General features: G+C 54.8%; 90 protein-coding genes, 4 tRNA genes, 2 rRNA genes and 1 pseudogene (1 of these 97 cut by a window edge). 53 read left to right on the forward strand and 44 right to left on the reverse strand.

The genetic code is table 11. The features are described 5' to 3' along the window. Together ACZ5FM_RS14595 and ACZ5FM_RS14600 are read left to right on the forward strand one after the other, a co-directional pair. Window positions 1-144 carry the final stretch of a GNAT family N-acetyltransferase gene (locus ACZ5FM_RS14595; protein WP_464039080.1) on the forward strand. The gene continues 441 nt to the left of window position 1, outside the view, so 144 of the gene's 585 nt are visible here — the last part of the coding sequence; its start codon lies off the left edge, out of view; the stop codon is at window positions 142-144. Further along, the gene (locus ACZ5FM_RS14600) at window positions 141-590 is read left to right on the forward strand and encodes an HIT family protein (protein ID WP_464039081.1); all 450 of its coding nucleotides are present in this window, start codon (window positions 141-143) and stop codon (window positions 588-590) included. Before ACZ5FM_RS14595 ends, ACZ5FM_RS14600 begins: the two co-directional genes overlap by 4 nt. Before the next feature lie 61 nt (window positions 591-651). On the opposite strand, the gene ACZ5FM_RS14605 is transcribed toward ACZ5FM_RS14600, so the two are convergent. Continuing rightward, a complete protein-coding gene (locus ACZ5FM_RS14605; RefSeq protein ID WP_464039082.1) occupies window positions 652-1,266 on the reverse strand; it encodes a biliverdin-producing heme oxygenase in 615 nt (204 codons plus the stop codon). Window positions 1,267-1,538: 272 nt separating this feature from the next. Here ACZ5FM_RS14605 and ACZ5FM_RS14610 point away from each other — a divergent pair, with 272 nt between their 5' ends. Further along, complete coding sequence (locus ACZ5FM_RS14610) at window positions 1,539-1,667, forward strand: hypothetical protein (RefSeq protein WP_275643719.1); 129 nt, start codon at window positions 1,539-1,541, stop codon at window positions 1,665-1,667. A 278-nt stretch (window positions 1,668-1,945) separates the two neighbouring features. Beyond that, window positions 1,946-2,533, forward strand: coding sequence for a hypothetical protein (locus ACZ5FM_RS14615; protein ID WP_275643720.1), 588 nt, complete (start codon window positions 1,946-1,948; stop codon window positions 2,531-2,533). Window positions 2,534-2,757: 224 nt separating this feature from the next. On the opposite strand, the gene ACZ5FM_RS14620 is transcribed toward ACZ5FM_RS14615, so the two are convergent. Together ACZ5FM_RS14620 and ACZ5FM_RS14625 are read right to left on the reverse strand one after the other, a co-directional pair. Continuing rightward, window positions 2,758-2,833 (reverse strand) — tRNA-Ala (locus ACZ5FM_RS14620). 151 nt (window positions 2,834-2,984) lie between these two features. Beyond that, window positions 2,985-3,368, reverse strand: a complete 384-nt coding sequence (locus ACZ5FM_RS14625; RefSeq protein WP_250985577.1) for a TIGR02300 family protein — start codon at window positions 3,366-3,368, stop codon at window positions 2,985-2,987. A 227-nt stretch (window positions 3,369-3,595) separates the two neighbouring features. On the opposite strand from ACZ5FM_RS14625, the gene cmk reads away from it, so the two are divergent. Together cmk and rpsA are read left to right on the forward strand one after the other, a co-directional pair. After that, window positions 3,596-4,231 (forward strand): (d)CMP kinase, encoded by a 636-nt coding sequence (gene cmk / locus ACZ5FM_RS14630; RefSeq protein ID WP_259149419.1) that lies wholly within the window; start codon window positions 3,596-3,598, stop codon window positions 4,229-4,231. A gap of 164 nt (window positions 4,232-4,395) precedes the next feature. Then, entirely contained in the window at window positions 4,396-6,096 is a 1,701-nt protein-coding gene (gene rpsA, locus ACZ5FM_RS14635; protein WP_192491482.1) for a 30S ribosomal protein S1, read from the forward strand. A gap of 110 nt (window positions 6,097-6,206) precedes the next feature. Here rpsA and ACZ5FM_RS14640 read toward each other — a convergent pair whose 3' ends face one another. The 4 genes from ACZ5FM_RS14640 to ACZ5FM_RS14655 form a co-directional block, all read right to left on the reverse strand. Beyond that, entirely contained in the window at window positions 6,207-7,814 is a 1,608-nt protein-coding gene (locus tag ACZ5FM_RS14640) for a hypothetical protein (RefSeq protein ID WP_464039083.1), read from the reverse strand. Window positions 7,815-8,133: 319 nt separating this feature from the next. Then, complete coding sequence (locus tag ACZ5FM_RS14645) at window positions 8,134-8,445, reverse strand: hypothetical protein (protein WP_312950084.1); 312 nt, start codon at window positions 8,443-8,445, stop codon at window positions 8,134-8,136. A gap of 48 nt (window positions 8,446-8,493) precedes the next feature. Beyond that, the gene (locus ACZ5FM_RS14650) at window positions 8,494-9,762 is read right to left on the reverse strand and encodes a hypothetical protein (RefSeq protein ID WP_464039084.1); all 1,269 of its coding nucleotides are present in this window, start codon (window positions 9,760-9,762) and stop codon (window positions 8,494-8,496) included. Window positions 9,763-9,922: 160 nt separating this feature from the next. Further along, window positions 9,923-10,549 (reverse strand): ribonuclease D, encoded by a 627-nt coding sequence (locus ACZ5FM_RS14655; protein WP_192491485.1) that lies wholly within the window; start codon window positions 10,547-10,549, stop codon window positions 9,923-9,925. A gap of 176 nt (window positions 10,550-10,725) precedes the next feature. On the opposite strand from ACZ5FM_RS14655, the gene ACZ5FM_RS14660 reads away from it, so the two are divergent. Next, a complete protein-coding gene (locus ACZ5FM_RS14660) occupies window positions 10,726-11,295 on the forward strand; it encodes a nucleoside 2-deoxyribosyltransferase (protein WP_192491486.1) in 570 nt (189 codons plus the stop codon). A 64-nt stretch (window positions 11,296-11,359) separates the two neighbouring features. Continuing rightward, the gene (locus tag ACZ5FM_RS14665; protein ID WP_250985572.1) at window positions 11,360-12,112 is read left to right on the forward strand and encodes an SDR family oxidoreductase; all 753 of its coding nucleotides are present in this window, start codon (window positions 11,360-11,362) and stop codon (window positions 12,110-12,112) included. Between the two features lie 459 nt (window positions 12,113-12,571). On the opposite strand, the gene ACZ5FM_RS14670 is transcribed toward ACZ5FM_RS14665, so the two are convergent. Together ACZ5FM_RS14670 and ACZ5FM_RS14675 are read right to left on the reverse strand one after the other, a co-directional pair. Beyond that, window positions 12,572-12,871, reverse strand: a complete 300-nt coding sequence (locus tag ACZ5FM_RS14670) for a hypothetical protein (RefSeq protein ID WP_464039085.1) — start codon at window positions 12,869-12,871, stop codon at window positions 12,572-12,574. 597 nt (window positions 12,872-13,468) lie between these two features. After that, window positions 13,469-14,632, reverse strand: coding sequence for a M20 aminoacylase family protein (locus tag ACZ5FM_RS14675; RefSeq protein ID WP_464039086.1), 1,164 nt, complete (start codon window positions 14,630-14,632; stop codon window positions 13,469-13,471). Window positions 14,633-14,833: 201 nt separating this feature from the next. On the opposite strand from ACZ5FM_RS14675, the gene ACZ5FM_RS14680 reads away from it, so the two are divergent. From ACZ5FM_RS14680 to ACZ5FM_RS14690, 3 genes are all read left to right on the forward strand, one after another. Then, window positions 14,834-15,898, forward strand: a complete 1,065-nt coding sequence (locus ACZ5FM_RS14680) for a D-alanyl-D-alanine carboxypeptidase family protein (RefSeq protein ID WP_405049474.1) — start codon at window positions 14,834-14,836, stop codon at window positions 15,896-15,898. Window positions 15,899-15,924: 26 nt separating this feature from the next. Further along, window positions 15,925-17,061: a CobW family GTP-binding protein gene (locus tag ACZ5FM_RS14685; RefSeq protein WP_464039087.1), complete on the forward strand. Its 1,137-nt coding sequence runs from the start codon at window positions 15,925-15,927 to the stop codon at window positions 17,059-17,061. Between the two features lie 159 nt (window positions 17,062-17,220). Next, window positions 17,221-18,369 carry a GNAT family N-acetyltransferase gene (locus ACZ5FM_RS14690; RefSeq protein ID WP_464039088.1) on the forward strand — a complete coding sequence of 383 codons (1,149 nt, stop codon included), beginning with the start codon at window positions 17,221-17,223 and terminating at the stop codon, window positions 18,367-18,369. A 48-nt stretch (window positions 18,370-18,417) separates the two neighbouring features. On the opposite strand, the gene ACZ5FM_RS14695 is transcribed toward ACZ5FM_RS14690, so the two are convergent. From ACZ5FM_RS14695 to ACZ5FM_RS14715, 5 genes are all read right to left on the reverse strand, one after another. Next, window positions 18,418-20,034 (reverse strand): ABC transporter ATP-binding protein, encoded by a 1,617-nt coding sequence (locus tag ACZ5FM_RS14695; protein ID WP_464039089.1) that lies wholly within the window; start codon window positions 20,032-20,034, stop codon window positions 18,418-18,420. Next, window positions 20,027-20,884, reverse strand: a complete 858-nt coding sequence (locus ACZ5FM_RS14700) for an ABC transporter permease (RefSeq protein ID WP_246788313.1) — start codon at window positions 20,882-20,884, stop codon at window positions 20,027-20,029. The genes ACZ5FM_RS14695 and ACZ5FM_RS14700 overlap by 8 nt, the downstream gene beginning before the upstream one ends. An 83-nt stretch (window positions 20,885-20,967) precedes the next feature. Further along, window positions 20,968-21,882, reverse strand: coding sequence for an ABC transporter permease (locus ACZ5FM_RS14705; RefSeq protein ID WP_275643730.1), 915 nt, complete (start codon window positions 21,880-21,882; stop codon window positions 20,968-20,970). Window positions 21,883-21,950: 68 nt separating this feature from the next. Further along, window positions 21,951-23,423: an ABC transporter substrate-binding protein gene (locus ACZ5FM_RS14710; protein WP_464040477.1), complete on the reverse strand. Its 1,473-nt coding sequence runs from the start codon at window positions 23,421-23,423 to the stop codon at window positions 21,951-21,953. A gap of 112 nt (window positions 23,424-23,535) precedes the next feature. Next, window positions 23,536-24,444 carry a DMT family transporter gene (locus ACZ5FM_RS14715; protein WP_464039091.1) on the reverse strand — a complete coding sequence of 303 codons (909 nt, stop codon included), beginning with the start codon at window positions 24,442-24,444 and terminating at the stop codon, window positions 23,536-23,538. Between the two features lie 245 nt (window positions 24,445-24,689). On the opposite strand from ACZ5FM_RS14715, the gene ACZ5FM_RS14720 reads away from it, so the two are divergent. From ACZ5FM_RS14720 to ACZ5FM_RS14735, 4 genes are read left to right on the forward strand one after another with little or no spacing between them, the layout of a single operon-like run. Then, window positions 24,690-25,859, forward strand: a complete 1,170-nt coding sequence (locus ACZ5FM_RS14720) for a sialidase family protein (protein ID WP_464039092.1) — start codon at window positions 24,690-24,692, stop codon at window positions 25,857-25,859. Beyond that, window positions 25,856-26,818 carry a 4-hydroxythreonine-4-phosphate dehydrogenase PdxA gene (gene pdxA, locus ACZ5FM_RS14725; RefSeq protein ID WP_464039093.1) on the forward strand — a complete coding sequence of 321 codons (963 nt, stop codon included), beginning with the start codon at window positions 25,856-25,858 and terminating at the stop codon, window positions 26,816-26,818. Before ACZ5FM_RS14720 ends, pdxA begins: the two co-directional genes overlap by 4 nt. Then, window positions 26,805-27,716, forward strand: a complete 912-nt coding sequence (locus ACZ5FM_RS14730; protein WP_464039094.1) for a dihydrodipicolinate synthase family protein — start codon at window positions 26,805-26,807, stop codon at window positions 27,714-27,716. The genes pdxA and ACZ5FM_RS14730 overlap by 14 nt, the downstream gene beginning before the upstream one ends. A gap of 12 nt (window positions 27,717-27,728) precedes the next feature. After that, window positions 27,729-28,853, forward strand: coding sequence for an iron-containing alcohol dehydrogenase (locus ACZ5FM_RS14735; protein WP_464039095.1), 1,125 nt, complete (start codon window positions 27,729-27,731; stop codon window positions 28,851-28,853). Between the two features lie 97 nt (window positions 28,854-28,950). Here the strand turns inward: ACZ5FM_RS14735 and ACZ5FM_RS14740 are convergent, their stop codons facing one another. Beyond that, a complete protein-coding gene (locus ACZ5FM_RS14740) occupies window positions 28,951-29,667 on the reverse strand; it encodes a FadR/GntR family transcriptional regulator (protein WP_464039096.1) in 717 nt (238 codons plus the stop codon). Beyond that, window positions 29,667-30,722, reverse strand: coding sequence for a four-carbon acid sugar kinase family protein (locus ACZ5FM_RS14745; protein WP_464039097.1), 1,056 nt, complete (start codon window positions 30,720-30,722; stop codon window positions 29,667-29,669). Before ACZ5FM_RS14745 ends, ACZ5FM_RS14740 begins: the two co-directional genes overlap by 1 nt. A gap of 750 nt (window positions 30,723-31,472) precedes the next feature. Between ACZ5FM_RS14745 and ACZ5FM_RS14750 the strand changes: the two genes are divergently transcribed. Continuing rightward, a complete protein-coding gene (locus tag ACZ5FM_RS14750) occupies window positions 31,473-32,243 on the forward strand; it encodes a helix-turn-helix domain-containing protein (protein WP_312950044.1) in 771 nt (256 codons plus the stop codon). Between the two features lie 126 nt (window positions 32,244-32,369). Here the strand turns inward: ACZ5FM_RS14750 and ACZ5FM_RS14755 are convergent, their stop codons facing one another. Continuing rightward, window positions 32,370-32,714 carry a hypothetical protein gene (locus tag ACZ5FM_RS14755; RefSeq protein ID WP_259149461.1) on the reverse strand — a complete coding sequence of 115 codons (345 nt, stop codon included), beginning with the start codon at window positions 32,712-32,714 and terminating at the stop codon, window positions 32,370-32,372. A 505-nt stretch (window positions 32,715-33,219) separates the two neighbouring features. On the opposite strand from ACZ5FM_RS14755, the gene ACZ5FM_RS14760 reads away from it, so the two are divergent. The 5 genes from ACZ5FM_RS14760 to ACZ5FM_RS14780 are packed head-to-tail and all read left to right on the forward strand — an operon-like array spanning window position 33,220 to window position 38,683. After that, window positions 33,220-34,242, forward strand: a complete 1,023-nt coding sequence (locus ACZ5FM_RS14760) for a UDP-glucuronic acid decarboxylase family protein (protein ID WP_250985555.1) — start codon at window positions 33,220-33,222, stop codon at window positions 34,240-34,242. A 1-nt stretch (window position 34,243) separates the two neighbouring features. Continuing rightward, on the forward strand, window positions 34,244-35,227 hold the full coding sequence (galE, locus tag ACZ5FM_RS14765) for a UDP-glucose 4-epimerase GalE (RefSeq protein WP_464039098.1): 984 nt from the start codon (window positions 34,244-34,246) through the stop codon (window positions 35,225-35,227). Then, window positions 35,224-37,194 (forward strand): glycosyltransferase family 2 protein, encoded by a 1,971-nt coding sequence (locus tag ACZ5FM_RS14770; protein WP_464039099.1) that lies wholly within the window; start codon window positions 35,224-35,226, stop codon window positions 37,192-37,194. The genes galE and ACZ5FM_RS14770 overlap by 4 nt, the downstream gene beginning before the upstream one ends. Next, the gene (locus tag ACZ5FM_RS14775) at window positions 37,191-37,700 is read left to right on the forward strand and encodes a DUF995 domain-containing protein (protein ID WP_464039100.1); all 510 of its coding nucleotides are present in this window, start codon (window positions 37,191-37,193) and stop codon (window positions 37,698-37,700) included. The genes ACZ5FM_RS14770 and ACZ5FM_RS14775 overlap by 4 nt, the downstream gene beginning before the upstream one ends. A 17-nt stretch (window positions 37,701-37,717) precedes the next feature. After that, window positions 37,718-38,683 carry a glycoside hydrolase family 26 protein gene (locus ACZ5FM_RS14780; RefSeq protein ID WP_464039101.1) on the forward strand — a complete coding sequence of 322 codons (966 nt, stop codon included), beginning with the start codon at window positions 37,718-37,720 and terminating at the stop codon, window positions 38,681-38,683. An 82-nt stretch (window positions 38,684-38,765) separates the two neighbouring features. On the opposite strand, the gene ACZ5FM_RS14785 is transcribed toward ACZ5FM_RS14780, so the two are convergent. Beyond that, complete coding sequence (locus ACZ5FM_RS14785; protein WP_464040478.1) at window positions 38,766-40,076, reverse strand: MFS transporter; 1,311 nt, start codon at window positions 40,074-40,076, stop codon at window positions 38,766-38,768. A 239-nt stretch (window positions 40,077-40,315) separates the two neighbouring features. Further along, window positions 40,316-40,400: transfer RNA gene (locus ACZ5FM_RS14790), tRNA-Leu, on the reverse strand. 264 nt (window positions 40,401-40,664) lie between these two features. Here ACZ5FM_RS14790 and ACZ5FM_RS14795 point away from each other — a divergent pair. Further along, the gene (locus ACZ5FM_RS14795; RefSeq protein ID WP_464039102.1) at window positions 40,665-41,180 is read left to right on the forward strand and encodes a disulfide bond formation protein B; all 516 of its coding nucleotides are present in this window, start codon (window positions 40,665-40,667) and stop codon (window positions 41,178-41,180) included. Window positions 41,181-41,196: 16 nt separating this feature from the next. Here the strand turns inward: ACZ5FM_RS14795 and ACZ5FM_RS14800 are convergent, their stop codons facing one another. Beyond that, a complete protein-coding gene (locus ACZ5FM_RS14800) occupies window positions 41,197-41,754 on the reverse strand; it encodes an HNH endonuclease (protein WP_192491511.1) in 558 nt (185 codons plus the stop codon). A 100-nt stretch (window positions 41,755-41,854) separates the two neighbouring features. After that, window positions 41,855-42,499 (reverse strand): DNA-3-methyladenine glycosylase family protein, encoded by a 645-nt coding sequence (locus ACZ5FM_RS14805; protein WP_464039103.1) that lies wholly within the window; start codon window positions 42,497-42,499, stop codon window positions 41,855-41,857. Between the two features lie 81 nt (window positions 42,500-42,580). Here ACZ5FM_RS14805 and gluQRS point away from each other — a divergent pair, with 81 nt between their 5' ends. Then, the gene (gluQRS, locus tag ACZ5FM_RS14810; protein ID WP_464039104.1) at window positions 42,581-43,477 is read left to right on the forward strand and encodes a tRNA glutamyl-Q(34) synthetase GluQRS; all 897 of its coding nucleotides are present in this window, start codon (window positions 42,581-42,583) and stop codon (window positions 43,475-43,477) included. On the opposite strand, the gene ACZ5FM_RS14815 is transcribed toward gluQRS, so the two are convergent. Then, window positions 43,448-44,356: a YihY/virulence factor BrkB family protein gene (locus ACZ5FM_RS14815; RefSeq protein ID WP_192491513.1), complete on the reverse strand. Its 909-nt coding sequence runs from the start codon at window positions 44,354-44,356 to the stop codon at window positions 43,448-43,450. The two genes, gluQRS and ACZ5FM_RS14815, sit on opposite strands and share 30 nt — an antisense overlap. A gap of 81 nt (window positions 44,357-44,437) precedes the next feature. Between ACZ5FM_RS14815 and ACZ5FM_RS14820 the strand changes: the two genes are divergently transcribed. The 7 genes from ACZ5FM_RS14820 to ACZ5FM_RS14850 all read left to right on the forward strand — a co-directional run bounded on the left by ACZ5FM_RS14820 (window position 44,438) and on the right by ACZ5FM_RS14850 (window position 49,854). Then, window positions 44,438-45,271, forward strand: a complete 834-nt coding sequence (locus ACZ5FM_RS14820; protein WP_312950024.1) for an SDR family oxidoreductase — start codon at window positions 44,438-44,440, stop codon at window positions 45,269-45,271. A 108-nt stretch (window positions 45,272-45,379) separates the two neighbouring features. Next, entirely contained in the window at window positions 45,380-45,577 is a 198-nt protein-coding gene (locus ACZ5FM_RS14825) for a twin transmembrane helix small protein (RefSeq protein WP_192491515.1), read from the forward strand. A 12-nt stretch (window positions 45,578-45,589) separates the two neighbouring features. Continuing rightward, a complete protein-coding gene (locus tag ACZ5FM_RS14830; RefSeq protein ID WP_464039105.1) occupies window positions 45,590-46,168 on the forward strand; it encodes a cob(I)yrinic acid a,c-diamide adenosyltransferase in 579 nt (192 codons plus the stop codon). A 27-nt stretch (window positions 46,169-46,195) separates the two neighbouring features. Beyond that, a complete protein-coding gene (locus ACZ5FM_RS14835; protein ID WP_464039106.1) occupies window positions 46,196-46,981 on the forward strand; it encodes a rhomboid family intramembrane serine protease in 786 nt (261 codons plus the stop codon). A gap of 170 nt (window positions 46,982-47,151) precedes the next feature. Then, the gene (locus tag ACZ5FM_RS14840) at window positions 47,152-47,898 is read left to right on the forward strand and encodes an electron transfer flavoprotein subunit beta/FixA family protein (protein WP_192491518.1); all 747 of its coding nucleotides are present in this window, start codon (window positions 47,152-47,154) and stop codon (window positions 47,896-47,898) included. Window positions 47,899-47,922: 24 nt separating this feature from the next. Then, on the forward strand, window positions 47,923-48,852 hold the full coding sequence (locus tag ACZ5FM_RS14845; protein WP_464039107.1) for an electron transfer flavoprotein subunit alpha/FixB family protein: 930 nt from the start codon (window positions 47,923-47,925) through the stop codon (window positions 48,850-48,852). A gap of 120 nt (window positions 48,853-48,972) precedes the next feature. Next, entirely contained in the window at window positions 48,973-49,854 is an 882-nt protein-coding gene (locus ACZ5FM_RS14850) for a 3-hydroxybutyryl-CoA dehydrogenase (protein WP_192491520.1), read from the forward strand. 56 nt (window positions 49,855-49,910) lie between these two features. Here the strand turns inward: ACZ5FM_RS14850 and tlpA are convergent, their stop codons facing one another. After that, window positions 49,911-50,579, reverse strand: a complete 669-nt coding sequence (gene tlpA / locus ACZ5FM_RS14855; RefSeq protein ID WP_250985541.1) for a thiol:disulfide interchange protein TlpA — start codon at window positions 50,577-50,579, stop codon at window positions 49,911-49,913. A gap of 24 nt (window positions 50,580-50,603) precedes the next feature. Here tlpA and argH point away from each other — a divergent pair, with 24 nt between their 5' ends. The 4 genes from argH (at window position 50,604) to ACZ5FM_RS14875 (ending at window position 56,508) form a co-directional block, all read left to right on the forward strand. Further along, window positions 50,604-52,004, forward strand: coding sequence for an argininosuccinate lyase (gene argH / locus ACZ5FM_RS14860; protein WP_464039108.1), 1,401 nt, complete (start codon window positions 50,604-50,606; stop codon window positions 52,002-52,004). 95 nt (window positions 52,005-52,099) lie between these two features. Beyond that, window positions 52,100-52,303, forward strand: coding sequence for a hypothetical protein (locus tag ACZ5FM_RS14865; protein ID WP_250985539.1), 204 nt, complete (start codon window positions 52,100-52,102; stop codon window positions 52,301-52,303). A gap of 13 nt (window positions 52,304-52,316) precedes the next feature. Further along, complete coding sequence (gene lysA, locus ACZ5FM_RS14870) at window positions 52,317-53,585, forward strand: diaminopimelate decarboxylase (protein WP_250985538.1); 1,269 nt, start codon at window positions 52,317-52,319, stop codon at window positions 53,583-53,585. A gap of 271 nt (window positions 53,586-53,856) precedes the next feature. Then, window positions 53,857-56,508 carry a TIGR02302 family protein gene (locus tag ACZ5FM_RS14875; protein WP_464039109.1) on the forward strand — a complete coding sequence of 884 codons (2,652 nt, stop codon included), beginning with the start codon at window positions 53,857-53,859 and terminating at the stop codon, window positions 56,506-56,508. A 52-nt stretch (window positions 56,509-56,560) separates the two neighbouring features. Here the strand turns inward: ACZ5FM_RS14875 and ACZ5FM_RS14880 are convergent, their stop codons facing one another. From ACZ5FM_RS14880 to ACZ5FM_RS14895, 4 genes are all read right to left on the reverse strand, one after another. Beyond that, on the reverse strand, window positions 56,561-57,133 hold the full coding sequence (locus ACZ5FM_RS14880; RefSeq protein ID WP_464039110.1) for a DUF1349 domain-containing protein: 573 nt from the start codon (window positions 57,131-57,133) through the stop codon (window positions 56,561-56,563). A gap of 105 nt (window positions 57,134-57,238) precedes the next feature. Further along, window positions 57,239-57,610: a response regulator gene (locus ACZ5FM_RS14885; protein WP_192491527.1), complete on the reverse strand. Its 372-nt coding sequence runs from the start codon at window positions 57,608-57,610 to the stop codon at window positions 57,239-57,241. A 146-nt stretch (window positions 57,611-57,756) separates the two neighbouring features. Then, a complete protein-coding gene (hpt, locus tag ACZ5FM_RS14890) occupies window positions 57,757-58,305 on the reverse strand; it encodes a hypoxanthine phosphoribosyltransferase (RefSeq protein WP_192491528.1) in 549 nt (182 codons plus the stop codon). A gap of 72 nt (window positions 58,306-58,377) precedes the next feature. After that, a complete protein-coding gene (locus ACZ5FM_RS14895; protein ID WP_250985626.1) occupies window positions 58,378-59,037 on the reverse strand; it encodes a hypothetical protein in 660 nt (219 codons plus the stop codon). A 201-nt stretch (window positions 59,038-59,238) separates the two neighbouring features. Here ACZ5FM_RS14895 and ftsE point away from each other — a divergent pair, with 201 nt between their 5' ends. From ftsE to ACZ5FM_RS14920, 5 genes are all read left to right on the forward strand, one after another. Continuing rightward, window positions 59,239-59,898 carry a cell division ATP-binding protein FtsE gene (ftsE, locus tag ACZ5FM_RS14900; protein WP_192491529.1) on the forward strand — a complete coding sequence of 220 codons (660 nt, stop codon included), beginning with the start codon at window positions 59,239-59,241 and terminating at the stop codon, window positions 59,896-59,898. Further along, a complete protein-coding gene (locus tag ACZ5FM_RS14905; RefSeq protein WP_464039111.1) occupies window positions 59,891-60,901 on the forward strand; it encodes a cell division protein FtsX in 1,011 nt (336 codons plus the stop codon). The genes ftsE and ACZ5FM_RS14905 overlap by 8 nt, the downstream gene beginning before the upstream one ends. Window positions 60,902-60,964: 63 nt before the next feature. Continuing rightward, window positions 60,965-61,678 carry a YdcF family protein gene (locus tag ACZ5FM_RS14910; protein WP_464039112.1) on the forward strand — a complete coding sequence of 238 codons (714 nt, stop codon included), beginning with the start codon at window positions 60,965-60,967 and terminating at the stop codon, window positions 61,676-61,678. A 116-nt stretch (window positions 61,679-61,794) separates the two neighbouring features. Further along, a complete protein-coding gene (locus tag ACZ5FM_RS14915; RefSeq protein WP_250985533.1) occupies window positions 61,795-62,592 on the forward strand; it encodes a lysophospholipid acyltransferase family protein in 798 nt (265 codons plus the stop codon). A gap of 217 nt (window positions 62,593-62,809) precedes the next feature. After that, complete coding sequence (locus tag ACZ5FM_RS14920) at window positions 62,810-63,436, forward strand: hypothetical protein (protein ID WP_464039113.1); 627 nt, start codon at window positions 62,810-62,812, stop codon at window positions 63,434-63,436. A 35-nt stretch (window positions 63,437-63,471) separates the two neighbouring features. Here the strand turns inward: ACZ5FM_RS14920 and ACZ5FM_RS14925 are convergent, their stop codons facing one another. Continuing rightward, a complete protein-coding gene (locus tag ACZ5FM_RS14925) occupies window positions 63,472-63,999 on the reverse strand; it encodes a gamma-glutamylcyclotransferase (RefSeq protein WP_464039114.1) in 528 nt (175 codons plus the stop codon). A gap of 50 nt (window positions 64,000-64,049) precedes the next feature. Between ACZ5FM_RS14925 and ACZ5FM_RS14930 the strand changes: the two genes are divergently transcribed. After that, window positions 64,050-65,051 carry a DUF2125 domain-containing protein gene (locus ACZ5FM_RS14930; RefSeq protein WP_192491535.1) on the forward strand — a complete coding sequence of 334 codons (1,002 nt, stop codon included), beginning with the start codon at window positions 64,050-64,052 and terminating at the stop codon, window positions 65,049-65,051. 22 nt (window positions 65,052-65,073) lie between these two features. Here the strand turns inward: ACZ5FM_RS14930 and ACZ5FM_RS14935 are convergent, their stop codons facing one another. From ACZ5FM_RS14935 to ACZ5FM_RS14945, 3 genes are all read right to left on the reverse strand, one after another. Beyond that, window positions 65,074-66,000, reverse strand: a complete 927-nt coding sequence (locus tag ACZ5FM_RS14935; RefSeq protein ID WP_250985529.1) for a prephenate/arogenate dehydrogenase family protein — start codon at window positions 65,998-66,000, stop codon at window positions 65,074-65,076. Next, entirely contained in the window at window positions 65,997-67,106 is a 1,110-nt protein-coding gene (hisC, locus tag ACZ5FM_RS14940) for a histidinol-phosphate transaminase (protein WP_464039115.1), read from the reverse strand. The genes ACZ5FM_RS14935 and hisC overlap by 4 nt, the downstream gene beginning before the upstream one ends. A gap of 284 nt (window positions 67,107-67,390) precedes the next feature. After that, complete coding sequence (locus tag ACZ5FM_RS14945) at window positions 67,391-68,152, reverse strand: class I SAM-dependent methyltransferase (protein ID WP_250985527.1); 762 nt, start codon at window positions 68,150-68,152, stop codon at window positions 67,391-67,393. Between the two features lie 90 nt (window positions 68,153-68,242). Here ACZ5FM_RS14945 and gloB point away from each other — a divergent pair, with 90 nt between their 5' ends. Both gloB and ACZ5FM_RS14955 read left to right on the forward strand, forming a co-directional pair. Further along, window positions 68,243-69,013 (forward strand): hydroxyacylglutathione hydrolase, encoded by a 771-nt coding sequence (gloB, locus tag ACZ5FM_RS14950; protein WP_464039116.1) that lies wholly within the window; start codon window positions 68,243-68,245, stop codon window positions 69,011-69,013. Continuing rightward, window positions 69,013-69,438 carry a cupin domain-containing protein gene (locus tag ACZ5FM_RS14955; protein WP_250985525.1) on the forward strand — a complete coding sequence of 142 codons (426 nt, stop codon included), beginning with the start codon at window positions 69,013-69,015 and terminating at the stop codon, window positions 69,436-69,438. Before gloB ends, ACZ5FM_RS14955 begins: the two co-directional genes overlap by 1 nt. 19 nt (window positions 69,439-69,457) lie before the next feature. Here ACZ5FM_RS14955 and ACZ5FM_RS14960 read toward each other — a convergent pair whose 3' ends face one another. Next, window positions 69,458-70,231, reverse strand: a complete 774-nt coding sequence (locus ACZ5FM_RS14960) for a DUF3108 domain-containing protein (RefSeq protein WP_259149493.1) — start codon at window positions 70,229-70,231, stop codon at window positions 69,458-69,460. 241 nt (window positions 70,232-70,472) lie between these two features. Between ACZ5FM_RS14960 and rpmB the strand changes: the two genes are divergently transcribed. Beyond that, complete coding sequence (gene rpmB / locus ACZ5FM_RS14965; RefSeq protein WP_192491542.1) at window positions 70,473-70,763, forward strand: 50S ribosomal protein L28; 291 nt, start codon at window positions 70,473-70,475, stop codon at window positions 70,761-70,763. A 109-nt stretch (window positions 70,764-70,872) separates the two neighbouring features. Next, window positions 70,873-71,508 (forward strand): VUT family protein, encoded by a 636-nt coding sequence (locus tag ACZ5FM_RS14970; RefSeq protein WP_250985523.1) that lies wholly within the window; start codon window positions 70,873-70,875, stop codon window positions 71,506-71,508. 32 nt (window positions 71,509-71,540) lie between these two features. Here ACZ5FM_RS14970 and ACZ5FM_RS14975 read toward each other — a convergent pair whose 3' ends face one another. The 4 genes from ACZ5FM_RS14975 to ACZ5FM_RS14990 form a co-directional block, all read right to left on the reverse strand. Then, the gene (locus ACZ5FM_RS14975) at window positions 71,541-72,593 is read right to left on the reverse strand and encodes an esterase-like activity of phytase family protein (RefSeq protein ID WP_464039118.1); all 1,053 of its coding nucleotides are present in this window, start codon (window positions 72,591-72,593) and stop codon (window positions 71,541-71,543) included. Further along, window positions 72,583-74,484, reverse strand: a complete 1,902-nt coding sequence (cobT, locus tag ACZ5FM_RS14980) for a cobaltochelatase subunit CobT (RefSeq protein ID WP_259149494.1) — start codon at window positions 74,482-74,484, stop codon at window positions 72,583-72,585. The genes ACZ5FM_RS14975 and cobT overlap by 11 nt, the downstream gene beginning before the upstream one ends. Window positions 74,485-74,635: 151 nt before the next feature. Continuing rightward, window positions 74,636-75,625 (reverse strand): cobaltochelatase subunit CobS, encoded by a 990-nt coding sequence (gene cobS / locus ACZ5FM_RS14985; protein WP_192491545.1) that lies wholly within the window; start codon window positions 75,623-75,625, stop codon window positions 74,636-74,638. Window positions 75,626-75,703: 78 nt separating this feature from the next. Further along, window positions 75,704-76,333, reverse strand: a complete 630-nt coding sequence (locus ACZ5FM_RS14990) for a J domain-containing protein (protein WP_192491546.1) — start codon at window positions 76,331-76,333, stop codon at window positions 75,704-75,706. A 99-nt stretch (window positions 76,334-76,432) separates the two neighbouring features. On the opposite strand from ACZ5FM_RS14990, the gene ACZ5FM_RS14995 reads away from it, so the two are divergent. Continuing rightward, complete coding sequence (locus ACZ5FM_RS14995; RefSeq protein ID WP_192491573.1) at window positions 76,433-76,714, forward strand: BolA family protein; 282 nt, start codon at window positions 76,433-76,435, stop codon at window positions 76,712-76,714. A gap of 69 nt (window positions 76,715-76,783) precedes the next feature. Here ACZ5FM_RS14995 and aroB read toward each other — a convergent pair whose 3' ends face one another. Then, complete coding sequence (gene aroB, locus ACZ5FM_RS15000) at window positions 76,784-77,917, reverse strand: 3-dehydroquinate synthase (RefSeq protein ID WP_275643757.1); 1,134 nt, start codon at window positions 77,915-77,917, stop codon at window positions 76,784-76,786. Further along, on the reverse strand, window positions 77,914-78,519 hold the full coding sequence (locus tag ACZ5FM_RS15005) for a shikimate kinase (RefSeq protein ID WP_464039119.1): 606 nt from the start codon (window positions 78,517-78,519) through the stop codon (window positions 77,914-77,916). Before ACZ5FM_RS15005 ends, aroB begins: the two co-directional genes overlap by 4 nt. Window positions 78,520-78,884: 365 nt before the next feature. Between ACZ5FM_RS15005 and xerD the strand changes: the two genes are divergently transcribed. The 5 genes from xerD (at window position 78,885) to ACZ5FM_RS15030 (ending at window position 83,606) form a co-directional block, all read left to right on the forward strand. Continuing rightward, window positions 78,885-79,829: a site-specific tyrosine recombinase XerD gene (gene xerD, locus ACZ5FM_RS15010; protein ID WP_192491550.1), complete on the forward strand. Its 945-nt coding sequence runs from the start codon at window positions 78,885-78,887 to the stop codon at window positions 79,827-79,829. 63 nt (window positions 79,830-79,892) lie between these two features. Further along, complete coding sequence (locus ACZ5FM_RS15015) at window positions 79,893-80,846, forward strand: acetyl-CoA carboxylase carboxyltransferase subunit alpha (protein ID WP_464039120.1); 954 nt, start codon at window positions 79,893-79,895, stop codon at window positions 80,844-80,846. A gap of 190 nt (window positions 80,847-81,036) precedes the next feature. Continuing rightward, complete coding sequence (locus ACZ5FM_RS15020; RefSeq protein WP_250985518.1) at window positions 81,037-82,305, forward strand: L,D-transpeptidase family protein; 1,269 nt, start codon at window positions 81,037-81,039, stop codon at window positions 82,303-82,305. After that, a complete protein-coding gene (locus ACZ5FM_RS15025) occupies window positions 82,302-82,535 on the forward strand; it encodes a sulfurtransferase TusA family protein (protein ID WP_192491553.1) in 234 nt (77 codons plus the stop codon). Before ACZ5FM_RS15020 ends, ACZ5FM_RS15025 begins: the two co-directional genes overlap by 4 nt. Window positions 82,536-82,721: 186 nt before the next feature. Continuing rightward, on the forward strand, window positions 82,722-83,606 hold the full coding sequence (locus ACZ5FM_RS15030; protein ID WP_312949967.1) for a DMT family transporter: 885 nt from the start codon (window positions 82,722-82,724) through the stop codon (window positions 83,604-83,606). 15 nt (window positions 83,607-83,621) lie between these two features. On the opposite strand, the gene glpD is transcribed toward ACZ5FM_RS15030, so the two are convergent. The 3 genes from glpD to rocF all read right to left on the reverse strand — a co-directional run bounded on the left by glpD (window position 83,622) and on the right by rocF (window position 87,291). Continuing rightward, a complete protein-coding gene (gene glpD / locus ACZ5FM_RS15035; RefSeq protein WP_464039122.1) occupies window positions 83,622-85,142 on the reverse strand; it encodes a glycerol-3-phosphate dehydrogenase in 1,521 nt (506 codons plus the stop codon). Between the two features lie 155 nt (window positions 85,143-85,297). Further along, entirely contained in the window at window positions 85,298-86,353 is a 1,056-nt protein-coding gene (locus tag ACZ5FM_RS15040; RefSeq protein ID WP_312949962.1) for an ornithine cyclodeaminase, read from the reverse strand. 17 nt (window positions 86,354-86,370) lie between these two features. Next, window positions 86,371-87,291: an arginase gene (rocF, locus tag ACZ5FM_RS15045; protein ID WP_464039123.1), complete on the reverse strand. Its 921-nt coding sequence runs from the start codon at window positions 87,289-87,291 to the stop codon at window positions 86,371-86,373. A gap of 129 nt (window positions 87,292-87,420) precedes the next feature. On the opposite strand from rocF, the gene ACZ5FM_RS15050 reads away from it, so the two are divergent. From ACZ5FM_RS15050 to ACZ5FM_RS15060, 3 genes and pseudogenes are all read left to right on the forward strand, one after another. Continuing rightward, the gene (locus ACZ5FM_RS15050; protein ID WP_250985513.1) at window positions 87,421-87,858 is read left to right on the forward strand and encodes an Lrp/AsnC family transcriptional regulator; all 438 of its coding nucleotides are present in this window, start codon (window positions 87,421-87,423) and stop codon (window positions 87,856-87,858) included. A gap of 102 nt (window positions 87,859-87,960) precedes the next feature. Continuing rightward, window positions 87,961-88,034: transfer RNA gene (locus ACZ5FM_RS15055), tRNA-Gln, on the forward strand. A gap of 438 nt (window positions 88,035-88,472) precedes the next feature. Further along, window positions 88,473-88,697, forward strand: a pseudogene (locus ACZ5FM_RS15060) (LysR family transcriptional regulator); the annotation flags it as partial. Window positions 88,698-89,037: 340 nt separating this feature from the next. Here the strand turns inward: ACZ5FM_RS15060 and ACZ5FM_RS15065 are convergent. From ACZ5FM_RS15065 to ACZ5FM_RS15075, 3 genes are all read right to left on the reverse strand, one after another. Continuing rightward, window positions 89,038-89,114 (reverse strand) — tRNA-Met (locus ACZ5FM_RS15065). Window positions 89,115-89,489: 375 nt separating this feature from the next. Further along, window positions 89,490-89,604: ribosomal RNA gene (rrf, locus tag ACZ5FM_RS15070) — 5S ribosomal RNA — on the reverse strand. Window positions 89,605-89,699: 95 nt separating this feature from the next. After that, window positions 89,700-92,500, reverse strand: a 23S ribosomal RNA gene (locus tag ACZ5FM_RS15075). Window positions 92,501-92,712: the final 212 nt, after the last annotated feature.

Consider the following 92,712-nt stretch of genomic DNA (forward strand, 5'->3'; position numbering starts at 1 on the left):
GTTGAGCGGCTGAAGATGCGCAAGGAAGCGCATCTCATCCAGAATGACCGTTTCAATGACACTTGGGGTGATGAGTTCATCTACGCCATCCTGAAATCCGAATGGTGGGCCTCAAACGCCCAAGACATGAGAAGTAACCCATGAACCTCATCGAAGAACGGGTCGCCATGGCGCGCGCCGGTACAAACCCGTTTGTTATTTCCCGCCTGCCTTCCGGCTGGCTGGTGATTGGCGATGTGCAGCCACTTCCCGGATATTGTCTGTTGCTGGCCGATCCGGTCGTACCAAGCCTGAATGCACTCGACACCAGACAGCGGATGGAATTCCTTCATGACATGGCTATGGTCGGCGACGCATTACTCGCGGTGACTGGCTGCGACCGCGTCAATTACGAAATATGGGGCAATAGTGAACCTGCCCTGCACGCCCATATCATCCCACGCTATGCGACAGAAGCCGATGGCAAACGTCAGCGGCCGGCCTGCATGGGATACTCTTGGAGTGATTCCCCCCAATCATCCGGTGATGAGTACAAAGACCTCAAGGACAAGCTGCGGGCCTATCTGGAACAGAAATATCAGCCGGCCTGAGACCCAGATAGCAAAAGGGCGGGAATCCCGCCCTTTCAACATCAGAATTCTTCAGCCCAAATCAGCCGAGCTTTTCAACAGCATAAGCATGCACGGCGCGGAATGCATCCGACGCTGCAGCAACTGCGCGCTGTTCTTCTTCCTCGGTCAGCGCGATCTCATCCAGCGCTGCGGTGAATGTACGCCAATGCAGACCACGACCCTCTGGCGCACCGGCCAGATGACGTGCACCGAATTCTTCGTTCAGGCCAAGTTTGGCAGCGTCCTTCAGAAGGAAGGCAGCGCCGAGGTTCGAGCCCTCGACCACATAAAGCCAACCCATGGCTTCCGGTAGATCAAATGCACCGCCCTTGGTGAAACGTGGCTCAGCAGATGGCGCAGGAACGTCGAGCCCAAGATCGGCTAGATCCTGCCTGATAAAGTCAAGACGGCGGCGACCCAACAGGTCCGGCAACATGCCATCCAGCTTTTCATTGTAGAAAAATGCATCCAGATCGCGGTGGAAAAGATACTGCGTCTGCACAAACTTGCCGAAATTTTCGCGGCTGGCAAAAGGTGCTGCACCGGTAATGAACTTGTCGAGGACCTCATGCGCTTCACGGGTCGCAGCCTTCATGCGCTTGGTGCGGCTTGCTTCTTTTTCCTGCCCAGCGGCAGCTGCCTGCGTGATGTCCATAAGGTGCCCCTCTCAAATAAGCGTGTTCCGCGACGCAATAAATCATGAGCCTATTACTCCATTTAGAGTAAAAGGCAAACCCGCATCGGGTTGCAGAGACGTTTCTCACCCGTTTTTGGCGTTCATCCTGCATTCACATTGCAAATCGCACATTCCCGCCCGGTCACACCGCCTATGTGGCCTTGCGAGACCCGGTCGGGGGACCAAAGCTAGATTGGGTCTCGCAGAAGACAGCATGCCGTCACACCAATAAAATATAAGGGAGGACGCTTGTGACGTACGAATGGGACACGCGGAAAGCCCGCAAAAATCTTGCACTGCGAATCTGCACAAAAATGCTGGCCGCCATCGTCATCACAGCCATGCCGCTTGGCATCATGCTGTACACGATCGCGCATTGATTCTGTTTAGGTAGGAAATTTTGAAATTTATCTGGGAATGTTTGGTGGAGCTAACCGGGATCGAACCGCTGACCTCTTGCATGCTATGCAAGAGGTCATGCCTACCTCCAGTTTCACTGCCCATCATCCACCACCCAAAAACGCTTTCATTGCAACGGATCCGGTTAAACATCACTCGAGATGTTTACCCTAGTTGTCGGAATTTATCGAACCGACTCGACAGTTATCTCAGCCCATGAGCAAATAAGGCACCCTGACACAATCGCGCTGGTGGTCTCATGAGAACTGCTCTCTCCGCTGTAATGATCGTCTGTATGGCGGCTTTGCCCGCTCGATCCGAAACCATCCTTTGGAAAGACGTCGGGAATTGGACGATCCGCATGGACCCCTCCATGGGTAATGCCTGTTACGTCTCTACCAGTTACGAAGACGGTACAATTCTCCGACTGGGGTTTAACTTTTTAGGCAATACGGGCAGGCTCTATTTTTCACTTGGCAACGCGAAATGGAAATCTCTGGAGGTTGGAAAGGATTACCCGATCCGAATTCAATTCGACAAGGAATCCCCATGGGAAGCGACCGCCTCGGTGATAGAGATCGACACGATTCGCCATTTGCACATCAACACTCAGAACACAAATTTTGCCCAGGAGTTTAGCAGGAAGCTCGGGGTTAGCGCCTATTACGCAGGCAAGGAGATTACCTCATTGAGGTTGCGGGGCTCTTCTAAGGCAATAAATGAGATGCTTGCCTGTCAGGACGTAACCAGTCAACTCATCACCAAAAAGAACCAAAAACAAAAAGAAGAAGACCCCTTCGCTGGTGACCCGCAAGTCAAAGCCTCGGATGACCCTTTCGAACTCTAGTTCGACTAAGCGCTGGCGGTTTCAGCCCCCTCACGGAATTTGTAGATGACTGGCACGTGTCAATGCGCTGCCTGGGCGGTGATGATATACCAGACTGCACCGCACCCCGGTCGTTATGACTAGGGGCATAAACCCGAAATTGCTACGCCGCGCTTCCCGATTCATAGTTCGAGAATCCACAAAAGCAGTTAAGTTTGTAATGCTTGCATTTCACTGGGAAGATTTGGTGGAGCTAAGCGGGATCGAACCGCTGACCTCTTGCATGCCATGCAAGCGCTCTCCCAGCTGAGCTATAGCCCCATCAAGGGTTCCGGTTTTTCATCCGGTTCCGGGAAACCGAAGCGGTTTGTTTCCGTTCGGTGGCGGCTTATTACTTCCGCTGTTGGAAGATGGCAAGCCAAAAAATTCACCCGATGACATTTTTCTGTCATCGGGTGAATTATCAACAGGATCAGACTTCTTCGTCGTCGCCAGTCACGCCGATGATACCGGACATATCGTCATCGTCATCATCTTCGTCGGCTTCGAGGAATGTGTCGTCGTCGTCGTCCAGCTCGACATCATCGTCACCGATATCTGGAATGTCATCGCCGCTGTTGTCGCCATCAGCATCTTCCAGCGACACAAGTTCGACTTCCGTGTTTTCGGTATCGACTTCTGCCACATCCTCTTCTTCTGCCTGCTCCAGCTTGGCTGCTGCTGTGCTTTCCTCGAAGTAGGATAGCGGCCAAGACTTGCCGGTGTAAGGAGAAACGATCGGGTCACGGTTGAGGTCGTAGAACTTCTTGCCGGTATCCGGGTCTACGCGCTTGGTTCCAAGTTCCGCTTTTGCCACTGTCAAAGCCTCAATTTTTTTTGAATGAGTTCGGTCTGTACGCCGTGGTTCCGGCAGTAGACGATAAAATTTCTAGCCGGTCCCCATAATCGTTGCAGTGTTGCCTGTCAAAGATAAACTTCAATTACCGCATCATCGACAAGTTTTCGGCACGAACGGGATGAATGCAAGCCTTCTTTATGATATCGCCCCCTCAACAGACAAAATGCCATCAGGATAACTGCAGCATGACCTTTACCATTGCCATCGACGGACCGGCCGCAGCCGGCAAGGGCACTCTTTCGCGCCGCATTGCCGAAACATACGGGTTCCATCATCTCGATACTGGTCTTACTTACCGTGCCACTGCTAAGGCCCTGCTCGATGCCAACCTGCCGCTGGATGATGAAGCAGTCGCGGAAAAGGTCGCTCTCGAGCTGGACCTTATGGGTCTTGATCGCTCGGTGTTGTCGCGCCACGAAATTGGCGAGGCCGCATCCAAAGTTGCCGTTATGCCAGCTGTGCGCCGTGCACTGGTTGAGGCACAGCGCAAGTTTGCGACAAAGCAGCCGGGAACCGTGCTGGATGGTCGCGACATCGGCACCGTTGTCTGCCCCGCCGCACCGGTGAAGATTTATGTGACAGCATCGGCAGAGGTTAGGGCAAAACGTCGTTACGACGAAATTTTGGCCAATGGCACAGCAGCAGATTACGACGCCATTTTTGACGATGTGAAAAAGCGCGACGAACGCGACATGGGCCGTGCCGACAGCCCTTTGAAACCAGCTGAAGACGCGCACTTGCTTGATACGACAGAAATGAGTATAGAAGCCGCGTTTAAGGCCGCGAAAACCATCATAGACGCAGCCTTGCAAAAGAATTGACGTGACGGCGGAACCGGATCATCCGGTTTCTCATTTCACGGTAATGACCCGAAACGCGTCCCCGCGCCGAATAGCCTTCTTTGAAGGCGGATGTGATTTTCGGGTGTGATCAACACCAACACCGGCGCTCTTGTGTCCTTAACGGGGCACATTCAGGAGATTTCATGTCAGTAGCAAACCCCACGCGGGAGGATTTCGCAGCCCTCCTCGAAGAATCCTTCGCTTCCAACGATCTCGCCGAAGGCTATGTTGCCAAGGGTATCGTAACGGCCATCGAAAAGGACGTTGCAATCGTTGACGTCGGCCTCAAGGTTGAAGGCCGCGTACCGCTGAAGGAATTCGGCGCCAAGTCCAAGGACGGCTCGCTCAAGGTCGGCGACGAAGTCGAAGTTTACGTTGAGCGCATCGAAAACGCTCTGGGCGAAGCAGTTCTGTCGCGCGAGAAGGCTCGCCGCGAAGAGAGCTGGGTCAAGCTCGAAGCCAAGTTCGAAGCTGGCGAACGCGTCGAAGGCGTTATCTTCAACCAGGTCAAGGGTGGTTTCACCGTCGATCTGGACGGCGCTGTTGCCTTCCTTCCACGTTCGCAGGTCGACATTCGTCCGATCCGCGACGTTACTCCACTGATGCACAACCCACAGCCGTTCGAAATCCTCAAGATGGACAAGCGCCGTGGCAACATCGTTGTATCGCGTCGTACGGTTCTCGAAGAGTCCCGCGCTGAGCAGCGTTCTGAAATCGTTCAGAACCTCGAAGAAGGCCAGGTTGTTGACGGCGTCGTCAAGAACATCACCGATTACGGTGCGTTCGTTGACCTCGGCGGCATCGACGGCCTGCTGCACGTCACCGACATGGCATGGCGCCGCGTCAACCATCCTTCGGAAATCCTCAACATTGGCCAGCAGGTCAAGGTTCAGATCATCCGTATCAACCAGGAAACCCACCGTATCTCGCTCGGCATGAAGCAGCTCGAGTCGGATCCATGGGATGGCATATCCGCCAAGTACCCAGTTGGGAAGAAGATCTCCGGTACCGTCACCAACATCACCGACTACGGTGCATTTGTTGAGCTGGAGCCAGGCATCGAAGGCCTGATCCACATTTCCGAAATGTCCTGGACCAAGAAGAACGTACACCCCGGCAAGATCCTGTCCACAAGCCAGGAAGTTGACGTTGTCGTTCTCGAAGTTGATCCGTCCAAGCGCCGTATCTCGCTCGGTCTCAAGCAGACCCTCGAGAACCCATGGCAGGCATTTGCCTACAACCACCCAGCCGGCACTGAAGTCGAAGGCGAAGTCAAGAACAAGACCGAATTCGGCCTGTTCATCGGCCTCGAAGGCGACGTTGATGGCATGGTGCACCTGTCTGACCTCGACTGGAACCGTCCAGGCGAACAGGTTATCGAAGAATACAACAAGGGCGATGTCGTAAAGGCTGTCGTTCTGGATGTAGACGTCGAGAAGGAGCGTATTTCGCTCGGCATCAAGCAGCTCGGCAAGGACGCTGTTGGCGAAGCTGCTTCGTCCGGCGACCTGCGCAAGAACGCTGTCGTTTCGGCTGAAATCACTGCCGTTAACGAAGGTGGCATCGAAGTGAAGCTGGTCAACCACGAAGACCTGACTTCCTTCATCCGCCGTGCTGACCTTGCTCGCGACCGTGACGATCAGCGCCCTGAGCGTTTCTCGGTTGGCCAGACTGTCGACGCTCGCGTCGTCAACTTCTCGAAGAAAGACCGCAAGGTCATGCTTTCGATCAAGGCTCTGGAAATCGCAGAAGAGAAGGAAGCTGTTGCACAGTTCGGTTCGTCCGACAGCGGCGCTTCGCTCGGCGACATCCTCGGCGCAGCTCTGAAGAACCGCAGCGAGTAATCGTTACGGCTTTCGTCAGAAAGCGTTAGAAACAAAGAACCCGCCGAACCATTCGGCGGGTTTTTTATTGGCTATCGCATAACGGTATTATGTCGAAGGTGACCGATGCTTTAGGCCAATCCGCCCATACGCAGATAATAGGCTTCAGCACTCTCGCTATCGCTGGCTACAGTGCCATCATCAACTGTCTCATCGGTATTCTGCTCAGCCTCGGCTTGTTCATCAGGGGATTGCCCCTCATCGCCTTGCGCGTGAGCATCTTGCTGCCCTTCCTCACCGTCATCACTGGAAGACGGCCACCGACCGCGATGCGGAGACGAAGAATCCGGCTCATCCTTGGCCTGCGGATTAGCCACAAAGGGCATACCCAGACCTTCCTTGCTCAGGCTAGCAAGAGCTGATTGCAGAAGCGGTTGCTCAAGTGCGGCTTTGGCATCTGTCAAGCCCAGACCCTGCGGCACGCCATCAGCGCCATGACGTGCGGCAGGCAGTGGCGTTTCAGGATCCGATGATGGGGAAGCGGCAAATCCCGCCGCATTGGCCGTAACACCCGGTTTGCCTGCGCCCTGCTGTGTGCTTTCCAGCATCTGCGAAATAGCGGCGAGATAGGTAGAAGACCCTTCCGCCCGCTGCGGCAACTTCTGCCCCGCAAGCGATGTCAGCAGCAGGTTTTCCAAATCCGTTTTGGTCAGTGTGCCCTTCGGATCCATGCGCCCGCCCGCTTCAGCGTTTTTGGCGGTTTCAGCCGCGCGGCCATCAACATGCGCTCGCGGCAGAGCGCGTTCGTCACGGGAAACAAATGGCTCTGACGACGATTTCTCTGTCTTTGTTGTCGCAGCTTCATTGATGTTGCGGTTTGCCACCTTTGCAGGATTGTCGCCCGCGATATCTTCTTGCTGCAAAGCCGGTCCAGCTGCATTGATCACGTCCGGTTTGGCACCAGTTGATGACGCTGCAGTATCCTTTTTCGTCGGTGCAGCAGAAGTACTCGCAGACGCCGCTGCGGCAACACCGTGGCGTCCTCCCGTCTTTGCGTCATCAACGGTATCATCAGGTGAAACAACTACGGCCGACAACGACGCTTTTTGCGCCTGCTCTGACGCCTTTGCGCCGGCAGCGTCAGCCTGTGTCGGCGGCCCCTGCATGGTGGCAGGACGAGGCTGTTGTGATTGACCTGCAGCCTGATCTTTGACCGGCAATGCTGCAATAAGATCATTGCCGGTATTCTGGCGATAAGACGATACGACGGCCTTGGCCGCCATATCACCCTTATATCGGGTCATTTCCAAGAGAACAGCAAGCCGCGCAGCATCCGGACCTGCCGGATTTTTCAAAACCTCGGCAATGATCTTCAAGGTCAGTCCCTGCAACACCTTGGCAAGTTGCTGGTTCAGCACTTCACGCTCGCTGGAAGACAGACCGCGAATGGCCTGCACAAGTCGATTGGCGTAATCATCAACACTCTCGGCGTCCTTGCGCGGAATATTGAGTATACGTCCCAGCGCCTCAGCCAGCACTGTCACACTTTGCGATAACTGCAACTGACCGGACAGCGCCAAAACGCTGGCGCGGCCAAGATTGGTGTTTTCCTGTGGGGCAACATTGCTGGAAGCCCCGCTATTGGGCGTCATTGTGCTGGCCGCACCGCCCTGCTGCTGGCTGGTGTAGCTGTTAAACGAGATATCCGTATTCGCAACTGCACGGACAGGCGTAAGCATGACGCGCTCCATTCAGGTTGAAAGACTACCCGCAACAAATGACCTTGCGTCTGTGCTTGCTGAATGAGCGTATTGATGGTGTAAGCCCATCAATAACAAGCCGCACGGACGGTAAAATTCATGACCGCTCATGCGGGTGTCCCGGCCAGTGTCGCCTTTTTCAGCTGAAAAAACCGAACCGTTCCCAACCATGGGACACGCCTGCGAATTCACAGCAGGCGCTTTGTGAATATAAAGAATCACTGATGTAAGGATGCGTTGAAAAACTTAATAATTCGCTAACCATAAACCGCTGGCTGTAGCTTGAGAGCTGCCACTCTTAAGGCGAGATACCGACAAACATCCGGTAAAGGCCGTTATCGTCGGAATTGACAGAGGAAATGCTGGCCTTTGGCGGCTCAACGCTGTCAGCCATAGTCTGTTGCTGCGGCAACAGCGCATCGAGCCAACTGGCCTTGGGGTAAAGTCGAACCCGGGCCTTGGGGCGCATGTCTTCCATTTCATCGAGCGGGGTGATCGAATATTCGTCAACCGAAAACGGGTCAGCGGCCATTGATGGTGCCACGACATCCATCATGTTGCCGTTGGTCTTGCTATTATCAGCGTGAAGCATATCCAGAATGTCAGGCATTACAGAACTCACATCATGTTTCGTTCATGGCATCTGCGAATGGCCCAATCACGCTGCATTGCGCTTGAGCAATTCGTATAATCCGTTGTCATCCACGCTGACCCAGAAAGGCGCGTCGCTTTTTCCATCCTGCACGGCATCGAGAGCGTCAGCATAATCAGCCGCCTGCTCATCCAGACCCGTCTTTTCAGCATCATTATTGTCAGACGAGCCTGATGGCTCCTCTTCCGCAGCGTCTGCCTCGTTGTCATTATCAGCAGTGGTTGTTTTCTCGACCGACAGTCCGGCCGACAAAAGCTGGATCATCTGGGCGGCAGCGGCAGCCTCGGCATTGCCTGTGTCGTCACCGTCCTTGCCGTTCTTCGCCTGTTCCAGGCCCTCACGAACGGCTTCGTGCATGTCGATAACATCATCCAGCTTTTGCGCGTGCTGGCGCTGCTCGATATCGGCTTCACGCTCAAGCTGCACCTCGGTGTCATTCACCTCGGTCGGGTCGCGTTTGGTCTTTTCCTGTTGCAACTCTTCAAGCGATTTGGGATCAGCCACGTCTTCCAGACGCTGGATCACCTTGCGCATTTCAAGCGTCATTCCCTGGTCGAGCTTGCTCTGCTCGTCCAGTATGCCCTTTATCTTCTGCGCGGCCTCGCCATAGGGACTGGCAACAGCGGAAATCAATTCGTTGATGGAAACACCCATGGCTTTCAGGCCGGTTGTTTCCTCAAGCTGTCTGGTGTTTTCGGGCAGGCCTGCCCGCATTGCCGTCAGATAACCTGTCAGCTGCTCATTAAATGCGTCGGGATCATCAGTGGAAAGATTGCCCTGTGTTGCCAGTCGCGCAATCAACTGCGTCGCCGCATCCGGCTTCAGCCCTTTTTCCTGAGCAGTGCCATCCATCACGGAAATGATCGTCGAGACATCAAGGTTCAGCGAAGAGGCGCTGACCACGGTTGCCTCACCGGAAGAATTTGACTTTGGTACCATCTCCATAAAGGAGACGGCGTCCTGCAATCGTCGTGCAAAGGAAAAACCGCTTTCATCCACGCCCTGCGTAATGCCAAGCGCAGACGCAACCCGGCCAATCAACGCGGCCATCTGGTTGCCTTCCTGCTTCAGATTACCGAAGAAATAGGCATTGATCTTTTGATTGGCAGCAGCAGTGACCGGATCATGCGTGATCTTCTCTTCAGCCGCATCATCCTTCTTCAGGCCCTTGAGCTCGTTTTCACGCTCCTGACGCCGCTCTTCTGCTTCCTCAAGCATTGAACGCATCAAATCGGATGCAATGATCCCGGAACCTGTCTGTAATGCTGGCAGCATGCGAATATCCCGACTGCATCCCTGTAGAGAATACAGCCGAAGATAGGCACCAATCGTAAAGCAAGATTTAAAAGCCGGGCCCCAAAACTACCCGGTTTAAAGCAACGTAGAGCTTATCGAACGCGTTAGTACGCAGTGACTTTAAGTTCCGGTACTGCCCTTAGCTATGGGCAAAAATATCAGTCTCTTCCCAGCCGAGAAGGTCGAGTTTTGCCCGCGTTGGCAGGAACGCGAAACAGGCGGTTGCATGGTCCTCACGCCCGTCACGCACCAGTCGCTCGTTCAACTTGTCACGCAAGGCATGCAGGTAAAGAACGTCGGAAGCTGCATATTCAAGCTGTGCCTGCGACAGCTTGGCTGCCGCCCAGTCGGAAGACTGCTGCGCCTTGGAAATATCAACCTCCAGCATTTCCTTGAGATTGTCTTTCAGGCCATGCCGATCGGTGTAGGTGCGGGTCAGGCGTGACGCAATCTTGGTGCAGAATACTGGGGCAGAGGTGACCCCGAAGGTGTGGAACAGCACGGCAATATCAAAACGGCCATAATGAAAGATCTTCTGACGCGCCGGATCGGCCAGCATCGCCACAAGGTTCGGCGCTTCGGTCTGCCCTGCCGCAATGCGAATAACATCCGCCGAACCGTCACCGGGTGAAAGTTGTACCACACACAGTCGGTCACGGCGCGGAACCAGACCGAGCGTTTCCGTATCGATGGCGATTGCCCCGGTATAACGCGCCGCATCCTCTGCACTGATATCACCCTCGTGACAGCGGATTGTCGTCGCCATTTTCTGCTCCAGACCTGATCTTTTCATCGTTCCGGCTATAGCGGAAACAGCGGTGCGACGATACCGCTTTTATATATTTTCACCATTGCCGACACTCATCGCCTTGCCTGGGCTTGCCTTCATGCTTCATCGCAAGATAGGTTGGCCGTCTTCCCTCAATTGCGACGAAAAACTCCATGACAAAAAAGCTATATCTTGCCGGACCGGAGGTATTTCTCTCCAACGCGCGCGAAATGCTGGATAGAAAAGCAGCACTGGCCCGTGAAGCCGGTTTCATACCGCTCTCGCCCGGTGATCTCGCCATTCCGCCTGCAGCAACCAAGACTGAGCATGGCTGCAACATCAACGCCATCGACGAGCAGATGATGCTTGAAGCCGACGGTGTGATTGCCAACCTCACTCCGTTTCGCGGTATCGCAGCCGATACCGGCACGACCTATGAACTGGGCTTCATGTGCGCGCTGGGCAAGCATGTTTTCGCTTACACCAATGTCGCGGACAATCATTTCACCCGCATCATGAACCATTATCACGGCATCGCTGCACAGGACGACGAAGGCCGTTATCGCGGCGCGGACGGACTGTCGATCGAGAACTTTGACATGGCTGACAACCTGATGCTGCACGGTGGCATTTTGCGCCGTGGCGGATCACTGATTGTCGGTGATGCAAAACCGGACGAAATCTACACCGATCTCACCGCATTCAAACAATGCCTGAAGGTCGCCGCTGAAAAACTTCTGTAATAACGGAACCGGATAACGGGACTTTTGTTGGGAACGACAAAAGTCCGGCAATGGAGACAACGGCATGAACGGAACAATCCTCATTACCGGCGCAACGGCTGGTTTCGGCCGCGCAACGGCAAAGCTTTTCATCGCCAATGGCTGGAAAGTCATCGGCACCGGCCGTCGTGCAGAACGCCTTGAGGCCCTGAAACAGGAACTGGGCGACAATTTTTACGGCTCAGTTTTCGACATTACCGACGAAGCCGCCATGCGTACCGCACTTGAGGCGCTTCCCGAGGCTTTCCGCGACATTGATATACTGGTCAACAATGCCGGCCTGGCACTTGGCACGGGAACCGCGCCGCAGGTTCCGCTAAAAGACTGGCACACCATGATCGACACCAACGTGACCGGTCTGGTGAACATCACGCATAGCATTCTGCCAACCTTGATTGATCGCCGCGGCATCATCATCAATCTGGCATCGGTTGCGGCAAACTGGCCTTACACAGGCGGCAATGTCTACGGCGCAACGAAAGCCTTCTTGCGGCAGTTTTCGCTCGGCCTGCGCTCCGACATGCATGGCAAAGGTGTGCGCGTTACGTCGATTGAACCGGGCATGTGCGAGACAGAGTTCACGCTGGTCCGTACCGGTGGCAACCAGGATGCGTCTGACAACCTCTATAAGGGCGTCAATCCGCTGACGGCAGATGATATTGCCAACACCATTCACTGGATTGCCACCCAGCCAAAGCACATCAACATCAACAGCATCGAGATCATGCCGGTCAACCAGTCCTTTGCAGGTTTCCAGATCTATCGGGAAACCCAGTAAAACAAGGCTATTACGCCTGCCGTGATCAAAAACAATGCAGTAAGTACCGACCTATGCAAAAATGCATTGCTGCGTTGCGAGACTTGCGCTGTTCATCGGCGGAGATTGGTTTATATATCTAAACATCGAAGCGACGCACTCCTCCTCCCAGCGTCGCTAGATGTGGATCGGCGATACTCCTCCTCCCAATTGCCGATCAAGTTTAAAGCCTGCCGCACCTCCTCCCGCGGCAGGCTTTTTCCGTTTCAGAGCCCTGAAAACAAAAATCCCACGCACCATACCTTACGCCAGCAACGGAACGATAAAGTCTGGTCGACAGGGAAAATATTCATTGAATGAATGTGGCAAATACCCGGGGGGATGACCGCCGCCCAATTTGGTGTGGGCAAATCCCAACAGCTTGAGCCGGGCACACCTTGGCGGCGGCCCGAACAGCAGAGCCTAAAAGGCAACGCGAAGCTATTGAGCGACGTCGAGCGAATAACGATCGATACGACCTTGAAGCGCAGTCACGACAGCAGACAGGAACTCACGGCGGCGCGGTTCGGCGGCTGTCTCCAGCGTCACGTTCAACCGGTCACAGATCTTGCTCATAAACCCCACATGGTCGAAACGGTCAGCTTTGATGTTGACCTCAACCTCGTCCATATAATGGGCCAGATGCGGCTCGAACTCCAGGTTCACATCCATCTGATAGTGGGTGGCCATCTGTTCGGCGAGCGTCCCCATCTGTACGTAGGGTCCAAATTCGTGTCTCATCAAGTCTCCTCTTATCTGTCAGGCGACTTAGATAGGTGTTGCTTGTAACAGGTGCGAGATCAACTGCTCGATGAACATGAGACTGGAGCCATAATCACAGCTTTGTGATTACATAGCCGTGTGGTGGCAAGGAAGCCGGATTTCTCCGCCAACCCGCAAACCAATTTAGTGTTTTTTTAAAATGGCTGTATTTCGTTGGTGTCCACGAGAGGATTCGAACCTCCGACCCCAGGATTCATACCACTTCGGCTTTAACCGCCGTCATCAGACGTTCGTGGTCTGGACTGTCCCTTCACCATGGACCTTAACGGCCTTTAGGTGCTGCCCATCCAGTCTCTACACCTTCACCGGATTTCTCCGGAGCTTGGCTCGGGATTGGCATGCTGGAAGCCCAGCGAAGCGTTCCCCGACTTTGAGCAGATCGATTGTGCGGTTTCCCTGCACAACCCCCAATTTAACTTAGGAATCCTGTGCTCTATCCTGCTGAGCTACGTGGACACTCAACGCCAGCTTCTTAACCCGCCAAAATGATTGGATCAACCGCCTTGTTGGCGTGTGCCACTGAAAATCAGGGAATGCCTGCCAAGGTCTATGGGATCAATCTGCCAGCCTCTGCTCAACCAGCCGTACCCAGTACGAAACGCCGTAAGGAATAACTTCGTCGTTGAAGTCATAGGCCGGGTTATGCAGGCCTGCAGTTTCACCATTACCAATGAAGATAAATGCGCCGGGACGTTCCTTCAACATATAGGAAAAGTCCTCCCCTGCCATCGAAGGATCGACGTCGGCATTCACATTGGTATCGCCAACGATCTGGCGTGCAACCGCTGCGGCATGATCCGTCTCAGCGGCATGGTTGAAAGTGACCGGGCAGGCGCGCTCATACTCTAAATCAGCCGTTGCACCATGCGCAGCGACAAGGCCTTCCACCACCTGATGGATACGTTTTTCCGCCAGATCCCGAACCGTCTCATCCAATGTGCGCACCGTACCAGCCAGCACCGCCTCGTTGGGAATGATATTGAAGCTGGATCCGGACTGAAACTTGGTGACCGACACGACAATGGAGCGCACAGGGTCAGTATTGCGCGACGCGATCAGCTGCAGGCTGCCAACCAGCTGGGCGGCGATGGCGATTGGATCGATGGTGCTGTGCGGCTGCGCGGCATGTCCGCCCCTGCCCTTCACGGTAATGAAAAACTTGTCAGGCGCTGCCATGATGCCACCCTTACGAATGGCAAATTCACCAAGTGCAATGCCCGGCATGTTGTGCATGCCGTAAACTTCATCAATGCCAAACCGGTCGATGAACCCGTCCTCAACCATGGCCAGCGCACCTGCGCCACCTTCTTCGGCCGGCTGGAAAATAACGGCAACGGAACCGTTGAAATTACGTGTTTCGGCCAGATATTTTGCAGCCCCTAGCAACATCGCCATATGCCCGTCATGTCCGCAGGCATGCATTTTGCCGGATGTTTTCGAGGCCCAGGCCTTGCCGGTTTCTTCCACCACAGGCAGGGCATCCATGTCTGCCCGCAGCCCGATAACACGGTCGCTGTCACCCTTGCCACGGATGATGCCAACCACGCCGGTGCGCCCAATACCGGTCACGATCTCGTCAACACCGAAAGATTTTAGTTTTTCTTCAACGAAGGCCGCGGTGTTGAAGACGTCGTAGAGAATTTCAGGGTTCTCATGCAGATGATGCCGCCATCCGGTAATTTCTGCTTGCATTTCAGCGGCTCTGTTCAAAATCGGCATGATGAAAATTCCCGGGCCTTCAATATAAAAGTGTGAATCGTTGACTTCGGTTGCGGATAGTGCGCCGCAGTATTGACGTAATCAATGTACTTTGCCATCCCTTGGTCATATATGGTGAATATTGCCAATCCCGGATTGAATACGGGAATTTGAGGACACGTCTTGCCACACGCACACAGATCACCTGCAGCACGCCGTCTGATGACGGCTCTGGTCGCCGCTTCTACCGGCTTGATGGCAATTGCCACAACAGCACAGGCAAACCCCAAAATGGTGGTGGATGTCAAAAGTGGTAAGGTTATCGCCCATGAAGAAGCGTTCCGCAAATGGTACCCGGCATCACTGACCAAGCTGATGACCGCCTACATCGCGTTCAGTGCCATGAAGTCGGGCAAGATCAGCCCTGAAACGGAAGTGATCGTCAGCAAACGCGCGGCCGATCAGCCCGCCAGCAAGATGTATTTCAAGCCCGGCCAGAAACTGACCATGGACAGCGCGCTCAAGCTGCTGCTGATCAAATCGGCCAACGACGTGGCAGTTGCCATTGCCGAAAGACTGGGTGGCACAAACGAAAACTTCGTGGCGCAGATGAATGCACAGGCCGCACGGCTTGGCATGTCTTCGACTCATTTCATCAATCCGAATGGTCTGCCGGGCAAAGGCCAGTACACCACGGCCCGCGACCTTGCCGTGCTGGCGCTGATCCTCAAGCGTGAATTCCCTGAATATGCCGGTTATTTCTCGCTGGAAGGCGTGACCACCGGCAAGAAAAACTATGCCAACTACAACATGCTGGTCGGCCGCTTCGATGGCGCTGATGGCATGAAGACCGGTTTCATCTGTGCATCCGGCTTCAATCAGGTATCGTCTGCAACCCGTAACGGCCGCTCGGTGATCTCCGTTGTGCTTGGCGCAGACAGTCTTGGTGGACGTACCGACGCATCTGCAGACCTCCTGCAGATGGGCCTGACCTCGTCGTCGGGGGCAGGAACCTCGATTGCGTCGCTCGCTGCCTACGGCCCGGGACAGGATGCCGTCACCGACATCAGCGCGGAAATCTGTAATCCCAAAGCCCAGAAGGTGCGCAGCGAAGGCCGCGACGATGCCGGGCGCATGATTACCCACTCACCCTACATTCAGGAAATGACACGCCCACCGCAATATTCCTTTGCTGGCCTCATTCCGGGCAGTGAAACCGTTGCTGCCAACGACACCAAGGGCAGTGCAGTCAATGTTCCAATCCCGATCCCGCGTCCGTCTTTCTGACTGAGCGCATAAGACAACATCGTATCATGGCACAGACACGCATTCCCGTTTCGATCATCACCGGCTTCCTCGGAGCTGGTAAATCAACGTTGCTCAACCACCTGCTGAAAGATCCTGTGATGCAGGATGCCGCCATCATCATCAATGAATTTGGTGATGTCAGCATCGATCACATGCTGGTTGAATCCTCCAGCGATGCGATTGTCGAACTGGCCGATGGCTGCCTGTGCTGCACCGTGCGCGGTGAACTGGTGGATACGCTTGCTGAACTGATGGACGGTATCCAGACCGGCAAGATCAAACCGATCAAGCGCGTGGTCATTGAAACAACTGGGCTGGCCGATCCGGCCCCGGTAATGCAGTCCGTCATGGGCAATCCGGTCATTGCCCAGAACTTTGTCCTCAACGGCATGATCACTGTTGTCGACGCTGCCAATGGTGCACAGACCCTCGACAATCATATTGAAGCGGTAAAACAGGCGGCTGTGGCCGACCGTCTGATCATCTCAAAAAAAACACTCGCCGACCCTGAAAAGCTCAAGCAGCTGATGGAGCGTCTGAAGACGCTTAATCCGCGTGCCCCGGTTCTGGATGCAGATGACAAGACTAACCTGACATCGGCCATTCTCGAGAATGGCCTTTATGACACGACCAGCAAACATGCAGATGTAAGCCGCTGGCTGGGTGAAGAAGATCACGCCCATCACCACCATGAACACAGCCACGAGCACGAGCACGAGCACGAGCACCATGGCCACCACCATCATCACGATGTAAACCGCCATGATGAGAGCATCCGCTCTTTTTCGATCATTCACGACCGCCCGATCGAGCCTGCGGCTATCGAGATGTTCATTGACCTTTTGCGCTCCGCCCATTCCGAGCGATTGCTGCGCATGAAAGCCATTATCCAGCTGGCGGATAATCCCGAGCGACCTTTGGTCCTTCATGGTGTGCAGAACATATTTCATGCACCGGAGCGGCTTGCCGCATGGCCAGACCAGAACGACCGCCGCACCCGCATGGTGATGATCACCAAGGATCTGCCGGAAGCATTTGTGCAGGATCTTTTTGGCGCCTTCGTTGGCAAACCACGCATCGACAAGCCCGATGCGCAGGCTTTGAGCGAAAACCCGCTTGCCATTCCTGGCATGCGCATGTGACGCGCCGACTGTCTCATTCAGGGTCGCAATTGCAGCTATGCTCACCCAACGGGGTGAGTATTTTTTTACTTTCCGACCCTATGCTCAACATTCGAATACTCATCTATTCGAAGATAATGCGATGAACGCATACGATGCACTCGATCGGTAATCGCGCATATGACGACAACGGGCTTGAAGACCGTCTCATCACAGTCGACAGTCACCGCAGCTGATGCGGCAGCGGGTATCCGCGCCATGCACAAAGGCGATATCGATGCGGCGGAAACATTGTTCAGCGCCGCCTTTCGCAAAAAAACGCCCCCAGCCGGCTCGGAACTGCGCGCTTACATTGCCAGCCTGTTTTTTGACAGTCCACCCTATACGACCGACAATGGCAGCATCGTTCACGACGATGGCAACGGTAACATCGACAGCGCAATCTTTGCCTTGCCCATGACATTTCACACCGTGGACCGCACCGCGGTGGCACGTCTGTTATGCGCCTTTGTCTCCAGCGGTGCCAAAGGCGCACTGGGTGCTGCACGTCTGGCCCGCAACGTGCGCGCCACCCAGCAGGACATGTGTTTTTCCGACACGTCATCGGCCACCAGTGCGGACCACTGCATTGCTGCCGGCGGCATTATCCTGCCAATACAAAGCCTTGACTGGCACCGGGTATTCCAACCGGTCGCAGCGCTGGCGCTGCGGCTGCAAAAGCGGATAAACCTGCCCGGCATCGATCTAATGTTACCGCTCTGCCGTATGTTCGATACGGCACTGGCCAACTGGAAGCCCGGTTTCAGACCGGTCGGTGAATTCGGTTTTCAATGCAAACTTGAGGAGCCATCGGCCTTTTTTGAACATATCGCCCCGATGACCCGCCGTTTTGCCATTCGCCCTGAATGGAGGAAAATCGAATTTGACTGGCTGATTGAAAAGGCAAAATTGAACCGTAAACTCGGCAAGCTGCAATGCGGCATCGTCGAGGACCGCCAAGGCACTGTTATCGGCGCCTTCCTGTTTTTCGGCAATAAAAAGCGGGTCGCCACGGTTTTGAACATTCTGTGCCAACCGGGCAAGGAACTGGACGTGACGCGGGAAATGTTCGCGTTTCTCAATATCGCCGGTTACGCAACCTCACAGGGCATGGCGCAACCCTTCCTGATGAACGCGCTTGGTCGACAGCGTTTGATGAGTTTCCGGCACCGCGGATATTTCTGCATCAGCACGCGTCATGACGACCTGAAACAGGCAGCGCTGTTGGGCGACATCTATATTGGCGGTCTGGCATCCGAACAATGGAGCCGGATGCTGACAGATTTCTAGCATCCACCAACGCGTCCGAACTACCACAGGAAACATGAGGGGGGCCCCTCATGCATGCTGCAAACGTTTTTCCCGACGCTGCGCCTGAATATGCGGATCAGGATCAAGTCCGGCAGCCAGAAGACGACGTGTATAGTCCTCACGCGGGTTCTCAAAGATCTGCCGCACGGTTCCGCTTTCCACCAATTCGCCTGATTTCATCACCATCACATGGTCGGCAAAGTCCCGCACTACGGGCAGATCATGCGCGATGAAAATAAAAGCGATGCCCAATTCACGGCGCAGCTTGTCCAGCAGGGCAATAACCTGCGCCTGTATCGACACGTCAAGCGCCGACACGGCTTCATCGCATACGATGAGTTCCGGTTCCAAGGCGAGTGCGCGGGCAATGGCAATACGCTGGCGTTGGCCGCCCGAAAACTGGTGCGGATAACGATCGGCATGGGATGCAGAAAGACCAACCTGCAGCAGCAATTCTTCAACGCGTGCCCGCCATTTGTTTTTCGGAAGGATTTCCGGATGGATGACCCAGGCCTCGGAGATAAGTTGATAGACGGACATGCGCGGGTTCAGCGACTGCGTCGGATCCTGAAACACCATCTGCAGCTGCCGGCGAAGACCATAAAGCTCCTTCTTCGGCATGGTCAGCAGATCACGCCCTTTCCATAGCGCCTTGCCGGAATCCGCATCTTCCAACCGCAGCAAAGCCCGCGCCAGCGTCGACTTGCCAGAGCCACTTTCGCCAACCACAGCCATGGTTTCACCCGGCATAAGGTTGAAGGAAACACCTTTCAGCGCATGAAAGGCACCATAGGTCTTGTAGAGGTTTTCGACCTTCAACAACGGTTCGCCGGTGGCAACAGGCTCATGCATTTCACCCTGACCGGGAGCCGCCGAAATCAGCTTCTTGGTGTAGGGATGGCGCGGGTTGTGATAGACCTCATCCGGTGTTCCCGTTTCCACGATCTCACCGGAATTCATGACAACCACACGGTCTGCAATTTCCGCCACAACACCGAGGTCGTGGGTGATCAGCAGCAGGCCCATGCCGGTTTCTTTCTGCAACTCGCCCAGCAGTGCCAGAACCTCGGCCTGAACAGTTACGTCAAGCGCCGTTGTCGGTTCATCGGCAATGACAATATCCGGCTTCATCGCCAGAGCCATGGCAATCATAAGTCGTTGCCGTTGGCCGCCGGAAAACTGGTGCGGATATTTACCCATCGCGGTTTCAGGCGATGGCAGGCCAACGCGCTTCAACAGTTCCAGCGCCCGTGCCCGGGCCGCATCCGCGTCCACACCATGGATGCGCATGACTTCGACGATCTGCCAGCCAACCGTATAAACCGGATTGAGATGGCTGAGCGGATCTTGAAAGACCATGGCGATCCGTTTGCCATTGATGCGCTTGCGCGCATCGTCACTCATTTTCAGCAGGTCCTGTCCGGCAAACAGGATTTCACCACTGGTAATTTCCGCCGGTGGCATATCCAGCAGGTTCATGATGGTCGACGCGGAAACCGACTTACCCGATCCGCTTTCGCCGAGAATGGCAAGCGTTTCACCACGGTCAAGATGCCAGCTAATATTGCGTACCGCCTGCACGATGCCAGTCGCGGTGTGAAACTGGACAGACAGATTGCGAACCTCGAGAAGATGTTCAGCCATTTTTCTTGCCTCCGATTTCAAGTCTCCAGCGCTGCACAGGATCAAGCACGATGCGCATCCAGTTGGACAGGAGATTGAGCGACAGGGTGGTGAGGATGATTGCCAGGCCAGGCCAGAAGGCCAGCCACCAGGCATTGGTCAGATATTGTTTGCCCTGCGCGACCATCAGGCCCCAGGTCACTTCAGGTGGCTGGATGCCAATGCCCAGGAACGACAGAGACGATTCTGCCAACATCACAAAGGCAAAATCCAAGGTGGCAATGGTCACCAGTGTCGGAATGACCATCGGCAGGATGTGACGGAACACGATGCGCATCGACGATGCACCCATCACCTGCGCCGCCTGCACGAACATGCGCTGGCGAATTTCCAGCACTTCAGCACGGGTGGTACGCAGATAGATCGGGATGCGGGTGATGGCCAAAACGATGACGATATTGCCGACCGAAGGCGCCAGCATGTAAAGAACGATCACGGCCAGCAGCAGTGACGGGAACGACATGATGACATCCGCCAGACGCATGATGACATTCGACACGCGCGGCGAGGAATAACCGGCAACCAGCCCCAGAAGTGCGCCAATGACGCTCGAGCAGATTACGGCGGCCGCCGCAATCATCAGCGTGTTCTGTGCCGCAACAACAATGCGTGCCAGAAGCGAGCGGCCAAGCGCGTCTGCCCCCAGAAACAGCAGCCAGCCATTTTCCAGCGAAAACGGTGGCAGGTTACGTGCCCGCAGGTTCTGCGCCACTGCCGCATCTCTCAGCAGCATCGGACCGAAAATAGCGCAGAATGTCGCGAGGATCAGGAACAGGGCAGCAAAGAACGCGAACTTGTCACGCCACAACATGCTAAGCAGCACCGAAGCCTGGTTGCGAGGTTTGGCTGAAACAGCCTGTACATTTGGAAGAGTATTGGTCATGGACATGGCCTTCAGGTCCGCAAACGAGGATCGAGCAAGCTGTAGATGATGTCGATCAGCAGGTTCATGATGAAGATGGCGAGTGCCGTGACCATGATCGCGGCAAGGATGACATTGAAGTCGCGCTGCAGGATGGAATCGATCATCAGCTTGCCGACACCGGGGAAACCAAAAATCGTTTCAACAATCACCGCACCGTTCAACATGGCTGCGGCCTGATCGCCGATAACGGTGATGACCGGCAGCATAGCGTTGCGCAGTGTGTGAACGAAGATGATGGAGCGGTTACCGACGCCCTTGGCGCGCGCGGTCTTGACGTAAGCCGAACCGAAGGCCGTCAGCATAGAGCCACGCACCACCTGAAGAATGAGACCGAACGGGCGAATGAACAGCACGGCAATCGGCAGGATCCAGTGCCAGATCGTCCCCGTGCCAGAGGTTGGCACCCAACCCAGCGTCACCGAAAATACCACGATGCCAACGATGGCAATCCAGAAATCAGGAGCGGAAGCGCCGATCAGCGACAACAGGGAGACAAGCCGGTCAAATACACCGCCGGGACGGAAAGCCGCCAGCGAACCAATGACAATTGCCGCAACAGTCACCAGCGTAATGGTGATGAGCGCAAGCTGCAGGGTCCAGGTGAAAGCTTCCAGCACCACATCGATGGCAGGACGTGCCTTGCGGATAGATTCGCCGAAATCAAGCTGCATCACATCGCGCACATAACGCGCAAACTGCTCAATCAGAGGATCGTTCAAACCATGCAACTCGCGGAACTTGTCGAGCATTTCCTGACTGGCGTCGATCGGCAGGAACAAGGCCGCCGGATCACCTGTCAGTCGTGACAGGAAGAACACGATAACGATAAGCGTGACCAGCGAAAAAAAGCTCGCCACGATGCGCGTGAATATCTTTTTTCCCATCGCGTCTACTCCCGAAAGAAACGGAAAGGCGAAGACAATTCTCCGCCTTTCCTTGAGGGTGGAAAGGCTTATTTGAAGCCGATTTCAGACAGTTGAAGCTGCGAGTTTGTCGCGATGGTCGGGGTGAAATCGATACGCGGATTGACGCGAGCGAAACCAACCATGTGGAACATCATCACATCTGCAACGACATCGTTGTAGAGATAAGCGATGAGGTTCTTCCAGTCTTCCGTGCGCTTGTCTCCAGTCGCAGCGGTCGCGTCAGCAATCATCTGGTCGACCTTCGGGTCGGAGATACCGGACTGACGGCCCTTGCTGTCATACTTGAAGTACATGGAGAACACTGGGTCACCGCGCGAATTGTCGTGCTGGGCAGCAACGAGCTGAGGCCCACGGTTTTCCGGATAAGGCTTGGAATACTGCTTTTCGAATTCTGCCACTTCATACATCTGCAATTTGACCTTGAAACCGACGGCTTCAAACATCTGCTGGGCAGCTTCCAGAACTTCAACGACGTTCGGGAAGTTGTTGGTACGGCCAACAATGGTGATTGGCGTATCAACGGCAACACCGTCAGCCTTGGCTTCTTCCAGCAGCTTCTTTGCACCTTCCGGGTCAAACGGCAGTGGCTTTACATCCGGGTTCCAGCCAAGTGTGCTTGGAGGCACCATAGCAACGGCCTTGACGGCACCCTTCGGCAGCAGCGTACCGATAAAGGCGTCGCGGTCCAGTGCCATGTTCAGAGCCTTGCGAACACGAACGTCATCCAGCGGCTTGATGGATGTATCGACGCGCATGTAGAAGGTTTCAGAGTTCAGGTAGCTGAAGTCCATCTTTGGATCGGTGGCATCCAGTTCCGAAATATTCGTTGCCAGATCGGCTTCACCGGCGGCCACCATGGCTGCGCGAACCGCTGGGTCAGCGCGGAAGACATAGGTTGCCTTGGTTACGGCAGGCGCTGTGCCCCAATAATCGTCGCGGCGCTCAAGCGTAATGCTCTGGCCAGCCTTCCATTCGGTCAGCTTGTATGGACCGGTGCCGATTGGCTGACGGGTAAACTCGATTGGCGTTTCCGAAGGAACGATCGTTACCAGCGTCATCAGCAGTGGCAGAATTGGCTGTGCGGGGTTTGCGGTAATGTCGATTGTGTTGTCGTCGACAACCTTGGCTTCGATTTTGGTATCACCGAAATAACGTGGTGTTTCGCACGAGATCTTGTCGCTCATCGCGCGTTCGATGGAGTGTTTGACGTCAGCAGCATCAAATGCCGAACCGTCAGAGAACTTGGCATCCTTTCGTAGATGAAAACGCCATGTGCCAGGCTGGCTTTCTTCCCACGTTTCCGCCAGTCGTGGCATCAGGCCCTTGTTGGTGCGCACATCCAGTTCGGTCAGCGTTTCGGATACGTTCTGCAGAATGATACGGCCAATGTTCGAGCGCGTTGCCATGCACGGCTCAACCAGATCGACCTCTTCATCCAGAACGACAGTCACATCCTTGGAAGCCTGCGCATAACCGGTCGTGACAACCGAAGTGGCCATCAACATCCCGAGTAAAATCCGTTTGCCTTTCATCTGTTCCTCCCTTTTTGATGCAGCACCTTGCGATTTTCCGCCCACGGCTGCGCTGCAAATGCCGTTACGAATTTTCAAGCTAGATATCGCGCTCGGCCGCAGCCTGCGCACGCCGTTTGAGGCGCCCTCCTCCCGCCACGGCCAGCGTGGACAGGAAAATCACTCCGGCGCCGATCCAAGTTGAAAAACCTGCGACCTCGCCAAACAGAACCCAAGCCATCACAGCAACAAATGGCAGACGCAGGAAATCCATAGGCGCAATGTGCGACGCCTCTGCCATGCTGAAGGCCTTGGTCATCAGTGTCATGTTGATCGCGCCCATCACACCTTGCAGGGCAAGCAGCGAAAACTGACGAAGATCGGGCGTCGACCAGAAGAACAGTGCCGGAACGGCCGCCAGCGGCACGGTGACGATGAGGTTCCAGGCAACCAACGTTTCCGTATTGTCCTTGTCCGACATGCGCTTGAGCATCAGTTGCACCAGCGCCTGAAGCGCCGAACCACCCAGCGCAAACAGCAGGGCTGGCGCAACGACACCAGCGGCACCGGGCTGAATAATGACAAGTGCGCCGAGAAACCCGGTCACCACGGCAAACAGCTTTGTCAGCGTGAAGGCCTCACCCAGCCACAGCCATGCACCAATCATCAGAAAGATTGGCGTCATGAACATGATCGCCATCGCATCAGCGAGCGGCGCTGCGGCAAACGCCACGAAATAACAAACGAGTGCCGCCAGCTTCAAAGCGGCGCGGCTGACGTGCTGGAACCTGTAACCCGACTTCAAAATGTGCGGCCGCGTTGCAATCAACGGCAGGATAACCGCCAATCCGAACACGCTTCTGAAAAAGCCGATAATAAAGGGATGCACCTCACCGGCAAGAAGACGGATCACCGCAGCGTCTGCAGCGGCTAGCGCTGCAGCCAGTGCAACGTAGCATGACGCCACCATAATGGTGCGATCATTTCGCTGGACATCCGCCGTAACCATGATTTCTCCCTGTGCATGCTCCCACATTCACTGACAACAAGCTTGCTACAACATAGACAATTTGTCAATTCGTTCGATATTAATGTTTGAATAAGAATTTTTTCATGAAAATAAACATATGATATTAAACAATAAAATTTACTCAAAACGTCAAAATCGACAAAAAACAACAATAGACATAACTTGACAACATATCAAATTAAGCAATGATGAACGTGAAAAAGCATCATAGGGAGGATGCGTAAGTGACACCGGAAGAAATAGCCGCCAGCATGGATGGGCGCATCGCCGCGTCCGAAGGCGGACTGACGCAGGCATTTTTGCCCTCACCGAAAATTCAGAACCACGCAGCCTTTTTGCGGTTCCTGCCCGACGGCACGCTTGCCTGCGCATGGTTTGGCGGCACGCTGGAAGGAAAGTCCGACATTTCCATCCACGTCTCCACGCTGGCACCTCAGAGCACTCAATGGTCTGAAGCCAGTCAGCTGAGCGATGACCCGAACCGCTCCGAACAGAACCCGATGCTGTTTGTCGAGCCGAACGGTGCCATCAGCCTTTTCCATACAGCGCAGCCTTCCGGAAATCAGGATGAAAGCCGCGTTATCGCAAGGCCGATCTCATTCGATGGCACAATGACCGCTGGCAGCCCGCGCGATATTGGTCTTGCAAATGGCACCTTCATCCGCGCGACTATCGTGGTGCGCGATGATGGCGCTTGGATGCTGCCTCTGTTTCTTTGCAATCCGCGCCCCGGCGCACGCTGGACCGGCACTCACGACACCGCAGCCGTCGCCGTCAGCACCGACAACGGCAAGTCCTGGAGCGTGACGGATGTACCTGACAGCTTTGGCTGCGTGCATATGACAATCGTGCCACTGGACAATGGCAAGATGGTTGCCTTCTTCCGTCGCAGGCAGGCCGATTTTGTTTATCGCACGCAAAGCCTTGATGGCGGCAGAAGCTGGTCAGCGCCAACTGCCACCGACGTGCCCAACAACAATTCATCGATTGCCGCTATTCCACTGCGGGACGGACGTGTGGCGCTGTTGTGCAACCCGGTATCATCAGCCGAATTTTCGCAGCGTCGTGCATCGCTTTACGACGAGTTGGAAGAACAGGACGATCGCCCGAATGCCGAAGGTGGCATCGTGCCGATCTGGGGTGTGCCACGTGCACCCGTCACGCTTTGTGTTTCAACGGATGATGGCCACACCTTCCCGACGCGTCGTATCGTCGAAGATGGCCCCGGCAGCTGCCTTTCCAACAATTCTATTGACGGTCACAACAAGGAAATGTCCTACCCGGCCATGGTGGAAGACGGACAGGGCAATCTGCATCTGGCCTACACCTATTATCGCCGGGCCATCAAATATGTCCGGCTGAACAAGGGCTGGATAGACGGAGAAACTGCATGAGCACACTCGTTGGAATAACCATGGGCGATCCCGCAGGCGTTGGCCCGGAAATCACCATCAAGGCACTGGTCGAAATGAGCACTGAGGACCGCGCCAATACGCGGGTCTACGGCAACCTCAAACAGCTGGAAGCCGCCAAGGCAGTGCTCGGCATTGATCTGGACCTGACCGGACTGGTCGTTGATGTGGAAGTGGAAGGGGCACCCGTTGCCTGGGGTAAACTCAGCGCCATCTCCGGCGATGCCTCATTTCGCTTCATCGATACTGCCGTTAAAGATTCTATGGCCGGCAAGATTGGCTGCATCGTGACTGCGCCAATCAACAAGGAAGCACTGAATTCGGCCGGCCACCACTATGATGGCCATACCGGCATGCTGACATCACTGACCGGCTCGAAGTCCGCCTTCATGTTGCTGGCGTCCGACCGTTTAAAGGTGATCCATGTTTCAACCCATGTGTCGTTGAAGGACGCCATCAACCGCGCCAAACCAGAGCGTATTCTGGCAACCATCAAGGCGGGAAATGATCACCTGAAACGTATCGGATATGCCAAGCCTAAGATTGCCGTGGCAGGCATCAACCCGCATTGCGGTGAAAACGGTCTGTTCGGCACCGAAGACGACGAATTCATCGCGCCGGCCGTTGCCCAGGCCCGCGCCGAAGGCATTGATGTTTATGGCCCTATTTCGGCGGATACCGTGTTCCACCGCGCCTATCAGGGCGGGTTTGATCTGGTGATTGCCCAGTATCACGATCAGGGTCACATCCCGATCAAGCTGGTGGCCTTCGATACGGCCGTCAACGTCTCCGTCGGCCTGCCGATTGACCGCACCTCCGTTGACCACGGCACCGCCTTCGACATTGCCGGAACCGGCAAGGCCAATCACGTCAACATGAACGCAGCCATCGCCTATGCGCGCAAGCTGATAGCCGGGAAGAATGCACATGGCAAAGTTTGAATTCAGCGGCGTTTATTGCGCAGCAACCACCCCGGTTGCTGCGGATGGCAACCCGGATTTTCACCTGTTTACCGCCCATTGCAAAGCGCTGCTGGACGAAGGCTGCGATGGCGTGGCTCTGCTTGGCACCACAGGCGAGGCAAATTCCTTCGGCCTGAAACAGCGTATGGATATTCTGGAGAAGGCGATTGCCGGTGGCGTAGCACCTGAAAAACTGCTGCCCGGCACCGCCCAGACGGCCATTGCCGACACCATTGAAATGACACGCCATGCCGTTCAGGCCGGTGTGCACGGCGTGGTCTTGCTGCCGCCATTCTACTACAAGGGTGTCAGCGCCGAAGGCATCTACCGTGCCTATGCCCGTATTATCGAAGGCGTGAAAGACGACCGCCTGAAAGTGGTTCTCTATCACATTCCACAGGTGTCAGGCGTCGCCATTCCGCATGAGGTTATTGCCCGCCTGCGCAAGGATTATCCCGGCGTCGTTGTTGGCATCAAGGACAGTTCAGGCGATCTGGAAAACATGAAGGCGATGATTGCCGCTTTCCCGGATTTTGGGGTGCTGGCAGGTGCCGACCCGCTGCTTCTGCCGCTGATTCAAGCCGGTGGTGCAGGCTGCATTACCGCCAGCTCCAATCTTGTCGCCGCTGAACTTCGTTTCGTGTTCGACAACTGGAATGTGCCGGGCAAGGAAGCCGCCGTCAAAGCAGCACAGGACAAGATTGTCGCCTGGCGCGAACTGACCAACGCCTATGTGCAACTGCCGACCGTGAAAACCATGGTTGCCAAACGTCGCGGCGACAATGGCTGGCTGCGCGTCACACCACCGCTGATCGAACTGTCGGACGCAGAACGTGCAGATGTCTGGTCGCGCATGGACGCGCTTGAAAGAGCTTGAGGGAGAACCGCCATGGATGGAATGGCTAGACCGATCACCCTGCATCAACCCAAGCGCCTTGAAATAGGCGCTGGCGCCTCTGCCAAGCTGGGCGAATGGGCCAATGGCGCAACACGCATTCTGGTGATTGCCACCGAACACACGCTTGGTTTTGTCGACCGGCTGAAGCTGACGGGCACGATCACCGTGTTTTCCGACATTCCGCCGGAACCGGATGACAAGGCGCTTAATGCAGCCATTGAAATGGCACGTAGCGTTCAGCCGGATTTGGTGGTGGGCCTCGGCGGCGGCTCGGTTCTCGACGTCGCGAAACTCGTTGCCGCTCTCTGGGACGGTCAGCAGTCGCTGGATGACGTTGTGGGGCCCAACAAGGTGGCCGGTCGCAAAACAGCACTGGCTCAGGTGGCAACAACAGCTGGCACCGGGTCTGAAGCCGGTATTCGCGCACTGATTACCGACAGTGTCAGCCATTCCAAAAAGGCAGTCGAAAGCCCCTACCTGCTGGCCGACATCGCCGTTCTCGACCCGGAACTGACCTGGTCGGTACCACCGGCAGTAACCGCCGCCACCGGCATTGATGCTATGGCGCACTGTGTGGAAGCCTTCACCAATATTCGCGCCCATGACCTGATTGATGGTTATGCGCGCATGGGCATCCAGCTGGTCGGCAAATATCTGGCGCGCGCGGTGGAAAACGGCAAGGATACCGAAGCCCGCGCCGGCATGATGCTCGCATCCTATTATGGCGGCATCTGCCTAGGACCCGTCAACACTGCGGCAGGCCACGCCCTTGCCTATCCACTCGGCACCCGGCTCGGTCTGCCGCATGGCCTGGCCAATGCCATCATCTTCCCGCATGTGCTGGCCTATAATGTGCCGGTGCGAGCGGAAAAAACTGCCGAAGTTCTTGATGCACTTGGCCTTGCTATCTCCAAGGATCCGGCCGCCGTGCTGACCGCGGCCTATGGTTTCTGCAAGGCGCTTGGTGTGGAAATGAAGCTTTCGGTACATGGTGCGCAGCAGGAGCACTTGCAGAGCTGGGCGGATGAAGCCCATGCCATCCGTAGACTGATGGATAACAATCCAAGGGACATGTCAGCGCAGGATGTGCTGGCAATCTATAACGCCGCGTTCTGAAAGCCGCTTCTCAGACACTGCAAATTCAAAACAGCAAACAAAACCCCGGTCAAAAGCCGGGGTTTTTATATGTGCAAAACAGAAAGCCTTATGCCCCCTAAGCAAGTTCGGGCCTGCGCCCCTCAAACAACCGGTCACGCGAACCACGAAGGTGCTGGCGCATGAGGTTTCTGGCCAGATCGGAATCGCGCGTGCGGATCGCTTCATAAATTGCGGCGTGTTCATCAAAAACATGTCGCAGTCCGCTGGCTGAATTCTTCAGCGACAGGCCATGGAACTGCATGCCAATGGCAATATGATCTTTCAAAGCCTCCATGGCCGTTGAAAAATATGTATTGCCCGAAGCCTGCGCAATCGACAGGTGGAACATGAAATCGGCATCTTCGCGGTGCCTTTGCCGGCTCGTTGCATCCTGCAACGCCTCAAGCGCCAGGCGAATGACCCGGATCTGCGTGTCGCTGTGCCGTTCGGCAGCGCAGGCCGCCGCTTCCGGTTCCACGGTAATGCGGAATTCATAACAGTTCTGCAGATCGGCAATATTTTCCAGTGGCCCGAACCCAAGGGGTTGCTTGACCCCTTGTATGCGCACGAAACTGCCAGCCCCCTGACGCGAATACACAAGCCCAAGATCGCGTAACTTCTTCAGGGCATCACGCACAACGGGGCGGGAAACCTCAAATTCCGCCGCCAATTCATGTTCGGTGGGCAATCGTTCATCGCTCTGATAGGCGCCGGATTTGATGGCATGTTTCAGCCGTTCAAACACCACCTCGCTGAGGCTTTTACGATGTGAAATCTGCTCCACTGTCCGCATTATTTCACGCCTTCATGTCCGAGAATTTTCTCCGCCACCTGCACCAGCGTTTCCGCATCGCCGAAACCGCCCGATTTGGTGATGAAATGACGATCGCCATATTTGGCAACGGGCAAACCTGGCATGATTTCACCCAGCAAGGTCAAAATGCGAATACTCTGCTTGTCGAAATAGGCTTCCGCCGAAGCACCGCCCGACAGGAGCAAAGTGTCATAACCCGCATCAAGCGCCGCAACCGATGTTGCAAGATTGTCCGCGACTTCAACGGACGACAGTTCCGTTGCACCGTCAACCGCCTGAATAAGTGTGAGCGCCGATGAAAGTGGCGCGGCAGCAACGGCTGTTTCCGAAACAGCACCACCTGGCGCAGCAATGTAATTCAGATGAGAAGCCGCGTCGCGCAAGGTACCAACTTGGGAAACGGTAATCGGATCGCGCGACCCGATGGCAATCAGCAGCTTGTTGCCTTTCACGCCGACACTGTCCTGTCGCGGGCGACCCGATTGTGCCGCAAGCGCATTTGCCAGCGACAATGCCCCGACCAAAAGATCATTTTCCTGCAAAAGACCCAATGCCGCCTGCATCGCCTCAACGGTGCTGGTGTCTGGAATGATCGATCTTTCAGCAACGGCCCCCAGCCGACCAGCAATGGCGATAGGTGTTTCAACACCAAAACCGCTGATCATGCCATTGGTCACAACCCGACCAAACTCGGGAATGGCAGGCAAAACAACTGCACGCTCGAACTCAAGCGCTGAAATCTCGGCCTCGACATTGCCTTTCAGCCGTGAGTCGACCTTTTTCAGCAGCGCCATGCGGCTGACCAGCTGTTTTTGCGCCAGCGCCACACGGTTGGCGGCTTCACCCGGTGCAATTTCCCGGCTGCGGGTGGTCACGGCAACCACATCTGCGCCGCCAGCAACGGCCTCACCCAACGCAGCCTGATCGGTAACGACCGCAACGGAATAACCATGAGCGGCAAAAGGAGCAGCGGAATCCAGCGCACCCGTCAAATCATCCGCAACGATCATTAATCTGTCGACTTCAAACTTCATGCTGCTGTACCGATTTTACAAATTTTCCATAAATTGGACTCTCAAAGGGCCGCAATTTCTTTTGTAAATCATCGCATAACGGGAAATGAAAACAACAAAAATTTACAAGTCAAAAACAAATTATCGCAACTTGTGTGGTTGAATGTGACCTAAATGCATATTCCCTAAACCACCAAAATATTGAAGCAGAAAACACCGGACAACAGCGCCGGGTAAGGCACAGACCAAGCGCCAGCAATCCCCAACCAAATGGCCGGAGCGTAGAACTCAAAACGCCTTGAATTCATGGAATCGGACAGCGCCGGAGAAAAAGAGGTATTCTATTTAAACTTAAAGAAAACTTCGCAAGCGCGACTTCAGAGCAAATTTCATCAAGTAAAAGAATTTCACGCGACAGCCGAAAAATAAAAATCAGGCAGAGAAAACCATTCTCAAGCGCTCATATTAGCGCAAAAAACTCATTACCCATATAAAATACAACCCGTAATTTCATATATCAAAAATACCAAACCTTGAATTTCCAATTTACCCGATGACTCACCACAAAATTAAAAATCTTGAAATATCGGCACGTTAATCACGTTTACAAAATTTTAATCACCTAATCATTTCGGGTCATTTCTTTAATGAGGTTTTCATATTAGCATAATTAACAAGTGATTAATAACAATGGACATGCATCATTTCGCGGATTCGAAATAAAAAACACAATAAGAAAGTAAAAAATGCGTATCGCTCAGGGAGGCGTAAATGTTCATGGTATCTTCTAGAATAACTCATGCAGAACGCATAAACAACACATCAGTAACAAACCAGACATTACTTTTAATCGCGGATGCGGATCTGTTTTCCGAATGCCTGGTTGAGGCACTCGGCAAAAAGTTCCCCATGTGTAATGTCATCAGCATTAACCAACCACAAGCAATCGAAGACGGGTATACATCCGATGTGAAACTGGTCCTGCTGTACAGAATTGCTGGCCAGCAGTTGCAAGATGCCCTGAACAACATCCGGGAAAAACATCCTTCAGCATCGATCGGCCTCGTTATTGATGCCGTCGGCATGCTGGAATCCTATCTCAAACAGCTGGTTGAAACACGGATCATTGATGGCGTATTGCCACTCAGCCTGAGGCTTGATGTATTCATGGCCGCAGTCGATCTGTTGATCAAGGGCGGAGAACATTTCCCGTCCGCGCTGCTTGGACGTCTTGTTGAGACCAAGTCACCAACCAATTCCATGCCGCATGCCGGCACGCCCATTGGCTTGGCGTCGGCTGCAAAGCAGCACCACCATGACTTCAACGGCCTCACGACACGGGAAGTCCAAATTCTGGATCTTCTGTGTAAGGGAACCCAGAACAAGATCATCGCGGACAAGCTGCATCTGTCGGAAAATACCGTCAAAGTACATGTGCGAAACATCTATAAGAAGATGCATGTGCGTAACCGCACGGAAGCCGCATCACGCTTCTTCGCATTCGACCATGCAGAAATGACCCATCACGAATGGAAAAACTGAGCGTCGTCGTACAAAAGTTGCAGTTTGCTTTTGTACGAAACTCTCCTGAGCTCATCGCGGCTCAATGAGCTTTTTGTGAAGCAACATTGAGCCGCGACACCACGTTATGCCTGACAGAAGCAGATATTAGCGCAGGTAGCAGCGAGCCTTCTGGCCAAAACCGCTCGGCGAGCAGGTATAAGGCGATGAACCGAGATCATTGACCTTGGTAACGGCAACAGCAGGCTCGCCCTCCGCTTCAACGCTTGAGACCAGCGTGACAGACGCCTTGTCATAGGCATAGGACTTCTTCGGTGCGGAAACGCGATGACTGACTTCGTTCTGGATTTTCGGTGCGCTGTTATCGGACAGAAGCGGGGTCTCGACGGCGGAACAGGACGCAACGGAAAAAGCAACAACGGCAATAGAGCACGCCATTTTGGCAAGGCGCGCAGGGTTCAATGCCCCGGTGCGGTGATGAATAATAGACATATTTGTCCCCAATGCCGCAAAGCGCGGCCAGCTGCGATGCGTTTGCGGCAAACAGCCCGTCAAACACACTCGTGTTGATATTTGACTCATGCACCTCTGACCAAGGCAAGCATGTCACACCACACACAATCGCTTCCGATGGCCAGTACACCGAACGCCGTTTCAGGCTCGGCACGCACGCTACCCTAACCTCATTCGATTGAGTGAGGCTTGCGCTCTTGCTTGATAAGAAAGGCATTATGTTGGCATAGTTAAAAATACGCACACAATGGGATTAATCAATGTATTTCCGCGGTAATCAATTGTAATATTTTAGAAATTTCGCATTGACGAAAGCAAACTATAAAATATGATATTCTTAAAACAATAAAAAAAGGACATGAATCAAGTACAGGCGGCCGACAACAACAAGTAATAAAACCGCCGGAATTTCAAAAAATCAAAACGAGCGACACAACTACACGGAAACGGCACTGCAGTTTCCTGGTAGGAAGGAGTGTGTGTAATGCGTAAGTTCGTTCCCGATGACAATGATTCCAACGTCAATATCTATTCAAACTGGAAGCCGGGTCTTCGTGCGCTTGTCAATGGCGGCGCAGGTTTCCTCGGTTCGCACCTGTGCGAACGGCTTTTGCAATGCGGCCATGAGGTTGTCTGCCTCGACGACTTCTCCACCGGCAGACGCACCAATATTGAACATCTTACATCCAATAATCGTTTGACCGTGGTGGAGCACGACGTGCGCAACCCCTATGATCTCGATGTATCTGTCATCTTCAATTTTGCGTCGCCTGCATCACCACCTGATTACCAGAGGGATCCGGTAGGCACGCTTTTGACCAATGTGATCGGTGCCCTGAACGTGCTGGAACTGGCACGTCGCACCGGTGCAACAGTTGTCCAGTCCTCCACATCGGAGGTCTATGGCGACCCCCTTATCAACCCGCAGCCGGAAACCTACTTCGGCAACGTCAATCCCATCGGCCCGCGTGCCTGCTACGATGAGGGAAAACGCAGCGCTGAAACGCTGTTCTTCGATTATCACCGCAATTTTGGCGTCGATATCAAGGTTGGTCGCATCTTCAACACCTATGGCCCGCGCATGCGCCAGGACGATGGTCGTGTTGTTTCCAACTTCATTGTGCAGGCCCTGCAGAACAAGGACATCACCATCTATGGCGACGGCAAACAAACCCGTTCCTTCTGCTATGTGGATGACCTGATTGAAGGTTTCCTGCGCTTCTCGGTTAAAAGCCCGGAATGCTGTGGCCCGATCAACATTGGTAATCCTGCAGAAATTCCGGTGCGGCAACTGGCAGACATCGTCATTGCCATGACCAACTCCAGTTCACGCATCATACACCTGCCAGCCGCAGTGGATGACCCGCAACAACGCCGGCCGGATATTACCCGCGCCAAAGAAGAGCTGAGATGGCAACCCCGCGTCAATCTTGAACATGGCCTCGCAAAGACCATCCACTATTTCGATGCGCTGCTCAGCGGAAAAAAAATGGCGGAGGCCGTATGAGATGCCCCGCTACATCCTTGTCACAGGCGGAGCCGGCTTCATAGGAAGCCATATCTGCAAGGCGTTATCGCTGTCCGGCATGGTGCCGGTGGCTTATGACAACCTGTCCACCGGCCACAGCGATGCTGTGCGCTGGGGACCGTTGATCACGGCTGACATTGCCGATCACAGCAAGTTGCGGGCAACGCTTTCCGAGTTTGCCCCTTCCCACGTCATCCATTGCGCTGCCAATGCCTATGTCGGGGAATCGGTAACCGACCCGCGCAAATATTACCGCAACAACGTGGCCGGTAGCCTGACACTGCTGGAAGCCTGCATGGACCACCATGTCGAAGGACTGGTCTTTTCCAGCAGTTGCGCCACCTATGGCATTCCGGAAATCCTGCCGATCCGTGAGGAAACGCCACAAATTCCGGTCAATCCTTACGGTCGTACCAAGCTGATTTTTGAAATGGCTTTGGAAGACTATGCCGCAGCCTATGGCCTGCGGTTTGTCGCCCTGCGCTATTTCAATGCCGCAGGGGCCGACCCGGGCGGAGAGCTTTCCGAACGGCATGAGCCAGAAACCCACCTTGTGCCACGTGCGCTTCTGGCCGCCGCCCACAAAGTTCCGCAGCTGGATGTGTTCGGCAATGATTACGACACGCAAGACGGAACCTGCGTGCGTGACTACATTCATGTCAGCGATCTGGCTGACGCTCATCTCGCAGCCATCCGTTATCTTGTCGGTGGTGGCGAGACCCTGCGCGTCAATCTTGGCTCTGGCCGTGGCGCATCGGTTGCCGAAATCGTCGGCGCCATCCACCGAGTAACGGGCCAGCAGGTACCTGTCCAATACGGCCCGCGTCGCGCCGGTGATCCCCCCTCACTATTTGCAGATATTGGTCGCGCCAAAGCCGTGCTTGGCTTCACACCATCACGCTCGGACATTGAAACGATCATCCGCACTGCTGCACCGACATTCGGACTGGAGACCAGCCGATGAGCACGACACAGTTCACCACGACCGTTAACACCCAAAAGGCCAAACATAAGGTCCATGCCAGGGTGTCCGACGCGCTGTTCGACCCGGTCTTCACCGGGTGGAACCGTATTGCCTATCTGCTGGGTATCGCAGGCTGGCTGGTAACCCTGGTTTATTTCTGGGGCTGGTGGCTGGATACTGACCACATGCTGTCGATGCCCTATTTCATCGCCGTCAGCGTCTCGGTGTTCTACGTCACCATCCTGCCTGCCTATTTCGTGCTGATTTTCCTCAACGCCAAAGCCGTCAAACCGGAGGCACCCTTGCCCGAGGGGCGTGTTGCCATGGTGGTGACCAAGGCTCCATCAGAGCCCTTCTCGGTGGTCAAAAAAACCATGCTGGCCATGCTCGAACAGAAAATACCGATAGAATACGACGTCTGGCTGGCCGATGAAGATCCAACACCGGAAACCAGCCGCTGGTGCGGCGAACATGGTGTGTTTATTTCCACCCGCAAGGGTGTGGAAGCCTATCACCGTGCACAATGGCCGCGCCGCACACGCTGCAAGGAAGGCAACCTCGCCTATTTCTACGATCATTATGGGTATGCCCGTTATGACTTCGTGGCGCAGTTCGATGCGGACCATGTACCGGAACCGGACTATCTCCACGAAATCCTGAAGCCTTTTGCGGATCCCGCGGTCGGTTATGTGTCGGCACCCAGCATTTGTGATGCCAATGCCGACGAAAGCTGGGCGGCACGCGGCAGGCTATACGTCGAGGCCGGCCTGCATGGCGCATTCCAGACCGGTTATAATAACGGCTGGGCACCTCTATGTATCGGCTCACATTATGCCGTGCGCACCAAAGCCTTGCGTCAAGTGGGTGGCCTTGGGCCTGAATTGGCAGAAGACCATTCCACCACCTTACTGATGAATGCGGGTGACTGGCGTGGAGTGCATGCCTTGAACGCTATTGCCCATGGTGACGGGCCTTCAACCTTCACAGATCTTGCCGTGCAGGAATTCCAGTGGTCGCGTAGTCTGGTTACTATTCTTCTGCAGTATTCGAAGGACTATGTGCCGGCACTGCCAGCCAAACTGCAATTTCAGTTTCTGTTTTCGCAGATGTGGTATCCGCTGTTTTCCGTTGTCATGGCAGTCATGTTCGTCATGCCGGTTATCGCCCTTCTCGCAGGCCGTCCACTGGTCAATGTCAGCTACCCGGAATTCATGCTGCATTTCCTGCCTTCAATCTTGATGCTGACGGTGTTCACCTTCTTCTGGCGGGCAACCGGAACCTTCAGGCCGCATGATGCACGGCCGTTTTGCTGGGAAACATTTGCCTTCCTGTTCCTGCGTTGGCCCTGGTCGCTGGCAGGCTGCCTAGTCGCCATCCGTGACAGGATGAACGGTTCTTTCGTGGATTTTCGCATCACACCGAAAGGTGGCGAAAAGGCCGGATGCCTGCCGCTGCGCATCGTCGCACCCTACATAGTGCTGGCTGGCTTCACAGCGCTCGCCATGATGCTCGCGCCGGACAGCCGCAGCACACAGGGCTTTTACATTTTCGCAGCCATGAACGTGACGGTTTACGCCTTCCTCGTTCTGCTTTTGATGTTCCGGCACGCTTCGGAAAACAGCCTCTCGGTATTGCCGCGGACATGGGGCAATGCACTCGCAACAGTGTCTTCCTTCATCATCATTGCCAGCGGGGTGGTGCAACTCAACACCCATGGCCTTGGTGGCCTGGAAGCGCTGTCGCACGGCCAACCCTATGTCAGCTTTACCGAAACCCGCTTCAACGCTTCCGGTGCAGGCGTTGGTGGTACCAAGACCATAAAGATGAAATTCCGGGTGAAATGGCACGGCATCCAACCTGAACAGGAAGTGCAGGTAAAGCCGCAGCCCACTCCACCACAATACGGAATCATCATGCTGGCCAAGGCCAGACAGGATGGGTCCCTCGAGAAAGGAAGACTGTCATGAAAACTATAATCAAAAACCTCAGGCTTCCAGTCCTTCTGCTCAGCATGAGCATGCTGACACCAAGTCTGGCGCTTGCCGCAAAAGAGGTCAAAAAATCCCCACAGCTTCTGACAGCATCGGAAGTGGTGAATATGTACAAGGACAAAACCTGGCGCTGGCCAAGTGGCGGCGGACGGTTTGATTCGCAAGGTCGGCGCTTTACCGCAATGACCGAAGAAAACGGCAAGAAGTCCATCGGCGAAGGCACATGGTCTGTCGATAACCTCGGCAAGATGTGCATGAACGCCACCTGGACGACGGACGGCAAGGCCGCCAAGGCAAGGACATGTTTTTCCCATGGCAGGCTTGGCAATGTCATCTACCAGAAGCGTTTGCCAATGGGAGACTGGTACGTGTTTCGCAGTGCCAAACCCAGAGCAAGCGATGAATTTTCGAAACTTGTGAACACCGACAGCGTAACCGTTCAGGCGTTGGCGGCCAAACAGGTCATGTCAGTCAAAAAATAGTTGGAGAGGAGAAAGCCATGAAGAAGCTGAACAAAAAAATCCTGTCCGCAGCGGCTATAGCAATCCTGTTTTCCGCCGCGGCCTACCCGGTGGTCCAGTCACAGGCACAAAATGCTGCAGGCATGACAGCAGCCACCTTGCGTTCCATCACAGACAAACGCCCGACACTGCATGCCGATGGCATAAAGTTCGGTGCCTATGATCCACATGGCGACTTTGGTCAGCAACAGGGTGTAGCAACCGAACACCTCTTCCTGCCCTGGGAAGACGTGGATCTGGATAGTCTGAAAACGGCCGATGCCTATGCGCTGGAACGCAAACGCAATGTGCTGATTACCGTTGAACCCTGGTCGTGGGACGTCAGCTGGCGCCTCACCTCCGATGAGTTGCGGCGGAAAATCCTGCAAGGCGGGTATGACGAAAACATGCACGCCATTGCCCGCATGGTCTCGCAAATGAAAAGCCCTGTCATCATTCGCTGGGGCCAGGAAATGGAAGATAAATCCGGCCGCTTCTCGTGGTCCGGCTGGGCACCCAATGACTACATCACTGCCTACCGCCACATGATGGATATCGTGCGCAAGGAGGCACCCAATGCCAAACTGATGTGGTCGCCAAAGGGTGAAGACGGCCTGCAGGCCTATTATCCCGGTGACAACTATGTCGACTTTGTAGGGCTGTCAGTGTTCGGTCTCGAAGCCTTCGACAAAATCGAACATGGCGGCCCGTGGACCTTCGGACAATCCCTCAAAAAGGGATACAGTCTGGTGGAAAAATACAACAAACCGATATGGGTCGCCGAACTGGGTTATGAAGGCAATGATGCCTACATCGAACCCTGGATGAACGACGTAACGTTGAAAACTAGCGAGTTCCCCAAGCTGGAAGAAGTCGTCTATTTCAACGACAAGGACGTCCATCCATGGCCGCATAACCTTGGAAAACCCGACTGGCGCGTGGTGCGCAACGACCAGACCAACTGAAGCGCTGCCATGCCAAACCACACATAAAAAAGCCCCGCACGACAGGCTGCGGGGCTTTGTTGTTCAAGCGATACGGCGGCGATCAATCCTCTTGGATATGGCTCGTATGCTTGGTGTCGCGCATGCGGATGTAAACGATCAGCGATAGGCCAATCATGATCGTGACGTACCAGAAAAACCACTCTTCATGGCCGATCTGCTTGAACTTCAAGGCTACGAACTCTGCCGTACCGCCAAACACCGTATTGGCCAGCGCGTAAGGAAGCGTAACGCCGAGTGCACGGATGTGCGCCGGGAACAGTTCCGCCTTAACGACGGCATTGATCGAGGTGTAACCGGTGACGATCAACAGACCCGCAAGAACCAGAGCGAATGCTGCAAAGGCATTTGTCGTTACAGCCAAAGTCGAGAAAATCGGATAGGTGCACAACAGACCGAGCACACCGAACCCGACCATCAGCGGCTTGCGACCGATCTTGTCGGAAAGCGCACCCGCGACAGGCTGGAACAGCATGAACACAAACAAAGCAGCTGTGGTAATCTCCGTCGCACTTTCCTTGCTGAAGCCCGACGTATTGACGAGGAACTTCTGCAGGTAGGTCGTGTAGGCATAAAAGGCCAATGTACCACCGGATGTCAGTGCCATAACCATCAACGCTTCACGCGGATAATGGCGGAACAGGGCCCAGCCACTGGACTTCGGCTTTTCAGCCGTATCAGCCTTGGCATTTTCAAAAGACTGCGTCTCAACCAGACCACGACGGATGTAAAACACCGCAATGGCGAGGAAGCCGCCAATCAGGAATGGGATACGCCAGCCCCACGAGCTGAGCTGTTCCGGCGTCAGCACACGCTGAAGAACCAAGAGAACCGCCAGCGCCAGCAACTGACCGGAAATCAGCGTGACATATTGGAAGCTTGAGAAAAAGCCGCGACGGTTCTTGCCCGCCATCTCGCTGAGGTAGGTGGCACTTGCGCCATATTCACCACCAACACTGATGCCCTGCAACAGACGTGCAAATACCAGAATGGCTGGCGCCGCAATGCCAATGGTCTCGTGGCCGGGCGTAATAGCAATCAACAACGAACCGAGACACATCAGCGTCACCGACAGCGTGAGGCCCGCCTTGCGGCCCTTGCGGTCTGCGTAGGTTCCCATGAACCAGGCACCGATCGGGCGCATCAGGAAGCCGACCGCAAAAACGGCCGCCGCGCTTAACAATTCGGCGGTCTGGTTGCCGGAGGGAAAGAAGATCGGCGCAAAATACAGCGTAAAGGCCGAATAAACATACCAGTCATACCACTCGACGAGATTGCCTGCGGAACCGCCAATAATGGATTTCAAACGGGTTTTCTGGTCCAGGACTGGAGCACCAGCCGGACTTGATGACATCTTATTCACAGTAACTCCAATTCGTAATTATCTGGAGATGAGGCGCGCGGAGGTATGAGATGCGATATTTTGCCGCGCCATAAGACGGCTATACACCCGGATTGCTGCGATGCGCAAGTTTATGCTGCGATGCAGCAATATAGCATTAGACCAAAGAACTAGGCGCGAAAAACAGGTATCGTGCCGAACAGGAATTCGTTCCTGCGGCAATCTTTATCAAATCATCGATGTGAAGATTTTGGTGCCCCTTGCCGGAATCGAACCAGCACTCCTCTCGGAACCTGATTTTGAGTCAGGCGCGTCTACCAATTCCGCCAAAGGGGCAACAGGAGCGAAGTCCTGTGGTATGGCGCCGGACTATACGAATGAACCGGTTCCGGTCAACCGGTTTTTACAAAAATCAGCAATTCACGAAACTTTGCTTGATCACCGTGTCGAGCGGAACATTCACCACATTTACATTCCCGCATGTACTGGATTACAGGTTACAGCATGAGGCCGGGCAGGACGGCACCCATATACCCCTCCTTTTCTGTCTTATGCGTGGGCAATTTTCATCACGCAGATACCAAAGCAAGAGTGAAATCCATGGCACAGACACAATCCGCGCAATCCGGTCTTACCATTTCTTCCGTTCTGGTCACCGCAGGCATGATCTTCACCGTCGGCTCGGCGCTTGGCTTTCAGCACATTGGCGGCTACACGCCGTGCGCGCTTTGCCTCTTGCAGCGTGATCCCTATTATTACGCCATTCCGCTCGGCATTCTCGCCATCCTCGCAAGCCTTCTGAAGCTGCCCTCATGGACCGTCAAAACATTTCTCGTGCTGATTGGTATTGCGATGCTGATCGGCGCTGGCATGGGCGTTTATCATTCCGGCGTTGAATGGGGTTTCTGGGAAGGTCCGACGACCTGCGCCAGCGGCGCACCATCGATCACAACCAATGCCGGCAGCCTGTTGAGCGATCTCAACGCCATCAAGGCGCCTTCGTGCAACACCGCAGCATTGCGCGTGCTTGGTCTGTCGTTTGCGGGCTGGAACGTGATTGCAAGCGTAGCGCTGGCCGCAATCGCCTTCTTCGGCGCAACCCGCAAAAAGATCTGACCGGGAACCGGCTTCATCAAGGCTGAAGCTCGGTATCCCAGTAAAGATAGTCCATCCAGCTTTCATGCAGGTAATTGGGCGGGAACAACCGTCCATTATTATGCAGGTCCTGCACGGTTGGCTGGTAGGGTCTCTGGTGCGGAAGCATGCCAGCCTGTTTCGGCAATTTACTGCCTTTGCGCAGGTTACATGGTGAACACGCCGCAACGACGTTCAGCCATGTTGTTTCACCACCATGCGCACGCGGAATAACATGATCGAATGTCAGGTCGTCATGAGAGCCGCAATACTGGCATTGGAACTTGTCGCGCAAGAAGACATTAAAGCGGGTAAAGGCAGGGTTTCTGGCCGGTTGCACATAGGTTTTGAGGCTTATGACACTCGGTAATCGTATCGAGAAACTCGGCGATGAAACCGAGTGATCATACTCTGCTATGATATTCACACGATCTAGAAAAACCGCCTTGATCGCGTCCTGCCATGACCAGAGCGACAAGGGATAATAACTCAGTGGCCTGTAGTCAGCGTTCAGAACGAGCGCTGGCAAAGCCTGTGGGGAGACTGCAATCGTCAAGGGCTTCTCCTGATCGATTCGGCATCTGCATTGTGTATATTAGGTCTGTTGTTACAGTATTGTGAAGCCTATAAATGAAGCGCTCAAAGAAAGGCAGATTTCAGGCGACTGGCAGCGCCTCACGCCGGGTTATTGCAGCGTAATAAGACCAGAAAAGCCGGGCCGCCACCGAGCGCCAGGGCGACCATTTTTCTGACAAAACAGCCAGTTGACGAGCGGTCGGGCGCGCCTCCATGTCCAGCGCATGAGCAACCGCAGCCTGCAAAGCCACATCCCCGGCCGGAAAAATATCCGCATGGCCACCGCAGAACATAAGATAGACCTGCGCCGTCCATGGCCCTACTCCTTTGACGGCGGTCAATTCGGCCATCGCAGTCGCGGCATCAATCTGGCTCAAAGCTTCAAGATCCAGACCACCTTCGGCAACCGCCGTGGCAATACGCTGCAAGGTCTGCGCTTTGGCACGGGAAAGGCCAAAACCGGCGGCAATATCCGGGTGAACAGCCAGATATCGGTCCGCGGTCATCACCTGCGTCCCCGCGACAATCCGACCCCAGATCGCATCAGCACTGGCACGTGATACCATCTGAGACACGACAATACTGGCAAGACCGGCAAAGCCGGGTTCGCTGAGACGTAGCGGCACCGGTCCACACCGGCTGGCAATAAGGCTTAAGGATGGATCAAGCACAAACAGGGCCGTAAGCCCGTTGGTAATATCGTCATCCCCACGAATAACCGTCATCGAATTTCCCAGTCAAACCACAACCTATTAGAGGGCCTAGGGTCAACACGTCCACCGACCCTTGGCAAACAGAAAAAAATAATGCCTGTAGAGATCATGTCTGATCTGCCACGTCAAAATTGCGTTACCCGTTTTGCTCCAAGCCCCAATGGGCCATTGCATCTGGGTCATGCCCTTTCTGCCTTCATGAATGCCGATATGGCGAGAAAAAACCTGGGTCGTTTTCTGCTGCGCATAGAGGATATCGATCAGACCCGCTGCACTCCGCAGTTTGAACAGGACATTTACGACGATCTTTCCTGGCTTGGTCTGACGTGGGAACAACCTGTCCGGCGCCAGTCGCAGCATTTCGACGACTACCGACTTGCACTGGAAAAACTTGTTGCCATGGATCTTGCCTATCCGGCATTTCTGACGCGCGGCGAAGTGAAGGCAATCGTCAAGGCATCAGAGGCAGGTGGCACGCCATGGCCACGCGATCCGGACGGCGGGGCGCTTTACCCTGATAGCGATAAACAGCGATCATCGGCCGAGCGACAAAGTCGCCTCGAAGCAAACGCCCTCTTTGCATGGCGGTTGAACATGAAAAATGCCATTGCCCAGCTTGATGAACCATTATTCTGGGACGAGTTCGGTAGCGGCCAGCATCAAACAATCAAGGCCGATCCGGCCCAGTGGGGCGATGTTGTGCTATCGCGTTCGGATGCGCCATCCAGTTATCACCTCTCCGTTGTGGTCGATGACGCGTTGCAGGGCATCACCGACGTGGTCCGCGGAATGGATCTCTATCATGCCACCGCCATTCATCGGCTCTTGCAGCAACTGCTGAGCCTTCCAGCACCACGCTACCATCACCACAGGCTTATTCTGGGTAACGACGGACGCAAACTTTCCAAAAGCCAGGGCAGCACCGGACTGGCAACGTTGCGCGCAGCCGGCAAAACACCATTAGATGTCCGCAGCCTGGTCGGGCTCTGAACTTTCCTTGATTGTTTTGCCGTTGATTGTCCGCTTGATGATGCGGCGGACCTGATACTTCATCAGCGCGGCATTGACCTCCGCACCCAGCATAAAGATCACCCCAATCATGTAGAGAAACACCAGCACGATCATCACCGACGCCAGACCGGCATAGGTGGCGGTGTAATTTGCAAAGGTGGCAAGATAGGAAGCAAAAAGCAGCGCGCCAGCCACCCAGAACAGCAATGTCAGCACGATGCCCGGCAGCACATCCAGCAAACGCCGCCTGCCCGCTGGAAGCCATAGATGTGCAATCACCAAGCCGGTAAATAGAACGATGATAGTTCCGTAAACACCAAGGCTGGAGATAGTACTGAGAAAATCGGTCATCCACGGAAAGCGCACTTCCGCGAAAGCCAGAGCCACCGGCACCGCCACCAGCACCGTGCTGATTGCAGCAAAGATGATGACCGCCATTAGCACATAAAAAAGGCTCCACAGACGGGTTACATACCACCAGCGCGTTTCGGACACGCGGTAGGCGCGGTTGAGCGATATGCGCAGCGCCTCTACCCCGTTAGACGCAAAGTAGGCGGCAGCCAGCACCGAAACTGTCAGCAGTCCCCCGCGCGGAATGGTCAGGACCTGCTGCACCTGGGCCGCAATGGGTGCGGCAATCGCCTCCGGCCAGGTATCAAAAATCAGATGAACAGCTGTTTCCGAAAAACTGTCCGCGCCAAGGAAACCGGCCAATGCCGTCCCGAAAATCAGGAACGGAAAAAGCGCCAGCAAAATAGACAATGCCACGTGACTTGCCATTGCCCAGCCGTCATCCTCCGCAAAATGGAAGTAGGCGTCAAAGGCAACCTTGTAGGCCAGTCGCAGAGTGGCGAACATGTCACCTCCTGATTCATGCATGCTGATTGTAACTTAGTGGCGAATATGGGAAATCAGCATCGCTTTGTACAGGGAAGAGGCATGACAGACAAACCGGTTATCATCATTACAGGCTGCTCCTCCGGCATTGGCGCCCATTGCGCGACAGCGCTGCAAGACGATGGTTGGCGGGTTTTTGCCACTGTCCGAAGAACTGAGGATATGGCGGCGCTGGAAAACCAGGGCATTGAAACCCTCCTGATGGACTATACCGAACCCACATCGATCGCGGCGCTGGTCGACACGGTTGCCGCCCGCACTAACGGACGCATCGATGCGCTGTTCAACAACGGTGCCTATGGCCAGCCCGGCGCAGTGGAAGACCTCTCGGTTGATACGCTACGCCGCCAGTTTGAAACCAATGTTTTTGGCTGGCATGACCTGACCTGCCGCGTCATTCCCTTCATGCGCAGGCAGGGCAAGGGCCGCATCGTGCATTGCTCATCCATTCTCGGCCTTGTGCCATATCGCTATCGTGGCGCCTACACCGCTTCAAAATTCGCACTCGAGGGACTGGGTGTAACCTTACGCATGGAACTGGAAGGCAGCGGCATCCATGTCAGCATGATCGAACCGGGACCAATCGCATCAAAATTTACCGCTACCGCCCTTTCGCATATCGAGGCCAATATCGACCTGAAGAACTCGGCGCATGCGGCGCAGTACGAAAGACAACTGGCGCGCCTGGACGGAACAGGTCCGGTTAACAAGCATAAGCTTGGTCCTGAAGCAGTCTATAAAGTGCTCAAGCATGCCTTGACCGCAACAAGACCGAGGCCGCATTATCTTGTTACCGTTCCAGCCAAACAGGGTGCGTTTTTGAAGAGGATATTACCCGCCGACATGTTCTATCGGCTGCTGCGCAAGTTCGACTAGCCAGAAACGGAAATTCAAAGCAGAGTTTCGCAATGTGCATTGCGAAAACTTGAAATGATGATGCGTATCAAACGCACGGCACCTCAGGGAAACAACAAGGATAAAATCATGTCGGGGTTCACAACAGTTCTTGCCCTCATCGTCATGGGACTTGTCGTTCTCGTGCTGATCCGTGGCCTGTTCAACATGCTCAAGGGAACGGATGGCAACAAATCCAACAAGCTGATGCAACTGCGTCTGGTTCTTCAGGCATTGGCCATTGCGCTGATCATGCTGACATTGTGGATTACCGGCGGCGGGCGTTAAGACAGGAAAAACATGGTCAAGCTGAACAAAATTTACACCCGCACCGGCGACAAGGGCACCACAGCTCTGGTGTCTGGACCACGCCGCCGCAAGGACGACCTGCGTGTTGAGACCTACGGCACGGTGGACGAAACCAATTCGGCCATCGGCATGGCACGCCTGCACACCAAGGCATTTCCCGAACTGGATGCCATGCTGATGCGCATCCAGAACGATCTTTTCGATCTGGGGGCCGACCTTGCCGCGCCGGATACGGGAGAGCCGCTGGGTTATGAACCGCTGCGGATCATCGCAGCCCAGGTGACCCGCGTTGAAACCGAAATCGACGCATTGAATGCAAGCCTTTCACCGCTCACCTCATTCGTGTTGCCCGGCGGTTCACCGGCATCGGCCTATCTGCATCTGGCGCGGACCATTTCCCGCCGCGCAGAACGGCAAATCGTGGAGCTGTCTTTTACCGATGGCGAAACGGTAAGCCCGGCGGCACTGCAATACATCAATCGTCTCTCCGATTTTCTGTTCGTGGCAGCGCGTTTCACCAATGACGGAGGCGCTGCCGATATTCTTTGGGTACCGGGCAAAAACCGCTGAAAATGATCATGCATCAGAGGAAAATCGATGTTCATACCGTTGCATGATTCGAACTCCCTCAAGCACATCAAAACCCAATACGTCACGATTTCGCTGATCGTCATCAATACAATTGTTTGGCTTGTGACCGGTGCGTTGGTTTCAGACGAAACCTTCGGTCGCGCGGCCATGGGGCTTGGCTTCATTCCAGCAGTGGTGTTCGACTATGCGCATCTGGAGCCTGCATTGCAGATGATACCCGATGACGCCACCTTGATCACCTACGCGTTCCTGCACGCAGATTTCTGGCACCTCGCTGGTAACATGGTGTTTTTATGGGTGTTTGGCGACAATGTTGAAGATGCGCTCGGCCATGTCAGGTTTCTGCTGTTCTATCTGCTTTGCGCTGCGGCAGGCGCCCTGTTCCATGGTCTGGTCGCGCCCATGTCGGAAGGTCCGCTGATCGGCGCATCTGCAGCCGTGTCAGGGATTGTTGCCGCCTATTTTCTACTGCATCCGAAAGTCCGTGTTTGGGTGCTAGTGTTGTTTCGTATCCCGCTTCCGCTACCGGCCTTTATTCCACTCGCGCTGTGGATCGGCCAACAGTTTCTGATGCTGGCTGCAGGCATGGACGATAACGTCTCCTGGGCCGGGCATGTCGGCGGTATTCTGGCTGGCAGCATCCTGGTTTTGGTCATGCGACGCAAAGGCGTGCCGCTGTTTGACCGGACAATTGTCACGCCAAAGGCAGTCAAACACACGACCGATGATGTAAAAACAATACCGGTGTCGCAAAATCAGCGCTCCAATGGCGGCATCCGATGGGGTCGCTGAAAACAAACCGCTTTATCTTATCTGCACGTAAACGTCAGATATCAGTCCAACGCATGGCGTCATGAGCAATGGTCCGTTGAATTTATGGAAAAAATGCGTATCCATGTGCCCACTCGAAAATATGGTGGTCGTATGCTCTGTCCACATGATTGAAGTTGAAGGAAAGCTCCATGAAGATCCTTGTGCCCGTTAAACGAGTTGTCGACTACAACGTGAAAATTCGCGTGAAAGCAGATGGCACGGGCGTTGAACTTGCCAACGTCAAAATGTCGATGAACCCGTTTGACGAAATCTCCGTCGAAGAGGCTCTTCGTCTGAAGGAAGCTGGCAAGGCCGAAGAAGTGGTCGTTGTGTCAATCGGTCCGGCCAAGGCCGAGGAAACGCTGCGCACGGCGCTGGCCATGGGTGCCGACCGTGCAATCCTGATTGAAACCGATGAAACGGTTGAGCCGCTGGCAGTTGCCAAGCTGTTGAAGGGCGTAGTCGATGCGGAAACGCCGGATCTGGTTATCCTCGGCAAGCAGGCCATCGATGACGACAGCAACCAGACCGGCCAGATGCTGGCGGCATTGCTCGGCTGGGGTCAGGGCACCTTCGCATCGAAGGTCGAAATTGCTGACGGTTCCGTTGCAGTCACTCGAGAAGTCGACGGCGGCCTGCAGACCGTTTCGCTGAAATTGCCTGCCATCGTGACCACCGACCTTCGCCTCAACGAACCACGTTACGCGTCGCTGCCGAACATCATGAAGGCCAAGAAGAAGCCGCTGGACAAGAAGACCCCTACCGATCTGGGTGTTGATATTGCGCCGCGCCTCAAGGTTTTGAAGACCGAAGAACCGGCTGGCCGCAAGGCAGGCGTCAAGGTTGGCTCGGTTGCAGAGCTGGTATCGAAACTCAAGGCCGACGGCGTATTGTAAGAGACGGATAAGGGAGATTTTATTATGGCCATTCTTCTTCTGGCAGAACACGACAACGCAACCCTTTCCGACCAGACCGCCAAGACGCTGACGGCAGCCACCAAGATTGGCGGCGACGTGCATGTGCTGGTGGCTGGCTCCGGTGCTAAGGCTGCCGCCGATGAAGCTGCAAAGCTGTCCGGCGTTGACAAGGTGCTTCTTGCTGACGACGCGTCCTACGCAAACCAGCTGGCAGAACCGCTTGCTGCGCTGATCGTTTCACTGAGCGGCTCTTACGACGTCATCATCGCACCTGCGACCGCATCGGCCAAAAACGTTGCGCCGCGCGTTGCAGCTCTGCTCGACGTCGCACAGGTATCCGAAATCACCGAAGTGGTTTCCGCTGACACCTTCAAGCGCCCAATCTATGCCGGTAACGCCATCCAGACCGTACAGGCAACTGACGCCAAAAAGGTCATCACGGTTCGCACGGCATCTTTCGCTGCGGCACCAGCCGGTGGTTCCGCTGCTGTTGAAGCGATCGCTGCTGCGACCAACCCAGGCGTTTCGTCTTTCGTGTCGGACGCACTGGCATCGTCTGATCGTCCTGAACTGACATCTGCCAAGATCATCATCTCCGGTGGCCGTGCACTCGGCTCGTCTGAGAAGTTCAAGGAAGTCATTCTGCCGGTTGCCGACAAGCTGGGTGCGGCCGTTGGCGCATCGCGTGCGGCTGTTGACGCCGGTTATGCACCAAACGACTGGCAGGTTGGCCAGACCGGCAAGGTGGTTGCTCCTCAGCTTTACATTGCTGCTGGTATTTCCGGTGCCATCCAGCACCTGGCTGGCATGAAGGACTCGAAGGTCATCGTGGCCATCAACAAGGACGAAGAAGCACCAATCTTCCAGGTTGCTGACTACGGCCTAGTGGCAGACCTGTTCGACGCTCTGCCTGAACTCGAAAAAGCACTGTAAGAAAACAGGCACTATGCCTTGATTGCCGGGCAGGAAACTGCCCGGCAATATTTATTAATCCCTGCACCCATATATAATGCCCGCATAACTGCACCCGCTTTGCCCGGAGGAAACAGCACCATGACCGTTACATTGAAAAATATCGGCATTATCGGAGCGGGCCAGATGGGTTGTGGCATCGCCCATGTTTCGGCATTGGCCGGATACAAGGTGCATATTTACGACCTGAGCCAAAGCGGCATTGAAGCTGGCCTTGCCACCATCAACGGAAACCTGGCCCGTCAGGTCAGTCACGGCAAGCTGGAAGACGAAAGCCGCAAGAACGCGCTGTCCAAGATCAGCGGTTCGACCGATATCAATGATCTCGCATCGATGGATCTGGTGATCGAGGCGGCAACTGAAAACGAAGACATCAAGCGCAAGATTTACGCGCAGGTTTGCCCGGTTCTGAAACCTGAGGCACTACTGGCGACCAACACCTCGTCGCTGTCGATTACCCGCCTTGCATCCGCCACCGACCGCCCGGAACAGTTCATGGGCATCCACTTCATGAACCCGGTTCCGGTGATGAAGCTGGTGGAACTGGTGCGTGGTATCGCAACCGGCGAAAAAACATTCGACACCGCCAAGGGATATGTCCGCTCGCTCGACAAGGCGATCACTGTCGCCGAAGATTTCCCGGCCTTCATCGTCAACCGCATTCTGCTGCCGATGATCAATGAAGCGATCTACACGCTTTACGAAGGTGTTGGCACGGTTGAAGCCATCGATACCGCCATGAAACTCGGCGCCAACCACCCGATGGGTCCGTTGCAGCTGGCAGACTTCATCGGTCTCGACACCTGCCTCTCCATTATGCAGGTGCTGCATGATGGTCTCGCAGACAGCAAATATCGCCCCTGCCCGCTGCTGGTCAAATATGTCGAGGCTGGATGGCTGGGTCGTAAATCAGGCCGTGGCTTTTATGACTACCGTGGCGAAACACCGGTTCCGACCCGCTAACAGGTCGCCATTACGCGGGGGAGAAAAGGTAAATTCACCCCCGCCATATCATTGGATCACGGCCCCTTGGCCGCCGTGATCAGGGCTTTGGCATCAGGGCTGTCCCATGCAGCCGGCCCATTCATCGATGCCAGCAGACATCCCTTGCCATCAAATAGCAGGGTGGCAGGCAGGCCAAAGGCCAGACCTTCCTTTTTCAGCACATTAAAAACGCCCATCGAACTGTCGCGGTAGTAACCGAGCGCACCGATCTTGTATTCGTCAAGGAAGGTTTTCGGCTTTTCATCGCCGCCCGTATCAATATTGACGGCAACCACTTCAAAGTCCTGCCCACCGATCTCCTGCTCGAGAGCGTTGAGTGCCGGCATTTCTTCCCGACATGGCACACACCATGTGGCCCAGAGGTTCAAAAGCACCGTCTTTCCGGCAAAATCCGCCATCGTCAGGCTCTGACCTTCCGGCCCCTTGAAGGTAAGGTTGAGCGGACGCGGCTCGGACGCCGGTGCCATCGCAGCCACCTGCCCCTTGGAAAAGGGCGTCAACGCCGCAATACGGTCGCCTGCACCTTCACATAAACCGGCGACATTGGCCTGAGCCTCTTGAACCGAGCTGCCAGACCCAATATGCCTCATGTAAACCGCGCCTGCACCGGCGATGATACCGGCAAGGGCAGCAATTCCAACAAGCTTGGCAGAGGGAAGGCGAAATGGTCTTTTTTCTGTCACTACATACTCCGGGACTGGCAAACCATGGCTGACGGCAACGACACGAAATCCTCTAACCAGATGTGGGGCGGGCGATTCGCATCCGGTCCGGCCGCAATCATGGAAGAGATAAATGCCTCCATCGGCTTCGACAAGAAACTTTATGCCCAGGACATCCGCGGCTCTATGGCGCATGCTGCCATGCTGGCTGAAAAAGGCATTATTTCGCACGAAGATAAAGACAAGATCACTGAAGGCCTGAACACAATCCTGTCAGAGATCAAAAACGGCACGTTCGAATTCTCGCGCAAGCTTGAAGATATTCATATGAATATCGAAGCCCGCCTCGCCAACCTGATTGGCCCTGCTGCCGGACGCCTGCATACCGCCCGTTCGCGCAACGATCAGGTCGCGCTCGATTTTCGCCTGTGGGTGAAGGAAGAGCTTCAGAAAACCGAAGCCATGCTGACGGATTTGATTGCTGCGTTCCTCGACCGCGCCGAACAACATGCAGACACCGTCATGCCGGGCTTCACGCATCTGCAAACCGCACAGCCTGTTACTTTCGGTCACCACTGCATGGCCTATATCGAAATGTTCGGCCGTGACCGCGCCCGTGTTCGCCACGCCATCGAACATCTGGACGAAAGCCCGATCGGTGCTGCCGCACTTGCCGGCACCGGTTATCCGATCGACCGTCACATGACGGCAAAGGCACTCGGTTTCCGCGAACCGACCCGCAACTCCATCGACACGGTTTCAGACCGCGACTTCGCGCTGGAATTCCTGTCGATCGCCTCGATCTGCGCCACGCATCTGTCGCGTCTGGCGGAAGAAATCGTCATCTGGTCGACACCACAATTCGGCTTCATCCGTCTGTCGGATGCATTTTCGACCGGCTCTTCGATCATGCCGCAGAAAAAGAACCCGGATGCTGCTGAACTGGTGCGCGCCAAGACCGGTCGTATCAACGGTTCCCTGGTTGCCCTGCTGACCGTGATGAAGGGCCTGCCGCTGGCCTATTCAAAGGACATGCAGGAAGACAAGGAACAGGTCTTCGATGCCGCAGAAAGCCTCGAACTGGCCATTGCCGCGATGACCGGGATGATCCGCGACCTCGAAGTCCGCACCGACAAAATGCGCGCAGCTGCCGGTTCTGGTTACTCCACGGCAACCGATCTGGCCGACTGGCTCGTACGTGAAGCCGGCCTTCCGTTCCGTGATGCGCACCATGCCACCGGCCATGCTGTGGCACTGGCCGAAAAGAAGGGCTGCGACCTCGCCGACCTGTCGCTTGAGGAATTGCAAGCCATCAACCCGGCTATCACCAACGGCATTTTCGATGTTCTTTCTGTCGAAGCCTCGGTTGCCAGCCGCACCAGCTTTGGCGGTACGGCACCGTCTGAAGTCCGCAAACAGATCGCCTGGTGGCGGGCGCGCAACTGATCAATTTAGCGTTACACCAGCATCACAAGAAACAGGGTGCACAAGCGCCCTGTTTTTCTGTATCAGAAGAGCAACTTTTTCCTTTGGACAGACCAATGCTTTCAAAAACGGTTCGTAGCTTCCTTCTTCCCCTTGGCATGACGCTGGTCGTCAGCCTCGTCGTTACCGGTTGCGGCCGTAAAGGCGCGATTGATCCGCCAAGCACGCCGGTAGAGCTGCGCAACAAACGCCCGGCAGATGGCCAGGAAGTCAAACAGGTTACGCCTGAGCGTCCTTTCGTTCTCGACCCGCTGCTTTAACGGAACTTAGACCGTGAACCATTTTCAGTATATTGACGGCGTCCTGCACGCCGAAAACGTGGCCGTGCCAGAAATTGCCAAGGCCGTTGGCACCCCGTTTTATGTCTATTCCACAGCCACACTGGAACGCCACTACAAGGTGTTTTCGGCAGCCTTTGCCGATGTCGATTCCATGGTGTGCTACGCTATGAAGGCAAATTCCAACCAGGCAGTGCTGAAGACATTGGCCCGTCTGGGTGCCGGCATCGACGTCGTGTCCGGCGGTGAGCTACGCCGCGCACTGGCAGCCGGTGTTCCCGCCAGTCGCATCATGTTCTCGGGCGTTGGCAAGACTGTTGTCGAAATGGATCTGGCGCTGGAAGCAGGCATTTACTGCTTTAACGTTGAGTCCGAGCCGGAACTGGAAGTGCTGAACCTGCGCGCCATCAAGGCTGGCAAGAAGGCACATGTTTCCTTCCGCATCAATCCGGATGTCGACGCGCGTACCCATGCCAAGATCTCGACGGGCAAAAAAGAAAACAAGTTCGGCATTTCCTACCAGCGCGCCCGCGCCGTTTACGCCCATGCGGCAACGCTTGAAGGTATTCAGGTTACCGGCATCGACATGCATATCGGCAGCCAGATTACCGAATTGCAGCCGTTCGAGGACGCATTCCGCCTGCTGCGCGAACTGGTTGAAGAGCTGCGGACCGAAGGTCATGTGATTGATCACGTCGATATCGGTGGCGGTCTCGGTATTCCCTACAAGGACGACAACAACCCGCCGCCACTGCCAGATGCCTATGCCGAGATCGTCAAGGCACAGCTTCGCAGCCTGAATTGCAAGATCGTTACCGAACCTGGCCGCCTTATCGTTGGCAATGCCGGTATTCTGGTAACCGAAGTGCTGTTCGTGAAGGACGGCGGTGAAAAGACCTTCGTGATCGTAGACGGCGCCATGAACGACCTCATTCGCCCGACCCTTTATGAGGCCTATCACGAAATCCGTCCGGTCAGAATTTCTGCTGCCAATGCACCGCGCATCAAGGCCGATATCGTTGGCCCAGTCTGCGAAACCGGTGACTATCTGGCGCTTGATCGTGAAATGGCGATGCCGAAGCCCGGTGATCTGATTGCGGTCGGTTCGGCTGGCGCCTATGGCGCGGTTCAGGCGGGCACGTATAATTCACGCCTGCTCGTTCCCGAAGTGCTGGTCAAGGGCGATGAATTCCACGTTATCCGTCCGCGTGGCACCTATGAAGAGCTGATCGGACTTGATTCCGTGCCAAAGTGGCTGGATTGAGATCGGCATTCCCGATCACTTTTGAGAGAAATCATCGGAAAAATGAGGGTGAGCAGCCGCTTGCCCTCGTCTTCGCCATAAACAGTGTTATCTTGTAGAGATTGCACCAGCACGTCAGGCGTCCGTTTGGACAGCTGATCGGGTTGTGGAAATTTCGATGTGCGTGTCGTGCTTTGCGAAAAGCGATTAGGGTTTTCGCACCGATACGCTAAAATATTTTGCGATTCCGGTTCTTGCGGGATCAGGTGGCCAGAACCGGGAGAACGGATTGATGACCACATCCAGACAAGGCAGAAAAGGCGCCTTCGAAGGACAACCTGCGCTGGCCCGGAAGGTCGCAGCGAAGCGGTTTGTGGCCAGATTGGTGCTGCTGGCTGAGCGCGCCGCCCCCCTTTCCATTTTACCGCTGTCGATTATCGCCATTTTCCTCTCGCTGGCTTGGTTCGGTGTTTACCGTCAATTGCCGGACTGGCTTCGTCTCGGCGTCGTTTTCATTCTGGTCTTCGGCCTGCTGTCGTCGCTGTTGCCGTTCCTGCGTCTGCGCTGGCCATCAGCCGATGAAGCTGGGCGCCTGCTTGAAGAACGTAATGATCTGCCGCACCAGCCTGTCGGCGTGCAGGAAGATGAACCAGCATTCGACACGCCGTTTGCCCGCGCGCTGTGGAAAGAACATCAGCTGCGCATGGCGCAACGTATTGCCACCCTCGATGCTGGCCTGCCGAAACCCGATATTGCCCGCCATGACCGTTTTGCGCTTCGCGCTATTCCCGCACTTGTTCTGGCAGCAGCGTTCGGCTTTTCCTATTCCAATGGTGCCGGCACCGTTGTTGAGGCATTCCGCAACAGTCCGGCAGCCGGACCAATCAATCCTGATTTACGCATCGACGCATGGGTCACACCACCGTCGTACACCGGGCGTGCACCGATTTTCCTGACCGGACGTAACGAGGCTGCGACTGAGGCCGTGGCGGTGCCACAGGCATCGAAACTGACAGTTCGTGTCACCGGCGGTGAAGGTGGAGAGCAGGTCAGCTTTGAGCCGGAAGTGGCAGGCCGTTTGCAACCCCTGCAGCCAGAAACAACCTCAAGCGGACAGACACCACCGCAAGCAGCGGCAAACAACGCCCCTGCTCCCGAAGCAGACAACAAACAGCTTCCGCCACGAACCTACTCGCTGGAAATCGCCGAAAGCGGCACCCTTGTTGCCAATGGCGAACAATGGGTCTTTGACGTTATCCCGGATAAGCCACCGGTCATCTCCTTCGACAAGATGCCGCGTCGTGCCGTGAACGGCGCGCTTGAAATCGGCTTAATCGCTTCGGATGATTACGGCCTGCGTGAAGCGCACGCGATCATCGAACCTGCGGAAACAAACGAAGACGCAACACCTCTTTATCCCCTGCCGGAATACAAGCTGGACCTGCCACGTCAAAACAGCCGCGAAATCAAAGGTCTGACCAGTCGCAACCTGACGGAACATCCGTTGGCGGGCAAAAAGGTGCGCATCACTCTGGTCGCCAGCGATGGCGCCGGACAGGAAGGTCGTAGCCCTTCACATGAAATGGTTCTACCCGGTCGCGGCTTCAGTGAACCACTGGCAGCAGCGGTTGCCGAACACCGCCAGATTTTCGCAATTGATACCCGACAGATGCCGAAAGCCATTGCCTTTAACGAGGCGGTGACAATGCGTCCGGAAGAAACCATCCCCAACAAGACGCATTATCTGCTGCTGCGCTCTGCTCATACCCGCATGAAACTTGCCTACGACGAGGCTAGCCTGAAGGACACTGCCGATTACCTCTGGGAAATCGCCCTCGGCATTGAGGACGGTGATCTGTCGCTGGCCGAGCGCCGGTTGCGCGATGCACAAAAGCAGCTTTCCGACGCGCTTGAACGCAACGCACCGGACGAAGAAATCGCCAAGCTTATGGAAGAACTGCGCAACGCCATGCAGGATTTCATGAGCGAGATGGCGCAGCGTATGCAGAATGCGCCGCAATCCAACATGAATCAGCAGGCGCAAAACTTCCTGCGTCAGCGTGACCTGCAAAACATGCTGGACCAGATTGAAAATCTGGCCCGCTCGGGCAATAGAGATGCCGCCCAGCAGATGCTGTCACAGCTGCAACGCATGATGAACAATTTGCAGATGGCACGCCCGCAGCAGGGTCGCCAGAACCAGCAGAGCAGCCAGCTGGGACAGCAGATCGACAAGCTCGGCGAAATCATGCAGCAACAGCAGCAACTGATGGACCAGACCTTCCAGTTCGATCAGGCACTGCGTGACCGCATGCAACGCGGCGATCCACAGCAGGAAAGCGAAAACGGCGAACAGCAACAGGGTCAGCAGGGCCAGCAGGGTGACCAGCAACAGCCAGGTCAGGGTCAGAATCCCACCGACCAAATGACGGCGGAGCAGCTTCGTGAAGCTTTAAAGCAACTGCGCGCGCAGCAGGACGCACTTGGCAAGCAGCTGGGTGAATTGCAGCAGGGTATGAAAGATCTTGGCATGCAGCCCGGCGAAGGCTTCGGCAAAGCCCAGCAGGAAATGCAGGGTGCCGGTGAAGCCTTGGGCCAGGGACAGGGCGACCGCGCTGTTGAGGGTCAGGGCAATGCCCTGAATGCTCTGCGCCAAGGTGCACAGGACATGATGAGCCAGATGATGCAGGCCATGCGCCAACAGGGTCAGGGCCAAGGTCAGGAAGACGGCATGATGGGTCAGGGCGGCCAGAACGGCCGTGATCCGCTCGGTCGTCCACGGGCCACCAACGGTCCGGACTTTGGCGATCAGGTGCGTGTGCCCGATGAAATCGATGTGCAGCGAGCCCGCGAAATTCTCGAAGCAATCCGCGAGAAACTGGGACAGAACCCGCCGGGCGAAGCGGAACGCCGCTACCTCGAGCGTCTTCTGGATATCCGCTAGGACCTTATTCCAAAAGCGGTTGGACCGCTTTTGGAGAGCCCAGATACTGTCGTCAGGTCAGATCGTGCAGTTCTTTGCCAAGTGGCGCGGTGAGTTGAAAATCTGAGAAGCGGACCTTTAACCCTGCCCGTTCAGGCGTGCAGGCCATCGGGCCCACCAGATAATGGTCAGCGACATCAAAAGGCGCGAGCCGCACGAGCGGCCAGAACTGGCCATCGGCAGACACCTGCACGCGGATAACACCCTTTTCAACCGTGACCCGCATCCAGAAATCATCAGCATTGCCTTCGTATGGCGCAGTTGACCAGTCGGAGCGACCGTTGGTCAATACACTCGCCAGCATCGCGCGACCGTCGGAAAGCTCGATCCCGGCCTTCATCCAGCGGCGCTCATCAATCCGCACCATGATGCCAGCCTGATCGTAAAGCGCCTGATAAGCGCCGCGAATACGAAACTGGCATGTAAAAGCCGGTGGTGTCTGGACGCCGAAAAAATGCCCGCTGTCACGCGTGAAGCCGTAATAGGTCTCACGCCAATAATCAGAACCCTCGTCCGTCACCAGATCAAGAATACCATCCTTTAGCGACCAATCCTTCGGCTCATTCAGCCAGACACCGTTTTTCAAGTCACGCTCCTGTCAGCAATGCTGGGAAGGTACAAACTGCACCAGTTTTAAATGAGGATATAGAAAAGGAAAACTGAAATGCCTACGACACAAACGCAAGGCAGCTCAAGCCGCCGTGCGGGCCGCCAAGGCACGTGCAACAGCCATGCGAATATCGGGCAAGGCAAATGGCTTGGAAACCACGTCTACGACCTTCTCCATCAGGTCGTCAGCCCGCTCCCGCTGTTCGGCATAACCGGTCATCAAAAGAATGCGCATGTCAGGAAACTGCGAGGCCGCGCGGTGGGCAAGCTCAATGCCGTCCATAACCGGCATGCGGATATCAGACAAAAGCAAATCAAAGTTATGTTCCTGCAGTTTCTCCAGCCCCTCGGCGCCATCAGCCGCCTCATGGGTCTCGTGGCCATCTAGGCGCAAGGCACGCGCCACAAATGAACGCAGCGAATCCTCGTCTTCGGTAATCAGAATTTTTGCCATAATAACCATTGCTCCTGGCAGTCATCTCCAGCCGTGAGCAAAATCGCCGCTGCACCTTTTCAATCGGTAAAGATTGCGCCCTTTGTTACAAGATAAGACGCGATGCAGCGGACATGGTTAACAAGCGGTCATCAAAACGGAGGCGCTTAAGCCTCCGCATCACCTTTCACGACGCCAACAAATGGCAGTTCGCGGAAGGCATAAGCCACGTCCATGCCGTAACCGACGACGAAATAATCGGGGCATTCGAAGCCGACATAATCAGCCTCGAGGTTTTCCTTGCGCTTGACCTTTTTATCGAGAAGAACTGCGATGGTCACGTTGCGGGCGCCACGCTCATAAAGCAGTTCCTTGGCGAACAGCAACGTGCGGCCTGATTCGAGAATGTCATCGATCAGCAGAACGTCGCGGTCCTTCACATCGCTGTCTATGTCTTTGACGATCCGTACACCTTGCGAAACCGTGCCAGCACCGTAGCTCGACAGGGTAATGAACTCGACTTCAGGCGCAAGACCACTGTCATGCAGCGAGCGAATGAGATCGGCAGCGAAAATGAACGAGCCTTTGAGAACCGCGATGACCAGCAGGTCTTTTGTTGGACCCGAAGCGATGCGCTGCGCCATATCCCGGTTACGCTCGGCGATTTGTTCCGCCGTATAAAGCGGCTCGATGATCTTTCCACGAACGACGGGCAATGCAATCTCCTTGACTGACTGTCGGGCAGACCTTGACCTACCCGTTCAACGAAAGGAAATCCGCTACCACAATCACGAACCGGAAACACCCGTTTCCATGAAGGAAAGCTTCACACGTGGCGTTTTTCCACCGGGATGGCGCAATTTTGTCGTGAATCCGTGGCTCTGACGCCCCAGAATTTCGCTAACCGGGGCTTCGATGACAACACTGGCAACCAATTGGCCATTTTCGGACAGAAGATCAGCACGGATATCTGGAACCGCCACCACATCGCCGCCATGGTTCTCGACAATACCGTTGATGGACAGCACTTCCATGCCATCTGCATCCTGCGGTGTGATGGTGACATGGGAAAGCCCAAGCGGATTCACCTGTTCCTGCGCAGCAGACGGGGTGCCCGAAACGAGTGTGAAACCACCGGAGACGCCGAAGACCACGATGACAGAAAGCGCCACCAATGCCGAATAAGCATCGACAGACAATTTGCCAAGGCGTCTTTCCACGCGCTGCATTACGCCGGAGACCGGACGAGACGGCATCACACGCTGTTGATAACGGCGTTGCCGATTGTCATTGCCATAGCCGCGTGCCGGTGTTTCCTTTACCGTCACAAATTCGGCATCGACCACATCGTTTGCTGGCGTGCCGGAACGGGGCGCTTTTCGCGCGGGATGTTCAGGCAGGAGAAGATCGAAATCGAATGTGTCATGACGACGCGACGAACGGAACATACCCATGGAATTTCCTCTATGGTTTTCCGCCCTTTGAAAACTGGGCATTGAAACAAATACTCACCAAACGTAAATTTAAATGGTTAATGCTTCGCAAACATCGGGTCATCGCAGACACCGCACCACGGGCATGAAACCATGCAGCGACCTGAAACGTTCCATGCAAAATTGCCGTTGTGAAAGAGAAAGACTGGAAGTCCGTTGATCCATTTCGAAAATGTCGGGTTACGCTATGGTATGGGCCCCGAAATCCTCAGGGACATGACCTTCGATATTCCCAAAGGATCATTCCAGTTTCTGACCGGCCCTTCCGGTGCTGGTAAAACTACTCTTCTACGGCTTTTGTTTATGTCACTGCAGCCAACCCGCGGCATGATCCGCATGTTTGATCGTGACATTTCCCGCATTCCCCGCGCAGAACTTCCACTTTTGCGCCGGCGTGTTGGTATCGTGTTTCAGGATTTTCGCCTGCTTGAACATTTGACGACCTATGAAAATGTCGCGCTGCCGCTGCGAGTGCGCGGCAAGGACGAAAGCTCCTATCGTTCCGATGTGATTGAGCTTCTCAAATGGGTGGGACTTGGCGAACGCATCAACGTGTTGCCACCCATTCTATCCGGCGGTGAAAAACAACGCGCAGCAATTGCCCGTGCCCTGATGGATCAGCCGGAAATTCTGCTGGCCGATGAACCGACCGGCAACGTCGACCCTCCCATGGCCAAACGGCTTCTCAACCTTTTTCTCGAATTGAACCGGCTGGGAACCGCCGTTGTTATCGCAACGCATGATTTTGCATTGATGGATCAGATCGACGCACGCCGCATGATCCTTACCGAAGGGCGGCTCGACATCTATGAATGAGATCAACCGCCAACAGCTTTCACCGCAACAGAACCGCAAGCAGCGGCCTGCCATGCGCATCCGTCCGATGGGCCCGATCCTGCCCCCGTCCAATATTCAGGGCAATGCACTGATCGTCGTTATCGCCATCATGGCATTTCTTGCCTGTCTGACGCTGGGTGCTGTCAGCATGATCCGCGCAACGGCATCATCTTGGCAAAGCCAGATTTCCCGTGAGATTACCATCCAGATAAAGCCGGAGGACGGTCTGGACATGGCCGCCGCGCTGAGCAAGGCGCGCAACCTTGCTCTCACCTTTGTCGGCACCCGCGAAGGCACCATTCTCGATGACGCGGCCACAGCCCGCCTGCTCGAACCATGGCTCGGTTCGGGCCTTGATCTCAACGAACTGCCTGTGCCACGCCTCATCGTCGTTACCATCGACGAAAACAATCCACCTGACTTTCAGGCCATGCGTGACTTGCTGAAAACCGAAGTGCCGCAAGCCTTTCTCGATGACCACCGCACATGGGTAGACCGTCTGGTGTCTATGGCGCGAACAACCGTGATGATCGGCATCAGCGTGCTGGGTCTGGTTTTCATTGCTATGGTGCTGACCGTGGTCTTTGCAACACGCGGCGCACTTGCCGGCAACAGACACATCGTGGAAGTTTTGCATTTCGTCGGTGCGGAAAGCAAATTCGTTGCGCATGAATTCCAGAAACACTTTCTCAAGATCAGCTTCAAAGGTTCAGCCGCTGGCGGATTGCTCGCCTCAGCTGTGTTCCTGCTGGCGGGCGTTTGGCAATCACGCTCCATAGCCACTCCGCAAAGCGATCAGGCTACAGCACTGTTCGGCACGTTTTCGGTTGGCTGGACCGGTTACCTCGGCATCTTCGGCACGATGATCTTCATCGCGCTGCTCACCACCCTGACGGCAAGGATGACCGTCATTCGCACGATTGACGATATTGACCAGATGCGTTCTGACGCTTCCCGCACTGATGGAATTCCTCCGGGCTGAAATTGATTGGCTTGGAAATGCCTGTTCCTTGCCTCAATCTGCCATTATTGATTAGACATGCTGATGAGTCGGTCGCAACGCAACGATGAGACAAATATCTCACGGGAAAGCAGATCTGGAAAGGATTTGCTTTCGCGGCGTGGACCATTGCGCCGCACGGCGCGTTATCTGATCCTCATTATCCTCATCATTACAGCCGTTGTTTTTGCCGGTTTCCTGCGCTTTGCCGATGCGGTTGCGACCATGCGACCGCCAGAAGATATCAAGGCAGATGCGATTATCGTATTGACCGGTGGCTATCAGCGGATCGATCAGGCCGTCGAACTTCTACGCTCCGGTGCTGGTACACGGCTGTTGATTTCCGGCGCCAATCCTTCGACCAGCCGCGCCCAGATCCGCAAGATGACGCAAAGCTCGAGCGATCTGTTTTCCTGCTGCGTTGATGTTGGTTATGACGCTATCGACACCATTGGTAACGCCAATGAAGCGGCGCGCTGGATTACCGATCACGACTATTCGAGCGTTCTGGTGGTGACGAACAATTACCACATGCACCGCAGCCTCTATGAACTGCGCCGCGCAAGCCCAAACACCGAATTTGTCGCCTACCCGGTTGTCAGTTCGGACCTAACCCGAAAGAACTGGTTCGCCGACCCGGATGTGTTGCGCACCCTGCTCTATGAATATGCAAAATATGTTGGTGCAGCCGCCCGTGATATGGTTGGCATGGGCAAAAGCAATGGCCTTCGCGGCACAGCCTCTCAGGACGCAAAATAAAACGGCACTTGCCGTAACTGCGCCTTTTCGTGTAGGCGTGCGGTAATTGCACCCGATATTGTGGTTTCGAAATATCTCCCCTCGAAACAGCGGATGTGCCCGGAGAGTTGCCCTTTATGCTCAAGCTGCGTTCCGCACTGTTCAACACCCTGTTTTATGCCAATCTCATCCTCAGGATGGTCGTGCTGACGCCGATCTATTTCATCCTGCCGCGCAAGATTGCCTATGAGATTCCCAAGAACTGGGCCCGTTCCAGCCATTGGCTGATGAAAAACATTGTCGGAACAACCTTCGAGATCGAAGGTCTGGAAAACATCCCGACCACTGGCTGCATTTTTGCGCCCAAGCACCAGTCCTTCTGGGACACCTATGCATTGCTGCCAAACCTCAATGATCCGGTTTACATCCTCAAGCGTGAACTGCTCTGGATACCGCTGTTCGGCTGGTACGCGATGAAACAGCGCATGATCCCGGTCAACCGTGCCGCACGCGGCAAGGTTATGTTGAAGGTGATGGAACGTGCCAAGCAGGAAATGGCGAAAGGCCGTGAGCTCATCATTTACCCTGAAGGTACTCGCCGCCCACCGGGTGCGGAACCGCAGTACCGTTACGGCATCGCCCGCCTTTACCGTGATCTCAATGTTCCGGTCGTTCCCGTTGCCATGCATCCGGGCCTGTTCTGGCCACGCCGTTCGACCATGCGTTATCCCGGCCACTTTAAAGTGCGCATTCTGCCGCCGATTGAACCGGGTCTAGATCCGGATGCGTTTTTCAAAAAGCTGATACAGGTCACCGAACAGGCAAGCGACGAGTTGCTGGTCGAAACGGCAACCAATAATCCGAACCTTCCCTTGCCGCCAACCGCCATCAAGCGTCTGGAAGAAATCAAGGCCATGAAAAATCAAAACGGCTGAAGGTCGCTTCCAAACCTGTCACGGCACGTGAGCGACCCGTCTTGCCTCTAGCACTTTCATGACGGGGACGTTTGTTACAAAATTGTGTACTAGTCACGGTTTTGCCGCTTATGGCCGTTCTCATTGTAGTTGTCGCCCTGCGCTGCTGCATCCATAAGAGTGGATTACCGTTTGGGCGACGAATCGCCCAAACGACCCCGGGAGAGACGACGTCTATATGATTGCAATGAAACAGATGAGGTGGGGCGGAGCGGCCTTGCTGGCCTTAAGCTTCGCATGCGCTGGAATATTACCCGCATGGACTGGCTATGAAAATGGCCCGATTGAGAATGCGCAGGTTTTGATATTGCTGGGTGGCGCAGTCGTGGCAATGGTTTTCGCCGCAGATCAACAATCAACGCTGCGATGGTTCTGGTTGGCCGTCATTCCTCTTTGGATCGTTATGGCGCTGCGCGAATTGAGTTGGGGTGGCGTCTTCATGCCGGCCCTGTCCGTCAGTGAACACGGACCATATTTCTCATCCTCTCAGCTTTGGTATAGATCTTACATCGTACCAATGCTGGTGGCAGTGAGCCTTCTGGTTGCCGTGCTTTTTATCAAGGCCAAAGGCCCGCATATTCTGAAGTACTTGGTCACTACGCGGCAGCTTCCCTACGCTGATATTGTGCTAGTTATTCTCGCAATGATCATTTCAGCCGGCGCCGAGGGGCATATGGGCCTGAATTTCGGTGATTGGGGTCACATGCTGGTTCTGGAGGAGATGTCAGAAACGGCGGCTTATGTTTTCCTGCTCTCCGCGCAGGCGCGGGTGAGGCTGGCGCTTCGGCACTACAGCCCCAACTAATCCCAGTACGGTGACAAATGGGAGGACATAGCGGTTTAACCGCCGCTCCGCTCCAGGCCGGATGCAACATTTTCCAGCCATGGATCACGAATACCGATATCCGCCAGATGCTGGATTGTGTTGACCACGTAATCAGTGTTGGGGCCAGACCGACCAACACTTGATCTCACGATCCGGGCGGCATCTTCGGCGCTCAAGCCACCGGCATATTGTTCGTGCAGCGGGTCGGCCACATAGGTCACGGCACTGACCTTACGCCCGGCCGCCAAGCTAACCGGGACAATACGTTCTTTATAAACATTGGTGACAAGTTCGCGCTCGCGCAGGTAGCCGATAACCTCGCCGTGATTGCTTCCCTTGACACGGAAAGCCACGCCACGGCAGGAGCCACCGCGGTCCAACCCCAGAACAAGACCAGGCTTTTCCAGCGTACCACGGTAAACGCTCGACCATATGCACAGAGAGCGTCGGTAACCATGCAAACGGGCCGTCTGACGTTCCTCAAACGCAAAACCCGGGTTCCACATTAAGGAGCCGTAGCCAAATACCCAAAAATCGTCCATATCGCACGCCAGATCATTATTATGTTTCGTCGCCAGCCTTGGAGAACATCATGGCAGCATCAAGCCAATCGACAAGCAACAAAAAATTTCTCTTGCTCGGTTCGGGCATTGTGCTGGCAATCGCTGTTTATACCGGCGGCTGGTTCTATGCCGCATCGGCCTTGCGTGAAACGGTCTTGAAAACCATCAGCCCGGCCGGTGGCAAGGAAATCACCGGCGAATGCGTGGACATGGATTTCCGCGGTTATCCATTCCGCATCGGTCTGTTCTGCTCCAAGGTGAATGTCGATGACAGCACCAACGGCATTTCTGCTTCGTTCGGCTCGCTGCGGTCGGCAGCGCAGGTCTACGCCCCCAATCACATCGTCATGGAACTAGACTCCCCGGCGGAAATCCGCACGGCCCACGGCCTGTCGATCAATGCCGCATGGGAAAACCTGCAATCCAGCCTGATTGCCAAGTTGAAGGGTGTTGATCGTACCTCAACCGTTATCGACGGGTTGAAGGCCACAGCGGTCTCTTCCGTCAGCGGCCAGACAATCAACTTTAATGCTGGGCACACGGAAATTCACCTGCGACAAAACAATGCCGATCTTGATGCCGCCATTTCCATGACCGATTCGGCAACCGTGATTGAAGGCTGGCCGCAAGTGCTGCCGCGCCTTTCCACCAATCTGGACGTCACGCTTGTCGGCAAGGCCGGTATGATTGATGGCAGCGACGAAGCGGGGCTTTATGGCGCAACCGGCGAACTCCGTCAGGCCGTTGCAGATATCGGCGAAGGCCGCACCATGACGCTGACTGGCCCGTTTTCTTTCGATGAAAGCGGTTATCTCTCGGGCAAGTTCAAGCTGGAAGTGCAGCAGCTCGGTGAATGGGGCAACAGCGCCAAGGAAGTGTTTCCGCAGCTGGCACCGACCATAGACAGCGCCACTAAGCTACTGCGTGCGCTTGCAGGCGGCAGCCAGCGTGTATCGGTCGATCTCGTAGTGGATCGCGGTCGCGCGACCGTAAGTGGCTTTATTCCTCTGGGAAATATACCGCCGATCTGAACCAGCGGCATCATTTTTCCACTTACTTCTTGTCGAGGATATGCCGGCCGAAATCCGGCGTATCCACATCCTGCCCCGCCTGAACGATAGAACGGCGGATGGCACGTGTGCGGGTAAACAGCTCAAACAGCTTGTCGCCCTCACCCCAGCGAATGGCGCGCTGCAAATAGGCCAGATCTTCAGAAAACCTTGACAGCATTTCAAGGATGGCATCCTTGTTGTGCAGGCAGATATCCCGCCACATGGTTGGGTCGGACGCGGCAAGACGCGTAAAGTCACGGAAACCCGATGCGGAATATTTGATGACTTCCGATTCCGTCACTGTCTCCAGATCGTCGGCCGTACCAACAATATTGTAGGCGATGATGTGCGGAAGATGCGAAACGATAGCCAGCACTTTATCATGGTGCTCGGGCGTCATTTCATCGACCATAGAGCCGAGTGTCTTCCAGAAGGTCTTCAACTTTTCCAGCGCCTGCGGATCGGTGCCTTCAAGCGGCGTGAAGATGCACCAGCGGCTGCGGAACAGTCCCGCGAAACCAGCATCTGGGCCGGACTTTTCGGTACCGGCCAGCGGGTGGCCAGGAATGAAATGAACCCCCTGTGGCATATGCGGCTGCATCTGCGCGATAACTGATGCCTTGGTCGAGCCCACGTCGGTAACAATCGCACCGGGTTTCAGATGCGACGCAATCTCGATCGCCACGCGTTCGGAAGCACCAACAGGCACCGACACGATCACCAGATCGGCATTCTTGACGGCCTCGGCCGCCGAAATTGTATAATGCGTGCCGAGTTGCAGTTCTTCCGCACGCTTCAGCGTCTCGGCACTGCGGGTCGACACCACAACATCGTTGGCGATGGACAGTTCCTTGATATCGCGTGCGATGGACGAACCGATAAGACCGATACCGATTAGGGCAATTCTCTCGAAATGAACATCGCTCATGCGCTGCGTCCCATAAATTCTCTCAGGGCGGATATTACGCCAAGATTGGCCTCTTCCGATCCCACGGTCATGCGCAGCGCATTGGGGAAGCCATAGCCGCGCACAGCGCGCAGGATGAAGCCGCGGCTGGTCAGAAATTCATCGGCATCCGTTGCCCGTTTGCCGTCAACGTCAGGGAAATGTACCAGAACGAAGTTGGTGACGGATGGAGTGACAGTCAGGCCAAGGTCGGTAAACTCCTGCGCCAGACGCTCCAGCCAGATCTTGTTGTGGGCGACGGCCTTTTCAACAAAAGCCTGGTCACGAATGGCAGCGGCACCGGCAGCGAGCGCAGGTGCGCTCATATTGAACGGACCGCGCACGCGATTTACGGCATCAACAACGTCAACCGGTGCATACATCCAGCCAACACGAAGTGCAGCAAGACCGTAAACCTTGGAGAAGGTGCGGGTCATCACCACGTTGCGGTTGGACGACACCAGTTCAAGCCCGGCCTCATAATCATTGCGGCGAACATACTCGGCATAGGCCGCATCAAGAACCAGCAACACATGTCTTGGCAGGCTCGCCTGCAGCCGACGAATTTCCGCAACGGGAACATAGGTGCCGGTCGGATTGCCGGGATTGGCGATGAACACCATTTTTGTCTTTGGTGTAACAGCTGCCAATATTGCATCGACATCAACCGTGCAGTCACGCTCTTTCACGGTCACCGGCGTTGCGCCAGCACCCATGATCTGAATGCGATACACGAGGAAACCGTGCTCGGTGATGATCGCTTCATCTCCAGCGCCGAGATACACATGGCACAGCAGACCCAGCAGCTCATCGGAACCATTGCCACACAGAATGTTGGCAAAGTTCAAACCATGAATGTCAGCAATCGACTGCCGCAGAACGGTGGCCTGACCGTCCGGATAGATTTCAAGATGGCTGGCGGCCGTGCCAAAAGCTTCAATCGCTTTGGGGCTTGGGCCAAGCGGCGTTTCGTTTGACGAAAGCTTGTACACCTTGGCGACACCCGGCGCATGTTCCTTACCCGGAACATAAGCGGCAATGTCCAGAATGCCCGGACGTGGAACGGGTTGGCTCAGCTCTTCATGCATGGAAACGACCTTTAGAAAAACGCCTGCTCAAACGGCATGGTGAATACCGGAAATTACAGCACCCAATCTGCGATTGCTCCCATCGCAGTTAGGAACGCCATAACCTGTTGAATGCCGATTGCTCCTAGACCGGAACGCAGGATTTGTCGAGGGTTAGGCCGTGTTGACTGGTCGTGTTTGGGCCGTTGCCTGGAAGGAAATGACGCAAGCCTCAGCAGCACGACCGAACGTCGCGCCGATATCCACTCATTTTCGCGACACAAACCTGGAGATTTTCACCGAGCTCAGCGCCGTTTTGTCTCGCTCGACCGCGTGCGGGTGGTCGGTATTCCCTGCGGCGCCAGCACCGGCACGAATACGCGGCGGGAGGCGCGCTGTGAAACCGGCAGGCCCTGATAAAGGCGCTTCTGCGCTTCCACGATAATCACGCCGGAAAACACCGGCCACAGCTTGCGGCCAATAGTTTCAAAATAGCGCCGCAGCTTGAGAATGAATTTGAGCTTCGACGGCGGAAACAGCAGCGCTTCCGTCGACACACCCGGCGTGAAGTTTGCCTCGCGCAGCAAAGTCGTCAGCTGCCCGCGTGAATAGGGTCTGCCCGAGCCGAACGGTGTGTGCTCCATACGCGCCCAGACGCCACGACGATTGGGAACAACGATCACCAGCCGTCCACCGGGGGCCAGCACACGCCAAAGCTCGGTCAGCGTTTCACGCGGATTTTCGGCAAACTCCAGCGAATGCACCAACAACACACGATCAATCGACGCGTCCGGTAGCGGCAATTCTTCGTCAAACACCAAAGCAGTGGAAGACAGCTCTCCGGCTGGCCAATTCACCGCGCCCTGCCCGGCAGGCATGAAAGCAAAGGTCCGCTCGGTATCGGCACGAAAACGATCGAGATAGGGCACAGCGTAACCCAGCCCCAGCAGGCGTTCCTCCGGCAGCGGCGGCCACATGGTGGAAAGCGCCATCACGATGGATTGCTCAGCCAGCCTTCCCAGTGTGGAATGATAAAATTCGCGCAGATCGACAATATCGGTGTTCATAGTCAGAATGTAGCAGCAGCCGGTTGGACTTCAAGGACAATGCACTTACATGAGAGAACGCACAACCGTAAGCCAAGGAGGAAGCCTGCCATGAAACCTTTGGAAATAGAAACCTTCCTGTGCCGCAGTGATAATTTCGGAGTGTTGTTGCACGACCCGGTATCAGGTGAGACGGCTTCCATCGATGCGCCGGAGGAGCAGCCGATCATCGAGGCGGCAAAGCGCCGTGGCTGGACGCTCACGCATATTTTCACCACACATCACCACCACGACCATGTCGATGCCAATCTGGCGCTGAAAGAAAAGTTTGGCTGCACCATTCTTGGGCCTCACGGCGAAGCAGTTGCGATTCCCGGCCTGGACAAAACAGTGATGGATGGCGACGAGTTCGAATTTGCCGGACGCACCATCAAGGTGATCGAAACACCCGGCCACACCGCGGGCCATGTTTGTTATTACATCCCCGACGACGGCTTGCTCTTTGCCGCCGATACTTTGTTTGCGATGGGGTGTGGCCGCCTTTTTGAGCGCCCAGCAGCCGATATGTGGCACTCCTTCCAGAAACTGATGGCCCTGCCGGATGAAACCAAAGTTTATTTCGGTCACGAATATACCGTTTCCAATGCCCGTTTCGCCGTGACCGTCGACCTTGAAAACCCGGCACTGAAAACGCGTGCCGCCGAAGTATCCGCCCTGCGAGACGCCGGAAAATTTACGATTCCCACAACGATCGGCCTTGAAAAACAGACCAATCCCTACATGCGTGTTGGCGATGCGGCGATACGCCAACACCTGGGCATGATCGATGCCAGTGATGAGGACGTATTTGCAGAAATCCGCACGCGGAAGGATAATTTTTGATGACAGCGCAGGCCATCATCAGGGAGCTTGAATTGCAACGCCATCCGGAAGGTGGCTGGTATCGCCAGACCTTTCGCGACACGCAGGGCAGCCAGCGCGGCCACTCAACGGCCATTTATTATCTGCTGGAAGCCGGTGAACGCTCTCACTGGCACCGGGTGACCGATGCGGTGGAGGTCTGGCACCATTATGCCGGCGCACCGCTGAAATTGCATGTTTCGGAAAATGGCACGGATAGCACCACCATCAATCTCGGCCCAGACGTTCTGGCGGGCGAGCGGCCGCAGGGGCTTGTTCCGGCGGGCTGGTGGCAATCGGCAGAAACAACGGGAGAGTTTACCCTCGTTGGCTGCACGGTGTCGCCGGGCTTCGAGTTTTCAAGCTTTGAAATGGCTGCACCGGACTGGCAGCCTGAAAGCGCCTGAGCGCCGTCAGGTCAAACCATCAGCCGCCATATTTGGTCGCCGTTATGTAAACGGGGCCAACCTTGGTTGGAATGCGTGCGTAGACCGGAGCGTAGAGATCCATGTTCTCGGCCTTGGCAAACCAGACTTCCATGGAAATGGATTTCAGGTACTCGATATCGGCGCGTCCCTCACGAAAGCCTGATTTCGGCACATAACGAAGGGTGCAAACGATAGCATCACCACTAAAACCGGTCGTCGAAAACGGCCGTGTGCCCTTCGAACTCAACACCAGATCCATGCGTGATTCACCGTCATAGATCGGCAGACGGCTGGGGCATACACGGCCACCGGCCGGAATGATCAGACCGGAAATCGGATCGAGAACAGAGCGCAGGTCTCTGTCACGCACCTCAACCCAATTTTTGGGTTTGGTCTTCGGTTCAGGTCGCACAACCGTCGCTGTCACGTTGCCGTTGCGATAACGCACCTCATATGTCCGCGTGCGTTTGCCATCCTTGTAAACCAGCGTGTACTGGTTTGCGAGCATACGGTTGCCACGCTTGATGCCGGATACCGTGGTACGACCGGAAATGTCCTTGATGACGCTGGCTATGCCGGCGGCGTTGAACGACCCGGTGATCGAATAATTGCCATCGGTCATCTTGGTCGAGAACGAAGCCTTGGCAATCGGCAGAATTCCAAGGTTAATGCTGTACTCGCTTTTGTGATATGTATCGGCAGCCTGCGACACGCCAAATGACGCCAGCAAGAAAGCAGTGGCCTGTAGATATTTCCGTCCGATGGCTATCATTCTCGCCTACCTTTGGCCCCGCAACCGTTTCGGACTGCATCATATAGCTGCACTTGTGGCAATAAAATAGCAGTGAATGGCGGGAAAACTCGGAAATTCCGCCTCAAAGCCAATGAGCGGCTTGACTGCGCCGCCCCACCTGACTATAGAACCGCAACTTTCCAATCATGGCCAATTGGATTGCCTTCCGGTTTTTGCCGGGAAGCTGGTTCAAAAGGCAAACACAAGAATAGGTGTACCCATGTCCCGTGTATGCGAATTGACCGGCAAGGGCGTCCAGACAGGCAACAACGTCAGCCACGCCAACAACAAGACCAAGCGCCGCTTTTTGCCAAACCTCTGCAGCGTTACGCTGATTTCTGATGCTCTTGGCCAGCGTTTCAGCCTGCGCGTATCCGCTGCAGCGCTGCGTACGGTTGAACACCGTGGCGGTCTCGACGCTTTCCTTCTCAAGGCAAGCGAAAACGAACTGAGCATGCGCGCTCGTCTGCTGCGTCGCCAGATCGCAAAGAAGACTGCTGAAGCAGCCTGATCTGCCCAAGCAAGAAATGCAAAGGCTTGATGGGCGCCGCTCATCAAGCCTTTTTTATTGAATAAACATTGTTATCCCTCCAACTGGTGGCATCACCCAGGATAAAAAAATGCCCTACCTGCGTTACACATTTATCTATGTCGTCCTTATGACGCTCGTCGTCGTGGCTTCGAACATCCTCGTTCAGTACCCGCTTAGCGGCACGCTGTACGGTATCGCCCTTGGCGATCTCCTGACGTGGGGTGCATTCACTTATCCCATCGCTTTCCTGATTACCGACCTCACCAACCGCCAGTTCGGACCATCTATCGCCCGTCGTGTGGTGTTTGCCGGTTTTGTCGTTGGTGTCAGCCTATCATTCTGGACATCCATCCCACGCATCGCCGTGGCATCTGGCACTGCCTATCTGATTGGCCAGCTTCTGGACATCTCGGTATTCAACCGTCTGCGCCGCCAGAGCTGGTGGCAGGCACCGCTGGCAGGTTCGATTGCTGGCTCCGTGCTCGACACCGCGCTGTTCTTCTCGATATCCTTTGCACCGGCATTCGCCTTCATTGGCCCCAACGATGCCTTTGCAATCGAGAATGCTCCAATCTTCGGTGTCATGGCAGCAGAGGCTCCACGGTGGATCTCCTGGGCACTGGGTGACCTCAGCGTCAAGGTCCTAGTCGGCTTGGTCATGTTGCTGCCCTACGGCGCACTGATGACTACGCTGAAGCCAATGCCACCTGCAAAGACTGCATAACCCCATAAAAACAAAGCCCGCTTCTGCGGGCTTTATTCATTCAGGCGAAACTCCAGCATCATATTGCGCTGAAGAAATGAGTGGTTGTCATCAGACAACAGAATGATGTGCGTGGCACCATCTGGCCCAGCAATCACATCCATACCTTCCATATTGTCGATTTGGCTTTCCATGCCAGCCTCAAAGATCACAGGACCATCGAGAACTGCGCCCGGCTTGATAGTCGCAGCTGGAATGCGGCGAATACGAACACCCACACCTTCGGCAAGGTTGAAGCGGCGTTCCAGTAATAGAAGATCACCATCAGGCAAAAACGCACTGTCTGTCACATCAAATGAAGGATGGCGCGAAACGGTAAAAGCGCCCTTCAGCGGACCTTCCAGAATGGCACCGAGAAGATTGCCATCCTCATCGATACTCTTTTCAGCCACCACGACCAACGCCCCTTGCAGGGGAGAATTTGCGGGTGAAAGGCCAAGTGCTTCCATACCGCCATTGGCACGCAATTCCCCCGATGGAATAAGATGCGGAATACGTTTGACAGGCCGCGACGTGGCAAAGCCTGGATCAGGATACACATCAATCCGGTGACGCTGCTCGTAGCTGACGATCACCTGCCCATCCCTCAGAACCAGCCCTTCGGCATCCATTTCCATCTTGCGATGTGGTTCGCGCCCTGCGGCATCCAGCATCGGTGTTATTTTAACGCCGGTGACACTGACAAGCTTTCCATTAGTATCGCGCTGGATTTGCCCCGTCAGCCAGTGGCCAGTATCGAGAACCGCAACAAAATTTCGACCATCGGGACGGAAACGTATACTGGACATGGCGCCGAACAGTGGCTCGCGCGAACTGAGCACTAGTCCGCCGACAAATTCGAGCTTTCCGAAACGGGTTTCCTTGCCGCTGACCTTGAAGCCCTGCAACACCCGCGCACTGACAGGCGCGTCAATACTGTTTGCAGCAAAAACCGGCAGCGGCATGAACAATGCGACACCGGCGACCAGCGTCGCCAGGACGCCAGTGAGAGATGCCGTATTTTTTGTCTTGCTGTCGGTATATTGCGTGCGCTGCTTATCCCGCACGGCGCGCTCGTCCGGAAGCCTTTGTCGTGCCCTGCTCCTCAAACAGAGAGGCAAGCTGTTCCGTCATCGCACCAGCGAGTTCATCCGCATCCACGATCGTCACCGCGCGGCGGTAATAACGTGTCACATCGTGACCGATACCAATAGCCAGCAACTCGACCGGCGACCGTGTCTCAATCTGCTCGATAACAGCGCGCAGATGCCGCTCGAGATAATTGCCCGGATTGACCGACAGTGTGGAATCGTCGACCGGCGCACCATCGGAAATCATCATCATGATCTTGCGCTGCTCAGGACGGCCGATCAGACGGTTATGCGCCCACATCAGCGCTTCGCCATCGATGTTTTCCTTCAGCAGGCCTTCACGCATCATCAGACCGAGATTGCGGCGTGAACGCCGCCATGGCGCATCAGCGCTCTTGTAGATGATGTGACGCAGATCGTTGAGACGACCCGGCGACGCAGGTTTGCCATTGGCAAGCCATTGCTCGCGCGACTGGCCGCCCTTCCACGCCTTGGTGGTGAAACCGAGGATTTCGACCTTGACGCCTGAACGTTCCAGCGTCCGTGCCAGAATGTCGGCGCAAGTCGCAGCAACCGTAATCGGACGACCCCGCATCGAACCGGAATTATCGATGACAAGCGATACGACCGTGTCCCGGAACTTGGTGTCGCGTTCCTTTTTGAAGGACAATGGTTGCATCGGATCAATGATCAGACGCACCAGCCTTGCAGGGTCGAGATAACCTTCTTCGAGATCAAAATCCCAGGAGCGATTCTGCTGCGCCATCAGACGGCGCTGCAAGCGGTTTGCGAGACGTCCGACAGCACCCTGCAAATGGGCAAGCTGTTTGTCGAGGAATGCGCGCAGCCGATCCAGTTCAGCCTCTTCGCACAGTTCTTCGGCATGAATTTCTTCATCGAATTCCTGCGTGAAGATACGGTAGTCGACCTTCTCGTTAAAATCGTCAAACGGGCTATTGGGGCGACGGGTTTCACCCGGCGTTTCGGAGTCTTCATCGAGATCGTCGGACATTTCGTCCTCCGACATCTCGGCGCCATCCATCTCGCCTTCTTCCATTTCTTCCTGCGAGGCTTCACTGTCCTCGGCAGGGGCTGCATCAGAACCGGCTTCTTCTTCTACCTGCTCTTCTTCTGTCTCGTTGCTGCGTGGCTGATCTTCATCGCTCTGCGCTTCCTGATCATCGGCCTCATTATCAACGTCGCCAAGATCTTCCGCCATCTGCATCGAGGTCAGCATATGACGCACGAGCTTTGCGAAAGCCTTCTGATCGTGAATGGCCGAACCAAGATTATCGAGATCGACAGAGGCCTTTTCTTCGATGAAAGGACGCCACAGATCCAGAACCTTGCCCGCACTTGCCGGCGGTTTTTCACCGGTCAGACGTTCGCGCACCAGCAAGGCCACAGCCTCGGCAATGGGTGCGTCATCCTGTTTCTCAATCGTCGAGAAATTGGCTTTGGAATATTTCTCTGTATTCATGCTGCGAATGTTGGAGGCAACACCCGGCATGCGCAGCGAACCGATGGATTCGACACGCGCCTGTTCCACAGCATCAAAAATGACGCGCGCATCTGCACCCTGCGGTGCGAGATTTGCGTGAATATCATTGTCGTGACAGGCCAGTCGCAACGCCATGGAATCGCCAAGACCACGCGTGATGGCAATTTCCTGTGCCGTCGGCTTTTTGGAGATTTCCGGAAGACGCATACGCTCGCCTGCAAGACCCGGACGCTCATTGGCGAACACGACCTCAACCTGCGCACTGCCAGCAACGGACCGCACACTGCCGGCAATGGCATTGCGCAACGGCTCCGTATCGATCACCGTACCGCTTTTCGCTCTGGAATTATCGCCACGCATTGCCATGCTATTACCCATTCACCTGAGAAGCCCCGCCCCTCGCACGCCGTGACGGCAAAACCGTCACACAGTTTTACGTGGCATGCCATAAGGGGCGTAATGCATTCTCATCCCTTGATAATCCGAATGTTAGATCACCCCTCAAAGAGGGGTGGTCTCACGCGGAGAGAACGATGTTTGCTGCACTTTCTTTCAGCTCAACGCCAAAGGCGCGCTGATAAAGTTCGGCAACCAAAGTGCGCTCAAGTTCGTCGCACTTGTTAAGGAACGTCACGCGGAAAGCAAAGGCGACATCGCCAAAGATTTCAGCATTTTCTCCCCAGGTAATCACAGTACGAGGGCTCATGACGGTCGAAAGGTCGCCATTGACGAAGGACGAACGCGTGAGATCGGCCAGACGCACCATCTTGGAAGCGGTTTCGCGGCCTTCCTTGGTGTTCAGCTTCTTCACCTTGGCAACAACGATATCAACTTCCTTGTCATGCGGCAGGTAGTTCAGCGTCGTGACGATAGACCAGCGGTCCATCTGTGCCTGGTTGATCTGCTGCGTGCCATGGTAAAGACCGGTGGTATCACCAAGGCCAACCGTGTTGGCGGTTGCGAAAATGCGGAATGCAGGATGAGGACGGATAACGCGGCTCTGGTCGAGCAGCGTCAGGCGACCGGAAGATTCCAGGACGCGTTGAATAACGAACATCACGTCGGGACGACCAGCATCGTATTCATCGAACACAAGCGCAACATTGTGCTGGTAAGCCCACGGCAGAATGCCGTCCTTGAATTCGGTGACCTGCTTGCCGTCCTTCAGAACGATGGCGTCCTTGCCGACGAGGTCGATACGGCTGACATGGCTGTCGAGGTTGATACGAACGCATGGCCAGTTCAGGCGCGCAGCAACCTGCTCGATATGGGTGGACTTACCCGTGCCGTGGAAACCGGACACCATGACACGTCGGTTGTGAGCAAAACCCGCAAGAATTGCCAGCGTCGTCTCGCGGTCAAAAAGGTAATCCGGGTCCAGATCCGGTACATAGGCATCGCCCTGGCTATAGGCAGGCACGACCAGATCGGTATCAATACCAAAAACATCCCGAACAGAAACGGTTGTGTCCGGCAGGTTGGAAATATCAAGATCAATTTTGCTCATCACGTCTCCAAGGCGGGTAGCAAGCACCCAACCACATATCATCAGGCAATTATCAAGCGAGTTTAAGGTTCGCAGACCCTAACAGAAACCAGACTGCTTTAACAATTGATACGCTTGAATAACAGTCCGAAAACGCTCTTCCGAACCGCGATCGCCACCATTAGCATCAGGATGATGCTTTTTGACAAGTTCCTTGTAGCGGCGCTTGATTTCGTCCTGGGTTGCACTGGCTGCCAAGCCAAGCGTATCAAAAGCCTGGGCTTCCAGTGTTTTCAACTTGCGGTTCTGCTGGAACCGTTGTCCGCCGCTACGCGCGCCACCGGAGCCGGTAAAACCAAACGGGTCGCGAATACGTGCATTTGCGCCGGCAGCGCCTGATTTCAGCGTGGAATGCAAAGGGCTATCGCGGGCGGTCTTGTTGACCCCAACCGTCCAGGTCGGACGGTGACCGGTGATCGCCTCTTTCTGGTAACGCGCAATATCGCTATCAGACAGGCCAGAGAAGTAGTTATAACCCTTGTTATACTCCTTCACATGCTCGAAACAGAACATGAAGAATTGCCCCTCGGCGTTGCGGCCGACGGGTGCACGATGGGCACCAGGGCGCTCGCAGCCATCCCATTGACAGGTAGGAGCTTGAACCTCCTGCTGACTGTCCTTTTTCCGGCGCGTGCGGATGCGATCAAAGTATTTCGAATCCAGTTTCATGATAGCCTGATTATGGGGTACGCAAAGGTACACAACAAGAATTGACAAACAGGAATGTTGCTGGCTTTTAAAGAGCCCCTTTTAGAATGGAATGAGACGATGTCACTGACCGCCCGCATAGAAAAAAAACTGAACGACGCTTTCGCACCGCAACGCCTTGCCGTCATCAACGAGAGCGGTAAACACGCAGGCCACCAGCCAGGAATGACCGGGGATGGGGAAACCCATATGCGTATCCAGATAGTGTCAGAAAGCTTTTCCGGCAAGTCTCGCATCGACCGCCACCGGGCAATTAATGCCCTGTTGCAGCCTGAACTGGACGAAGGTTTGCATGCTCTCGCCATCGAAGCTGCGGCACCGGGAGAACCCACCCGCTTTTAATATATGTGGCCGTCAATCTGAGCAGCAGCAGGATTGGCATCGTAAGACACGATGCCAATCTCAAAAACATCAAGCCGGATGTTTTTCTTTCAGGAAGGATTCGACTTCGGAGGCGGCAACATTATCCGCAACGAAGGACTGGCCAATACCATGGGTCAGGATGAAGGTAAGCTTGCCGCTTTTGACCTTCTTGTCCTGTGCAATCGCCGCCATCAGCATTTCAACCGGTGGCAGGGTGCCGGGAATTTCATTCATCGAAACAGGCAGACCAACCGCTTTCAGATGCGCCTCGACCCGCTTTGCGTCATCCGGGCTCGCCAGATTGAGCCGCGACGAGAACTGGTGCGCAAGAACCATGCCGATGGCAACACCTTCGCCGTGCACCAGACGTTTGCTGTCATATTCAGTTGCCGCTTCCAGCGCATGTCCGAAAGTATGGCCGAGATTGAGCAATGCGCGACGTCCGTTCTCGAATTCATCTTCGACAACCACATCGGATTTTGCCTGGCAGCTGGTGGCAATGGCTTCAATGCGCGCCGGACCACCGGCAAAAACCTCCTGCCAATTTTTCTCAAGCCACTCGAAGAAATCCGGTTTGTCGATAAGGCCGTATTTGACCACTTCCGCGTAACCGGCGCGGAATTCGCGCTTGCTCAACGTATCGAGCACCGAGGAATCCGCCAGAACCAGATCGGGCTGATGAAACACACCAACAAGGTTCTTGCCGTGACGGGTGTTGATGCCGGTTTTGCCACCGACCGACGAATCCACCTGTGACAGCAGCGTGGTCGGTATCTGTACAAACCGCACTCCACGCCGCACTGTGCCGGCGGCAAAGCCAGTCAGATCACCGATTACACCACCGCCCAAGGCAATGACTGCGTCATTACGTTCAATGCGTGCCTCAAGAATGAGGTCGCAGACTGCCATGTAATGTTCGAAGCTCTTGGTCTTCTCACCAGCTGGCAGGGTCAGGGAAACGGCCTCAATGCCATCGGTCTGCAGGCTGTCCATCACCATATCAAGATAGAGAGGTGCGACATGTTCATCCGTGATGATCGCCGCACGGCGCCCTTTGAGACGCGAAGAAATTTCTCCGCCAGCCTTGGTCATCAGACCTGGCCCGATCAGAATGTCGTAAGCGCGCCCTACCAACGGCACATGCACGCGCCGCTCCTGCGATGATCCTGTCGAGGTCGTCATGATTTGGCATTTCCATTCTTGGAGGTAGCGAGGTCGCGTCCGGCAACTGCGGCCAGAACCTCAGTCACGATGATATCTTTGCCCACATCGCGGGATTCGATCACTAGATCAGCCTCGGCATAGATCGGGTATCTTTTTATCATCAGGTTTTCGAGCGTGGCTTTTGGGTTCTCGGTTTTCAACAACGGCCGATGATCGCGCTTGTTGACGCGCTCCCACAATACATCCAGATCAGCCCTCAGCCACAGAGAAAGACCGGCATTCTTGATATGATTGCGAGTAACGTCGTTGATAAATGCGCCGCCGCCTGTCGAAACCACCTTAGGGCCACCGCGCAAAAGCCTTCTGATGACACGAGCCTCAAGTGCACGGAATTCGTTTTCGCCGTATTTTGCAAACAGGTCAGTGATCGTCATGCGCGATACGCGCTCGATCTCCGCATCCGTATCGACAAAAGTAACGCCAAGTTGCTGCGCGACCAGACGGCCGATCGCAGATTTACCAGCGCCCATAAGACCGACAAAGACGATATTGCGTCTTCCGAGCTTCGCCCGTGCTTCCTCAGCAAGCGTGGGAACGGGAAATGTGAAAGATTCGCTCATTAATGTGCAGGTCCGGTTCGATTCCGGTATCTGCAAATGTTTAGCCAGCGTCAAGAGATATTCCTTATGGCTCAGGCTAAAAGCCTCAGACATTAACGGTCAAAGATTGAACGCGTCTGGTTGCCCTTTGCTTTCATCTTTTGCATATGGGACAAGACAAACCCAATCTGGCACAGCAATGATAGATGGAGGGCCAATGCCAACCCTGTTCCGCTTTTTGTTTATCTGCGCCGCCATTGTCGGAATTGTTTACGGATCCATGGTTTCACTTGTGATGCTGGTTGAACCCCGAGAACGCGATATAACCGTGCGAATTCCTTCCGAGCGCCTTAACCCGCCGGTCCAGTGAGACCAAGAGACCGCCAATGAGCAAGATGGACAGTGCCCGTCTGGAAAGTTTCCTGGAAATGATGAGCGCGGAACGGGGCGCGGCTGACAATACGCTTCAATCCTATGAACGTGATCTTTCCGACCTCTGGCAGTTTCTGATCGATAACGGCACTTCGCTGATGCAGGCGCAGCAGAGCGACCTTTCAGCCTATCTTTCTCATCTGGCCACACTTGGCTTTGCCGCCTCGTCACAAGCACGCCACCTGTCCAGCATGCGCCAGTTCTACAAATTTCTGTATGCCGAGGGTCTGCGCGACGATGACCCGACCAGCATCCTCGACGCACCAAAGAAAACAACGCCGCTGCCCAAAATCATGAGTGTGGCCGATGTGAACCGCCTTTTACAGCAGGCCTCAGCTGAGGCAGAGCAAGAAGGACCGGGGCAGCTTTCGCGGTTGCGCATGCGTGTTCTTCTGGAACTGCTTTATGCCACCGGCATGCGCGTCAGCGAACTTGTATCTCTGCCGCTCACGGCATTGGCACAAAAAGAGCGGTTCTTGTCGATCCGCGGCAAGGGCAACAAAGAGCGGCTGGTCCTGCTTTCGCGCACGGCAATGGACGCGATGTCAGCCTATGGCAGCGCCCTAAAGGCCAATAGCGACCCGAAAAACGAAAATCCCTGGCTTTTTCCTTCTTATGGTAAATCGGGCCACTTGCCGCGTCAGGTATTCGCCCGTGACCTGAAAGATATTGCCATTCGTGCCGGTATAAACCCTTCTGCGATATCGCCACACGTCATGCGACACGCCTTTGCCAGCCACCTTTTGCAAAATGGCGCCGATCTGCGTGCGGTACAGGAATTGTTGGGTCATTCCGACATTGCAACGACACAAATCTATACACATGTACTGGAAGAACGCCTGCAAGAACTGGTACAAACACACCACCCCCTTGCCAAACAGGGCAAAAAACACGATTAGAGCCTGCGGAACCGCCGGTAAGGACCGGATAAACCTTGGGCAAAACGATCGGAAACGGATCTCATGCACAACTACCTCGACTTCGAAAAACCAATCTCCGACCTTGAAGGCAAAATCATAGAGCTGAAAAAGCTCGCCACCGAGGACGAGAGCATAGACACCTCGGAGGAGATCACCCGTCTGGAAACCCGTGTTCAGGATGCGATGCAGGACATCTATTCCAAACTGAACCCCTGGCAGAAGACGCAGGTAGCACGCCACCCGCAGCGTCCGCATTTCGTGGACTATGCAACTGCGCTGTTTACCGACTTCACACCATTGGCGGGCGACCGCAAGTTTTCGGAAGATGCCGCCATTCAGGCAGGCCTCGGTCGCTTTAATGGCCAGCCGGTTGCCATTATCGGTCAGGAAAAAGGCAACGATACCAAGTCGCGCCTCAAGCACAATTTCGGCAGCCCGCGCCCAGAGGGTTACCGCAAGGCTATCCGCGTGCTGGAACTGGCTGATCGCTTCTCGCTTCCGGTCATTACGCTGATCGATACCGCAGGCGCCTATCCCGGCGTTGGCGCCGAAGAGCGCGGACAGGCCGAAGCCATCGCTCGCTCGACCGAAATGTGCCTCAACGTCAAGGTCCCAATCGTCTCCGTTGTTATCGGCGAAGGTGGTTCGGGCGGCGCCATTGCCATTGCAACGGGCAACCGTGTCTACATGCTTGAGCACGCAATCTATTCGGTGATTTCACCTGAAGGTGCAGCATCCATTCTCTGGCGCGATTCCACCCGTGCAAAGGAAGCCGCCACCAACATGAAGATCACCTCGGAAGATCTGAAGTCGCTGGGCGTTATCGACGGTATCATTCCAGAGCCGATTGGCGGTGCACATCGTGATCCTTCCAAGGTCATCACCGCGACCGGTGACGTGATCAACAAGGCACTTTCTGACCTGTCGTCCCATTCTGCCAACCAAATCCGTGCGGAACGCCGCCAGAAATTCCTCGATATCGGCAGAAATCTCTGATTATGTCCGCATTACCAGCGAATATGGCCTAAACTAGGCCATATTCTGATCACAGACATGTGTGCGACGGAGGCAACCGGGGTGGATTGCCGATCAGTTAAGAACATGTAAACGGTTAACGCTGTATTTTAAATGACATGCTGTTGACGGAACAACGCCAACGGCGGCTTGTTTTTTCGGATCGATCTTCATGCGTTTGATACATCTTGCTCTTCTGGCGTGCACAGCCTTCGCATTGACAAGTTGCAACGATACGCTCGACACCGTCGAAGCGGACGTCTCTCACATCAAAAATAAGGTCGGCCACCCGCTTTCCCCGGCAAGACTTGCTGAAATGCAGAAAAAGGACATGGAGCGCAATGCGCCCATCATGATCCGCATTTTCAAGGAAGAAGGCGCGCTTGAAATCTGGAAAGCGAAACGTGACAACCGTTTCGATAAGATTGCCGAATATCAGATCTGTGCATGGTCAGGTAAACTTGGACCAAAGGTCAAGGAAGGCGACCGGCAAGCCCCGGAAGGTTTCTATAACCTGACACCCGGCCACATGAACCCGAATTCCAGCTATTATCTGGCCATCAACACCGGATTTCCGAACCGCTATGACCAGGCCAACGGGCGTTCAGGTACCAACCTGATGATCCATGGTGCCTGCTCCTCATCCGGTTGTTATTCGATGACCGACGCGCAAGTCCTGGAAATCTACGCTTTTGCACGTGATGCATTTACTGGCGGCCAAAAGACCATTCAGCTGCAGGCATTCCCCTTCCGCATGACAGCTGAAAACATGGTACGCCACCGCCACAGCGAAAATCTTGATTTCTGGAAAATGCTGAAGGTCGGATACGACAATTTTGAAGTGACCAAGCGCCCACCGGAAGTAAATGTCTGCGAGAAGAAATATGTCTTCAACCAGCAGACCGAAGGTGGATCGTTTAACGCTTCGGCACAATGCCCTGCCATGAGCACACCGCCAGCATTGGCGAGCGCACTGGCAGGGTACGGCAAGACTTATGATCTTGCCTATGAAAAGGCAGTCAAAAAATACGACGGCATGGCGTGGTATGACCCAAGCGAGGCTGAGCGCAAGGCAGTTGTTGCCGACAAGCGCAAGGGCCGCGAAGCCGCTTACGCCCCAACCGGGTCTTCACTGAAGGCTGGCAAGCTCATGAAGGAGGCGGAATTCGCTGCCCTCATGGACAAAAAGAACCATGTCACACCGGTTTTGACACCACAGACGCCTTCGGCAACAGCCTCGACACCACGTCCAGCAACACCGCAACAGTCTCCAGTCAGCACTGGTCAGACGGCTATCGCTTCGAACACGACGCAGCCAGCTGCTGGCATGACAACAGCTTCGGTCCCTGTTCCGTCGATGAACCCGCTCGCCTTCGCGCCACAGCAGGCACCGGAGCCAGAAAAGAAAAAACCATTCTGGAAGCTTTGGGCAACGGAATGACCTCCAGCGGTCCGGAAATGCTTGACCTGCGTGGGCTGCGTTGCCCACTGCCGGTTCTGCGAGCCAGAAAGCTACTTGCCAAAAAACAATCCGGATTCGAATTTATCATCGAGACCACCGATCCTCTCGCTGTGATCGATATTCCCCATCTTTGCAATGAAGACGGACACGCATTGCTGGAAAGCACTGCGCTGGAAAACAGCCACCGCTTTCACATTCGCAAGGGTTGAGCGCCTCAACCTCGGCAACGCCTTAAAGATAAGAAAGCTAAGATTGCCTTGCATAGCTGAAACCTAAAAAATCAGGTTGTCAGACAATGAAGAATGGTTTCTTATAAAACTGACTTCCCGCCTTTTACATGCATTTGGCACGCGCCCTACACCGGCGTCGGTCAGAACCCAAGATATGAGCTTTCAATGCAAGCCAAGACCACCGGCCTCCTTTATGCGCTGATTGCTTTCAGCATTTTTGCGGTTCAGGACGGTATCTCGAAATATCTTGGCACCCATTATCCGCCGGTCTTCGTGACCATGATCCGCTATTGGGCGTTTGCACTGTTTGCGATCTTCATGGCCATCCGATCCCGCGATGGGTTACGGGCAACAATCGCGGCAAAGCGGCTAGGCCTGCAAATCAGCCGTGGTGTGATCCTTGCGGTACAGATTTCGCTATCGATTACCTCCTTCGCCATTGTAGGCCTGGCGCACTCTCATTCCATTCTCGCCTCCACACCCCTGATGGTGGCAGCGCTGTCAGTTCCCATCCTTGGTGAGCGTGTCGGCTGGCGTCGGTGGTCGGCTATTCTCGTCGGTTTTATCGGGGTACTGATTATCCTCAAACCGGAAGGTGATGGATTTGACCCCATGCTGATCGTCACCTTCATCGCCGCGTTCCTGCTTGGGCTTTATGGCGTTTTGACACGGCTGGCCAGCCGTACTGACAGTGCCATGACCAGCTTCTTTTATACCGGCGTTGCGGGCGCAGTGGCGCTGACCTTTGTCGGTCCCTTTTATTGGGTTTCTTTTGCGCCACATGATATTGTCTGGATGCTTGCATTGTGTGCCACCGGCATGAGTGGCCACTACCTGCTCATCAAAGCCTTTGAACTGGCCGATGCAGCCTCGGTACAGCCGTTCTCTTATTACCAGCTTGTTCTGGTCTCGATCATCGGCGTGACGCTTTTTGGCGAGAGCCTGAGCACCAATATGATCATTGGCGCTGTGATCGTTGTCGCCGCAGGTATCTTCACCATTTGGCGTGAAAACATGGTCGCACGTAAGAACCGCAAGACGGAGGGCTGACAGCCCTCCTATTCCTTATGCGGCTGGGGCATTCGCTGTATTTACCATGTAGGTCTCAAGCACTTCAATCTGCTCTGCGGTGAGGTGGAGACCAATCTTGGTACGGCGCCAGACGACATCGACGGCATGGTTCGCCCATTCCTGCGTCATCAGCCAATCAACCTCTTTGGCGTAGAGATCTGCGCCAAAATGTTGACCGAGCTCGGAAATTTGCACAGCTGACCCAAGCACACGATTGGCATTGGTGCCATAAAGCCTGACGAGGCGTCGTGCATGTGATGTTTCCAGAAATGGATAAGCGGCGGAGAGCTTTTTGACTTCGGTCTCATAACCCGTGACATCGAAATCACCACCCGGCAAACGGCTCTTTGCAGTCCACGGTGCCCCCTTGATGACCAAAGCCTTGCCAATGATTTCCATCGCATGTTCTGCAAGACGGCGATATGTGGTGAGTTTGCCACCAAACACATTGAGAAGCGGTGCTTCGTCAGTGGCTCCATCCAGTTTCAGCACATAATCACGGGTCGCTTCCTGCGCCTTAGAGGCACCGTCATCATAGAGCGGACGAACAGCGGAATAGGTCCAGACGATATCTTCTGCGCGAACCGGCTCAGCAAAGTATTCGCTGGCGGCATTGCACAGATACTGAATTTCCTCGTCACTGATCTTCACGTCCTTCGGATCAGCCTTGTAGTCACGATCTGTCGTGCCGATCAGCGTGAACTCATCCTCATAGGGAATGGCGAAAATTATGCGGTTGTCAGGGTTCTGGAAGAAATAGGCACGCGGATCATCGAACTTCTTTTTCACGATGATATGGCTGCCCTGCACAAGCCGTACATTGTGCACGGCGTTGCGGCCCAAGGACTGCCCCAGCACCTGGTCAACCCACGGGCCCGCCGCATTGATCAGCATGCGGGCTTTAACCGTAGTGACCTGCCAACTAACCGTATCGGTCAATGTCAGCGACCAGAGCTTGCCATCACGCTTCGCCGACGTCACTCTGGTGCGGTTCATGATATGTGCGCCACGATTGGCTGCATCCCTCGCATTCAGGACCACCAGCCGCGCATCATCCACCCAACCGTCAGAATATTCGAATGCCTTGTCGAAAATCGGCTTCAGCGGTTTGCCTGCCACATCGCGGCGCATGTCCAGCGACTTGGTCGGTGGCAACAACTTGCGGCCACCCAAATGGTCATAGAGGAACAGGCCGAGGCGAATGAGCCAGGCAGGGCGCACACCGCCCTTATTGTAAGGCAACACAAACCGCATCGGCTTGATGATATGTGGTGCCATTGCCCACAGCACTTCACGTTCCATCAGCGATTCACGAACCAACCGGAACTCGTAATGTTCGAGATATCGCAAACCACCGTGAATAAGTTTGGTGGCACCAGATGACGTACCTGCAGCAAAATCGCTCATTTCGGCAAGGCCAACCGAGTATCCACGGCCAGCAGCATCACGTGCGATGCCGCAGCCATTGATGCCGCCACCGATAATGAAGAGGTCGTGTATTACTTCCTGCTGCAAGTCCGTCTCCCTAAAGGAAAATCTCATTGTATCCGGAACAGCTTACAGCACCGAAGATAATGAAATTCAAATGAAACTATGACGAAATTCAGCAGAATAACGTCATGAGTCTCAATCTGGCCAATGGGAGGCGTAAACAGATTACCCGGCCTTTATCAGGCCATCGCTGCCTCACAACGCAGCAACATGCCGAATAGATCGCGTGGATCATCCGGGTCAGCAAGGAGGTCCAACTCCTCGAAAAGTCCTGTATCGTGCAGTTTGGCACGCACATAACGCAGAGCCGAAAAATCCTCGGTCGCAAAACCGACGCTGTCAAAAAGAGTGATCTGGTGATCGTTCACCCGGCCGTCCGTCATGCCAGCCATCACCTGCCACAGCTCCTTGACCGGATAATCGGCCGGTAACTGCTGTATCTCGCCTTCGATGCGGGTCTGCGGTGGATACTCGACAAAAATATCCGATCGCAACAGGATATCCTTGTGCAACTCTGTCTTGCCTGGGCAGTCACCACCAACCGCGTTGATGTGCACGCCAGGGCCCACCATGTTGTCACTGAGGATCGTGGCATATTGTTTGTCTGCCGTAACCGTGGTGATGATGTCAGCACCTTCGACAGCATCCTGCGCAGTTGGACAAATCACAATATCAAAGCCCTGTCCGGCAAGATTGCGGCGGCATTTCTCACTCGCGGCGGGATCAATGTCATAGAGACGCAGTTGATCGATCCCGAGGATAGCCTTGAAGGCACGCGCCTGAAATTCGCTCTGGGCACCATTACCGATGATCGCCATGGTGCGCGCGTTCTTGCGTGCAAGATGTTTGGCCGCAACGGCTGACGTCGCAGCGGTTCTAAGCGCCGTCAGGATTGTCATTTCGGTCAGCAGCATCGGATAACCGTTGCCTACGTCAGAAAGTACGCCAAAGGCCGTTACGGTCTGCCGGCCTTCCCGCGTGTTCTTGGGATGGCCGTTGACGTATTTGAAGCCGTATAAAGTGCCATCGCTGGTCGGCATCAGTTCAATAACACCATCGGTCGAGTGCGACGCGATGCGGGGCGTCTTGTCAAAACTCTCCCAGCGCAGGAAATCTTCTTCGACAACATCCGCCAGTTCACGCAGGAATGTATCGATGCCGATCTTCAAAACCAGCTTCATCATGTGATCAACACTGACGAATGGAACGATATTCAAATTAGGTACGATTGTCATAGTCATCTCCTCCGCAATCAGCCTGCCCGGTTCGGGCGATCCATCACGCTCTTGCCCATCAGGCTGGCAGCAAGATCGACCATAAGCGTTGCTGTACGCCCTCTTTCATCGAGAAACGGATTAAGCTCGACCAGATCAAGGCTCGAAACCAGGCCGCTGTCATGCAGCATTTCCATCACCAGATGTGCCTCACGGAAGGTAGCGCCACCTGGGACCGTTGTGCCAACCGCTGGTGCGATGGCGGGCTCAAGAAAATCAACGTCAAGGCTGACATGCAGCAAACCGTTTGCGGCCTCGACCTTCGCAAGAAACTCGCGCAGCAGCACGGCGACGCCATGTTCGTCGATCATGCGCATGTCATGCACGGTGATACCAGAGCCTTTGAGGGCGACGCTCTCAGCCGGATCAACGCTTCGAATACCGATCATGCAGATGCGGTTTGGATCAACGGGGTGTTCAAGCGGTGGGAAATAGCCCGAAAAACTTTCTCTTCCGCTGTAATACGCAACAGGCACCCCATGCAGATTGCCGCTGCGCGTTGTTTCAAGGCTGTGATAATCCGTATGCGCGTCAAGCCAGAGCACAAAAAGCGGACGGCTCATTTCTGCAGCACGCTTTGACAAGCCGGCAACCGTTCCCGCCGATATCGCATGGTCACCGCCCATGAAAATCGGCATGCCAAGCCCGCTTTCACGATAGGCCGCTTCACTCAGAGCTTCCGTCCAGGCAGCCGTCTCACCGAGGTGGTGAACGGCGGCGTTGGGATGCGGGATTTCCGCGAACGCCTTGGGTGCCACATTACCGATATCAGTGACCGTGTGACCAAGAGCTTGAAGCGCGGTTTTAAGACCTGCAATCCTCAGCGCACTTGGGCCCATCTCGCAGCCCAACTGCCCTGCTCCAATCTGCAATGGTGCACCAATCAGTCTGCATTCCATGGCCATCACTCCTCTCAAATTCTATTCAGAGGATCAGACCATGTTTAACTGGCGAGATGAACAATAATTATTGGCAAATAGCGCCAATAGCTTTACCATTTTGGTCACTCATGGAGACAAAGTGGCAACATGGATCCGCTTGACGAAAAACTCATCACGCAATTGCGCCATAATGGACGTCGCAGCATTTCGGATCTGGCCGCAGAAACCGGCGCGTCGCGTGCCACAGTACGTGCGCATATAGAACGACTGGAAAAGTCCGGCGTTATTCTAGGTTACACCGTCATCCTACGGGCTGATGCCGTTGAAGAGGCGGTGCGGGGAATCATGATGATCGAAATCGAGGGGCATGTGACGGATCGCGTGATTCGCGCACTCGAAGGCATTGCTGAAATTTCTGAAGTTCATACCACCAATGGCCGCTGGGATCTGATCGCTGAACTCAGCGCCCCAACACTGGCCACCTTCGACGCGATCCTACGCCGCATACGTCTTATTCCCGGTATCACCGGCAGTGAAACCAGCCTGTTATTATCCTCGCCACATTCAACACGGGCGAGATTGTAAGCAAAGCGAATTTCCTTTGCCAAAAACGCATTTTGAGCTTGCATCAGGGGTTAAATCATTTATATGACGCCCTATCAGAGCGGCGCAGCCACTTCGCAGCGTTGGGGAATAGTTCAACGGTAGAACGACGGACTCTGACTCCGTTAATCTTGGTTCGAATCCAGGTTCCCCAGCCAATTCTCTTTTCCAGACACCGTATAATACCGTAAGAAAGCTCTTTAGTGAGCTGGCATTATATGTGCATGCGTACGCATTGTAACTCACACCTTTCCCGGAACTTGACTCCTGTGACCTGCCAAAACCGGTAAGTTAATCGCATTATGTCGCGTCTGATTGGCCAGCTTTCTCTTGGCAAATCCGTGGACCACACGGGCAAATGACCTGCCGTTTACGCCGCCGTCTTATGTTGTACCGCCACCATTCACATCGACCGCAAGTTTCGGACCGTCATTGTCGCCCTCTGAGGTGCAAGCAAGTCGATCGATCAGCTCTATTCCGCCCTGCCTTTCGCGCCGGGCTGATCATAAGAAGTGGTGCAGCACATTACGCCGACTTTCGGCGCCGGCCGTCGTGTTGTTCGGTCTCCGCTGCGTGCCTTCAATGATTTCGTCAAGGCGATGCGGCGATTGTGCCTTGATGGTTTAGGCTTGGGGCGTGTTGGCGGTTTTCATGTGGAGGAGGATATTGAGGCGGGCAGACTTGTGTCTGTTCTGGACGATTATAATCCACGTGATGCCGAGGTTATCTGGTGGGTCTATGGTGGTTCGGGACCATTGTCTGGCCGGGTACGCGCCTATTTGGATTTTCTGAGCGAGCATGTTGTGCGAGCGTGGCCATGATTTTCTGGTGGGACGTCTACCATTGGTTATTGAGCGTTTTGTCGCCGGCGGTTTTTCGTGGCTTTGACTTTCGCATTGGGCAGCTTTGGTGTGCCTTGGTCGTTGTGCTTTGAGCAGGGTTATTTTCGCGGGCGCGTAGGTGCCGGCAATGGTCTGCGGTTTCTTTTAGCTTTGAGATTTTGATTTTTTGGGGGATGTTTTGGTGATTTGGTTGCGGGGCAGGATTTAGGATTTTTCTGTCCCGTTGCGTCGGCTGTGCCTCCTTGCGGGCCCCTGAGGAGGCGTTAACTCCTCGACGCGTTAGCAACAAAAAAGCCCGCTTGCTGCGGGCTTGTTTTATTGGTTGCGGGGGCAGGATTTGAACCTGCGGCCTTCAGGTTATGAGCCTGACGAGCTACCGGGCTGCTCCACCCCGCGTTACCAGGTTTTTGCCAAAGGCAAAATACCCCTCGGCAAACTGTAAAACAGTTTGTCCGTACTCGGTAAACTGCATGGCAGTTTGTCCGAACCAGCGCAAATCCAGAGGATTTGTCGCGACGACGTCGATCGCTCTAGCGATTGACGGATCTGTGCCGAGCAAATTGCGTTGCAATTTGTCTCGCGTTTCCTGAACTTGCCAGTTTTCCCGATCTATCAGCCCTCAAAGAGTTAGCTTTTCGGAATGCGGGACGGCATGAGTCCAAGAATTGGCCTTAAACGCAAAAGGCCGCTTTGATAGCGGCCTCGTGTTGGGCATCGAGGCCCTTTTTGTGATGAGAAGATGTTTTGTAAGCTTTGAGTTGCGTTTAGCAGACCTGGCAGCGACCTACTCTCCCGCGTCTTAAGACGAAGTACCATTGGCGCTGGGGCGTTTCACGGCCGTGTTCGGAATGGGAACGGGTGCAGCCGCCCCGCAATAACCACCAGGTCGGCAAAACGCAACAACTTACGTTGTTTTCGAGAAGCTGGAGAGCTTGAAGCTCACTTTAATTTAACACGTCTTGATGGACATGAACAATGAGAACGAAGAAGTCGATCGAGCTATTAGTAACGGTAAGCTTCATACATTACTGTACTTCCACACCCGTCCTATCAACGTGGTCGTCTTCCACGGCTCTGATAGGGAATACTCGTTTTCAGGTTGGTTTCCCGCTTAGATGCCTTCAGCGGTTATCCATTCCGTATATAGCTACTCTGCTATGCCCTTGGCAGGACAACAGATCCACCAGAGATACGTCCATCCCGGTCCTCTCGTACTAGGGACAGATCCTGTCAATATTCCTACACCCACGGCAGATAGGGACCGAACTGTCTCACGACGTTCTGAACCCAACTCACGTACCGCTTTAAATGGCGAACAGCCATACCCTTGGGACCTGCTCCAGCCCCAGGATGCGATGAGTCGACATCGAGGTGCCAAACAACCCCGTCGATATGGACTCTTGGGGGTCATCAGCCTGTTATCCCCGGCGTACCTTTTATCCGTTGAGCGATGGCCCTTCCACACGGGACCACCGGATCACTATGACCGACTTTCGTCTCTGCTCGACTTGTCAGTCTCGCAGTCAGGCTAGCTTATGCCATTGCACTCGACGACCGATTTCCGACCGGTCTGAGCTAACCATCGCGCGCCTCCGTTACTCTTTCGGAGGCGACCGCCCCAGTCAAACTACCCACCATACACTGTCCCGGATCCGGATAACGGACCGCGGTTAGACATCCACGAAGATAAGGGTGGTATTTCAAGGATGGCTCCACAAGAACTGGCGTCCCTGCTTCAAAGCCTACCACCTATCCTACACATGCCTTGGCGAATGCCAGTGTAAAGCTATAGTAAAGGTGCACGGGGTCTTTCCGTCTGACCGCAGGAACCCCGCATCTTCACGGGGAATTCAATTTCACTGAGTCTATGTTGGAGACAGCGGGGAAGTCGTTACGCCATTCGTGCAGGTCGGAACTTACCCGACAAGGAATTTCGCTACCTTAGGACCGTTATAGTTACGGCCGCCGTTTACTGGGGCTTCAGTTCAGAGCTTGCACCCCTCCCTTTAACCTTCCAGCACCGGGCAGGCGTCAGACCCTATACGTCGTATTGCTACTTCGCAGAGCCCTGTGTTTTTGATAAACAGTCGCTACCCCCTGGTCTGTGCCACCCCACTATACTTGCGTACAATGGGGTCACGCTTCTTCCGAAGTTACGCGTGCAATTTGCCGAGTTCCTTCAACATAGTTCTCTCAAGCGCCTTGGTATACTCTACCTGACCACCTGTGTCGGTTTCGGGTACGGTCTATACGGTGGAGCTATTTCCTGGAACCTCTTCGCTGCACAACCAATCCAATAAGGGTGTACAACACACGAGATCCGTCACTACCACCAGGCCCACGAATATTAACGTGGTTCCCATCGACTACGCGTGTCCGCCTCGTCTTAGGGGCCGGCTAACCCTGCTCAGATTAACTTTAAGCAGGAACCCTTGGTCTTTCGGCGAGGGAGTCTCTCACTCCCTTTATCGTTACTCATGTCAACATTCGCACTTCCGATATCTCCAGCAGCCCTCACGGGTCCGCCTTCACAGACTTACGGAACGCTCCGCTACCACACGATCATAAGATCGTATCCTCAGCTTCGGTGCATGGCTTTAGCCCCGTTACATTTTCGGCGCAAAGACCCTTATTTAGACCAGTGAGCTGTTACGCTTTCTTTAAATGATGGCTGCTTCTAAGCCAACATCCTGGTTGTTTTGGGATCCTCACATCCTTTCCCACTTAGCCATGACTTGGGGACCTTAGCTGGAGGTCAGGGTTGTTGCCCTCTTCACGACGGACGTTAGCACCCGCCGTGTGTCTGCCGACTAGTACTCCTCGGTATTCGGAGTTTGGTTAGGATCAGTAAGACGGTGAGTCCCCATAGCCCATCCAGTGCTCTACCCCCGAGGGTATTCGGTCGACGCTCTACCTAAATAGATTTCGCGGAGAACCAGCTATTTCCGAGTTTGATTGGCCTTTCACCCCTAGCCACAAGTCATCCCAATCTATTGCAACAGATATGGGTTCGGCCCTCCAGTTGGTGTTACCCAACCTTCAGCCTGCTCATGGCTAGATCACTCGGTTTCGGGTCTAATGCAACTAACTAAATCGCCCTATTCAGACTCGCTTTCGCTGCGCCTACACCTACCGGCTTAAGCTTGCTAGTTACACTAAGTCGTTGACCCATTATACAAAAGGTACGCCGTCACCCTTGCGGGCTCCGACTGTTTGTAGGCATCCGGTTTCAGGTTCTATTTCACTCCCCTCGTCGGGGTGCTTTTCACCTTTCCCTCACGGTACTTGTTCGCTATCGGTCATGCACGAGTACTTAGGCTTGGAGAGTGGTCTCCCCATGTTCAGACAGGATTTCACGTGCCCCGCCTTACTCAAGGACAATGATTGTTCTACGTGTACGGGGCTATCACCCGCTACGGCCGAACTTTCCAGATCGTTCCACTTTATTCATCATTGCCACTGGCCTGGTCCGCGTTCGCTCGCCACTACTTACGGAGTCTCGGTTGATGTCCTTTCCTGCAGGTACTTAGATGTTTCAGTTCCCTGCGTTCGCTTCTTACCCCTATGTATTCGAAGGTAAGATACCTTATATCAATACTTGGAAACCCAAACCGTTCATAAGAACAGCTTGGATTCTCCAAGTATTTAAGGTGGGTTGCCCCATTCGGAGATCCATGGATCAAAGCTTATTCGCAGCTCCCCACGGCTTATCGCAGCGTATCACGTCCTTCTTCGCCTGTGCATGCCAAGGCATCCACCAAATGCCCTTAAAACACTTGTTCGTTCTCATTGTCTATGCCCATCACATAGCCTCCAAAGGAGGCAAGACCCGGTTACCTTTTACAACCAGATCATTCTTTGATGCCATCGACGTGTTCGATACAATCCTCATATGAAGGCACGCCGGTGCACTTCGAGGTCGTATCATTAAGACCAGCTTCTCGAGATATCATCCGGTGATGCGCGGTCAGGCAACACCAATCCAGCATTTCCA

This window comes from Agrobacterium sp. 5Ca50 (assembly GCF_055381905.1).

Excerpts from the sequence above, each read along its gene's own strand:
- ACZ5FM_RS14930 (WP_192491535.1), top strand. The coding sequence starts at position 64,050 with ATGGCAGCATCAAGCCAATCGACAAGCAACAAAAAATTTCTCTTGCTC.
- ACZ5FM_RS14925 (WP_464039114.1), bottom strand. The coding sequence starts at position 63,999 with ATGGACGATTTTTGGGTATTTGGCTACGGCTCCTTAATGTGGAACCCG.
- ACZ5FM_RS14600 (WP_464039081.1), top strand. The coding sequence starts at position 141 with ATGAACCTCATCGAAGAACGGGTCGCCATGGCGCGCGCCGGTACAAAC.
- ACZ5FM_RS14665 (WP_250985572.1), top strand. The coding sequence starts at position 11,360 with ATGAACGGAACAATCCTCATTACCGGCGCAACGGCTGGTTTCGGCCGC.
- ACZ5FM_RS14945 (WP_250985527.1), bottom strand. The coding sequence starts at position 68,152 with ATGAACACCGATATTGTCGATCTGCGCGAATTTTATCATTCCACACTG.
- ACZ5FM_RS14795 (WP_464039102.1), top strand. The coding sequence starts at position 40,665 with ATGGCACAGACACAATCCGCGCAATCCGGTCTTACCATTTCTTCCGTT.
- ACZ5FM_RS14670 (WP_464039085.1), bottom strand. The coding sequence starts at position 12,871 with ATGAGACACGAATTTGGACCCTACGTACAGATGGGGACGCTCGCCGAA.
- ACZ5FM_RS14830 (WP_464039105.1), top strand. The coding sequence starts at position 45,590 with ATGGTCAAGCTGAACAAAATTTACACCCGCACCGGCGACAAGGGCACC.
- ACZ5FM_RS14710 (WP_464040477.1), bottom strand. The coding sequence starts at position 23,423 with ATGGCCACTTCGGTTGTCACGACCGGTTATGCGCAGGCTTCCAAGGAT.
- ACZ5FM_RS14970 (WP_250985523.1), top strand. The coding sequence starts at position 70,873 with ATGCCCTACCTGCGTTACACATTTATCTATGTCGTCCTTATGACGCTC.
- argH (WP_464039108.1), top strand. The coding sequence starts at position 50,604 with ATGGCTGACGGCAACGACACGAAATCCTCTAACCAGATGTGGGGCGGG.
- ACZ5FM_RS14805 (WP_464039103.1), bottom strand. The coding sequence starts at position 42,499 with ATGACGGTTATTCGTGGGGATGACGATATTACCAACGGGCTTACGGCC.
- ACZ5FM_RS14850 (WP_192491520.1), top strand. The coding sequence starts at position 48,973 with ATGACCGTTACATTGAAAAATATCGGCATTATCGGAGCGGGCCAGATG.
- ACZ5FM_RS14675 (WP_464039086.1), bottom strand. The coding sequence starts at position 14,632 with ATGCCGATTTTGAACAGAGCCGCTGAAATGCAAGCAGAAATTACCGGA.
- ACZ5FM_RS14695 (WP_464039089.1), bottom strand. The coding sequence starts at position 20,034 with ATGGCTGAACATCTTCTCGAGGTTCGCAATCTGTCTGTCCAGTTTCAC.
- galE (WP_464039098.1), top strand. The coding sequence starts at position 34,244 with ATGCCCCGCTACATCCTTGTCACAGGCGGAGCCGGCTTCATAGGAAGC.
- ACZ5FM_RS14730 (WP_464039094.1), top strand. The coding sequence starts at position 26,805 with ATGGCAAAGTTTGAATTCAGCGGCGTTTATTGCGCAGCAACCACCCCG.
- ACZ5FM_RS14835 (WP_464039106.1), top strand. The coding sequence starts at position 46,196 with ATGTTCATACCGTTGCATGATTCGAACTCCCTCAAGCACATCAAAACC.
- ACZ5FM_RS14885 (WP_192491527.1), bottom strand. The coding sequence starts at position 57,610 with ATGGCAAAAATTCTGATTACCGAAGACGAGGATTCGCTGCGTTCATTT.
- gloB (WP_464039116.1), top strand. The coding sequence starts at position 68,243 with ATGAAACCTTTGGAAATAGAAACCTTCCTGTGCCGCAGTGATAATTTC.
- ACZ5FM_RS14685 (WP_464039087.1), top strand. The coding sequence starts at position 15,925 with ATGGCACAGACACGCATTCCCGTTTCGATCATCACCGGCTTCCTCGGA.
- ACZ5FM_RS15025 (WP_192491553.1), top strand. The coding sequence starts at position 82,302 with ATGACCTCCAGCGGTCCGGAAATGCTTGACCTGCGTGGGCTGCGTTGC.
- ACZ5FM_RS14815 (WP_192491513.1), bottom strand. The coding sequence starts at position 44,356 with ATGTTCGCCACTCTGCGACTGGCCTACAAGGTTGCCTTTGACGCCTAC.
- ACZ5FM_RS14825 (WP_192491515.1), top strand. The coding sequence starts at position 45,380 with ATGTCGGGGTTCACAACAGTTCTTGCCCTCATCGTCATGGGACTTGTC.
- ACZ5FM_RS14655 (WP_192491485.1), bottom strand. The coding sequence starts at position 10,549 with ATGGCGACGACAATCCGCTGTCACGAGGGTGATATCAGTGCAGAGGAT.
- aroB (WP_275643757.1), bottom strand. The coding sequence starts at position 77,917 with ATGACGACCTCGACAGGATCATCGCAGGAGCGGCGCGTGCATGTGCCG.
- ACZ5FM_RS15030 (WP_312949967.1), top strand. The coding sequence starts at position 82,722 with ATGCAAGCCAAGACCACCGGCCTCCTTTATGCGCTGATTGCTTTCAGC.
- cobT (WP_259149494.1), bottom strand. The coding sequence starts at position 74,484 with ATGGCAATGCGTGGCGATAATTCCAGAGCGAAAAGCGGTACGGTGATC.
- ACZ5FM_RS14605 (WP_464039082.1), bottom strand. The coding sequence starts at position 1,266 with ATGGACATCACGCAGGCAGCTGCCGCTGGGCAGGAAAAAGAAGCAAGC.
- ACZ5FM_RS14705 (WP_275643730.1), bottom strand. The coding sequence starts at position 21,882 with ATGGGAAAAAAGATATTCACGCGCATCGTGGCGAGCTTTTTTTCGCTG.
- ACZ5FM_RS14960 (WP_259149493.1), bottom strand. The coding sequence starts at position 70,231 with ATGATAGCCATCGGACGGAAATATCTACAGGCCACTGCTTTCTTGCTG.
- pdxA (WP_464039093.1), top strand. The coding sequence starts at position 25,856 with ATGAGCACACTCGTTGGAATAACCATGGGCGATCCCGCAGGCGTTGGC.
- ACZ5FM_RS14770 (WP_464039099.1), top strand. The coding sequence starts at position 35,224 with ATGAGCACGACACAGTTCACCACGACCGTTAACACCCAAAAGGCCAAA.
- ACZ5FM_RS14895 (WP_250985626.1), bottom strand. The coding sequence starts at position 59,037 with ATGTTCCGTTCGTCGCGTCGTCATGACACATTCGATTTCGATCTTCTC.
- ACZ5FM_RS14780 (WP_464039101.1), top strand. The coding sequence starts at position 37,718 with ATGAAGAAGCTGAACAAAAAAATCCTGTCCGCAGCGGCTATAGCAATC.
- ACZ5FM_RS14680 (WP_405049474.1), top strand. The coding sequence starts at position 14,834 with ATGACGGCTCTGGTCGCCGCTTCTACCGGCTTGATGGCAATTGCCACA.
- ACZ5FM_RS14915 (WP_250985533.1), top strand. The coding sequence starts at position 61,795 with ATGCTCAAGCTGCGTTCCGCACTGTTCAACACCCTGTTTTATGCCAAT.
- gluQRS (WP_464039104.1), top strand. The coding sequence starts at position 42,581 with ATGCCTGTAGAGATCATGTCTGATCTGCCACGTCAAAATTGCGTTACC.
- ACZ5FM_RS14995 (WP_192491573.1), top strand. The coding sequence starts at position 76,433 with ATGTCACTGACCGCCCGCATAGAAAAAAAACTGAACGACGCTTTCGCA.
- cobS (WP_192491545.1), bottom strand. The coding sequence starts at position 75,625 with ATGAGCAAAATTGATCTTGATATTTCCAACCTGCCGGACACAACCGTT.
- ACZ5FM_RS14700 (WP_246788313.1), bottom strand. The coding sequence starts at position 20,884 with ATGTTGTGGCGTGACAAGTTCGCGTTCTTTGCTGCCCTGTTCCTGATC.
- ACZ5FM_RS14845 (WP_464039107.1), top strand. The coding sequence starts at position 47,923 with ATGGCCATTCTTCTTCTGGCAGAACACGACAACGCAACCCTTTCCGAC.
- rpsA (WP_192491482.1), top strand. The coding sequence starts at position 4,396 with ATGTCAGTAGCAAACCCCACGCGGGAGGATTTCGCAGCCCTCCTCGAA.
- ACZ5FM_RS14660 (WP_192491486.1), top strand. The coding sequence starts at position 10,726 with ATGACAAAAAAGCTATATCTTGCCGGACCGGAGGTATTTCTCTCCAAC.
- ACZ5FM_RS14910 (WP_464039112.1), top strand. The coding sequence starts at position 60,965 with ATGAGTCGGTCGCAACGCAACGATGAGACAAATATCTCACGGGAAAGC.
- ACZ5FM_RS14935 (WP_250985529.1), bottom strand. The coding sequence starts at position 66,000 with ATGAGCGATGTTCATTTCGAGAGAATTGCCCTAATCGGTATCGGTCTT.
- ACZ5FM_RS15040 (WP_312949962.1), bottom strand. The coding sequence starts at position 86,353 with ATGACAATCGTACCTAATTTGAATATCGTTCCATTCGTCAGTGTTGAT.
- ACZ5FM_RS14650 (WP_464039084.1), bottom strand. The coding sequence starts at position 9,762 with ATGCTGCCAGCATTACAGACAGGTTCCGGGATCATTGCATCCGATTTG.
- ACZ5FM_RS14740 (WP_464039096.1), bottom strand. The coding sequence starts at position 29,667 with ATGCGGACAGTGGAGCAGATTTCACATCGTAAAAGCCTCAGCGAGGTG.
- ACZ5FM_RS14785 (WP_464040478.1), bottom strand. The coding sequence starts at position 40,076 with ATGTCATCAAGTCCGGCTGGTGCTCCAGTCCTGGACCAGAAAACCCGT.
- ACZ5FM_RS14875 (WP_464039109.1), top strand. The coding sequence starts at position 53,857 with ATGACCACATCCAGACAAGGCAGAAAAGGCGCCTTCGAAGGACAACCT.
- ACZ5FM_RS14640 (WP_464039083.1), bottom strand. The coding sequence starts at position 7,814 with ATGCTTACGCCTGTCCGTGCAGTTGCGAATACGGATATCTCGTTTAAC.
- ACZ5FM_RS14865 (WP_250985539.1), top strand. The coding sequence starts at position 52,100 with ATGCTTTCAAAAACGGTTCGTAGCTTCCTTCTTCCCCTTGGCATGACG.
- ACZ5FM_RS14760 (WP_250985555.1), top strand. The coding sequence starts at position 33,220 with ATGCGTAAGTTCGTTCCCGATGACAATGATTCCAACGTCAATATCTAT.
- ACZ5FM_RS14920 (WP_464039113.1), top strand. The coding sequence starts at position 62,810 with ATGATTGCAATGAAACAGATGAGGTGGGGCGGAGCGGCCTTGCTGGCC.
- ACZ5FM_RS15005 (WP_464039119.1), bottom strand. The coding sequence starts at position 78,519 with ATGAGCGAATCTTTCACATTTCCCGTTCCCACGCTTGCTGAGGAAGCA.
- ACZ5FM_RS14840 (WP_192491518.1), top strand. The coding sequence starts at position 47,152 with ATGAAGATCCTTGTGCCCGTTAAACGAGTTGTCGACTACAACGTGAAA.
- ACZ5FM_RS14990 (WP_192491546.1), bottom strand. The coding sequence starts at position 76,333 with ATGAAACTGGATTCGAAATACTTTGATCGCATCCGCACGCGCCGGAAA.
- ACZ5FM_RS14615 (WP_275643720.1), top strand. The coding sequence starts at position 1,946 with ATGAGAACTGCTCTCTCCGCTGTAATGATCGTCTGTATGGCGGCTTTG.
- ACZ5FM_RS14955 (WP_250985525.1), top strand. The coding sequence starts at position 69,013 with ATGACAGCGCAGGCCATCATCAGGGAGCTTGAATTGCAACGCCATCCG.
- hisC (WP_464039115.1), bottom strand. The coding sequence starts at position 67,106 with ATGCATGAAGAGCTGAGCCAACCCGTTCCACGTCCGGGCATTCTGGAC.
- ACZ5FM_RS14750 (WP_312950044.1), top strand. The coding sequence starts at position 31,473 with ATGTTCATGGTATCTTCTAGAATAACTCATGCAGAACGCATAAACAAC.
- ACZ5FM_RS14755 (WP_259149461.1), bottom strand. The coding sequence starts at position 32,714 with ATGTCTATTATTCATCACCGCACCGGGGCATTGAACCCTGCGCGCCTT.
- ACZ5FM_RS14715 (WP_464039091.1), bottom strand. The coding sequence starts at position 24,444 with ATGGTTACGGCGGATGTCCAGCGAAATGATCGCACCATTATGGTGGCG.
- ACZ5FM_RS14775 (WP_464039100.1), top strand. The coding sequence starts at position 37,191 with ATGAAAACTATAATCAAAAACCTCAGGCTTCCAGTCCTTCTGCTCAGC.
- ACZ5FM_RS14735 (WP_464039095.1), top strand. The coding sequence starts at position 27,729 with ATGGATGGAATGGCTAGACCGATCACCCTGCATCAACCCAAGCGCCTT.
- ACZ5FM_RS14820 (WP_312950024.1), top strand. The coding sequence starts at position 44,438 with ATGACAGACAAACCGGTTATCATCATTACAGGCTGCTCCTCCGGCATT.
- cmk (WP_259149419.1), top strand. The coding sequence starts at position 3,596 with ATGACCTTTACCATTGCCATCGACGGACCGGCCGCAGCCGGCAAGGGC.
- ACZ5FM_RS15050 (WP_250985513.1), top strand. The coding sequence starts at position 87,421 with ATGGATCCGCTTGACGAAAAACTCATCACGCAATTGCGCCATAATGGA.
- ACZ5FM_RS14645 (WP_312950084.1), bottom strand. The coding sequence starts at position 8,445 with ATGCCTGACATTCTGGATATGCTTCACGCTGATAATAGCAAGACCAAC.
- xerD (WP_192491550.1), top strand. The coding sequence starts at position 78,885 with ATGAGCAAGATGGACAGTGCCCGTCTGGAAAGTTTCCTGGAAATGATG.
- rpmB (WP_192491542.1), top strand. The coding sequence starts at position 70,473 with ATGTCCCGTGTATGCGAATTGACCGGCAAGGGCGTCCAGACAGGCAAC.
- ACZ5FM_RS15015 (WP_464039120.1), top strand. The coding sequence starts at position 79,893 with ATGCACAACTACCTCGACTTCGAAAAACCAATCTCCGACCTTGAAGGC.
- ACZ5FM_RS14905 (WP_464039111.1), top strand. The coding sequence starts at position 59,891 with ATGAATGAGATCAACCGCCAACAGCTTTCACCGCAACAGAACCGCAAG.
- ACZ5FM_RS14745 (WP_464039097.1), bottom strand. The coding sequence starts at position 30,722 with ATGAAGTTTGAAGTCGACAGATTAATGATCGTTGCGGATGATTTGACG.
- ACZ5FM_RS14690 (WP_464039088.1), top strand. The coding sequence starts at position 17,221 with ATGACGACAACGGGCTTGAAGACCGTCTCATCACAGTCGACAGTCACC.
- rocF (WP_464039123.1), bottom strand. The coding sequence starts at position 87,291 with ATGGAATGCAGACTGATTGGTGCACCATTGCAGATTGGAGCAGGGCAG.
- ACZ5FM_RS15020 (WP_250985518.1), top strand. The coding sequence starts at position 81,037 with ATGCGTTTGATACATCTTGCTCTTCTGGCGTGCACAGCCTTCGCATTG.